Here is a 93,908-nt window from a genome sequence, read left to right as displayed (position 1 = left end):
AAGAAGAAGATTTACTAAAGGAGTTTAATAACCTTAGAACACAACTCCTTAATACAAGCATCAGTATTGAAAAGGCAAAAGATCTAGCCAGTAATTATTTAGAGAAAGCAAAGCAAAGCGATAATGAGCGTTTTATAGGTCATGTGTATTATTTATTAGCTCTAAAAGAAACCAATATTGCCCAGAAATTAGAGGATTTGGATAAAAGTATTCTATATACAAAAAACCTAAAAGAAGATGCTGCTTTTCCAATGAAAGCTTACTTCCTAAAAGGAGCTGTATTAGATAACGATGCTAAATATGAAGAAGCGTTGGAAAATTATTTTTTAGCGCTTTCCGAAGCGAAAAAGAATGGGAATACAAATTACCAAAACTATGTAAAATATAACATTGCTTTTTTGAAGAGAGTTATTGGAAAATATGAGGAAGCTTTAGTGTTATTTACAGAATGTTTACAGTATGAAAAAGCAGAAAAAACATTAGATTCCAATAAGTATGTCAACATATTACTACTCTTATCTGCAGTAAATTTTGAAATGGATAAGGTTGAAGAATGTTCTGAAATTAATAAAAAGGGTATCCTTTTTGCACGAAAAAACAATAAACCCGATTTCTATTTCAATTTTGTAGTGCACGAAGGAATTAACCTTACAAAGAAAGGTGCTTACAAAGCTGCTATTGATAGCCTAGAAAAAGGACGTATACATTTAGATAAATTAAATCAATTAACTGCAGACTATTATTTGGCAAAAAGTTATTATGCTACCAATAAAAAAGAAAAAGCTTTACGACTTTTTAAAAAAATAGATACCTCTTTTGATGCAAAAAAAAGATTGTTTATTCCTTTACGTGACTCTTATTTTTACCTGATAAAAGATGCCAAACAAAAAAAGGATTTGAAATTGCAATTACACTATACAAATAGACTTATTCGTATAGATAGTATAATTCATGCAAATTATAAATTCTTATATGATAATATCAAAAATGATTATGATATTCCTCAATTGATGGAAGAAAGGGATGAAACCATCAAAATTTTAAAGGAAAACAATGAAGAAATTTCTCAAAAAAATAAATGGATTATAATAATAAGTGTTTTATTCTGTGTGTTAATGTTAGGTGGATTTATATACAATTACCTTTTGAAAAAGAAATATGAAAAGCGATACAATGAAATCATGTCACAATCAAATGCTATTGTAGAAGAAGAAATTATAGTGAAAAATGCAACTGTACAAGCTGTTTCTTTAGGAATAGATCCAAATATTGTAGATGAAGTGTTACAATCATTAGAGGCATTTGAAAGAGGAGAAGCGTATCTTACCAATCAAATCTCACTTAAAGATGTGGCAAAAATTGTGAATACAAATTCTAAATATTTGTCTAAAATCGTAAATACATACAAAGGAAAAAACTTTACTACCTACATCAACGATTTACGAATTGATTATTTAGTAAATCATGTGCAAACAGATACTAAGTATCAAAAATATACAATTCGCGCTATTGCTGAAGAAATAGGTTTTTCAAACCCAGAAGGATTTTCGAGAGCTTTCCAAAAGAAAACTGGGTTAAAACCTTCGTATTTTATTAAAAAAGTAAGAGAGAATTCAGAGAAAAAACAATAATTCACGGAATTGTCGTTTTCAAACAACTGATTTTCAAGTAATATTGATGATGATTCCTTAGTTTTGATCACATTCAAATTTAAAAATTATTAAAATGAGAGAAAAGAAAAAACCCCTAAGGTTAAGAAAGTATGTCGTAGCTAATTTGCGTGCATACACATTAAAAGGAGGAACAGCTAGTTTCCCATGTGTGCCTACAGGTCCAAACCCTTCAGACACATGTCCTACACACGAACACACTTGCCCTGTGACTTGTGACCCAGAAACAACAGATACCTATAAAATAACAAGTCCTAAAAATCCTTGTAATCCGGAGAATGGAGGTGGGTTCCAAACAGGACCTGTATGTCCATAAATGATTAATCATAAGAAATAACCTAGAAAACAGAAAAGTAATGTCGCTTTTCTGTTTTTTTTGTTCTCGAACTTTAGAGAATTCAAATCTACACGTTAAGAATTCCATAATGGTAGAATCACCTTCTTTTTTATGCTAAGAAATCCATATATTTAAAGAAATAACGTTAAAATATACTATTATGAAAACACAAAAAAAGAAAACATTTAGCTTGAATAAGTTACAAATTGCAAAATTAGAGCAAACTGATTTTATAAAAGGCGGAACAATATTCCATGGAAGAACAGATTTAGAAAACGGTTGTACAAATTCAGATTCTTAATAAGTTTCAGGATAAATTGAAGTTAAAACATAAGAAAAAACAACCTGAAAAACAGAAAAGTAATATCGCTTTTCTGTTTTTTTATATAATGGCTTTAGAATTACTTCTTCGTGTAAAATTCAATCAATTCCTTTACACCATACGGTTTTCCAATAATGCGTTTGTCTTTGTTCAATACAAAAAAGGTTGGTGTAGAACTTACATCATACAAGTTCCCAATTTCATTGTCCCACTTTTCCAATCCTAAAACATGAATGAAATCTGGATAAAATGAACTCTCATCTGCCCAACTTGCACGCTCATCTTCCAAACCAATTGCAATGACTTTAAACTTGCCTTTTTCTTGAGAGTTGACAAAGGTCTTAAGCTTTGGCATTTCTTTTAAACAGTGTGAACAGGTGCTACTCCAGAATACAATAATGTAATTTTCGGCAGTATCCAATTCACTTAGTTTGTGTGTTTTGTTGTCTTTTACCCAAGAAAAATCAGGTGCAACAGCTCCAAAAACTAAACGTTTATATACATCAAGTTTATCAATTAATATCTTATCATTCAATTGTTTTGCTAATGGTGCTAAATAGTCGTCTCCAATATGAATGGCAATGTCTTGATTTTCTACCACAACCATTTGTTCCCACAATATGTTGAATAATGTTTTTTGATATTCTACAGGAAGCGATTGTATTTTTTTAGAAATCGTAGCGATATTCTTTTTGTATTCATTAGTCAATTCTTCTGCGGTAAATTCTTTTAATGGCAATGCTGTAAACACATAATTTGACATCTTATCTGCTATAAAATCAGAGTTTTGCAATATCGGATTTGAAAAATCAATAGCATCAAAATAATGTTTTTTAATATTAGCTACCATCACTTGCGGCTTCTCATATGCAGTTGGCATGTACGTGCGACTTGCCTTAATAAACTCATACGCAGTAGTTCCTTCGGCTTCTGTTTCGAATGTTTTTTGAAGTGTATCAATCGAATTAAAAACTTCTAAAAAAGTTGTTTCATCAGTACTTCCGCTTTGGTAGAATGCATTAATCATTCGTTTTGCCTCATTGATGTTTTTAAAATATGAAGTATGTAATTTATTTTCTTTGGAAAGTGTAAAATCCAGCTTTTCTTCATTAAAAGTAAACTCAATATCTTCTTCGCCATTATAAATAAAATCGAAATTTTCTGATTCTTGTGGCAATCCGTATACCAAACGATACATACCTTTTTCTGTAGAAGGCTTAAAAGTATAACTCAATTTCCCATCTACAATTTTTCCATTATCTACATATGCTTGATGTGTTGTTTTTAATTTATAAATGATAAACCACTCAAACTTTTCAGCGGGAGAAAATGTACCTGATATGACTTTTTGTGCCTGCATGCACATTGGAATCAAGAAGAGGATACAAAGTAATTTTTTAATCATAATATTCTTTTTTTAGTTCTCTTGAAGAATTCATTTAAATTTTAATCATTAATTATAGATATGAATTCAATAATTAAGCCAAAACAAATCACGCTATTTTTTCTAAGGCATTTAATGCTTTCTTTGCAGAGGTAATTTGTTCAAAAGTAAGCAATAAACGCAAACCGTTTCGAGTTTGCTTTTCTTTCATCTTACAAATCGATGAATTGTGTTGAACAAACTGTAAAATGCTTGTAAAAGCAGTACTTTGATAAAATTCAGACTGTTGATCGGCAATGAAATACCCAACCATCTTGCCTTTTTTCATAATGATTTTTTCCAAGCCAAACTTCGTTGCAATCCACTTGATGCGAACCGAATCTAACAATGCAACAGCAGGTTTAGGTAATGGTCCAAATCTGTCAATTAACTCTTTTTCATAGGTTTGTAATTCTTCTTCTGTTTTCAGTTCACTCAATTTATTGTACAATATCAAACGTTCGGAAACTGTATTTATATATGCATCAGGAAACAGCAATTCAAAATCTGAATCAATTTGAGTTTCCTTCAAGAACACTTTTTCTTTCTTGCTTTGTTGCGCATCATACAATTCTTTAAACTCGTTTTCCTTGAGTTCTTCTATGGTTTCGTTCAAGATTTTTTGATAGGTGTCAAATCCAATTTCGTTGATAAATCCACTTTGTTCTCCACCTAACAAATCTCCTGCACCGCGAATTTCTAAATCTTTCATCGCAATGTTTAAACCGCTTCCTAAAGCAGAAAATTCTACCAATGCATTGATCCGTTTGCGCGCATCTTGTGTCATCACAGAATCTGGTGGCGTAATGAAATAACAGAATGCTTTCTTGTTGCTTCGACCAACACGACCACGCATCTGGTGCAAATCACTCAATCCAAAATTATTGGCATTATTGATAAAAATTGTATTTGCATTCGGTACATCCAAACCACTTTCAATAATTGTAGTAGAAACCAATACGTCAAACTCACCGTTCATAAAAGCAAGCATGAGTTTTTCGAGTTTCTTTCCTTCCATTTGTCCGTGCCCAATTCCAATTTTGGCATCTGGAACCAAGCGCTGAATCATGCCAGCAACTTCTTTAATATTTTCGATCCTGTTGTGAATAAAAAATATTTGTCCACCACGTTGAATTTCATAACTCACCGCATCACGAATAATCTCTTCTTGAAAACGAATTACATGTGTTTCAATTGGATAACGATTTGGCGGTGGTGTGGTAATCACAGATAAATCACGCGCAGCCATCAAACTAAATTGTAAGGTTCTCGGAATTGGAGTTGCAGTTAGCGTAAGTGTATCTACATTCTCTTTAATCGTTTTCAATTTGTCTTTTACGGCAACTCCAAACTTTTGTTCTTCATCGACAATGAGTAAGCCAAGATCTTTAAATTTCACGGCTTTATTGACTAATTGATGTGTTCCAATTACAATATCAACGCTTCCTTTTTCAAGTCCAGAAAGTACAGTATTTCGTTGTTTTGTTGATCGGAAACGATTCAAATAATCAACGGTAATTGGCATGTCTGCTAAACGTTCACTAAAAGTTTTAAAATGCTGAAACGCCAAAATAGTTGTCGGAACTAATATAGCAACTTGTTTTCCGTTATCTACGGCTTTAAAAGCGGCACGAATGGCAACTTCCGTTTTTCCAAAACCAACATCACCACAAACCAATCTGTCCATTGGACGTTCGCTTTCCATGTCTTCTTTTACTTCTCGTGTGGCTTTCGATTGATCGGGCGTATCTTCATAAATAAACGAAGCTTCCAACTCGTGTTGCATGTACGTATCTGGTCCGTACTGAATTCCTTTTTGCATGCGTCGCTTTGCGTACAATTCAATCAAATTATAAGCAATATGCTTTACACGTGCTTTGGTTTTTTGCTTGAGTTTTTTCCAAGCGCCAGAACCTAATTTATATATTTTTGGTGTTTTTCCGTCTTTTCCATTGAATTTGGAAATTTTATGTAATGAGTGAATGCTCAAATATAAAATATCGCGTTCGCCATAAATCAACTTGATGGCTTCTTGCTTCTTTCCTTCAACATCAATTTTTTGCAAGCCGCCAAACTTTCCAATTCCGTGATCGATATGTGTTACATAATCGCCCACTTCCAAATTGGTCAATTCTTTTAGTGTAATTGCTTGTTTTTTGGCGTAACCGTTCTTTAAATGAAACTTGTGATAACGTTCAAAAATTTGATGATCCGTATAGCAAATAATCTTCTGTTGATGGTCAACAAAGCCTTGATAGAGTGGAAGCACTATGGTTTCGTAAAACACTTTTTGTTCTACATCTTTAAAAATATCATCAAAACGTTTCGCTTGCTGTTCACTTGTACACGTAATATAGTTGATATAACCTTTATCGTGATTTACATCTAAATTCTCAATCAGTAAATCAAATTGACGATTGAAAGAAGGTTGTGGCGTGATATTAAAATTGATGAATGTATCTGCTTTTAACAACGGATTCGTAGTCAACTCTACAATAGTATACTCCAAAAACTGACGTTGTAAAAGTTCTTTTGTACAGAATAATTCTTCTGGAGTATTGTGTTTAATATCTTCGGATAGTTCCGCAAAAGCGGTATTTGCTTTGCCAAATAACTTATCAATTCGACCAAATAACAACTCTGTATTTTTAGCAAACACAATGGTTTTTCCTGGAATATATTTTAAAAAGCTTTCGCGAGATTCTTGCAAGGCTTTATTTTCTACATTCGGAATGATGCTAATCTTTTTTACCTTTTCGGTAGAAAGTTGCGTTTCCACATCAAACGTACGTAAACTGTCCACTTCATCACCAAAAAACTCAATTCGATACGGTTCATCATTCGAGAACGAATAGACATCGACAATTCCTCCACGAACTGAAAATTCACCAGGTTCTGTGACAAAATCTACCCGATTAAAGTTGTATTCAAACAAGGTTTCATTTACAAAATCGATAGATAATTTATCGTTCAGTGAAATTTTGAGCGTGTTCTTTTCTAACTCTTTTCGCGTAACTACTTTTTCAAACAGTGCATCTGGATAGGTAACAATTAACGAAGGTTTTCTGCGCGAATTAATTCGGTTTAACACTTCTGCACGAAGCAACACATTTGCATTGTCTGTTTCTTCAATTTGATACGGTCTGCGATAACTTCCAGGATAAAAAAGTACATCTTTATCGTTGAGCAAATGCTCCAAATCGTTCAAATAATAAGCAGCTTCTTCTTTGTCATCTAAAATAAAGATAAACGGCATTTCACTTTGCTTGTACGTTTCCGAAATGATAAACGATAAACTTGAGCCCGTAACGCCTTTTACATGTATTTTTTCTTGATTTTTGGCAATAGCTTGCCTCAATTTCCCAAGTTCGGGAGACTGTGAAAAATGCTGCGAGATTTTGGATATACTCACGGTGATAAAAATTTAGACGCAAATATACTGAACTCATTAGAAACCATAGAAAATCAAACTGAAATTTTATGGAATGTTCGTATTTTTGAGAAAGAATTGAAAGAACTATTTGTGCAAAAATCAGTAGAATTCATAGAGAATAGAATTAAAAGGAGAGCATCTCTGAATAATTTGCCAAACAGACGCGTGTTTCTTTTTGAAAATTTGGATAAGAAAACGAGAACTAAGTATGCAAGCCAGATTAATCGTAAAGAAACAGGGAAAATAATATTGTTATTTACCGATAGGAAAAAAAACTGGACAGCTATAGGGACTAAAATGATTGTGGGTTATGATGGAGAACAAGTGAACTCAGTAGCATTTAATAATATTAAAGATTGGCAACCTAAAAAGCATTATGAATTAGGGTTTTTACCACCTAATAAGCGAAAAAAATTTAGAATAAATCGCCAGCGTGAATTGTTGATTTTTGATAAAGAAGATAATAGAATTGTCTTTATAACACGTAGAGGAAATGATTTTTGGGAGCTTTTTAATCTTGTTGAAATGTTACAAAGGCTAAACAAATAATCCTGAAATTTTTTTCATCGAAAAAAATTGTTATAACTGTTGTTTCCAATGAGCGCAGCATTAATAACTTAGGAAGTTTATTTTTGTATTAAAAATTCTAAAACAAGCACTAAAAAAGACGATAGAATAATTATATTTGCAGCACTAAAAATTAAGAAATGTCTATATCAGATTTATATTCAAGTGGATTTCGTAAAAGAAATCAAGATCATTTTGCAGCGATCATTCGTGTGGCAATGAGTGATGGTATTATTACAGATGAGGAAAAAGCTTTTTTAGATAGAATGGCAAGGAATTTAGACATCTCAGATGTTGATTATAAAGAGATGCTAAAAGATTTCAAATCGCATCCAATCAATCCGCCAACTATGTATAACGAACGTTTAGATCGTTTATACGATTTGTCGAGAATGGTGTATGCTGACCATGAGTTAGGACCAAAGCAAACTGTGATTTTAGAGCGTTTGGGAATTGGTTTAGGATTTTCGCCAGAAAACGTTGCGTATGTAGTACACAAAGCGTTAATGCTAGTAAGCAAAGGTGTTGATTCAGACGATTTTAAAGATGAAATTAAAAATATGAATCGTTAATTAACGAACGATATATAAAGTAAAAAACCGAGCAACTTGCTCGGTTTTTTTTATGCTATATATTTTGTCATTTCTGCGAAGGTATGAATCTAGTCCATTACTTCAAGTGCTTATAAATCTTTTTTAGCAACGTTTTTTCATCAAATGGCTTTTCAATAATATCTGTCATGCCCATTTTCTTATACCGTTTTTTATCGGTGTCGTATAAATTGGCAGTCAATGCTAAAATTGGAATCGTTTTGCAGTTTTGTACAGGCAATGAGCGAATCATCTTTGTCAATTCGTCTCCATGTGTTCCTGGCATGCGAATGTCCATCAAAATTAAATCGTATTCATTGTGAATTATGCTTTCAATAGCATCTTCTCCATTGGTAATAATATCCAAAAAGAATTTTCCTTCTTGCGCTAGTATTTTCAGTACAGACATTTGTATCAATTCTGAATCTTCGGCAAGTAGAACGTTGTATTTTTCTTTTGATAAAGAACTTTTCCCATCAACACCTGATTTCTTATCCAAAGAATTATTTTCTTGGTTTATCGGGTATTTTAAATTGATGTTTATTTTAAAGGTAGAACCAACATTTTCTTTACTTTCTACAGTAATTTTTCCATCCATCAACTCTACCAATCCTTTTACAATAGATAAGCCAAGTCCTGTACCTGCATATTTTTTTGAATTGTTGAGCTGGGTGAAGCTTTTAAAAACCTCGTCTATTTTTTCAGACGGAATTCCAATTCCTGTATCTTGTACACTAATGTTTATGTTTGCTTTTCGCGCTCTTCGTTGGTTTTCTTTAATAGAAAATGTGACTTTTCCTGATGAAGTAAATTTAAGAGCGTTCCCAATTAAATTTTCGAAAACTTGTTTAAAGCGTGTTTTGTCACCTTCAATGTATTTTGGAATTTTCTCATCAAAATCAACTTTAAACTCAATGTTTTTCTGCTTGGCTTTTACGCTATATGTAAACTCCAACATTTCAATAAGTTCATGAAAATCGAATAATTCTTCATTCAGAGAGAGTTTCCCAACTTCAATTTTGGAAACTTCCAATATGTCACCAATCATGTTTCGTAAATGATCTCCAGAAGCCTGAATAACTTCTACATAATCTTGCTGTTCTAGTGTCATATCAGTCTTCTGCAATACAGAACAAAATGCGGTAATACCAGTTAGTGGATTACGCAGTTCGTGACTAAAGTTGGCAATGAACGTATTTTTAAAGTCTTCTTTTTCTTTAAGATATTTATTTTGGAGTTCTAAAATTTGCGAATTGATTACCGATTCATTTCTGCTCTGTGCTACTTCTTGATAATATTCGTAATGATCGGAAAAATCGTGGATAATTATCAACGTTGGCTGATCGCCAGCAAAAGTTTTAAACTCTATGTCGCAGGTATATTCTTTTTTGTCTTTATTTTCTAAATGAACACAGGTGAATTTAATATCATTGTCTTCATTGACCTCAAAATAGGCGGAAAGTCCTTCAAAAAATGCACTAACAGAACCAATTTCATCTCCTTTTTTAAGCGAGAAGAGTACATCATCGCTTTCTAAAACATTTCCTAAATTGTCAATAGTTATAAACTGTGTTCTTGGATGAAAATACTTTCCTCTGTAGGTTTCTAACATCATAATTATTTAGCAAGTTCTTTAGCCAGTGCAATGAACATATCGTCAACTTTATCACCTGTTTTTGCACTTGTTAAAAAGTCAGGCGTTACACCAAACATGTCTTTATTTTCTTTTAAATAAGTTTTAGTTACCAAATCGACTTTGTTTCCAACAACTTTTAGTGGCGTATTTGCATATTGGTTTGTTAGATAGGTAATATCGTCTTTTAAATTTTCAAAAGTTGCAGGACGCGTTACATCAAACACATAAATAAAACCATGAGTTCCAAGTAAATACGAAGCTCTTGTTTTTTTAATATCGTCATATCCTTCCAAATCCCAAATAATAAGAGAAATGGTTTCGTCTGGCGAGATTTCAACTTCTTTTTTTAAGATGTGAACTCCAATGGTAACTTTATAGTCGCTTGTAAAAGTATTCTCCACAAATTGTCGAATCAACGAAGATTTTCCGACACCAAAGTGGCCAAGCAGAATAATTTTTTTAGAGGCTTTCTTCATTCGTACTAAAGTAGAATTCTAATTCGTTAGTAATATCTTCTTCTTTAATTTCATTTAAATTATTAAATAAATTTAAAAAGTTATCTGTAAAATTAAAGATTATATCTTGTAATTTGTTCTTAAATATAAGATTATATTCGCCAGAAATAGCAACTGCAACGTAAAAAGATACAAAGCTCTGAATATGAATGTGATACAATTCGTACTCAATAAGCTCTAAATTTTGACTTTGCTCGTTAAATGCATCTTCCACAAAGCTTTTAATAGCAGTAAGCATTCCAGAGACCATATCTTTATCAATTGTTTCTGTTTTAGCATATTGACCAATAAGCATCCCTGAATTTTTTTCAATAACTAAAACTTGCTCTACTTTCGAAATTGCTGTTAATTCGCTTAGTAATAATTCTTCTTCTTTAACACCGCCAAACCAAGATTTAAACTTTCGTTTCCAACTTTTGGTAGAGAAACTATCTTCCAATTGTTGGTTGATACGTTCGGAAAGTAAGCTAATTTCTTGTGAAATATACTTTTTTATCATTTTCCCCATAATTGGGTACAATGCTTCTACTACTTGATCTTTAGAATTTTTAATTTGCTCAGCTAGTGCTTCTGTAATTGTTGGACCTAATGTTGCGGGAATTTCTTCAATGAATTCCTCTAATTTTTCATCAATGATAGGATCAACCTTATTCGAAAGCTTTTTTTGCTGATTAATAATTTCTTCAAGCGCTTTAATTTTAGTGTGTATCGATTCAGCATACGCACGATCATCCGTGAGTAATAAATCTTTCAATAACGCTAATTTATCAGCTTCCGTCATAAATACAGATGAGAGGTATGTTGAGTTTTACTCTTTCCCTATCTTTTCACCAAGATTGATAAGTAATTGACCTAATTGTCTGCGATCTACTTTTTTCTCGTCCAAATCGTCCAACTTATTTTCCATGTTGGATTCCAATTCCGTAATGCGAATATTTAAATCAGTACTCAGATTGTCAATATTTTGAATCAATTCTGAACGAACTTCTTCAATCAGGTTTTCAAGTGCTTGCTTTTTGGCAAGAATATCATTTTTAATATTGTCGAATTCAGAATTATACTCCTGAATATTTTCTCCAAAAATTAAGTTCTTTATTGCTTCAATCTTAGTAGATGGATCAGCGATATTTGGATTTGCTTGATCAGCATCATTGGTATTTTTACCTTTTGTTGCCATTTAGAAGTATTTTATTGTACTAGGGTTTACACAAAAGTAACAAATTTTGGGAAAGTGAATACCTTTCCTACGAGTTCTTCATAAACTCCTTTGCTTTTTCTACCATTTTACGGCTTCCGCAGAAAATTGGAACACGTTGATGTAGCTCTGTTGGCTTAATATCCATAATGCGTTGAAAACCATCTGTAGCCAACCCATTTGCTTGTTCGGCTAAGTATGCCATTGGATTGCATTCGTATAACAAACGCAATTTACCCTTAGGTGCTTTGGAAGTTTGTGGGTAAATGTAAATTCCGCCTTTAATTAAATTTCTATGGAAATCAGAAACCAATGAACCAATATAACGCGAAGTATAAGGTCTGTCTTCTTTTTCTTCTTGGCAATACTTAATATATTCTTTGACACCTTGCGGGAAATGCGCATAGTTTCCTTCGTTGATAGAATAAATATTTCCTGTTTCCGGAAATTTCATATTTGGATGCGATAAGTAGAACGTTCCAATTGCAGGATTTAAAGTGAAACCATTTACACCATGTCCGGTTGTATAAACTAACATCGTAGAAGTTCCGTAAATAACATAGCCAGCTGCAACTTGTGCGTCTCCTTTTTGCAAGAAATCCTCAATAGTTACAGGCGTTCCAACAGGTGTAATTCTTCTATACACAGAAAAAATTGTTCCTACAGAAACATTTACATCAATGTTAGATGAACCGTCTAAAGGATCCATTAATACTACATACTTATTCTGATTTTTATCATCTGAACTATTAATAGCAATAAAATCATCGTTCTCTTCAGAGCCAATTCCGCAAACAATATTTCTATTTGTTAGCGTTTGGATAAATTTATCGTTCGCATATACATCTAGCTTTTGCTGATCTTCACCTTGAATGTTAGTTTCGCCAGCTGCACCAATAATATCTACCAATCCAGCTTTATTTACTTCGTGGTTTACAACTTTTGCAGCAAGTCTAATAGAATTGATTAATCTTGAAAGTTCTCCTGAAGAATATTTAAATTCTGTTTGGTTTTCAATAATAAACTCTCCTAAAGTTTGATTTTTTTTAGCCATTTTGTCTACTTTGTTTCTGAGATCACAAATATCGATAATTTTGTAAAACTATAACGTTTTCGTTAAAATTATAATTTAAGCCTTGTTACCTTTGTGTAAATATTTAAAAATCTATGGACTATACAATTCGAAAAGCTGTTGCAAATGATGTCGATTCCATTTTTCGATTAATTAACGAGTTGGCAATTTTTGAAAATGAGCCAGAAGCGGTAATTATTACACCAGAAAGTTTGCGTGAAGATGGTTTTGGAGCAGTTCCAAAATTTGATTGTTTTATAGCAGAATCAACAGAAGAAGTATTGGGAATTGCGTTGGTATATATGCGTTACTCTACATGGAAAGGTGAAGTATTGCACTTAGAAGATTTAATTGTGAGTGAAAAAGCACGCGGCAAAGGAATTGGTGGAGCATTATTAACGGAAGTGATTAAGTTTGGAAACGATTTAGGCGTGAAACGAATTGGTTGGGAAGTGATAGATTGGAATACGCCAGCAATCGAATTTTACGAGCATATTGGTGCAAATGTTATGCGCGATTGGCATGTAGTGCAATTAGATGAAAAAGGAATTGAGAATTATTTAGCGAAACGATAAGAAATTATAAATGTTGAATGCTGAATTTTAAATGTCACTTCGAGCGCAGTCGAGAAGTGCTTGGAAATAAAATTAGATGTTAGATATAAGTATTGAGTAGTGAGATTTTGGAAACGTCATTGCGAGGAGTATACGACAAGGCAATCTGTTTCTTTAAAATCACTATTATAAATTTCAAGCAGATTTCGATACAACGAATCATAAATTCGCCACTCGATCAGAGATTTTGAGATTTACAATGAAGCATAATCGTTACTTCGAGTGTTTTTCTGCCATATCGAGCGCAGTCGAGATAGACAGAAAATAGTATCGAGAAGTATTATAAAAACAAATTGATCTAAAAAAAGAAAACTGATTCCCGCCTTCGCGGGAACAACAAAATAAAATTTTGTTATGAAAATATTCAAATTTGGTGGTGCGTCTGTAAAAGATGCTAACGGAGTCAAAAATCTTGTCAATGTATTGCAAGAAGTTGGTTATGATAATACGTTAATTGTGATTTCTGCAATGGGAAAAACAACCAATGCTATAGAGGTTGTGATCAAAAATTATTTTGAAGAAAATAAAGAGTTGCAGGCATCTATTCAAGAAATTGCCAAATATCATAATGAAATTCTGTTGGAGCTGTTTCCAAATGAAAGTCATCCTATTTTCGGAAAAGTCAAGCAGTTTTTTGTAGAAATGCAAGGTTTTTTAGGTCGAAACAAATCGCCTGATTATAACTATGTATACGATCAGTTGGTTTCCTTTGGTGAATTGATTTCTACAACAATAGTAAGTGCGTACTTAAACAGTGTTTCTATTGAAAGCACATGGTTGGACGTACGTGAAATGATCAAAACGGACACAAGTTATCGTGATGCAAAAGTTGATTGGGAATTGACTCAGGAAAACATCAAACAAAAAGTAAATAGAAAAAAACTCAATATTACTCAGGGTTTTATTGGAAGTGATCCAAACAACTTCACAACTACATTGGGAAGAGAAGGTTCTGATTATACAGCTGCGATTTTTGCGTATTGTTTAAATGCGGAAGATGTGACCATTTGGAAAGATGTGCCTGGTGTGCTAAATGCTGATCCGCGTTATTTTGAAAATGCACAATTATTACACAATATATCGTACCGTGAAGCAATTGAGTTGGCATTTTATGGAGCATCAGTTATTCACCCAAAAACATTACAACCATTACAGCGAAAAGAAATTCCGTTGTATGTTAAATCGTTTTTAAATCCAAAAAATGATGGAACTGCCGTTGCAAAAGGAGTTGGAATTACCCCAAATATTCCATGTTTTATTGTGAAAAAGAACCAAGTTTTGATTTCGCTTTCTTCGTTAGACTTTTCATTTATTGTAGAAAATAACATTAGTGAAATTTTCAAATTATTACACGATTGTAAAATGAAAGTAGATGTTATTCAAAATTCGGCGATTAGTTTTTCAGTTTGTGTGGATAATAAGTTCAATAATTTGGAAAAATTACTCAAAACACTACGTTCAAAATTTAAGGTAACACATTACGAAAACGTATCACTATATACCATCCGACACTTTACAGAATCAGCAATTGAAGGATTACAAAAAGACAAAGAAATTTTATTAGAACAACGCGCAGAACAAACGATTCAACTAGTTGTAAAATAAATAAAATATATTAAGGTTGTTTTGCTATATTTGTAATTCGCCTTAAAATGGATATATGGGATTGGTAACTGCTAAAGAAGTTGCAAAAGCTGTCAAATTAGATAAATATGGCTTTATCGGAACCTTCGTAAGTTGGGTTTTGATGAAGGTATTGCGTATATCTGATGTGAACAAAATTTATGACAAACATAAACATCTTGATGATTTAGAATTTCTAAATGCATTGTTGGATGAGTATAAGATTAAATTTGAAATTCCTGAGGAAGATTTAAAGCGTCTTCCTAAAGATGGTGCGTATGTAACAATTTCCAATCATCCGCTTGGTGGAATTGACGGAATTTTGTTGCTAAAACTTATGGTGGAACAGCGACCAGACTATAAAATCATTGCAAATTTTCTACTGCATAGAGTCGATCCATTAAAGCCATATGTAATGCCAGTGAATCCTTTTGAAGATCACAAAGGAGCAAAATCAAGTTTGGCAGGTTTCAAACAATCCATCATGCATTTACGTGAAGGGAAACCATTAGGTATTTTTCCAGCAGGAGAAGTTTCAACCTATAAAGATGGAAAACTGATTGTAGATAAACCTTGGGAAGAAGCTGCCATGAAATTGGTGCAAAAGGCCAAAGTTCCTGTAGTACCAATTTACTTTCACGCAAAAAATAGCCGCTTTTTTTACAGACTAGCTAGAATTAGCGACACATTCAGAACCGCAAAATTGCCATCTGAATTATTAACACAAAAAAACAGAGTCATTAAAGTGCGAATAGGAAAGCCAATTTCCGTAAAAGCACAAAATGAATATGATAACCTAACAGACTTCACAGAGTTTCTACGTAAAAAAACATACATGTTGTCCAACACGTATGAAAAGCAAAATCTGTTAAGTAAAGTGCCAACATCATTAAAAATTCCAAAACCGCCAAAAGAAATTATAACTCCAGTTTCTGCGGAAGTAATTCAAAAAGAAGTTGAAGGCCTATCTAAAAGACATCATTTACTTACGAGTAAAAACTATCAAGTATTTTTGGTAGAAGCAGATGAAGTTCCAAATGTGTTGCGTGAAATGGGAAGACTTCGTGAAATTACATTTCGTGAAATAGGTGAAGGAACAAATAAAGCAATCGATTTAGATAAATTTGACTATTACTATCATCACATGTTTTTGTGGGATAATGAAGCAAAGAAATTAGCTGGTGCGTATAGAATGGGCTTAGGAAGCCAAATTTATGCAAACCACGGAATCAATGGTTTCTATACACAAGACTTATTTCGTTTTGAGCCAGAATTGCATAAAATGATGAGTCAATCCATAGAAATGGGAAGAGCATTCATCATTAAAGAATATCAGCAAAAACCAATGCCATTATTCTTGCTATGGAAAGGAATTGTGCATACAACGTTGCGTTATCCAGAACACAAATATTTAATAGGTGGTGTAAGTATCAGTAATAAGTTTTCAAACTTTTCTAAATCATTGATGATTGAGTTTATGAAATCGCACTACTACGATCCATATATTGCACAATACATTCATCCGAAAAAAGAATTTAAAGTAAAGTTGAAAGATGCTGACAAAGACTTTATTTTTGATGAAACTAAAGCTGATTTAATCAAATTTGACAGAATCATTGACGAAATAGAACCAGGAAGTTTGCGTATGCCTGTACTTATAAAAAAGTACGTAAAACAGAATGCAAAAGTAATTGCGTTCAATGTAGATCCACTATTCAATAATGCTGTCGATGGTTTAATGTATATACGTATTGCTGACCTTCCCGAAAGTACAGTAAAACCTGTAATGGAAGAATTTCAAGCAGAACTAGAACGTAGGCTAAACGATAACGAAGAGGAATAAAAGCACTGTAAAAATGCGCTTTTTATCTAATTCACTTCAAGAAATTAAAAAAATACAAGCGTGAAAATAATATCTTATAACGTAAACGGAATTCGTGCTGCTATCAAAAAAGGATTTTTGGAATGGCTGCAACAAGCAAATCCCGATGTCATTTGTATACAAGAAATCAAAGCACTCAAAGAGCAACTCGATTTAGAAGCTTTTGAGCAAGCGGGTTACAAATACAACTATTGGTTTAGTGCGCAAAAAAAAGGCTATAGCGGCGTGGCAATTCTTTGTAAAGAAGAACCAAACCATATAGAATATGGGACTGGTATTGAAACAATGGACTTTGAAGGTCGAAATTTGCGTGTAGATTATGATAACATCTCTATCATGAGCATGTACTTGCCATCAGGAACGAATGATGCGCGATTGAATTTTAAATTCCAATACATGGATGAAATCAAGGAATACTTGACAAATCTGCGAAAGGAAATTCCAAACTTAGTAGTTTGTGGCGATTATAATATTTGTCATGAAGAAATTGACATTCACAACCCAAAAATGAAAGGTGTTTCAGGGTTTTTACCAGAAGAACGTGCTTGGATTGGAAGTTTTATCGATAGCGGATTTATTGATTCGTTTCGTCACTTAAACAAAGAGCCACATCACTACAGTTGGTGGAGTTACCGTGCCAATGCACGTGCCAATAACAAGGGTTGGCGACTCGATTATAATATGGTGAGTGAACCACTAAAAGACAACATTACTAGAGCAACCATTTTACCCGAAGCCAAGCATTCTGATCACTGTCCAATTTTAGTAGAAATAGACGCTTAATTTGTCATTCCTGGGAAGGCAGGAATCTTCAGAAGTTATTAAGTTCATCATTAAAATGTAAAATTTGGGCATTTCCTCCGACAAATCGCAGGTCAGGCTTTCGCTACTCGCTCTCCCAACTTATTGGGAGGAGCTCAAACAAACCGCTCTATCCTTAATGCAGATTGAGTAAAAAATAAAAAACCGAAAAAGAAAACATGAAGTATACAAAAATTCCACATACTGATATAAAAGTCAGCAAAATTTGTTTAGGAACCATGACTTGGGGAAATCAAAATACTGAAGCCGAAGGTCATGAACAAATGGATTATGCAGTTGAGCAAGGTGTCAACTTTTTTGATACTGCCGAATTATATCCAGTGCCAGCAACAGCCGAAACGTACGCAGAAACTGAACGTATCATTGGAACTTGGTTCAAAAAATCTGGAAACAGAGATAAAATAGTATTGGCTTCCAAAATTGCAGGTCCAGGTGATTATACAGCACATATCAGAACCAACGGATTTAGTCCAGAAGCTATCAAAGATGCTGTGGAAAACAGTCTAAAACGTCTGCAAACAGATTATTTAGATTTATATCAATTGCATTGGCCAGAACGTCAAGCAAACTTCTTTGGAGTGCGCGATTACAAACACAATCCAAATGATCCTTGGAAAGATAATTTCAACGAAAGTTTACATGCGCTAGATGGATTAATCAAGGAAGGGAAAATTCGCCAAGTAGGAATCTCAAATGAAACGCCTTGGGGAGCCATGCGCTATTTAGAAGAATCTAAAAAAGGATTGCCAAGAATGGTCACCATTCAAAATGCATATTCATTATTATGTAGAAGTTTTGAAACCAGTTTGGCAGAAGTTTCTATGCGCGAAGGATTAGGTTTAATGGCATATTCGCCACTAGGATTTGGTGTGCTTTCAGGAAAATACTTAGGTGGAAAATTACCTGCTGATGCACGATTAACTTTGTTTCCAAGATTTGCGCGCTACAGCGGAAAAGAAGCTACGGAAGCTACACAACAATATTTAGACTTGGCACAGAAGCATAGTTTGAGTTTGCCGCAAATGGCATTAGCATTTATCAATCAGCAACCATTTGTAACAGGAAATATCATTGGAGCTTCAAAAATGGAGCAACTCAAAGAAAACATTGCAAGTATTGATCTTGAGTTGTCGCAAGAAGTAATTGATGGAATCAACGAAATTCATAATAGTATTCCGAATCCGGCACCGTGATTTAGACTCGCTGGCGCTGTTAGATGTTAGACCGCTTTGCTTTTAGATCGGCTTTGCCTTTTAGATTCGTTCCCGTGCAGGTGGTAATCTTAAGTATCGCTAATGCTGTTAGTGTTTCAGCAGAAACGTCTTTGCGAGGAGTTTGCGACGCGGCAATCTGTTTTTTTTAATTACTAAAAACGTCACTTCGAGTGAATTTTCTTCGCAAATTTGTATCGAGAAGTACTTTGAAACACTATTAAATATAATTTAATAAAACATAAAAAAGGGAACTGACATCACGTCGAGTTCCCTTTTCTGGTTTTTAGGTAATCTTATGAAAAAGATAACTTTACTATGTGCTTATTTATTGTTTTGTCTTGTAGAAGTCTTTGGTGAAAGATTAGAATAAGTGTGAAACTAAATCCTCAATTCTAGAAATTAAAACAATATTTATTTTGGTGTTTTTTAATGATATCTTATTATGTTTTGATGCAAAAAATGTAGTGAAACCTAGTTTTTCAGCTTCTAAAATACGTTGATCAATTCGGTTTACAGGACGAATTTCTCCTGCCAATCCAATTTCAGCAGCAAAGCAATTGGTTTTTGAAATTTCTTCATCTTCGTTACTTGATAAAATTGCAGCAATTACGGCTAAATCAATTGCGGTATCATCAATGCTAATTCCGCCAGTAATATTTAAAAAGACATCTTTGGCAGCCAATTTAAAACCTGCGCGTTTTTCTAATACAGCCAATATCATATTCAGGCGTTTTGCATTGTAGCCTGTTGTGCTTCGTTGTGGAGTTCCGTAAACCGCAGTGCTTACTAAGGCTTGAATTTCAATCATTAATGGTCGTGCACCTTCTAAAGTTGCAGCAATAGCCGTTCCGCTGAGTTCATCGGCATTTTTAGAAATTAAAATTTCTGAAGGATTGCTTACTTCTCGTAGACCATCAGACAGCATTTCGTAAATTCCCAATTCGGACGTAGATCCAAAACGATTTTTTAGTGATCGTAAAATTCGATATACATGATTTCGATCGCCTTCAAACTGTAAAACTGTATCCACCATGTGTTCCAAAATCTTTGGTCCGGCAATGTTTCCATCTTTTGTAATATGTCCAATTAAAAATACAGGAACGCCGCTTTCTTTGGCGAATTTTATCAGCTCAGTGGTGCATTCTCTAATTTGGGAAATGCTTCCTGCAGATGATTCTATATAGTCTGAATGCAAGGTTTGAATTGAATCAATTACAACAATATCTGGTTCAACTTCTGCAATTTGCTTAAAGATGTTTTGTGTTTTTGTTTCAGTCAATACCAAACAATTGGAGTTTTTTTGACTGATACGTTCGGCACGCATTTTAATTTGCTTCTGACTTTCTTCACCAGAAACATACAAGGTTTTATAAGGCAATTTAAGCGAGATTTGGAGTAAAAGCGTGCTTTTTCCTATTCCGGGTTCACCGCCAAGTAAAATCAATGATCCAGGGACAATTCCGCCACCTAAAACTCTGTCTAATTCTTGATCGGAAGTTGGCAGACGTTTTTCAGTTGCTGAACTTATTTCATGAATCAGTGTGGGTTTTGCAACACGTGAACTGCCTTTTTCTTGTTGTTTCCAATTGGCTTTTACTTCTTTTTGAATGACTTCTTCTACAATAGTATTCCATTGTTTGCAAGAAGAACATTGTCCTTGCCATTTTGCAAACTGTGAGCCACAGTTTTGACAGAAAAAACTAGTTTTTACTTTTGCCATATTATATTACCAACCGAAGTCTTGTTTGATTTTGTCTGCTTTGTCTAGCATTAAATCTTTAGTGATAAAATCTATTGCGTTCATGCTAAAACCGTTTTGGTACATGCGCAATGCTTTTTTAGGTTTTCCTGTTTTTTCATAATATTCCCCCATAAAAAAGTGGAATAATGAGGTATCAGGATATTCTTTTTTTCCGAGCTTGGCAAGTAGCTTTAAATCTTCATTGTTAATTTTTGATTTGCGAACTGCAGAATAAATTGCCATGAAATCATTAACAGAAACACGTTTTTCAAACCCGAAAAGTTCTTTAATGGTTTTGTATTTATCCATTAAATATAAATAAGGAGAAGTTTTTAACTCCGTAATTTTTTCTTTGTATTCTTTGACGCTTATTGGGCGATAAATGGTAAATATTTTACTCATTGCTCTCGGAATTGCTTGAACCGCTAACGAGTTGTGATTCGCTTCTGTAAAGTCATCATAATAATAAAAAATATTTTCGTTTTTGAGTCCGCTTAAAGATTCGTTGAGCCCTCTAATTCGTTTTGCAGCCTTCTTTGTGTCTTCGTCAGCAGTTGCTAAATAGTAGAATTTTTTTGTTTCAAACTCTTCCAAACGTGTAGCAATACGTCCTTCCATTTTTGGGGCAAAATATGGGCTGAGGTTTATGTAGGCGTCAAACAAAGGAACTTCTTTAAATAAGTAGTAGTTTGAAAAATTTGCAGTTAAATCGTGTCCTACAATCATTTTGAAGTTGGCAGTATTGTAATTTTTTTCTACAAAAGGAATTAATTCCATTCCAATAAATTCAAAAAACTTAGTGCCTTTTTCTGTGGGTAAACCACTGGCATCAGCATACATGCAGTCGCGAGCACGATCTTCTGTTTTGTATTGGTTTACACCAACGACAATACATTCTGGCATTTCGTCCCAATAGCTATAATAGCGTGAGTTAGAAACAACTGTTTCAAAAAGATAGTGTGCATCAAGCACAACTATAATTGGGTATACTTTGTCTTCTGAATATCCTTCTGGAATATATAATTGAATGTCTCGGGTTTCATTTAACTTTTTAGACTTTATCTTTTCGACAGTAGTTTGCGCATTGATAGTAGAAAAACATACAAACGCAATGAATAGCATGATATACTTTTTCATGTGATAAATAGGTTGGTTTAGTCTAGCAAGTTAAAGATTTTTTTTGCGATTAAAAATTGGTAGATAAAGAAAAGACAATCCGCCCATAATAATAATCATTAACGTTTGCGATGCCCACATGATCCAACCGAAACCTTCACTTGGACCTCGTTCAATCTGAAAGAGAGAAAATGCAGCGGCAATAGCTAATGGATATGCGCCAGTACCACCATTGGTAACAGCAACACTAAAGCTTCCAGCAATGAATGCAATTAAAATTGCGCCAACAGGAACTTTTCCTTGTAAATCTTCTACAGAAAGAATTGTGACATAAAACATGAGTAAATACATTGCCCAAATGAAAAGTGTGTGAAAAACAAATTTCCATTTATGCTTCATTTTTAAAATGCTTGTTGCGCCTTCGAATACACCAATGATGAAGTTTTTGATTTTAAGTGCAATTCCTTTCTTTGCTCTTTTGATAAAAATGATGAGTGTAATTCCGCCAATAATCATCGCAGAAAGTAGTAGGATTACTTTTGTAGGATCGAGCTTTGTCATGAGTAACTCCCAAATAAAATCAAACTGCATAAAAAGGGTTATCGCGATTACGAAAAGCATGACGATTAAATCGGCAACACGTTCGGCAACAATAGTTCCAAATCCTTTTTCGAAAGGAACATTTTCGTAATTGGTTAATGTCAAGGCTCTAAGTGCTTCTCCTGATCGTGGAATTCCTAAATTTGCCAAATACGCTACAAAAACGGCCATGATGCTATTTGAATATTTTGGCTTGTAACCCAAAGGTTCTAACATGTATTGCCAGCGATACGCTCTGGATAAGTGACTTAAAAGTCCAAAAAATACACCTAAGCCTACCCAATAATAGTTCGCTTTTTTAAAATGAGCAATCAGCTCATCTAAAGGTGTTTTGGATAAGGAATACCAAACTAAAAAAACTCCCAAGCAAAGTGGGAGTACTATTTTAAGTATTTTCGATGTTTTTATTTTCAACTAAGTAAGTGTGTTATCGGCTTCGTTAGGGAAAACTAAAGAAGGTTTAAATTGTTTTGCTTCTTCAATATTCATCCAAGTATATGTAATTAATATAAGGGTGTCGCCTTTTGCTACTCTTCTAGCTGCAGCACCATTTAAGGTAATTTCACCACTGCCTCTTGGTCCGGGAATAGCATAGGTTTCAAGACGTTCTCCATTATTGTTATTTACAATTTGTACTTTTTCTCCTTGAACAATATTTGCAGCATCCATTAGGTCTTCATCAATGGTAATACTTCCAATATAATTCAAGTCGGCTCCAGTAACTTTTACTCTGTGTATTTTTGATTTTACTACGTTTACTTGCATAGGGACAAAGTTAATGATTTTAAAGTTCTTAATTCAGTGCTAAATTGTCAATTAGACGAATGTTTTCAATAAAAGCAGCAATGAAAATGCGATATGTTTCGTTTTTAGATTTTCGCTTTACAGTTTTTAGATTTTTAATGTTGGCAATTTCAACATATTCTAATGTAAGTAGCGAATGTTTGTCAAACTGCTTTTGAACCCATTCTTTTACTTGCGTAGCACTTTTTGTGCCAAATTTATTCTTTGCTTCTATAAGTGTTTTGTGTATAAATGCACTTTCTTTTCTTGCTTCTGTAGATAAACGTTCATTTCGAGAACTCATTGCTAAGCCCGAAACTTCTCTGAATATTTCACAGCCAATTACATTGACAGGAATTTTATATTTAGAAACTAGCTTTTTGATAATCATTAATTGTTGAAAGTCTTTTTCTCCAAAATAAGCATTGGTTGGTGTTACAATTTCAAAAAGACGTTTTACTATTGTGCCAACACCATCAAAATGTCCAGTTCTAAATTTTCCTTCCATTTCAAATTCGAGTCCGTCAAAACTGAATTTTTCTGCATTTATGCCAGAATTGTAGATATCTTTCACACTTGGAGCGTACACAAAAATATTTTTTCCTAAAGTTTTTAGTAAAGAAACATCTGCATCCAACGTGCGAGGATATTTCTCTAAATCTGTGGCATTGTCAAACTGTGTGGGATTTACAAAAACACTTACAAATACAATATCATTGTCAGTCATAGCGTTCTTTACCAGCGATAAGTGCCCTTTGTGTAAAGCGCCCATTGTAGGGACAAAGCCAATTGTTTTTCCTTCAGATTTTTGAGATTCAATAAAGGTTTTCAGCGTATTTTGTGTGTAAAATAGAGTCATTTAGAAAAAATTAACAGCGTGCAAATTTAATATATTACTGTTAATCTACATAATTTTTGTAATTTTGCATGTTTTACGCTGAATTATTAAAGGAAAAGTATTTTTATGAATAATAAAAGAGTCTTATACGTTTCATCTGAAGTAGTACCCTATTTACCAGAAACTGAAATTTCATCAATGTCATTTGAAGCTCCAAAAATGGTAAACAGTAAAGGTGGACAAATTAGGATATTTATGCCACGTTTTGGAAATATCAATGAGAGAAGACATCAATTACACGAAGTAATTCGTTTATCAGGAATGAATTTGGTAATTAATGATATGGATATGCCATTAATTATTAAAGTAGCTTCAATACCTAAAGAAAGAATACAAGTATATTTTATTGATAACGAAGAATACTTTAAGCGTAAAGCTACATTTACTGATGAAGAAGGAAATCTTTTTCCAGACAATGATGAGCGCGCTATTTTCTTTGCAAAAGGTGTTATAGAAACTGTAAAGAAACTAAACTGGGCACCAGACATCATTCACGTTCATGGATGGATGGCTTCTTTATTGCCTCTATACTTACGTAAATATTACAAAGATGAACCATTGTTTACAGATAGTAAAATTGTTACTTCTGTATATAAACAAGAATTTGATGGAACTTTAGATAAAGAAATGCTAAGTAAAATCAAATTTGATAATATTGGTGATGGTAATGTAGAAATACTTGCTGAACCAAACTACTCTAACCTTCTAAAAGTTGCTGTGGATCATTCGGATGCCGTGGTAATAGCATCTGAGGAAATTCCTGCTGATGTTCAAGAATATCTCACCGGTCTTGAAAAACCTGTTCTTGAATATAAAAACAGTGAAGAATTTGCCGATGCATACACAGATTTTTATAATACAAAAGTTTTAAATTAAGGTTAACAGATTACACTTATGAACAAATTTAAAAAGACACTCACGGGTGGCTTAGTAGTGCTTTTAATGATACTAGGCTTTGTAGCTTGTGATGACGAATTTAGTACGGTTGGTGATGAAATTATTGAAAACAATAACTTCACTACTCAGTTGTTTGCAGATTCTCAAATAGTTACGTCTAACATACGCTTAAATCCAGTACAAGCAAATGGATTGCCAGTATATCAACTTGGTAAAAATGTAGATCCTGTATACGGAACTACGTATTCAAGTCTTACAGTACAAGCAAGTTTAATTGCAGGAACAGAAGATCCTGAGTTCGGAGACAAGAGTCAAGCGGAAGAAGATGAAGATTTGACAGATTTTGAAGAAATGGAAACTGTTACAGAAGTATGGTTAAACATTCCTTACTTTAGTTCAGCTACAGTTAATGATGATGGAGAAACAGAAGTAGAAGTAGATTCTTTGTACGGAAATGTAAATCAAACATTTAATTTACATGTGCAGGAACTTACTTATTTTTTAAGAGCGACTGATGAAAACGGAGATCCACAAATCTATTTTTCTGATCAAGATTTTTCAACAGAAGTAGGGCAAACACTTTATCAAGATACTGCTTATATGATAAATCAGGAGCAGATAGAAGTTGAGGAAAAAGATGCAAATGGAGCAGCTGTACTTGATGAAAACGGAGATCCAGTTATAGAAGCTACATTATCTCCTCGAATTCGTGTGAAATTAGATGCTGATTTCTTCCAAGAAAGAATTATTGACAACGAAGGAAGTATTAAGTTATCAAATAATAACGTATTTAGAGCAGAAGATGTATTTAGAGGTCTGCATATTACAGCAGATAATACAGAGGCATTAATGTTATTAGATCTTCAAAACGCAAATATTGAAATCAATTATGTATATCAAAAAGTAAATACGCAAGGAAATACAGATGACTCTGATGATACAGTAGAGTTGGAAAAAGCATCATTTAACCTAAGCTTATCAACGGCGAACATTGTAAATACATTTAGTACGCCTACATTTACACAAGATGTTACGGCAAACAATAATAATTTGTACTTAAAAGGAGGAGAAGGAGCTATGACTACTATTGAACTTTTTGGACCTGATACAGATAATAATGGTGTAGCAGATCAATTAGAAGAAATTAGAGAAAACGGATGGCTTATTAATGATGCAAACTTAGTTTTCTATGTGAATAGAGATGTTCAAGTTGATGCAGCAGAAGATCCACAACGTATTTACTTGTATAACTTTGATAATAATATTCCATTAGATGATTATATTATAGATCAAACAGTCAACGCAACGTCGCCAGCACTATCAAAAGGTGTGCATGGAGGAATTTTAGAATTGGATGAAGATGATAAGCCATTGCGATACAAAATTAGATTAACAGAACACTTAAATAATGTAATACGTCTAGATTCAACCAACGTAAAACTAGGATTAGTAGCCTCTTCCGACATACGTGTTATCGGTAGTGGACAAGTAGAAACAGGAACTACAGATGATGAATTTGTTCCTACTATTTCTATAATGAATCCGTTCGGAACTGTATTGTATGGAACTACAATAGCTTCACCAGAAGACAAAAGATTGAAGCTCGAAATATTTTACACAATCCCAGAAACCAATTAAATATCAATAATTAAAAAATTATGTGCGGAATCGTAGGTTATATAGGTCACAGAGAGGCATATCCTGTGGTGTTAAAAGGTTTAAAAAGACTTGAATATCGAGGGTATGATAGTGCAGGTGTTGCTATATATGATGGCAAAAACATCAAGTTATCTAAAACCAAAGGAAAGGTTGTCGATTTAGAAAAACGTGTAAAGGAAGAAATCTCAATCGATGGATCTTTAGCAATCGGTCATACACGTTGGGCAACTCATGGAGAGCCAAACGATGTTAATTCGCATCCTCATTATTCAAACTCAGGTGAGTTGGTAATTATTCATAATGGAATCATTGAAAACTATGAGCCATTAAAACAAGAATTAATCAACAGAGGTTTTACATTTAAATCAGATACGGATACTGAAGTATTGGTAAATCTTATTGAAGATGTAAAGAAAAACGAAAATGTGAAACTTGGAAAAGCAGTTCAAATTGCTTTAAATCAAGTGGTAGGAGCGTATGCAATTGCTGTGTTTGATAAAAATAAACCAGACGAAATTGTTGTAGCGCGTTTAGGAAGCCCATTAGTAATTGGTGTTGGAGAAGAAGAATTTTTTATTGCTTCTGATGCCTCTCCTTTTATTGAGTATACAAATAATGCTATTTACCTTGAAGATGAAGAAATGGCAATTGTGCGCAGAGGTAAAAAAGTAAAAGTTCGTAAAATAAAAGACGATTCTTTAGTTGATCCGTACGTACAAGAATTACAATTAAACTTAGAACAGATTGAAAAAGGTGGTTACGATCACTTTATGTTGAAAGAAATATATGAACAACCAAGAGCAATTTTGGATACGTTCAGAGGAAGAATGTTAGCAAATGAAGGCATCATTAGAATGGCTGGAATTGATGATAACATTGAAAAGTTTTTAAATGCAAACAGAATTTTAATCGTTGCTTGCGGAACATCTTGGCATGCAGGATTGGTAGCGGAGTATGTATTTGAAAACTTAACAAGAATACCTGTTGAGGTAGAATATGCTTCCGAATTTAGATACAGAAATCCAATTATTACAGAGAAAGATGTAGTTATTGCAATTTCTCAATCGGGAGAAACAGCAGATACAATGGCGGCTATCAAACTTGCAAAAAGTAAAGGAGCATTTGTATTTGGAGTATGTAATGTAGTAGGTTCTTCAATATCAAGAGAAACAGATGCTGGTGCATACACGCATGCTGGTCCAGAAATAGGAGTTGCTTCAACAAAAGCATTCACAACGCAAATTACAGTATTGACCTTGATTGCTTTAAACTTAGCACAGAAAAAAGGAACAATTTCTAAATCTGAATTCCATACGTATTTATCAGAAATGGATGCTATTCCTGCTAAAGTTGAAAAAACATTGCAATCAGACAATCATGTAAAAACGATTGCCGATATATACAAAGATGCAACGAACTTCTTGTACCTTGGTAGAGGTTATAACTTCCCAGTAGCATTAGAAGGAGCATTAAAACTAAAAGAAATTTCGTATATCCATGCAGAAGGATATCCAGCAGCAGAAATGAAGCATGGACCTATTGCATTAATTGATGAGCAAATGCCAGTTGTGGTAATTGCAACAAGAAAAGGACACTACGAAAAGGTAGTAAGTAACATTCAAGAGATAAAATCTAGGAAAGGAAAAATCATAGCAGTGGTAATGCAAGGAGATAAGAGCATTAAGAAAATTGCTGATTATGTAATTGAAATTCCTGAAACATTAGAGTTGCTTACACCGCTTTTAACAACAATTCCTTTACAGTTATTGTCGTATTATATTGCTGTTATGCGCGATTGTAATGTAGACCAACCTAGAAACTTGGCAAAATCCGTAACCGTAGAATAACTCTAAAAAATTAACACTTTCTTTAGGGATTTCCTAAAAAAGCGTATATTGTTCTCATAATAACTAAACCAAAAGACTTATGAGAGCATACCTATCAATTTTAGCTATGTTGGTTTGTGCGGGACTATTTGCACAAACCAATGTTAGTGGAAAAGTTGTTGATGGCGATAACATGCCAATCCCAGGTGTTAACATTGTTGTAGTAGGATCTTCTACTGGAACAAGTACTGATTTTGACGGAAAATTCAAATTAGTAGTAGATCAACAACCGCCTTTTAAAATTACTGCAAGTAGTATTGGATTTGATTCTGCTACTGTAGAAATTACAAAAAACAACGAAGACGTTACTATTGTCCTAAAAGAAGGAACAGAGCTAGACGAAATCGTTCTTTCAGCCTCAAGAACACCAGAAAGAATACGAGAATCGCCCGTAACTGTTGAACGTATGGATGCAAGAGCAATTAGAAACTCAACTTCACCTACGTACTATGATTCGTTGGAAAACTTAAAAGGTGTTGATGTCAATACAAACAGTTTAACATTCAAATCTGTAAACACAAGAGGTTTCGCTACGTTTGCTAATACGCGATTTATGCAATTGGTAGATGGAATGGATAACTCTTCACCAGCCTTAAACTTTGCACTAGGAAACTTATTAGGAATGTCTGAATTAGATGTGGCAACGGTAGAATTATTACCAGGAGCATCTTCAGCATTATATGGAGCAAATGCCTTCAATGGAATTATGTTTATGCGTAGTAAAGATCCTTACGAAGAGCAAGGAATTAGCTTTTATGCGAAAACAGGAATGACGTCATCTGAAAATGCTGGCGACAATAATTTTGTTGATTTTGGATTTAGAGCTGCACATGCATTTAGTGATAAATTAGCAATAAAAGCTTCTTTCTCTTTCTTAAATGGAACAGAATGGTTTGCTACAGATTATACCAACTATGATGGTGCTAGTGGTGATGCTATTGCTGGAACTAGAGCGAGCGATCCAAACTATAATGGATTAAATATTTATGGAGATGAGGTTTCTACAACATTAAATTTTGATGCCTTATCAGGAGCGCCAGCAGGAACATTTGGTTCTTCAGCAGTATCAAGAACTGGTTATGAAGAGCGCGACTTAATGGACTATGATGCAGAAAGTGTAAAAGCTGATTTTGCTTTACATTACAAGCCTTGGGCAAATGACTTTACTGTAATTTGGAATTCTAAAATTGGTAGAGGAAATACAATTTATCAAGGAGCAAATAGATATTCTATTAAAAACTTCTTTATGCAACAGCATAAATTAGAAGTTAGAAATAAAAACTTCTTCATTAGAGGATATGTTACTGCAGAAAAAGCAAACGATTCGTATGATACGCGTTTTGCTGCGATCAATGTAAACAGAAGATGGAAATCAGATCAACAATGGTTTACTGAGTATGCTACAGGATATTTAGGAGCAATCACAGGAGCAATTCCAGGAGTTACACCAGGTGATGCTAATGTAGCACACGCATTTGCTAGAGGTTTGGCTGATACAGGTCGTCTTCAGCCAGGAACTACAGGTTTCAATAATGCTTTAAATGTAGTTACTGCAGATGGAGATTTACTAACTGGAGCAAAGTTTATTGATAACACAAAATTATATCATTCTGATGTAAACTATAACCTTTCACATTTAATTGATGTTGCCGATATTCAGGTTGGTGGTTCGTACCGTCAATATGTATTAGATTCTCAAGGAACAATCTTTACAGATACTGATGGTCCAATTAAATATGATGAATATGGCGCGTATGTACAAGTTCAGAAAAAGTTTATGGAAGATAAAATGAAATTCACAGGTTCTATTCGTTATGACAAAGCGCAAAACTTTGACGGAAACGTTTCTCCAAGAGTTTCTTTAGTATATTCTCCAGACGAGGATAAAAAACACAATTTTAGAGCTTCTTTCCAAACAGGTTTCCGTAACCCAAGTACACAAGATCAATATATTGGTTTAGATGTTGGAAATGCAGTTTTAGTTGGTGGTGCGCCTGATAACTTAGATCGTTATACAACTAGACCTATTACAAATAGTTTCCCAGCTGGATTAGAAGCTTTTGGTTTAGACAGAGTAGTAACGCTTTCTGGTAATGATGCTTACAACAATTCTTTTACATTATCATCTTTTCAAGCATTTGGAGCTAGTGCAGCTGCTGGAGCACCAAACCCTGCGCTACTACAACAAGCAAATGTAGATTTTGTAAGTCCAGAAAAAGTGTCTGCTTTTGAAGTTGGATATCGTGGAATTGTATATGAAGGTATTTCTGTAGATGTAAGTGCATATTATAATAAATACAAAGATTTCATTGCAACTAAAACAGTAATTGTTCCTAACTACGGTAATGTGAATTTATCTGATATTACAGATTTAACTCCTGTTGGTGGAGCGCCTACGCCAAATGCATTAATTGCAGCTGCTAACGGTGACTTTACACCTTTCCAATTATATGCTAACTCTACTGCAGATATTAGTTCGTATGGAGTTGCTATTGGAGCAAACACAAAAGTATTTGGAGATTATGACTTTGGAGTGAACTATACGTATGCTAAACTTGACTTCGATCAGGCTAGTGATCCAGATTTTGAAACAAACTTTAACACGCCAGAGCATAAAGTAAAGGCGTCTTTTGGAAACAGAAATCTTTTCGATAACTTCGGATTTAATATCAACTGGAGATGGAATGACTCTTTCCTTTGGGAATCATCTTTTGCAGATGGTACTGTATCGGCTCGTTCATTAGTTGACTTCCAGATAAACTATCGTTACAAGAAATCAACTTTCAAATTAGGAGCAGCTAACATTTTTGGACATGAATATGTTAGTGCGCCAGGAGTTGGTACTATTGGATCGCAATACTATATTTCTTGGGTAATTAACTAAGAAAATCAAATAGAAATATTTCGAAAACATATAAAATAAAATAGGCTGCCAATTGGCAGCCTATTTTTTTATAGAAAATGAATTCAATTCACTTTAATTATAAACATATTTAATTAGCATACGTTTGAAGGACACTGACATATTGTAATGAATGACTCATAAGAAATACAATGTGGCTTCACTCTTACTGAAGGACAATCAAAAATGTTAGTTACACCTGTTCCTCCAACTAATTCGCTGTTATCAAAATTTGAAATTGATTTCTTGTTAAGGCTTAATGATTTTAAATCTCTTTTTTTCATAATTTAAATTGTATAGTTAATTCTTAAAGTGAACATTTAAAGACACTCACAGTTGTGTCTATTCTTCGCGAAAAAATATTTTTGAATAGTAGTAATTCGCTTTGCGCGAATACTCTTTTTATCTTTTTGGTTGAAAATAGAGAGAGTTGCAGTGTTTGCTTCAAGGTTGAAACGATAAAAACCGCCTGCTTTATGGTAAGAATAAATAATTTGTGAATACTTGTTTGAAAGTAAGTATATGGTATAAATAAATGTGTTTTTAATTTTAAAACAGTTATCCCTCATAACTTATAGTTCCAAAAAATGGAATTTGTTACCCAGTATTTTTCACTTTTTTTTGAATAAAAACGAAATAAAATCATAAAATATTGATTTTTAATATGTTAAATGGTATTATTTTTTCTTCTAAGAAACGATCTCGCAATTAAAAAAAGTACAATGCTACTAACAATACCAATGATCCAAACAGTGTAATTGAACGTTGAAAAAGGAATTGGAGCTGTGTCTCCAAGTAAATAAAAACTTCCCCAATAAAAAGGCGCTGCATTAAAAGTGTCTGCATTTTGTAAAAAGTCAATTTTTGCCTGTTGTAGCGCTTTGTGTTTTGGCATTCCGCCTTTTATGTGTTCATAAAAATATCGCATAATTTCAGGTGTAGTTTTATCTGAAATTTCCCAACTACTTAACAAAAGACTTTTTGCGCCTGCATATTGAAATGCATTTCCTAAACTTTGAATTCCTTCAACTTTGTTAATCTGACCATTTCCAGTATTGCAAGCACTTAGCACAACTAAATTTGCCGGAATATGTAAAGAATATAACTCATGACCAAATAACTTATCATCATCATTAGGGCTGCCTTCCGAAAAGTAAATTTTCAAATTGTTTGAGTTGTTATTATCAATATCACCATGCAATGCTAAATGTAGAATGTTAGAATTACCTGCATACTTTTTAAAATTCATTTCATTTGCAGCGTTGCCATAAAAATAAGTGCCTTCTAAAATGTTAGATATTTCCTGAATCTCTTTGCGTGTTCCAGGTAAATCAACCTGCGTATTTCGCAATTTTGATAAAGCAATTGTATTGTTATTTTTTAGAATAGTGTCTTTGCTTGTATATGAAAACGCAACACATTCATTTGAAAAATGAGTTGTGCTTTTTGCAGTTTCATCAAATAATAAACTAGCTGAATTTGCATAGCTTATTGCATAGTTATATAGTAAATATGCAGGCTTTTGGTTCGCTTTAGTTGCTTCTGTCAACAGCAAATCAAACTGTATATGCCATAAAGATTCATCAGGAATAATAATAAGTTCATTGCCTACAAAATGTGACTTTATTGGTGAGAGTAATTCTGTGTATAAGTTGGAAGCATACTTTGTAAACTGAATAGTATTCTTGTCAGTAATTGCTTTATTTAATGCTTCAATTTTCGAATCTAAATCATCAACCTCTACTCTTTTTACATGGAACGATTTTTTTGTAATGATAAAAGTATAGACTGCATTCTTATTCTTAAAAAACTCAATAAGTGTTGTGCTGTCGTTTAGTTTTTCTTGTAAGGTTGAAATTTCAATAACAGTGTCTTCATATTTTAGTTTGTAATACTTTGGGAAATCAATCTCAATACGTTTTTCAAGTGAATCTTTTCGTTTAGTCAAATCAAAAACTTTTCCTTCAAGCTGATATATTTTTACGGAGTCACTTTTAAGCGCTGTAGCTTCTTTTACAATTTCTGACTGCAATTTTGCTAGTTGTATATTAATTGTTTTTTCAAGCGAAATAATATCTGTATGAATATTTACAGTTCGTTTCACTTCGGATTGTTTTAGTAGTTCTCGCAATGTATGCGATCTACTTTTTTCAGAAGCATAAAAAGTTTCAACTAATGAAGAAGTATTATTTTCAATTTCACTTAGCAAAAGCTTCGTTTGTATATTTTTTGCATAAATAGCTTTTACCGTTTCGGAAAATTGTATTCTGTCATCATGATTTTGTTTTGACTTTCGTGTCAAACTTGCCAAAGCATCAGCTTCATCATACAATTTAATGCTTTCAAGAAGGTGTTTTTTTTCTTTACGTTCTTGATACAAAAGAACGAGAATATCTGCTTTTGTTTTTACAGATTCAACTAAAAAGTTTTGATCTACATAATTTACAGAAGTAAAAGAATCTGTCAAATTCTGTTGACTTGCAATATTTAATGTGTTAGCAGCGATCGATTTTTCGCAATACAATAACGCCTTGTCAAATTCCTTGAGTTGCGCATATGTTTTAGCTAAATTGTTGTAGCTGCGAATCGTATTTATATTTCGTTCTCCAAAAATTTGCAAGCGAAGTTCTAATGTCTTTTCCATATACTTTAGCGATTCAGGATAATTCTCAACCTTAGAATAAATGTTAGCTAAATATTCGTATTGAAAAGAAACAATAACAAAGTTCACAGGATCAGAACCCAAGAGAATAGCAAGCGCTTTTTCTACATACGGAATTCCACGTTCGTCACCATATATAGTCCCAAGTTGACTATACGGATAAAACATTTGCGGGTGTGTTGCGCCTAAAATTTTAGTGCCAATCGCAAGTGATTTTTTTGTGTGAAATATTGCTTTCTCTTGTATGTCAAGTTTTTCGTATATCGTGCCAATATTAAAATGTACACGTACTTGATCGGCACTCATATCTATGCCATGGTTCGCAATGCTTACGCTTAATGATTTATTGTAATACTTTAAACTTTTGTTGAATTCATTCTTCATAGAATAAATCATTCCTAATTCATTATATACCTTTCCGAAATAAGGGTGATTGTCCTCGTAAGTTTGTTGTGCTAAATGCAATGTCTTTTTAAAAAAAGTAAGAGCTTTGTCAAACTTTCCAAGATCATAATTAATATATCCAATAGCTTCGTAAATATCAGCGTGTAATATGCTGCGTTGTGGCGTGTCTTTTAATTCTATAGTCAAAGTAGTCTCAAATTTTTTCATTGCTTCCGCTAAGCGCCTTTGTCGGTGTAACGCAACACCAACATTAAAATGTGAGTTGGCAATTTGAAAAAGATCATCTTTAAAAAAAGTCTGCCTAATCTCTAATGCTGCTGTATGATTTTCAAGCGACTCTTTTGAGAAACGTTTTTGCCCTTGTACAATTCCTAAGTTAAAAAGTGCATCTGCTTCTTCTTTTTTCTGAGTAATATGTTCTCCTTGACTGTATTGCATTGCTTTTTCTGCATACAGCATAGACTCTTTCAATTGTGAAGTATAGTTATATGCTTTTGAAAGTGCGTTGTAACAGCCTGCAATGCTTATAGAATCTTCTAGGCTTTCAGCCTGTTTCAGTGCTTTATTAAATACTAAAATTGCGTCTTTATATTTTCCATAAAACAGCAATTCTTTACCTTTAGTTAAATCAGTATCTAAACTTGTATTGCTCTGTTGTGCATGAAGCTGGAAACATGCTGTTGTTAAAATGAATATGTAGATAAAACAAACAATTTTTCTCATTTACTTCTTTAGTTTAATTTCTTGATTCGATGTTGAGGGAATTTCTAAATACTGAGCGGCTTTCTTTAATTCGTCATTTTCTAAGTGAATAAGACCTTTGTACCATTTGGAAATATCTGGAGCATATATTGCCAAACTATCCAATGTTTGAAACGCAATTGTTGTTTTGTTTAATTGGTGATAAGACAAAGCGCGGACTAATAAAATATCTTTATAATGATTAGAAGAAGCGCTGTAAGCTTTTAATGTGCTTAAAGCCTGATTATACTCTTTGTTTGTATAAAGGTGTAAGGCTTTAGCTAAAGTGGCTTTAGTGCTGTCTGATGAACCGTTTCTTACTGTAAAATCTAAACCAATATTTTTTTGCCAAGCTGCATCAGTAAGTGCTTTATGATCTATGCTATTGTTTGAGAAGTACCAAAAAAGTGAGCAAAGAATAACAAATATGGCTGCAATGCGGATAGCAAGTTGAAAATTGCCTTTACGAGGAGAAGCTTCTTTTCTATCATCTTTTAACTGCTTTCTCTTATAGCTTTCAATTGCTTTTGAAATAGTAATTTTCAATTCTTGAGTGTCGTCCGACTTAAGAATGTTTTTATACGCTTCTATTCTTTTATTAGTATCGTTTATAGCATAACTCCAATATGTTTCACCAAGAAGGTTTAGTAATTGTTGCTCTAACTTTACTTGTTCTTTAAAAAGGTCATCGCTTTCTAGTCGTTTCAAAAAAGCAGCTTGCTCTTCGTCAGAAAGTTCATTTCTTAAAAACCGTGCTATTAATATGTCGTCTTCCATCATCATATATCTTTTAAATCATCGTATCTATGATCTTTCTTTATCAATTCAATCAATCGTTTTTTGCATTTAAAAATTCGTTGTCGTACAACGTTTTCAGAATTATACTGTAGTGTTTGCATAATACTTTCGTATGATGTTTTAGCAAAAAACAGTTTCAGGATACTTTTGCAATTTTCTGATAATAGTGCTAATTTCTCGGAAAAAAGTTCGTAGCGTTCTTGTTCTACAATAGAAAATGCAGCATCATCTACAGCACTAATATTTTCCAAATGGTCAACATGCTTTGCTTTAAATTTTGATACATTCAACTCGCGTCTCCATAAATTTCGGCAAACAGTAAAAAAATAATTCTCAAAAGAAGTTTTAATTTCAAAAGGTTCATTTCTATATCGAACTATAATTTGTAGCAAGGCTTTCTGAAAAATATCTTCGGCATCATCAATACGACCATTATTGCTAACAATAAAATGCGACACTTTTGGAAACACTTCTTTATAAAGAGAAATAATATCTTCTTCATTTCCTTCGGAAAGTGTGTTTAGAAAGTTACTTAATTTATCTGCCATACTATCAATATGCTATTAATCATTATGAATGCATAATCCAATCAGTTTAATCTTAAAAACTAGAAAAATAATGCTGGAAATATAGAAATAAATTTAGAGACTTATCGTTAGTAAAAAGCCAAAAAAGATGGTTTTATTTATTTATGGAATTATATGAACCGTAGGAAATCTATGTATAATCAAGGGTTTTTTGAGAATTTTTAAAAATCATCACAAAACACTACTTATTTTAATTAATAAAATATATCTTTGCACCGCGAAAAAAGGTCATGTTTTAGCATAAAATATGAAATTCGTTTTTCGGTATTTAATAACCTAAACATTAAACACTTAAGTAATGTCAAAAGTTACAGGTAAAGTTGCACAAATTATAGGTCCTGTTGTTGATGTAGAATTCAGCGCTGGGAACGAACTTCCAAGAATTTACGATTCATTAGAAATAGCGAAAGCTGATGGTACAAAATTAGTACTAGAAGTACAATCTCACGTTGGTGAAAATACTGTACGTACAATTTCTATGGATTCTACAGATGGTCTAAGTAGAGGTACAGATGTACATCCTACTGGAAACCCAATCAAAATGCCTATTGGCGACGATGTATACGGTCGATTATTTAACGTTATCGGAGATGCTATCGATGGATTAGGAGAATTGCCAAAAACTGGTGATGACGGTTTATCTATCCACAGAGAAGCACCAAAATTTGAAGACTTATCAACTTCTACAGAAGTATTATTTACAGGTATTAAAGTAATTGACTTAATTGAGCCTTATGCAAAAGGTGGTAAAATTGGTTTATTTGGTGGTGCCGGAGTAGGTAAGACTGTATTAATTCAGGAGTTAATTAACAATATTGCAAAAGGACACGGTGGACTTTCTGTATTCGCAGGAGTAGGAGAAAGAACACGTGAAGGAAATGACCTTTTACGTGAGATGTTAGAATCTGGAATTATCAAGTATGGTGATGATTTTATGCACTCTATGGAAGAAGGTGGATGGGATTTATCTAAAGTAGATAAAAAATCTATGAAAGAATCGAAAGCAACTTTCGTATTCGGACAGATGAATGAGCCTCCTGGAGCACGTGCACGAGTTGCCTTATCAGGATTAACAATTGCAGAATATTTCCGTGATGGAGCAGGAGATGGACAAGGAAAAGATGTACTTTTCTTCGTAGATAACATTTTCCGTTTTACACAAGCAGGTTCTGAGGTATCAGCACTTCTTGGACGTATGCCATCAGCGGTAGGATACCAACCAACATTAGCAACTGAAATGGGAGCTATGCAGGAACGTATTACATCAACGAAAAAAGGATCTATTACATCTGTACAGGCGGTTTACGTACCTGCGGATGATTTAACGGATCCAGCACCAGCGACAACCTTTGCTCACTTGGATGCAACAACAGTATTATCTCGTAAAATTGCCGAACTTGGTATTTATCCAGCGGTAGATCCATTAGATTCTACATCAAGAATTTTAACGGCTGAAATTTTAGGTGATGAGCACTACGATTGTGCACAAAAAGTAAAAGAGTTGTTACAACGTTACAAAGAATTACAAGATATTATTGCCATCTTAGGTATGGAAGAATTATCTGAAGAAGATAAAATGGCGGTAGGACGTGCACGTCGTGTACAACGTTTCTTATCTCAGCCTTTCCACGTAGCAGAGCAATTTACTGGTCTTAAAGGTGTATTAGTAGATATTAAGGAGACAATCAAAGGATTCAACATGATTATGGATGGAGAATTAGATCACTTACCTGAAGCTGCTTTTAACTTAAAAGGAACGATTGAAGAAGCTATTGAAGCTGGAGAGAAAATGCTTGCAGAAGCGTAATTATTGTTGCTAGTTGCTAGTTTTTAGTTGTTAGTCAACCAACAACGAGCAACCAACAACCAACAACAACAACATATGTATTTAGAAATTGTTACACCAGAAGCAACTTTATTCAGTTCAGAAGTAGATTCTGTAACTGTACCAGGAATTAATGGTGACTTTCAAATGTTAAATAATCACGCGCCAATTGTATCGCTTTTAAAAGATGGAATGGTGAAGATTCATACACATACACAGTCACACTTAGTATTTGATGATTTGCATGGATCAATAGTTCCTCACAATGATGACGATAAAATATTGACCTTGACTATCAATTCTGGTACTATTGAAATGAAAGATAATAAAGTTATTGTATTAGCAGATTAATTAGCAAATACAATCAAAATAAAAAAAAGCATCAAACTTTACTGTTTGATGCTTTTTTTATGCTGAAAAATAAAAAAACACGATATTTGAAAAAAATTGGACTGATATTTGATATTACTGTTAAAAAAATAGAATAAATCATTAGAAATAAATACGATTCAATTCGTAAACTCACTCATATAAAATCAAAATGTTATGAAGTTACTCATCAGAAAAAAGTTTATAGCCCTTTGTGGGATCATTTTAGTAAGCACAGCGGTATTTTCTCAAGCAGGAAGAGCATCTATGTTTCACAACGACATTTCGACGCAGGCAATATTGCAAAAAAACATGGCAAAGACTTATAAAAACAATGTTGACGGTACGCCTTACTATGATGAAAGTTTTAACTCTGCAACGATTACTCCAATAAATAAAGTGTTTATGGTTCGTTTTAATGTAGCCTTAGATGTAATGGAAGTTATTCAAGATACGGATACGTTGTTCATGAATAAGAATAATAGAAGTTATATTATAAAGTTAAATAAAGGAAACGTTACATATAAAATTCTTGAATATGTAGAAAGTGAAAATGAAGATAAATTAGGATATTATATTCAGTTGACCACTGGGAAAAAAATAAAATTATATAGAAAAGATAGAAAGAAGTTTGTGGAGGTAAAACGTACGGCTTATGGTAGTATCAACGGAAGTTCTGCAAAATATAAAGAGCAAAAAAGTGAATTCTATATAGAATATGGTGATAATGGAACTGCGGTAAAACTGCCAAGAAAGAAAAAGGCAATCATTAAATTATTTGCAAGCAAGCAAAAAGAAATTAAAGCATTCATCAAAGAGAATAAAATCAAAGTTACCAAAGAAAAAGACTTGATTAAGTTGATTAACTATGCTAATTCTTTATAAGAACATAGTCATAAAGAAAACCATTATTACGTACGAAAAAGTATTGTAAGTATACTTTATAAATAAAATATATAAAAGCATCAAACTTTATTGTTTGGTGCTTTTTTTATGCTAAAAAAACTAAAAGCAGACTATTTGAAAAAAATGGACTGATATTTGATGCTAGTCTTAAAAAAAAGAAATTATTTGGAACAAACACGATTCAATTCGTAAATTACTAACTATATTAAAACCAAAATGTTATGAAATTACCAATCAATAAAAAATTTATAGCTCTTAGCAGTCTTCTATTAGTAACTGCTTTCGGGTTTTCTCAAAGTGCTGCAAAACAAGCATTTCAAGCATCTATGTTTCACAACGATATTTCGTCACAAGCAATATTGCAAAAAAATATGGCAAGGGTCTTGAAAGCAAATATAGAAGGAACTCCTTATTATGACGAAGGTTTCAATTCAGCAAATATAGCTCCTATAAATAAAGTGTTTATGGTGCGTTATAATGTAGCTCTAGATGTGATGGAAGTTATTCAGCAATCAGATACTGTGGTTATGAATAAAGCTAACAGGAATTACATTATTAAGCAAAATAAAGGGAACCTTGTTTATAAAATTTTACAGAATATTGAAAGTGAAAAAGAAGATAAACTAGGATATTATATTCAGTTGACTAATGGGAAAAATGTAAAGCTATATAGAAAAGATAGAAAAAAGTTTGTAAAAGTAAAACGAGCAGCTTATGGCAGCATCAATGCAAGTTCAGCAAAATATAAAGAACAAAAAAGCGAATATTATATAGAATATGGTGATAGTGGATCTGCAGTGAAACTTCCAAGAAATAAAAAAGCAGTTATCAAATTATTCGCTAGTAAAGAAAAAGAGGTAAAAGCGTTTATCAAAAAAAATAAAATCAAAGTTACCAAAGAAAGAGATTTAGAGAAGTTGATTAATTACGTTAACTCGTTGTAAAAGATTGTTTTAGCGAAAAAAAAGTTTTCAAAAAAGTTGAATTGGTAAGGTTTTTGCTGTAAATTAATAGTAAATAGTTTACAAATAACAATTAAAACCAAACAAAAGCCATGAGATCACTTTTTACCACAAGTTGCCTATGTGCACTCGCTATGTTATTCTTTAATTCAGCTCATTCACAACAGAGCGTAACTTTACAACAGGATAACTCACCAACAATCACATTTTTTCTAGTGCCACATCACAATCCATTATTTGGATTAGGATATGTAAATCCAGAGAAAAGCTTACTTCAAATTGCTGAAGGTTCTCAATTCCATAACGAAGAGTTCAAAGAAGTAGAATCGGAGCAATTTAAAGCTCGTTACAACGCGTTCTTAGACGAGATGGAAATTCAAGGAGAAAATACAAGCGGATGGATCAATAAAAACAAATACAGAAGTAAAATTATATTTGCAGAAGACAATGTAGCTTATAAAATTTTAGATGCAGACGATAGTGACGCCAAAAAAGCATTAGGTTACTACGAAGTTTTATTAGAGAATGATTATGTGTCTCTTTATAAGAAAAAAGCAAAAAAATTAGCGGTAGGTATGGAGCAATCACATTATATGACACCACCGCCAAAAATAACTACAGAGTTTCAAGATTTAAAGGCTGATTACTATGTTGAATTCCATAACAATGGTAATGTTAAAAAGCTTTCAAGAACTCGAAGAGGCGTTTCTAGATTATTTGAAGATAAAAAAAATATAGTAAAAGCATATATCAAAGAAAACAAATTAAAAGTAACAAACGATCAAGATTTAATAACGATCATTACGTATGTAAATTCATTGTAAGTATATACTTTGTAAATAATTTAAGTAAAGCATCAGGCAATAAAGCTTGGTGCTTTTTTTATATGTAAACTGAATAAAATCAAACACTTATTGGTGAAAAATGTCTTAATAGTTTCACTTGCGTATAATTTTTCGTAACTTGATATCTACATTAAAACCAAAAAAAGATTTATTATGAAAACAATTCACACCAAAACCACCTTCAAACATTTTAAATACTTTATAGTATTTTGTCTATTACTAAGTCTGGAAGGATTTGCCCAACAATGCAAGGGCGGAAGCTACGGACTCAAACCACCTGCAGATGGTATAGATCTTGCATTAAGAGCTTCCATGGATTTCGATAATGATTTAAATTCTGTTGTCGTACGAAATCAAGGAATTGTGTATGGAGCTAACACTATTGGGTCGCCGTACAAGCAAGAATCGTTTGCTACAGCAAAGATTGCTCCTGTTGGGAAAGTATATTTAGTTCGTTACAATGCATTAATGGACGAAATGGAAGTAAAAGGTGCTGAAAAAGATGATGTATTAATAATTTCTAAAAAAAGAAGTTATGTAATCAATCAGCATTCTAACAATGTTACCTATAGAGTTTTAGAGAAAATTGATAGTGAAAAAGAAAATGATTTAGGGTATTACATCAGCCTTGAAGATGATGATAACATTTCTCTGTATAGAAAAGAATGTAAAAAATTAGTAAAGCGTAAAAAAGCTACTTACGGAAATTCTGCTTCATCAGTTACAACAGAGTTCAAAGATATGCGTTGCGAATTCTATATCGAAAAAGCACATAACGGACATGCAATTAAACTTCCAAAAAAGAAAAAAGCATTGTTAGCACTCTTTCCTGACAAAGCAGATTTAATCAATACATTCATTAAAAAGAATCGTATCAAACTGAACAAAGAAGAGAGTTTGAAAAAATTAATTAAGTACATCAATACTATTTAAAAATAAAGAACTAACAAGCTGAAAAACCCTTTCAATTTGGAAGGGTTTTTTTAATATCAAAAATAGAAATATTCTACATGAAAAAATGGTCAAAACGAGCTGGTTGGATGCTTGTATTATTAGTTGTCGGAATTGTTATATGTAATGTTTACGTTGAATTTAGCAGCAAAGGAAAAACATTCAACAACACTACCGAAATACCCAAAAACAAAGTTGGATTATTGCTCGGTACCGCAAAATATCTTAAAGGCGGAACGATTAACTTATTTTACCAATACAGAATCAATGCTGCCGTAAAGCTTTACAAAGCGGGAAAAATAGAATATATATTGGTAAGTGGCGATAATGGAAGTAAATACTACGATGAGCCTACAACTTTTAAAGAAGACTTAATCGCAGCAGGCGTTCCTGAAGATAAAATTATTTTAGACTATGCTGGTTTTAGAACACTTGATTCTGTTGTGCGTAGCAAAGAAATATTCCAACAAGAAAGTATTACAATAATCTCGCAACAATTTCATAACGAGCGTGCTATTGCTATCGCAAATGCCAAAGGAGTCAATGCTGTTGGTTTCAATGCAAAAGATGTAAGTGGACGATATGGTTTCAAAGTAGAAGTGCGCGAAATATTTGCGCGTGTCGCCATGTGTATGGACTTAGTCATTGGCAAACAACCAAAATTCTTAGGAGAAAAAATAGCCATTCAATAATTGTATTTCTCCATAACTTCTTCATCACTTTCCGTAGAATAATCAGTATTTTTACCAGATGAAAGAAGAAGTGATAATCTCTCAAGGAAACAGGCCATTGTGGCAAAATATCTTAGCTGCGTTACTATATGCAACGGTAGTTGTACTTGTTGTTTTTTTCTTTTATGAGTTCGAATTTTCTTTTAAAACAGACCAAGTAAAAAGAGAAATGCATACTTTGCAATTGGCAGCAATAGCGCTTATGCTGGCTTTTTACTATTCTGTGATACAAACGTACTATTTTGATTTCAAAAACCATCGGTACAAACATGAACACGCATTTTTGATATTCAAAAAAGGAAAGTGGAAATCGTTGCCAGCACTAGAATACATTTCTGTATTCAAAAAAGATCAGCACTTTTATGAAGTGAATTTATGGTATGTAGGCAATAAACATTTTAAAATATACCAACTGTCCGATGAAGAAGAAGCACTAAAAGTTGGAAAAAAATTAGCAATCACATTACAAATAGATTTACTAGATGCAACAGTTGCAAACGATTCAAAGTGGATTGAATTATGAAACGAGCATGTTACAAAGTTTCTCATCCAAGGAATGATGAATAGTAAACAACAGTGATCAATAAAAAGAATACATATAAACACGTGAAAACACCCAAAAAAATACAAGCAAAACTTCAAGGTCGTGTGCAAAATAATGCACTGCGAACGCTTCCTATAACCAAAGGGAATGTTGATTTTTCTTCGAATGATTATTTGGGATTTGCTACTTCTGAAACCATTTTTAAAAAAACACATCAGTTTTTACTAGATAGAAACATACAACAAAATGGCGCTACAGGTTCGCGATTGCTTTCGGGAAATCACAAACTATATCAAGAAGTAGAAGCACAACTTTGTACATTTCACAACAGTGAAGCTGCTTTGTTATTCAACTCAGGATATGATGCCAATATTGGTTTCTTTTCATCTGTGCCGCAGCGTGGAGATATTATAATGTATGATGAATTTATTCATGCTTCAATTCGTGATGGAATTGGAATGAGTAATGCAAAATCATACAAATTCAAGCATAACGAGTTGTCTGATTTACAACAGAAAATTCAAAAAATAAAACAATCAAATACAACAGATCAAGAAATTTATGTGGTGACAGAATCTGTTTTTTCTATGGATGGTGATTCACCTGATTTAAAAGCGTTAGTGAAACTTTGCAATGAGCAAGATGTTTATCTCATTGTAGATGAAGCACATGCTTTAGGTGTTTTTGGCGAATATGGAAAAGGACTTTTACAGGAACTAAACCTAGAAAATGAAGTCTTTGCCAGAATTTACACGTTTGGAAAAGCCCTTGGTTGTCACGGAGCCGTTATTTTGGGAAGTGAAACGCTCAAAAATTACTTAGTCAATTTTGCTAGAAGTCTCGTCTATACCACAGGATTATCGCCACATGCAGTAGCTACGATCAAAATAGCGTATGATGAACTCTCGCAAACAACAGCTATAAAACGGTTACACAAAAACATACAAAGCTTTCAAGAAGCGACAAGAAATTTGAACTTCATTCCAGGAAATGCAGCGATTCACTGTTGTATTCTTTCAGGAAATGATATAGTAAAAAGCACAGCAAAAATAGTACAAGAAAAAGGGTTTGACGTAAAACCAATAGTATCACCAACAGTTCCGAAAGGAAAAGAACGCTTGCGTTTCTGTCTACATTCATACAATACAGAAACAGAAATAAAAGCAGTTATAAACACTTTACAAACACTACAAAAATGAAAAACGAGTTCTATACAGTAACTACTTTTGAATACACGGCAGAAGCGCGCGTAATGCAAGGAAAATTCATGTCGGAAGGCATCGAAGTATTTCTAAGAGATCAATATACCGTTGATGTAGATCCGTTGGTGAGCAATGCAATTGGTGGTGTAAAACTAGAAGTACATTTGCAAGACAAAGAAGCTGCCATTGCGTTATACAATGAATTGCGCGAATACGAAGTAGACAGAAAGCGAAATAGAATCGTGTGTCCTAATTGTAAGGAAAACAAAGTGCTAATTGCGCCACCGAAAAAAAAATTTCTATACATGTTATTCCCGTTTTTTGAGCCAAAAATATATTTGTGTAATATGTGCGGAGAAACTTTTAAACCCGAAAAAGGTCAATGAAAAAGAAAATATTTATCACAGGAATCTCAACTGAAGTTGGAAAAACTGTTGCTTCCGCAATTATAGTGGAAGCCTTACAAGCCGATTATTGGAAACCAATACAAGCTGGTGATTTAGACAATTCCGACAGTCACAAAATAGAAAGATACATTTCAAACACAAAAACAAAAATTCACCCAAATAGTTATGCACTCAATACGCCAATGAGTCCGCACGCTTCCGCAGAAATTGACAATATCACGATCGATTTAGCAAAAATTAAAGAACCAATGACCGATAATCATTTGGTTATTGAAGGTGCAGGCGGAATTTTAGTGCCGTTGAATGACGAAAACACAATTTTAGATGTCATAAAACCTGAATATCATGTTGTGGTAGTTTCGCGTCATTATTTGGGAAGTATCAATCATACCTTACTAACGGTAAATTTGCTAAAAGAAAAAGGCTTCAATGTGTCTATTATTTTTAGTGGGAAGGAACACGTAACAACAGAAACAATCATCAAAAAAATGACCAATGTTCCTGTACTTGGACGTATTGATGAAGAGCCGTATTTTGATCAAAATGTAATTCGCGAGTACGCGGAAACATTCAAAGAAAAACTATAATGAGCTTACAAGAAAGAGATAAAAAACACCTTTGGCATCCACTAACGCAGCACAAATCGCATCCAAATCATATTGCGATTACTAAGGCAAAAGACGCTGTTTTATATGATGAAAACGGCAATGAATATATAGACGGAATAGCGTCTTGGTATACTTGTGTATACGGACATTGCAATCCATACATTATCGACAAAGTATATGCGCAAATGCAAAGTCTAGATCATGTGGTTTTCACAGGATTCACGCACAAACCAGCTGTAGAACTTTCAGAAAAACTCATTGAAATATTACCTAGCAATCAAGAAAAGCTATTCTTTTCAGACAATGGTTCTACTGCTATTGATGTAGCTATAAAAATGGCACTGCAATATCATTTCAATCAAGATGAAAAAAGAGGACGAATTATTGCTTTAGAAAATGGTTTTCATGGCGATACCTTTGGCGCAATGTCAGTTTCTGGACTTTCAGTCTATAACGGACCGTTTGAAGAATTCTTTATTGATGTAGCTCGAATTCCTGTACCAAATGCTGAAAATTTGGAAACAGTAAAAGCATTATTCACCAAATTAATTACAGAACATAAAGTAGCTGCTTTTGTGTACGAACCTTTGGTGCAAGGTGCTGCCGCAATGCAAATGCATAAAGCAGAGCATATCAACGAGATCTTAAAAATTGCACAAGAGCACAACGTTGTTACCATTGCCGACGAAATTATGACTGGTTTTGGAAAAACGGGAAAAAACTTTGCATCAGAATTTATAGAAACCAAGCCAGACATTATCTGTTTATCCAAAGCGTTATCTGCGGGAATGGTGCCAATGGCAATTACGAGTTGTAGTCAAAAAATATACGATGCTTTTTATGCAGATGATATGAAAAAAGGCTTCTTCCACGGACATACCTATTCGGGAAATCCTGTGGCGTGTAGTGCCGCTATTGCGGGAATTGAACTCCTGCAATCAAACGAAATGCAGGCGAATTTAAAACGCATTGAAGCTTCACACAATACATTTGGTCAAGAAATAAAAAAACATCCAAAAGTGGTGTCTACACGACAACAAGGACAAATTTTTGCACTCGATCTAAACATAGAAATGGAACGTTATGGAAACTTACGTGACAAACTGTTCAATTCGTTTATGAGCAAAGGTGTTTGTTTGCGCCCGTTAGGAAATACCATTTACATTTTAGCGCCGTACATTACTACAGATGTGCAATTGCAACAAATATATCAGGCCATTCGCGAAACGCTTGATACACTATAGCTAACTTTCGTAACACAATAATTATGGGATTAGATTATACAGATGGTTGCGTAAATTTTAGAGATGTTGGCGGATATATAAACCTAATACTTGGCGAAAAAAAACTACACGAAAACCAACTTTTAAGAGGCGGAAGTATTGATTATGTAAAAACACTCGATGAAATCGGACAAGCAAAATCTATCATAAACCTGAGAAATGGAGCAGATGAAGCTGCTTTTGATGTGGAATATTTTCACTTTCCCATGTCTAACAAAATTGAAAAATACAATACAAGTCAAAAAGAAGTGAAAATTTGGCTCAATCAAATCATAAAAACTTTTGAGAATCCAGGTATACAATTTCCAGTACTTGTACATTGTTTATCTGGAAAAGATCGCACGGGAATTGTCATTGCAGCAATACTTTTAATCATCGGAATACAAAAAGAAATCATCATTGAAGAATATCTACTCAGTGAAGGAGAAGTAAAAGTAGAATGGATTCAACTTGCAATGGACGGAATGCAAGATGTAGACATGTATTTTAATAGAATTAACCTGCAAAATGTTCGAAAAAATCTTCGTAAGCAACTCACAAACTTTCAGTAAAAAACTTAAAACCTATATCAATAAATTTAATTACCTAACTTGTTTTATTTCAGTTAAATAAGTTTATTTTCTACACTGTCTATTTTTATGAAAAACGTATTAGATTTTCATGAAAATCGTAAATGTTGCTTTGTTTTAGCACAAAATGTGATCTAGTTTTGAGTCAAATCATAAACCTTAAAATTATATTCATTATGAAGAAAAGAAGTTTAAAAAGTTTAAAATTAAACAAGAAATTGATCTCTAATTTAGAAAGTGCAAAAGGAGGAATTATCTCAGTGATTTTATGTCCAGTTGAGCCAACTAAAGAACACAGACTTTGTGAAAATTCTTTTACTGGAAATACAGATATTCCAAACCCTTGCTTGTCAGTACATCCGTGTGTATAACAACAAAAAAAGCTCTTGAGAATAACTCAAGAGCTTTTATTTTTTTAACGAAGCGTATTAAACACAGGTTTCATTATTAGCACTAATCAATCTAGGACTTTCATCTATTGGAGTTGGAGTTTCTGTTGGCTCTAGATATGCGCTAGATTTAATGGTATCTTCTTCATTACCTCCATAGATTTTATATGTTGAGATTGTAATTTTTTTGAGGGATAATTTTTTGTGAAACTTAGTTTTCATAATACAAGTTTTAGAGTTAATTATTATAATGTGAAGAAACTCAATTTCTCTAAACATTCCCAATACTTATAATCGATTTTTATAAAAATCGTACTAGATTTTAACCAAGATATATGTGTTTACATGCACGTTTGTTGATGGCCACTAATTGTCAAATTCTCATCCAGTACAGGTAATTCTGTTGGTTCAAGATATGCGCTAGATTGTGTAGGAACCGATTCACTATCAGGAGTTGCTGAACCGCCAAGAATAATGTATTTAGAAATGGTAACTTTTTTAAGGTTTAATTTTTTGTGAAATCTACTTTTCATACTATTAGTTTTAAGATTAATGATAGTAGAAAGTACGTTAATTCTAAAACCGAATCCCAGTGTTTATAATCGATTTTTATGAAAATAGATTAATAAACTAAAGCTTGTCAAGATTTTTAATATAATAAGAAGGATTAAATCCTGTTCGTTTTTTAAAAGCCTTTGCAAACGATTCTGATTTCTTAAAACCAATTTCTTCTGCAATAGATTGAATGGTGTACGAGCGTAATTTTTTATCATTTTTTAACGCATTTAAAACATAAGTAATACGCATATCAGTCATATATTCTGAAAAAGTCTTCTCTTTATATTTATTAATCACTTGAGATAAATAACTCGAATTAGTATTACACTTTTTTGCCAAGGTGGAAAGGTTGTATTTCTTATCAAGAAAAAATAACTTCGTTTCCAAAACTTCCAAGTTGTTCAATATTTTAGAAGCTTTTTCGTCCGATAATACATAACCAGTAGGAACGGTTTCTACATCCTTGACCTCTGTCGTTTTTAACTCTTTAATAAGTGCATGAAACTTTGTAAACTTTTGTTTTTGCTTATTTCTATAATACATAAAGAAGGCAATTGCAGAAATAATTAAAAGTATAATTGCTAGAATTGCTTGTGTAAAGTAGCTTTTAAATAAATTGGACTCTTTTGCAGCTTTCTCGGCACGATATTCTACATTCTTCAAATCATATCCTTCAAAAATAGTTTGATACAACTCAAAGCGTTTTTCATCATTTAGCTTTTTTCGTTTAATATACTGGTCATAGACCTCCGTCGCTTTTTCATGATTTCCCAATTGAACATACGTTTTTCCAAGAAATTGATATGCTTCGTCTAAGTTTGGGAAATTCAGTTTTTTAGTTTGTATGATACGATCTATTTCTACGAAATTTTCTAAGGCTTCTTTATATTTTTTTAATCCAAATAGGCATTTTCCTTTATCGAGTAATAAATAAGGAGTAACTAAGTCTGATTCTTTGTCTTTAGTTGAAATTGCTAATGCTTCGTTTAGTTTTTCAATAGCTTTCTCATATTTTTTTTCTGCGGTATATACATTTCCTTTCCCGCCAATAGCAATACACTTCGCAGGAAGATAATTAATAGTTTCGTTCAATAAAAGACTTCTTGAATACAACTCAATTGCGTGCTCGTACATAGCTAAGTCAGTACGGGCTTTCGCTGTATTATTGAGCATTATAATAAAATTTTTTTTCAAAGCATATGAATTGGGTTTTGTACTGAGTAGCGAATCGTACGAGTGGATAATCTTATAAAATTGAAGAGATGCTTCTTGCGTTTTTCCTACTCTTAGTTTCATTACTGCAATATTAAATTTTAGTGTCAATAATTTACTAATTGAGCTTTTAGTACGCATAATGTCATACGCTTTTAAATAGTAATCCAATGCAGCCTTAAAATTAGACTGCATATAAAAAGTAGCGCCTTTGGCATGAAAAAAAGAACCTAATAATGAATCTTTCTTGCTGCTCTTTGCAAGTAAAATGGCTTTGTCAATTGCCGAATGTGCTTCTGAATATGCTTTTGCTTTTCTGTAGGTGCGATATTTAAAATAATACGATTTGGCAATATAAAGTGTGTCTTTTTGTCCTCTTGCTTTATCTGAAAAAGCAGTAATATAAGTATCTATATTTTTTACGGAATTTAATCGTTCCTTAATATATGTATGTTGCTGCGAAAGGTTTTTCTCTTTAAAAATAGAAAGGGAATCTTGATTATTAGCCAAAACCCAAAAAGGAAGTAAAATAAGTAACAAAGAAATTTTAGAAATATTCATTAAGGGTAATTTAATTTCACATAAAAAAATACAAGATATAATATCTAACTTTTTATAGGTGTAAAAACAATCATAATTTCTCCAACTTACAGTCTATAAATGTTAGCAAATCATCACATTTCTTACGATATTAGCAGTCTCAATTTATATGATTATGATGCATGACTGTATTTCAATAACTGGCTTGGGTTCGGTATCTCCATTGGGAAGTACACAAGCCGAAATTTGGGAACATTATACAACTAATTTTCATTGTTTTCAGACTGAAACAATTCAAAATGAATATGTGAATACAGCGCGACTTTCCACAACGGCAAAAGCGGGGGTTGAAGCATTAAAAAATTCCAATTCAAAATATAAAAACCTTGATAATAGTGTGTTGTACGCAATAGTAGCTTCACGAATTGCTATTAAAAATGCTGCTTGGAATGATGAAAACAACTTCGGAATAAACATAGGTTCGTCTAGAGGTGCTACATCACTTTTTGAAAAATATCATCAAGATTTCTTAGAAAATAAATATGCAGAAACGCTAAGTTCACCAACAACTACTTTAGGAAATATTTCGTCTTGGGTTGCACACGATTTGCAAACTACAGGACCGCAAATATCACATTCCATTACTTGTTCTACAGCATTACATGCGTTGTTAAACGGAATTGCTTGGCTGCAGTCGGGAATGACAGAGAAATTTTTGGTAGGAGGAAGTGAAGCGCCACTAACACCATTTACCATTGCGCAAATGCAAGCTTTGCATATATATGCAAAAAAAGAAGCAAATTTTCCTTGTTTGTCGTTAGACTTAGAAAAAAACCGAAACACTATGATTTTGGGTGAAGGAGCTGCTTCAATCTGTATGGAAAAAGGTGAAAAACCAAATGCATTGGCAAAAATTAGAGGAATTGGTTATGCTACAGAAATTTTAAAACACAACACATCCATTTCGGCAGAAGGTATCTGTTTTGAAAAATCGATGCGTATGGCATTACAAGGACATTCAACCGAAGAAGTAGATGCAATTGTGCTACATGCACCAGGAACAATTAAAGGTGATTTAGCAGAATTTCAAGCAATCAAAAAAATATTTTGTAACAAAATGCCAAGTCTGACTACGAATAAGTGGAAAATAGGTCACACTTTTGGAGCTTCAGGAATGTTAAGTGTAGAATTAGCAATTCTCATGATACAGCAACAACAATTCATATCAATTCCGTATCTTGGAAAAGGAAAAATACCGAAACAACTAAACAAAATTTTAGTCAATGCGGTCGGATTTGGAGGAAACGCTGTTTCAGTATTGCTAACCAAAGACTAAAAATTCAACAAATAAATAAAATAACACATTAAAACCGTATGCTATGGAAGATTGGTTTTCAGCATTAACAACTTTTGAAAAGTCGTATTGGGTCATCGCTGCAATATCATCAACGATTTTTGTATTTGTACTTATCACTACATTCTTAATAGGTGATGCAGATGGCGCTGATGGCGACGTAGATTCCGATATAGAAAGCGATACAGGAATTGGGTTTCAATTCTTTACGTTCAAAAATTTAGTGGCTTTCTTTACCATATTTAGTTGGGCAGGAATTTCATCTATCAATGCAGGTTACGGAAAAGGTGTGACTATTTTAATATCATCACTAGCTGGACTCGCAATGATGGTTGTGATGGCAACACTTATTTACTACATTAACAAACTAGTAAGTAGTGGAACACTCAAGCTTGAAAACGCTATTGGAAACGTGGGAGAAGTATACTTAACCATAGGTGCCAATCGTTCCAAAATTGGAAAAGTTCATGTCAATATTCAAGGCGCTTTGCGCGAATTGGATGCACTTGCAGATAGTGAAGAAACACTCAAAACAGGAACTGTAGTAGAAGTAACGGAAATTACAGGAACCGGAATATTAATCGTTCAACCAATAAACAAAAAAAATTATGACAAAAGCGCTTCTCTTATTGCAGGATCCTAATAATATTAGTGGGGGTTCTATTGGAGAGATGTCTGGACTAATAACATTAGTCGCTGTAGGACTCTTTATCTTTTTATTAATCACTGTATTTATTCGTAGATACAAACGTTGTCCATCAGACAGGATCTTAGTAGTATACGGAAAAGTTGGAGGCGGAGAATCTGCCAAATGTATTCATGGTGGTGCAGCATTTATATTGCCAGTTATACAAGATTACGAATTCTTAGACTTAACACCAATTTCAATAGAAGTAAACCTAGTCAACGCTTTAAGTAAGCAAAATATTCGTGTAAATGTACCTTCTCGATTTACCATTGGTATCTCAACAGAACCAGGAGTAATGCAAAATGCAGCAGAACGTTTACTTGGATTAGGACAACATGAAATTCAAGAACTAGCACAAGAAATTATCTTTGGTCAGTTACGTTTGGTAGTAGCTTCAATGGATATCGAAGAAATTAACTCTGATAGAGATAAATTCTTAACAAACATTTCTCAAAGTGTTGAATCAGAATTAAAGAAAGTAGGTTTAAAACTGATCAACGTAAACATTACCGATATTGTTGACGAATCGGGATATATTGAAGCACTTGGTAAAGAAGCTGCAGCACACGCAATTAACGCAGCTCGTAAATCGGTTGCAGAGAAAAACAGAGATGGTTCTATTGGTGAGGCAAACGCTTTACAGGATGAACGTACACAAGTAGCAGCCGCAAATGCAAAAGCAGTTGATGGAGAAAATACCGCGAAAATTGAAGTAGCAAACTCTGATTCTTTACGTAGACAGCGTGAAGCAGAAGCAGAACGTGTGGCAATTGCATCTGAAAAAGTACAAGCAGCAAAAGCCTTAGAAGAATCGTACGCAGCAGAGCGTGAAGCGGAAGTTGCCAGAGCAGAAAGAGAGCGTTCATCGCAACAAGCCGATATTATTGTACCTGCCGAAATTGACAAACGTAAAGTAGAAATTGACGCAGAAGCAGAAGCAGAACGTATTCGTAGAAAAGCAAAAGGTGAAGCTGATGCAATCTTATTTAAAGCACAAGCAGAAGCACAAGGTCAATTTGAAGTATTAACGAAACAAGCGGCTGGTTTGGAGCAAATTGTAAAAGCAGCTGGAAACAACTCAAAAGATGCAGTATTGTTATTAGTTGCTGATAAATTACCTGAATTGGTAAAAACACAAGCAGAAGCTATTAAAAACATCAAGATTGATAAAGTTACCGTTTGGGAAAATGGTGGAGGAAAAGATGGTAAAACATCTACGTCCAACTTTATTTCGGGAATGTACAAAGCAGTTCCGCCATTACAGGAAATGTTCAACATGGCAGGAATGGAATTACCAGAATATTTAAAAGGTAAAGATGTAACAAAAGAAATTCCTGCAACTGAAGTAGAATCTTCAGATGATTCAGAAGAAAAATAATCAAACTAAAAATATAGAAGAATCCGCCTTAGAGCGGATTTTTTTATGTTTTTTAATCTCGTTAAAGCTATTTCATTTCTTATCTAAAAAGTACCATATAAAGTAAAAAAAGCAAACCCTAAATCATTTAAATTTGTGTGTGCTGATAAACCCTATTTTTTTTAAATTAAAGCAATTATTTAAATAGCAATTGTTTTTATGTTGTTAGGTGTAAATATTTGTTTTTCAGTCATTTAACTGTATTTTTTGTATGTAAAAATCTATTTTTAACTTCTTTAAAAAGACCTTATTTTTAATTAAGAATGATCGCTTTTACCATTCTTGAAACTCTAAATTAATGACTTGCCCTATTTTGTTTAAAGTCGTGATATGTTCCTTTTTTTTGATGCTTTAATAACTGACATTCGTATTCGAAATCAAAGGACAATTGTTTTCAATTTCAAATACGGGGAAGCCGAAAACCTTTATTAGAGTAGGCAACATTCTTAAAACATAAAACGATGAAAAAGTCATTAAAAAAGTTACAGATCAACAAAGAAGTAATCTCTAATTTTCATGCTAATAAAATTACAGGAGGAAGTATATTTAATACGGTTACTGAATGTAGAAATGGTGAGCCACCAACAGATATTTTTTGCGCAACAGGTGCAATAGCTTGTGGGTAATTAAATAAACAGATATTGAGTTACGACTTTTATCTGTTGAAAAAGAGTTGGAGTGTTTGCTTCAACTCTTTTTTTATGTGAAAAATAATGAATGGAATGGTGTATACCAGAAATTTTTTGCTTTGTTGAAGTATATTTTTTAGGAAACAAGGAGCTGCTAAAATCAAATCGAAATTCTATACGATTAATGGTTCTAAAATTAATATAGTTACTTTGTACTAAATATGAAGTTTTCTTTTTCCATTTAATATATGAATACACAAAAAGCACCAGTTATTCTCATAGGAATTATTTTCTTTTTAGTAGGACATTATTCATTCCCACAGCAGGCGCATACTATTAAAGAAACTAAAGGGCAAACGGTACAACAATATCTAGATGTAGGCAATGCATTGCAAAAAAAAGAAAACTATGTAAACAGTATATCCTATTTCGTAAAAGCTATCGAGATAGCAGAAGAAATAAAAGATGAAGACTTACTGTTTAAAGCCCACATGAAACTTGGGAATTCATATTACTTCAGTTGGAAAAACGAAAAAGCTATAGAAGCTTACTACAATGCTTTGACTATTGCAAAAAAGAATAAAAACATAGATCAAGAATTAATTGCATATTCTGGTCTAATAGCTTTTTTACCTTCTATCAATAAAGAAGATAAGGCTGTAGATTTTTCCGTGTATGCATTAACCTTAATCGACAAAGCTACTTTTAAAGGTAAAAAAAACCATGTGCGCGTATTGACAACTATATGTGATGCTTATATGGCGCAAGGGAATTACGAAGCAATGTTTCCACATATAAAAAAAGGAATTGCACTAGCTAAAAAACTACACTTTCAAGAGGGACTTGTTGACTTATACATAAAAAAAGGAAAATTTTATAGACATCAAAAAAAATGGGAACTAGCATTTGAATGTCTATTTAAAGCAGAAACAATCATAAAAAAAAACAACATAGCAAGTCCTTTCTTCCCAACAGTAAATACAAATTATGCAATAGCGCTTTGCTTTTATGATCTTCAAAAATATGATGAAGCAATTCAGTATTTATTGAATTCAATGGCTTATATAAAAGATGAAGATTTAGAAAAAGATAATGTAATAAACACGCACAATCTATTGGCACAATGTTATTCGAAAAAAGGAAACTATAAGGAAGCTACTATTTTGTTGAATAAAGTTATAGAAATTAAAAATACGGCAAGTCGCAAAAAAGATATCGCAACGAATAAATTTCATGATAAAGACAGTGAAAAATTTTTAGTCCAAATCGTTGCATTGCAAAATCAAGAAAAAGAAGATAAACAAACCATAAATTATATGTTATGGGGAATTATAATAGCTACTTCTGCATTTTTGTTAACGCTCATCTTATACGTTAAAAAGCAGCAAACGAATCAAGCAACATTTAAAACACTTCTAGAAAAAATTTCAACACTAGAAGAAGACGAAAAAGTAACATTTCAAAAAAAATCAAAAAAACAAATCAAAAATATTCCAATTGATGATGCTACTCTCAAAGCAATTATTGGGCGATTACACAAACTGGAAGTGCAGGAATACTTTTTGAAATCGAATTGTAACTTGACTTCTGTCGCTAAAAAAACAAAAACGAATGTTACTTATTTGTCACAGATAATCAATAATGAAAAAGGAAAAACTTTTAGTGATTATATCAATGAGCTACGAATTGAATATGTTTTAAAAAGATTAAAAAACGATAAGAAATTCAGATCATTTTCTATAAAAGGTATTGCAACTGAAATAGGATATAAAACCGACGATTCTTTCGTAAAACATTTTAAAAACAAAACAGGATTGAATCCATCTTACTACATAAAAGAACTGAATAAAATAGAAATTTTCTAAAAGCTAAAAATGACCCTATTTTAAAGAAAATAGGGTATAATGATTTCGCTATTTTTCGGTGAGCATCTATATTTAGTAAGTGAAAACAAAAACTCTTTTAAATATGAAAAACCAATTACTAAAATTTAGTCTAAAAAAAACTACTATAGCTAAGGTGAGCCTAAGTAAAACGAACGAAATAAAAGGAGGATCGAGTCTTCCAACAGATTTTGATAACATCACATTTCGAGATGGCTGTCCTTCTCATTCTAAGTAATAATTACGTATAAAAATCCATTTTTTAAGTCTTGTTTTTACACAAGACTTTTTTTATACCCTATTTTATTTAATCTCGCGATATGATTGTTTTCTATAATTTCTAAATCATAGATATTAGTGTCAGAATTTAAGCATTGCTAGCATGTTTATTTTAAAAGGGAAAACCGAAAACCTTTAATAGAGTAGGTTATATTTAAACAATCAATACAATGAAGAAAAAGAATCTTAAATCGTTGAGCCTTAATAAAAAAGCAATCTCTGTTTTTAAAATTAATGAATTAGAGCAAGTAAAAGGTGGTAGAGGAACTTTTAGACCTAGTTGTAGCAGAGCTGTTTCATGCTCTCCGTTCTAATTTATAAGTGAACTTTGATCAATTCTGATCGGAAGAAATTCTGATCATTTGATTATTTTTATAGAATTCCTTGGAAGTTATTGTTTCTGAGGAATTCCTTTTTACAATAAAAAATAAAAGGATAGTCTAATATATGTCTTTTCCTTTGTAACGTAATTCATCTTTTCTAGTCAAATAGCTATATTTACAATAAATTGTTAGCTATGAAATTATTGTCACGTCTTTTACTAGTGTTTGTATTTGGTGCAACTTCTTCAACTTTTGCACAACAAGAAGCAGATATCTTTGATAAATTCGAATCAAAATTCTACACCATTGATGGTTACAAAATTAATGTAGAAGTAAAAGGATCTGGAGATCCAATTTTCTTTTTACCTGGCGGACCAGGAAACTCTCACGATTACATGCAAGGGAATTTTGGACAATACTACAAAACCAATACAGTTGTGTTTTTCGATTTCTTGGGAAGAGGTAAAAGCGATGATGCTAAAAACCCATCTGAATATTCAGTGGAAAATGATGTTGAACTCATTGAAAAACTTCGCAAACTCTTAAAATTCAAAAAAATCTCTTTGGTAGGACATTCGTACGGAACTGTTCCTGCGCAAGCATACGCCATCAAATACAAAGACAATGTTGACAAAATGGTGTTGATTAATGGTTTTCACAGTGGTGCTATGTGGCAAGCAAACTGCGATAGTTACAATCGTTATGCAAAAACACACTTTCCTGAAAAATGGAAAAAAGTAGATTCATTACGTGCGTTAGGATATGTTTCAAGCGATCCTGAATTTATGAAAGTCTACGGAAGTTTTCCAACCAAATATGTATACTATCACAACACAAAACTGAAGCAAAATTCGCCAAAAGAAAAACATAGAGGTTGGGCAAATGATGTATATGTTTCTATCATTGGAAAAGATGGCGATTTTGATGTTTCTGGAAGTATGATCTATCAAGATTATCGAAAAGAATTAAAAAATATAAAAGCAAAAACCTTAATCGTTGCAGGTCGTTATGATGGTGTTTCTACGCCAGAATTTGCAGTGCAATACAAGCAATTTATGCCACAAGCCAAATTTGTAATGTTTGAGCAAAGTGGGCACAATCCATACTTGGAAGAAGCAGATAAATTCTATAAACTATTTACAGATTTCATCAATGAGTGATACAAAAATTGTCTTTAAAGAAGATGTACTCATCATAAAAACACTTTTAGGAATGGTTGCACTTGCTTGCGGAATTGTATTGCTTATTACAGGCTTTCTCTATGGTTTTATTCTTTGCGGGTTATCTTTTTTTTATCTTTATACAGATGGATCTGAAATTGATTTTGAAGCGAATAAGTATCGAACTTTCACAGAAGTATTTGGAATTCGATATGGAAAATGGAAAGAATTACCAGAAATAGACTATGTTTCCGTGTTTAGTACGACAGAATCGGTCATGGTACGTTCTCGTTCTGCGGAAGCGAGAGTACGAAGTAATGTTATTATTGTAAATTTATTTTACAATGGAAATCATCGCATCAAAGCATACACCGCAAAAAAGAAAGAAAAAGCATTTCAAATAGCAAAACAAATAGCAGAAATATTAAAAATTGATATTTTAGACGCAACAGAAGCAGAATCTAAATGGTTATAACTATTTTTGTCACCAAACTTACTTTTTTATGAACAACATTCGACACAATTGGACTAAAGAAGAAATCATAGCGATTTACAACAAACCAATGATGGAATTGCTATATGAAGCAGCAACGGTACACAGAGTTCATCACGATCCAAATACCGTGCAAGTGTCTACATTACTATCTATAAAAACGGGAGGATGTCCTGAAGATTGTGGGTATTGTCCGCAAGCAGCACGTTACCATACCGATATTGAAGGAAATGATTTAATGACCGTTTCGCATGTAAAAGCACAAGCATTACGTGCCAAAGCTTCGGGAAGCTCGCGAGTATGTATGGGAGCAGCATGGAGAAATGTAAAAGACGGACCAGAATTCGATCAAGTATTAGAAATGGTACGTACCATTAATAAACTAGATATGGAAGTTTGCTGTACGCTAGGAATGGTGACAGAAAACCAAGCACAACGTTTAGCAGAAGCAGGGTTGTACGCTTACAATCACAACTTAGACTCATCGGAAGAATACTATAAAGAAGTCATCTCAACACGTGGATATGAAGATCGTTTGGAAACGATTGATAATGTTCGTAAAACCAATGTAACGGTTTGTAGTGGTGGAATTATAGGAATGGGAGAATCTGTAGAAGATCGTGCAGGAATGGTAGCCGCTTTGGCAACATTAAATCCGCAACCAGAATCTGTACCAATCAATGCATTAGTAGCTGTTGACGGAACTCCGTTAGAAAATGAAAAACCTGTAGAAATTTGGGATATGATTCGTATGGTAGCTACCACAAGAATTGTAATGCCAGAAACACAAGTACGTTTATCTGCTGGAAGAACCAACATGAGTAGAGAAGGACAAGCAATGTGTTTCTTTGCTGGCGCAAACTCTATTTTTGCGGGAGATAAATTACTAACAACACCAAATCCAGATGTAAATGAAGACATGAAAATGTTTGAAATGTTAGGATTAAATCCTCAAAAACCATTTACAAAGAAGGTGCAACCACAAACTGTAGAAGCTGAAGATTCTCAGTATCAAGCGCTAGGAGAAAAACCAAAATGGTCAAGACCAGGGCATACAATCGAACGAAACGAGCAGGCAAAAGAAAACAAGAAAGCCGCCGCATTAGAAAAGAAATAGTAATGAGTATCAAAATATATTCTAAAAAGAGCTCATAATTGAGCTCTTTTTTTGTTTAAAAAATATATTTTTCATAACAATTTATTAACTTAGCTAGAATAAACGTTAGAATTTTGAAATTGAATCTACAAGAAATTCCAAGGGTTAAAACAATTACCAAAGAAGACTTTATTAAAAATTACTTTAAGCCACAGAAACCTGTGGTGATAGAAAATTTTATTGAAGATTGGCCTGCGTATACCAAATGGAGTTTGGAGTATATGAAAGAAATAGCGGGCGATAAAGAAGTCCCACTATATGATGACAGACCTGTAGATTATAAAGATGGTTTCAACGAACCACATGCAAAAATGAAAATGTCGGAATATGTAGATTTACTCAAACGAGAACCTACAAAATATCGTATTTTTCTGTGGAATATTCTAAAAGAAATTCCTTCGCTCCAAAATGACTATACCTATCCAGATTTTGGATTAAAGTTGATGAAATCCTTACCAATGTTATTCTTTGGAGGAACCAACTCACATACGTTTATGCATTATGATATTGACTTAGCTAATATTTTTCACTTTCATTTTGAAGGAAAAAAACAATGCATTCTGTTCGATCAAAAACAAAATGATTACCTCTACAAAATTCCACATTCTCTGATTGTTCGTGAAGATATTGACTTCTCAAATCCTGACTTTGAAAAATGGCCAGCCTTGCAAAAAGCACAAGGGCATATTACAGAGTTAGAACATGGGAACATACTTTATATGCCAGAAGGATATTGGCATTACATGAAATACATAACACCAGGTTTCTCTATGAGTTTGCGCTCATTTGCTAAGAATCCAAAAAACTTAGGGAGAGCAGTGTATAACTTTTTTATCATGAGACATTACGACAATTTCATGCGTAAAATAAAGGGGCAAAAATGGATTGATTGGAAAAATGAGGAAGCTGTTTTACGAACGCATCGAAAGAATAATCTAGAAATACGCTAATGATAGACAAGCACAAGTCTTTGTTTTGTTGTTTATTAGAATTTTTAATCCCACAAAAAATCGAAAATACTCGATTTATATATTAATAACTCCTTTTCTGTAAAAATAATAAGTACAGTTTCTATAGCGGAAATAATGGCTAAGTTGTAAGATATAATTTGAAAACTGTAAGTTGAATTTAATAAAAGAAAAGCGAAATGTAAAGACATGGTTACGAGCCAAAGTTTACTTAAAATGGTTTTTGTGACTACAATACTCCGATATCTAATAAAGGAAATAATAAAAACTATAGACTTTATAATTAAAATTTCTTTAATCGGATAATGCAAAAATGAGGAGCTAAAATCAGAATCAAAGTAATTATAACGTAAGTTAATATTAGTGATAATAGTTAAAAATGCTACAATCCAAAATAGATAGTATGAAGATGCTTCAAGTTGATTTTGAGGATAGTTTCTTTTGAATAAATCATAAACAAGCATAAAAAATATAAGACTAGAAAAGACAAGGTTATAAATACTCCAAAATCTTAAAGGAATCATAGTTAAAAATAAAGCTGCAAAAATAAATCGCATGTATGCTCTACTATTTGAAGAAATATGAGATGTAAGTGTTGCCATAAAAATTCTTCTTTTCTGGATCGTTATGTGCAAAATTACACTAATTCATAAACTTACTTCACCAACTCATTGATCTTTTCGTAAACCAAGTGCGATTCCCAACCTCTATAAAATAAATAATCAGCAATTTTCTTTTTTCGCTTAAGCGGATTTGTCTCTTTTACAGCATTAGCACGTTTCCTAGCCAATTCATCCAATGTGTTTAAATAGTCAGCTTCTTCAATTTCTTTCAGCGCTGCATCAATATTATATTTCGAAATATTCCGAAACTTCAACTCTCTAACAATACGTAAACGCCCCCATTTTTTTATTCTAAACTTTCCTCTGGCAAAACTTCTAGCAAAGCGTTCCTCATTTAAAAAATTATCTTGAATCAATTCGGTTACAATCAAATCGATAGCTTCAGGAATCATGTTTATTTTCTGTAATTTTTCAACAACTTCTTTATGGCAACGGTCTTGATAAGCGCAAAATTGTTGCAGTTTTACTTTGGCTTCGGTAATTGAATAAGACTTTTTTTCCATACGAGGTTACAAAAGAATAACTATTTATTTACAGAAACAAGTTTTTAGACTCTTGATAATTAGCTGATAATCCAGTATCTTAGTAGGGTTATAAAATGTAGCGGTATGAAAAAAAAAATAGCCCCCGTTTTCTTTTTTCTAATGTGTTTTATTGGTCATGGTCAAATTTTAACCTTTGATTTCAATGGATTAGCAGGAAACGAAGCTTCAGCGGTATCAAATACAAACGATGCAAACCTATCTACTTCAACCATAACTAGAGGTAGCGGACTTACTGCATCTAACAACGGAAATAGATTTAATGCCACTTCTTGGGCAACAACAAGTATAGCAAATGCTGTCTCAGGAAATGATTATATGGAATTCACAATCACACCTAACAGTGGTTTTGATTTCAATGTAACAACGATGGTCTTCAATGTACAACGTTCGGGAACTGGACTAAGTGCTATTTCTTTGCGAAGTTCATTAGATAGTTATGCGGCAAATATTGATGCAGAAATGGCTATCGTCGATAATACAAGTACACAAGTAATTACATTTACAGTAAGTCAAACAGGAAATTCAGCAGCAGTTACATATAGAATATATGGTTTTTCAGAATCTACAGGCGGTTCAGGAGGATTTGAAGGTTCAGGAAATGATATTATCGTAAATGGAACAGTAGTTTCTTCATGTACAGATGCTGTTGATACGGCAAATATTCAATCGCCAACATCTTCACCACAAACAATAACAGTGGGCGATACTTTTAATGTAACAGCACAAACATTTGAATTAGGAGTCACAGAAGCAGCAGGCGCAGGTGCAGGAATTGAAGCATGGATTGGTTACAATACAACAAATAATGATCCTAGTGTTGGAGCTGGTTGGACATGGGTTGTAGCAACGTTTAATACACAATCGGGAAATAATGACGAATTTATAGCAGAAATTGGTTCAGGGTTGGCAATAGGAACGTATTACTATGCTTCTCGCTTTCGACTCAATAGTTGTAATTTTACCTATGGAGGAACTGGTGGTGTTTGGAGTAATGATTCTGTACAATTGGACGTAAATGCACCTCCAACAGCAGATGTGGTCATCACAGAAATCATGTACAATACTACGAGTACTGATGACGAATGGATAGAAATATGTAATGTTTCTGGAAGCACACAAGACTTAAGCTCTTATATTATTGATGTTGGTGGTGTTACCGAACACACATTTGGAGGAAGCACAACACTAGCAGATGGCGCTTGTATCACAATATCGCTTGGAAGTAATGGTGACGGAACCTACAATAATGGATGTAATTTTACGCCAGATGAAGGAGAAGATGCTAGTACAAATAGCACAAACAATTTAGTAAACTCAACAGATACAATTACACTATTTGCCGCAGACGGAACTACAGTTGCCGATGTAGTAACCTATGCAAGTGGCGACGGAGGAAATGGAAATGATGCTTCTCTACATGTAGTTGATGTTTCAATGGACAATTCTGATACAGGAACCAATTGGCAAGAAGTCACTATTGGTGGATCGCCAGGAACAAACTCATTACTATCTCCATGTGCAAGCACGCAGGTAGAATTTGTAAGTACTACCTCAACACTAGCGGAAGATGGAGTTACCATCGATGTATGTGTTGCAATTACGAATCCTAGTGGTTCTACAGCAACAACGGTTGAAGTTGCACTTGATGGCGCAAGTACTGCAACCAATGGAACAGATTACGATGATGGTGCAGGATCGCCAGCTGCAATCTCGTTTCCAGTAACGCTAACATTTCCAGCAGGATCATCAACAAACCAATGTGTGTCTATCTTTATCTCAAATGATGATGCGGTAACAGAACCTAGTGAAACGGTTATTTTAAACTTACAAAATGTTTCTGGAGGAACTACGCCTTCTATAGGAACAAATTCGACGCATACACTAACAATTACAGACAATGATGGTGCTGGTTCTAGTGATATCATGATTACACAATATTATGAAGGCGCTTCTACAGATAAATGGATTGAAGTAAAAAACGTAAGCGGAGCTATAATCCCAGCCAATACGTATTATATTGTAGTTTTAAATAATTTAGATGCAGACAATCCGGCTTCGGCAGATCCTTCAGATTCAGGTTCACCATCAATCAATAATAATATATTGATATCCACAGATATGGCAATTGGAGAAGTACGCCGTTACAAGCATGATACAGCTGTATTGCCAGCCTATGCTTCGCCAGGAGAAGTTGGGTATGACGGGAATCCTACGTTTGAGTTTCCATCTACAGCAAGTCTGTTTAGTGGAGATGATTTGGTGATAATTTCCACAAGTATTGACAGCAATACTTGGGCAAATAGAGTAGATGTTATTGGAGATGGAACTACTTGGGGAGATCGCAGATGCTTTGTGAGAAATTCTTGTGTTTCTACTGGACCATCTACAACATGGGATATTAATGATTGGGTTGAATTTACAGATGCAGAAGTAGAAAGTCCAGTGTCGGGCACAAATCCATATCTAGGAGAACATGAAGAAGGAGTCACTTCTTGGAATGGTTCAACTTGGAGTAATGGAACTCCCGATAGGTCAAGAATAGTTACGTTGGCAGGAACCTATAATACAACAACGCATGGTAATTTAACGGTGTGTTCGTTAACAGTTGATAGTGGAGTTACTGCTACAATTCCAGCAGGAACATATATCGATATCGAAAACGATTTAACTGTAAACAATACAGGAATTCTTAATATAAATCATCAAGGTTCACTAGTGATGGTAGACGATTCAGGAACAGTCACGCTAAACGGAACAGGAATTGTAAATGTTGAAAAAACTACAACTTCTTTTGAGCAGTATGATTATACCTATTGGTCTTCGCCAGTTGCAAGCACAACTTTTGGAACAGCATTAGGAACTTGGCGTTTAGATAGAACATTTAGCTATGTAGCAGCTAATTTTGAAGATTTAGACGATGATGAATTTGATGACAATGATGATGTTTGGGCGCATATTTTATCTGGAGATACAATGACGCCAGGTGTTGCGTATGCTGCAATGGGACCAACTACAGGAAGTTTTCCAAGAACAGAAAATGTTACATTTAGTGGCGCTATAAATAATGGTGTTGTTACTTCGCCTATTAGTTTAAGTGCCGATGCTTCGGATACGGACGATGATTGGAACTTTGTCGGAAATCCATATCCATCAGCGATAAGCGCAGACGATTTTGTGACATTAAATACGAATATTACAGGAACCTTATACTTCTGGACGCATGTTGATGATGCTTCCATGTCAAATCCTGGGCCCGATTTATATAATTTCAGTACAGACGATTATGCAATGTATAATGCTTCTGGCGGTGTTGGTACAGGTTCCACAAGTGGAAGTACAGCACCAACAGGGTTTGTTGCTTCTGGGCAAGGTTTCTTTATAGAAGCAATTACTGCTGGAACGGTTACATTTAACAATAGCATGCGAAGCAATACACATGATAATACAAATTTTTACAGACCAAGCAATGCTGAAAGTACAACCGAATCTATCGAAGAACGTGATCGGATTTGGTTGAATCTCACAAATGCAGATGGCGCGTTTAGTCAATTGTTAATCGGTTTCTTTGATGATGCTACATTACAAAAAGATCGATTGTATGATGGAATTCGATTGAATGGTTCAAACTATTTGCGATTCTATTCAAAAGATGATGCGCATCAATACGGAATTCAAGGACGACCAGCATTTGTAGATACTGACGTTGTTCCTTTAGGATATGATTCGGCTGTATTGGGCGATATTACTATTAGTATCGATCAAATAGAAGGAATCTTAAACACAAGTGTTGTTGAGGTGTATCTGAAAGATTTAGAATTAAACATTACACACAATTTAAAATTAGCTCCTTATACATTTGAAACGACAGATGGTATTTTTGCAGATAGATTTCAGTTGCAATTTATCAATACAATTTTAAGTGTAGAAGAAGAAGTTATTGCAGAAGATGCGCTTGCGGTATATTTAAACAACAATAAAGAAATAGAAATCAAACAACGTACGCGAACGGTTATCAATAGTGTAAAAGTATATTCGATGCTAGGACAATTGGTTGGAGCAATCACAGATATGAATCAAAAAATTTCTTTACGAGAACAAGCCTCAGGTATGTATTTAGTAATTATTGATACAGAAAAAGGTTCGTTGACGAAGAAAATTACGCGTTAGGTGACATAGGAATTTAGAACCCAAACAAACTTTTTAAAGAAGCAAAAAAACCTTTTGCTTCTACAACTGTTTTTTCAATAGTATCAATTTTAGTATAAGTATCTAGGTTATTAATAGGTTGCATATAGATTAATTGAGTTTCTTTTTGAACCTTATATGTTCCATCCATTCCAAAATGAATTTCTACGCCAGTTTCAATGATTCCATGTTGGTGAAAATTTCCTTTTTCATCTCCATTTGGCGTCATCATGATGCGTTTTGAGAAAAAACTGCTTTTAAATTTACCAAAATCATTTCCTTTTGCATTCGGTTTTGTCAAATCATCATTCGCAAAAAACCATCCTAAAAGATCTCTTGAATTTGCTAAATCGTGTGCCATAAGCGCACAATAAAAAAAGATAAATAACTCATTAGAAATGCCATTTGGGAAAGTTATGATAAAGTCTGAATTGTTATTGCTTTTGTATATTTCAGCAGCTTCAATCTTCATTTCATTGACAAGATATGTTACTACTTTTTGTAAGTTTTCTAAGGTAACATCTTTGAGTTGTATACAATCTTTCATCTATTAATTTTTAAGCGATAATTCTAAAAAATGATAACCAGTTCCATTATGAAGCTTTTCGCCTTGAATAACTTCTATAGGTTTATTGAACAATGGACAATCTAAAACAACGGTGTGAAATTCGCCATTCTCGCCACAAACATCTACGCCTTTTTCTTCTAGTAATTCCAGTGTTTCATGATTGATAATTCTACCTAAAAACTCCGGTCCTAAATCGTCATTACAGGAAACAATCATGGCAACAATTCCTGCGTCAATCATTTCTATAACAAGTGTTTTTCGATCTTGTTGCCAGAGCGGTAAATTACAGGTAATATTTGCGGCTTTGCAGACTTTTTCTTCCCATTCACGATGCGATTCTATATCAATATCACCAAAAACAGCATCGGTTAATTCATATTGATTTGCAAGCGTTTTAAGCTTGCCAATAAATTTGTTTGTGTAATCACTCCAAGTAGCGGAGATAAAGTCAATAGAAGTTCCTAAAGCATCAGCTTGCGCGTGTAGCAATGCTTTTGAAAGTCCGTGCGATCGACTAATTTCACCGTTTTCATTCAAAGCGTTCAACAATACAATTGGTTGCTGTTGCATTTGCATGAGTGCGTAACAAGAATCTTTTCCGCCAGACCAAGAACAAAGTAATTTCATGAGTAATTTTTAATTCGTGTAAAAATACTAAGAACTCGCTTGTTTTTAGTAAGTAGTTTGAAATTTCTCAAACACATACACGCTCATGATCTGGGTCAAAATAAATATTCGATTGGACTAAAAAAAGCATGTACTGTATTTTTTGCGTGAAGTTACTTCTTATCCCAATTACTTTCAAAAGAATCAATAAACTTCGCGTACCGAGAATCTTTTTCAGCATACTTTCGAGTTAATTTTGCCCATTCGTCAAACTTAGTTTTGTTGCGAAGTTGGAAATATGTTTGCGCCATATTTACTGCCATTTCACTTTTTTCAAAATCATTATCCGAAATAGAAATTCCTTTTTTATAAATACGTTCTGCATCTTCAACACGATTTAAATTTTTATAAGAAAAACCTAATTCGCGGAAGAAATAGTAATTATTAGGATTGTTGTGAATTGCTTTTTCTAAGATTGTAATTGCCTTTTCAAACTGCCCAATTGCATTGTATGCGTATGACAATTCAAATTCCAAACCATTGTAATGCGGTTCTTTCTCATAGGCTTTTAGTAAAGGAATTAATGCCAATTTACTTGCGCCCACATGATTGTAGTGATATCCTATATTTTTTAGATAGGAGACTTTTTCAGCGTCTTGTTTATATATTTTTAGCCAATCAGGTTGTTCGGGTAAGCCAAGCGCTGTCACTTGCTGAGGTGTTAAAATGGCAACATCAATTGTATTTGGTGTTAATCTGGCTATCATATTTGTATTGTCATCGAGTACAGGTTTATTTTTTAACCCTTCAGGAGTTATTAAAATATTACTTTGATACTTCATGGTAAAACCTGCTTCTTCATCTATATAGATGAATGCCATGATATAGGTAGTATCTTTTTCTTTTTTAGGAAAAACTGCCCATGTATCAACTGCTTCGAAATACTTTTTGTCAAAGGTAAAAGCTGCTTTTGTGTCGCTTTGCGCGAAACTAATATTGAGGATGAATAGTGCGCATAAAAATGTAATGGTATTTTTCATGAGTATTGGTTTTGGTAACTTTTATGCTTAAAAATAGCTCAATTTAATTCTTTAGAAAAATGCTAATGAGTAAACGATGGCTTTCTATTAGTGAGTAGACTTTTATATAATATGTTTGCTAGTCCAATTCCCTTAGAAGGAAAAGCGGTAAAAATTAATTCGGAATCTGTGATATGTATTCCTGATTTCGTCATATTCAACTTGATAAAAAGTTTATTCATCAATACTACTAAAAAAAACGACCAAATTTGGTCGTTCTTCTATTAAGTTGCTACATAATTCCCTGGCGTAAATAAAAATGTTTTCATCAATCGATTCCAAGTATTTATTTGTGTGATGGCGAGTGTAAGTATGCAAATCTCTTTCTTATCAAAAAACTGTAATAACGAATTGTATACTGCATCCGGAATAGGAGTTCGTTGTAGTTTTGTTAGCGTATCAGCAAAAGTTAATACTGTGCGTTCTTTTTCAGAAAAATAAGGTGTTTCTTCCCAAACACACAAAGAAGAAAGTCGCAATTCTGTTTCTCCAGTTTTCTTTAATTCTTTGTGATGCATATCTACGCAATAGGCACAACCATTTTTTTGTGAAACACGTAATTTAATAAGTTCTAAAAGCTGATTGTCTATAGAAGATTCTTTAATATATACTTCTATCTTTTGTAAATGTTCAAACATTCCTTTGGGAATATCTCCGTATGAAATTCGTTCCATGTTGTATGATTTATAGTTTCTACAAAACTACCTTGGAACACGCTTGAAACTTCTTAAGGTATCTTAAGAAAGTCATGAATTTACCTGTTTTTTCGGATTTCACTTAAATATTCGGGCGTAATATCTAAATAGGAAGCAATCATATATTGCGGAACGCGTTGGGCAAAATTTGGAATCGTATCTACAAGACTGTAATAACGTTCTTTGCTATTTTGTTTCATGTAAATCTCATCTTTTCGTTGAATAGCAATCAGTGTTTTTTCTGTGATGATTCGAAACGCGCGTTCGAGTTTTGGAACTTTTTCATACAACAACTCTAGATCGCTCTTTGAAATATATAACACAGTTGTGTTCTCAACTGCCTGAATTGCATTGTGTGAAGGAACTTCGTTTATAAAACTATCTAAATTTGTAATCCACCAATTTTCAATTCCGAAGAGACTTATATTTTCATTGCCATCGCTGTCGGTTTTATAGTAACGAACCAAACCTTCAAGAATAAAAAAGCGATGTTTACAAACCTGATATTGGGCTAATAAGAATTCTTTTTTGTGAAATGTTTTTTGTGAAAGTGAATTGAATATCAAGTCAATTTCTTCAGATTCAAAAGATACGTAACGATTTAAATATGTAAATAATTGTGATTTCACAGGTTAGAATTAAGCAATAAATTTTCGAATAACAGTTGTCAACACATTTGTATCTACTTTTTCAATCGGATGTTTTACAGCTTCAATAATTTGTATAATTCCGTTTGGTAATTGAGCTGCTGCATTTTCAGATTCTTCAATCGTAACCATAGTGTCTAGAGATCCAATTCCGATCAGTACTTTATGTTGAATGTGTTGTAAATCTGAATCAGTTAATCTTTTGCCATTCGCTAAGGATAGCATCATTTCGGCTGTTTTTTGCATCACTTTTTTCCAGTCATTTGGTTGATGCAATTCATGAAGACGTTTTGCAAACGCAGGCACTTTTTCTTCAATTTTCTCTGGATTCAACATTTTGACTTCTTTTTGTGCGCTTTCTAAATTCCAATTAAACTTTGTGCCAAGCGTTACAATGCTTTCTACCATTTCTGGATATTTCTTAGCAAGAGTTAACGCAACATAACCGCCCATGCTATACCCAAAAATATGTGTTTGGGAAATTCCTAGTGTTTGAAGCTCCTCAACAACATTTTCGGCAAATCGTTCCATATCAAATTCATCATCTGAAGTGCGTCCGCCGTGACCTTCAAAGTTTACAGTATGTACATTAAAGTCGTTAGATAAGAGTTCTTGTAATGGTTTGAGTTGGGCTTCACTTCCTAAAGCGCCGTGTAGTAATAGTAGGTTTTGTTGTTTCATGGTGTAAAGATAGCTGTTAGTATTGAGATATGAGAATTGAGATTTTTTGAAACGTCATTACGAGGAAGCATGACGAAGTGATCTGTTTCTAAGTAGTAATAATTTTGCTTTGAAACAAACCGAAAAATATTCGTGAATTCGTGGTGAAAAAATAGAAACAGAAAAGTTAATACGAGTTTGAAATTCACGTTAGGAACAAAAAAATCGACCATCACTGGTCGCTTTTATTATTTATAAACTTTATCGTCTTTATCTTTAAACGATATTCTAGATACGTGTAAGCATCTCTTGGTAATATTTTAACCCGTTTCTTGAATGGGATATGTTATTTTAATAATAGTAGTAAAAATAGCAGCAGATTATAATTACAATTAAAAATGATCTCCTCGTATTTTTTTGCTCATCCAATCAATAGGCTTTGGGAAAATTTTCAAGAACGCGAAAGCTATATTCGAAAAGAAAGGGCTTAAGAAAAATAAATTAATAAACTTAGCATGACTGATTCTGTTCTTAAAAAAAATGTTATACTGCTCATTATATGAATCAGTCATTTTTTTATACGAGATTTTAGAATTAAAATAGCGCTCAATTTCATTGAAAGCTAACTGCGAACTTTTCAAAGCTATACTCATTCCGTTCCCGCTAAGTGGTGCAATATTTCCAGCAGAATCGCCAATCATAATAATATCGTTTACAACTGTTTTTTTTGTGCCAAAATGTAGATGCGATATGGTTAAAGGAGATTTAAAAAGAAACGTTGCATCTTCAAAATATTTTCTTAGATGTGGGTTTTTTGATAAAACATGCTTTTCCATTTTTTCAATACTTCCAAATTTTTTAATCGCTGAAGCCTTAGTTATGTAACTCAAATTAATCTTGTCGTCTTCAATAGATGAAATTCCACAATAACCTCCTTCGAAATTATGCATTTCTACTACAGACGTATCAAAATCTGCTTTGATATGATATTTGACCGCAACATATAGGTTTTTCTTGTTTTTCGCTTTATAATTAAGACCAAGAACCTTATCAATAGAAGAGTTTTTTCCGAATGCGCCAATCACAATCGATGTCTGATAAGATTGCTTTGATGTTTCAACACTATATGCACCATGTCCTTCTCGTGTTATATTAGTCACTTTTGTATCGGTCTTGATATCCACTCCGGTTTTTTTCGCTTGTAGATAAAGTTCATAATCTAGCTTATATCTAGATATTCCTATTCCGCCAATATCCAATTTTCTTCGTACGCTAATTCCGGATGGAGAACTTAAGAATAAACGATCTATTTTAGGAGAATCAGCAAGGACTTCCTCTAAACCCAATCCATTTAAAAAAGAAATACTTTCATTCGAAATATATTCTCCACAAACTTTATGAGACGGATAATTTCCTTTCTCAATTAATAACACATTTCGCTGTTTTATAGATAGTTGTATTGATAGCGATAAGCCTGCGATACCTCCACCAATAATTATGCAATCATATGTGTCTAGAGTATTTTCCATAAAAAATAAGTGATAATTGGAACTAGAAATGTATAGGCTCCTAATTTGAGCCATTCAGGAACTTTCATACCATTTTTCTTAATTTCCTTAACGGCATCATCCACAGAAAGCGTAGTTAACTTAGTGACAATAGTTTTATATTCTGTGACGATTTTTAACCATCCAACACTAAAAATCAGAATAGATACATATATGTAAATTGGCACAGAGAGTTCGTAGAATAAATAAATCATACAAGCTTTAAGAATAATTCCAGAGAACAAAACAATATTAAAAGCGATTTTCATAGATCGATGCAGACCTAATCTGACGATAACTGTATTGAGGTTATCGCTCAAATCTTCTGGATAATCTTCTGCAGTATTTAATAAAATAATCCCCATTTGATGAAAACCATAAAAGGTAAATATTAGAAAGTAAACCAGACTAGGAAGTCCAGATGTAATAATCGCAATATATACCATTGGACCAGAAAAAATAATTGCCCAAAGACAGAAGAACTGGAACATTCCGCTGGATTTAAATTTAAATGGTTTGATCGAATATTGAAGCCCCATAAAAGTTCCAAAAAGTGTAAAGGGTATTAAATACAATTGGTTTGTAGAAATCGCGATTATAGTTGTGAGCACCAACGCTACTATTCCAGATACAATAATTTGCCATTTCACATTTTTTTTTCCAAGCTCATATACTGCATTCGATAGATGGCTCTTGTAGATTGAGTCTAATTTGTAATCAGCATAACAATTAATCATATCACCAATATTGAATAACATAAATATGGCAATCATTCCTAAATATAAACTGGGTTTAAGGAAGTCATTCCAAGCTGTAATACTCAATAATAAAGGAATAATAAATATAGGGAGTTCCGCAACAAAGAATTCTTTTCTTCTTATTGTTAGGCTGTTTTCTATGATTCTTTTTAATGAATTTTTTGGTCTGTGTAAGATGTTGATTCGCTGAATATGACGTTCGTTCTGCTTTTTATAAGCTTCTCGTCCGTGCAAAAGAGCATGATTATCAGCTAAAACGAGATCTCCATCTTCCCATCTGTGCGTGTATAAGTTTTCAGGACTATACAAAAGGTGTTCAATCTCAGATTCAAATGTATCGAACGTTTTAGTATCAAGGCCATGAACAGACAATTGCACAGGGTTAATGTCATCAACAACTTCTGCATACCTGATTACCTTTTGACCTTCAACCTCATGTTTGGCAATGAATTTCTGCGTGATTTCACCTCCATAATGCGCCAATTTTTCAGTGGTATAAGTTATCGAAATCTTTTCCCATTCGTCGAGTTGCGCCTGACTAGCATTCGCTAATATCTTTTCTGTATTTACAAATGTTGTTCCTCCAAAATCTTCCTTTTTTGGAGCTGTGATGCATTGAAAAAGTATAATATGCGGAATGGTACCTCTAAATGCACCATCCCAATGAACAGGAACCTTGTGATTTGTGAAAATATAATTCTTAGTATCTGGTTTAAATTTTAACTCGTTAATCGATCCGAATGGCCATTGCAATGGTTTTCCCAATCGTTGTCCAAATAAAGCCAATTTTTGTTTGGGTAGTTGTGTGTAGCCACGAAAGAGAACTACCTTGTATTCGGAAATCCAACGGTAAAGTTGTTCTTTGTCAAATTGTTCAATAGAACCTGTGTTTTTGGTATTGGTGATAAGCACACCAAATGGAACGATTTTTTCAATTGAATACTCCATTAGTCTTCGTTTAGGGAATAATAATACGGAATATCATTATTGTAAATTAGCGTTGCTCCAATTTCTTCGGCTTTGCTTTTTTTCATCAACAAGTAGTCATTTTTTTGTAATGTAATAACTCCATGCCAAGGAGTTAACCAATTGTCTTCAGCTTTCGTTAGTTGAATCCCTATTTTTTTGTGATGTGCAGGATACGGATGAATAGACAACCGAATAGCTTCGGGATAAACATTCGCCAAGAATCGAGTCCAAGCATTGCTGTGTTGAATGACTTTAATTGCGATTAGTTTTGATTCTTCTTTTACGCGCGTTTTTGATTTGTCTTTGTCAATTCCAAGACGATCTTCTGTTATAAATCGATGCATCCCATTAAACAAACTTAATGCATCTGGCTTAGTTTTAATCTTAGATTTTAAATTTTCTATATCTTCAGCGTATTCAGTCAGTAAGTTCTTTCTCATTTCTTCAAAGTCTTCGCCTTCACAGAAATCTTCGAGATTTAAAACATTGATGTTTTTTATTCCATGTTGGGCAATCATATCAGAAACAGCCTGAACATATTCCGTAACATCGTGGTCAGAAACTCCAACGAGTTCAGAAAAAATTCGACCATCCGAACAGATTGTTATTTGAGCACCAGGATCATAAATGCTTTCAATCTCGGCACACATTGACGCCAACGTTTTTAATGCTATTTCTTCTCCAAGATCTGGTGTTTTTCCGATTGTTTTTGATCGGTTTGGTGACTTCGCTGGGAATGCAGGCAGAATAAAATGAATGGGTTTGTTTTGACTGGTAAAGAAATTCACAGCATGTTCATGTACCTCAAAACAAGTAGGGCATTGGTTTAATTCACATTGTTTTTCGAGATTGGTTGCTTTCCGATTGTTGAAGATTACTTTTAAAATTTCCTTATCTAATGTATGCTTCGACTTAGTATTCACATTAAGTAAATCCTCAGTAATTTTCCCTAATTCATCGAACACTGGAAATAGCTTTTTAATTAGAGCAAAGTTCTTAGAATGTTTTAGTGATTTGGATAACAATTTTATTAAGGTAGTAACCTTTTCGTTATCTTCTGTTTGCATGTGAGTGAATAAAACCGCCCAATGCGCGAAATACATCATTGATGGAAGTTGGGGAACCTTTTTTTGTGTTTTCTTTCCGTTGGTTGATCCATCTATTATAGATTGCATCGTTTGCATTCCGATAGCTCGAATGTGTGAAGTTCTTGAAGCTTTTACACCAATTTTTGAACTTTGGATTAGCAATCCTAATATTTGATTTAAAAAACCAACGTAAGGTGTTATAAGTTTAACCTTTAGCATCAGTGCCTCCTCAAATCGATTTGCTATTTTTTTTGAAGAAATATTATCAACTGCTATCTGCCAGTCTGAATTAATGCTTTGAAAAAAGAATAAAATGATATCGTTTTTGTGACCAAAGTAGGAATACAATTCGACTTCTGGTATTGCAGCTTTTTCTGCAATATCAATCATTGATGTTTCGTCAAACCCAACTTCGGTAAATAAGGAAACGGCTATTTGACAAATTCGATATGATTTAAAATTATTTTGCATTCGCTTTTAATTCTGAGTAACGTTTTCTATAACCCTTGATTTCACTAGATTTTCGGTAGGTTAGATTTTTTTCAATCTACATTTTCCTCCAAGCCTTTGCGTATAGGTTCAAAATTTCTAATTCTAATCTAACTCATTACATTAATAATAGATTACAAGTAAAATTTCTAATAAGATATTAAAATATATTCATAATATGTTATAAAGGTAAATAACAACCACAAACAAAAAAAGCGACCAGTGATGGTCGCTTTTTGTTATTTATAAACTTCATCGTTTTTATCTTTAAAACGATATTCTAGATACGTGTAAGCATCTCTTGGTAATATTTTTACCCATTTTTTATGATTCATATACCACTTAAAACGGATGGATGGAAATCCTTTTGTGAGATACGCCGCAATAAAAGGATGCGTGTTTAACGTAACTCCGTTATAGCCATCTTTATTGGCTAAAATTCTTTCTAGATCAGTTGTAATTTTATCAACGATAAGTATTGGAGCTTCCACTTCGCTACCACTTCCATTCGGATTTACTTCTCGTGTCTTAATATTTACTTCTGGTCGTACTCTTTGTCGCGTAATTTGTACCAAACCAAATTTACTTGGAGGTAATATTTTATGTTTCGCTCTATCATCTTTCATTTCTGTCTTCAAATGATCAAATAGAGTTCTGCGGTGATCTGCATTGGTCATATCGATAAAGTCGATTACGATGATTCCTCCCATATCTCGTAAACGGAGTTGCCTAGCAATTTCTTTTGCGGCAATCATGTTGACTTCTAATGCAGTGTCCTCTTGTGTTTTGGCTTTGTTAGAACGGTTTCCACTGTTTACATCAATAACATGTAATGCTTCAGTGTGTTCTATTACTAAATAAGCGCCTTTACTCATGGAAACTGTTTTTCCAAAAGAGGTTTTAATTTGTCGTTCTACACCATATTTTTCAAAGGGTGGAACTTTAGATTGGTACAATTTTACAATAGACTCTTTTTTTGGTGCAATCTTCTGCACGTATTCTTTAATCTCGTAATAAAGATCTTCATCATCGACTTGAATTCCTGTGAATGACTCATTAAATATGTCTCTTAAAATAGAAGAGGCTTTGTTCATTTCACTTAATACTTTCGAAGGATGCTCAGCTTTATACAATTTTTTACACATTGTAGACCATTTGGTCAACAAATTTTGTAAATCTTGGTCCAATTCAGCTACTTTTTTACCTTCAGCTACTGTACGTACAATAACGCCAAAACCTTTAGGCTTGATACTGAGTACCAAACGTTTTAATCGATCCTTTTCTTCCTTGCTTTCTATTTTTTGCGATATGGAAACACGTTCCGAAAATGGAACAAGTACAATATATCGACCAGCAATAGAAAGTTCAGAACTAATTCTAGGACCTTTGGTTGAAATTGGCTCTTTCACAATTTGAACTAATATTGATTGATTGGCTTTTACAGCATCCATGATGCTACCATTTTTGTCAATATTGGTTTCAAACGGAAAGTTTTTTAATGTATAATCTTTTAATTTACCTGTGCTTACACGTTTTATAAATTTTAATAAGGAAAGAAGTTGTGGTCCTAAATCATGATAATGTAAAAAGGCATCTTTTTCGTAGCCTACGTTTACAAAAGCTGCATTAAGTCCTGAAACGGGTTTTCTTATTTTAGCAAGAAATACGTCTCCAACTGCAAAGTCATTATTATCTGCTTCCTTATGTAATTCAATAAGTTTTCCATCCTTTAGCAAGGCAAAATCAACTTCAGAGGAATTGGATCTAATTATTAATTCTTTATTCACTCTGATTTAATTTTTATCCATACATAAATGTACAGATGGATTAAACAATTTTCACAGGTATTGTTTTTACCTAATAAAATGTACACAAAGAGAATGCAAGCACAAGACAGTAGTGCTTACCTCAATATGTAATTTTTTTTCAAAGAACGTTTTTTGTTTTAGCTATAAAACAAAGAAGTAGTTTATTATAAACTACTTCTTCTTGTGGCGGTTAGCTCTTCTTCTCTTTTTACGCTTATGCGTAGCCACCTTGTGTCTTTTTCTTTTTTTACCACTTGGCATAATGCTCTATGTTTTTAATTAATAAATTATTCTTTTAATTACTTTACTTTAACGTTGTCTTTTACTCCTTCAACAAAGATTTTTGCAGGCTTGAATGCAGGGATGTTGTGTGCAGGAATTTTGATTGTTGTATTTTTAGAGATGTTTCTTCCAGTTTTTTCAGCTCTTGTTTTGATAATAAAGCTACCAAAACCTCTTAAGTAAACATTGTCTCCACCTTCTAAAGAGTTCTTCACTTCTTCCATAAAAGTTTCAACAGTTGCCTGTACTTCACTCTTCTCCATTCCTAGTTTTTCTGAAATCTTTGCTACGATGTCCGCTTTCGTCATTTTAATATATTTTTATTTATTTTTTATAAAATTAAGGGATGCAAATATATAATTAATTAGATAATATTTATGTTCTAATTGATTAAAATTTAACGATATAAACATTTATTTTTGCGTATTATTTTGATTTGATGAACTTTTCTAAAGAAATTATACATTGGTATTTCCAAAATAAGCGCGATTTACCATGGCGAAAAACCAAAGATCCGTACCGAATTTGGCTGTCTGAAATTATGTTACAACAAACCCGCGTAGCGCAGGGACTTCCTTATTATGAGAAGTTTACAGAAGCATTTCCAACAGTGTACGATCTGGCGAAAGCCGAAGAATCACAAGTGTTAAAGTTGTGGCAAGGACTCGGTTATTATTCGCGCGCACGCAACTTGCATTACACTGCAAAAGATATTGTAGATAATTATAATGGACAGTTTCCATGTAGTTATAAGGAACTTTTAAAGCTAAAAGGTGTTGGCGATTATACCGCAAGTGCTATTGCTTCTATCTGTTTTGACGAAGTTGCGCCCGTAGTTGATGGAAATGTGTACCGTGTTTTGTCTCGCTATTTTGATGTTGATACACCTATTAATAGTACTGAAGGCGTAAAAAAGTTTAAAGAATTGGCTTTTGAAGTGGTAGATCATGACGATCCTGCAAATTTTAATCAGGCAATTATGGAGTTTGGCGCTGTGCAATGCAAACCGCAAAGTCCATATTGTATTATATGTCCATTGAATGAAAGTTGCGAAGGTTTAAAGAATCAGCGTGTTGGTATGTTGCCTGTAAAGCTGAAAAAAACAAAGATAAAACATCGTTGGTTCAATTATATTGTAGTAATTTCAAACGAAACAGAGACGCTTCTGGAGGAACGCAAAGGAAAAGGAATTTGGCAAGGATTGTATCAGTTCCCACTACTAGAAACAGAAAAGTCAATTGAAAACATTGAGTTGTATCAATCCGAAATAGAAAAATTAATAAATATTAACGACTATTCTATTACACAATTTAATAAGAAGGAAAAGATTCATAAACTATCACATCAGCATTTACATACTACATTTTGGATTGTAGAAACTACTGATACTTTAAAAAAAGGAATACTTTTGCAGGAAATTAGAAAATATCCTGTACCAATCCTAATTGGAAACTTCATTGAAGAATTCAATTTTTAAAGGTTTTTTAGTACATTTGATTATACACATAAATTTAAAACAATGAGCGGAACACTAAATAAAGTAATGTTGATAGGGCACTTGGGCGATGAAGTAAAAATGCATTACTTTGAAGGTGGCGGTTGTATTGGGCGTTTTCCGATAGCAACCAACGATTCGTACACAAATAAGCAAACTGGTGAACGCGTTGTAAATACAGATTGGCACAATGTTGTTGTGCGAAATAAAGCCGCAGAAATTTGTGAAAAATACCTAAGTAAAGGAGATAAAATATATGTAGAAGGTCGTTTGAAAAATAGACAATGGCAAGGCGAAGATGGAAACACACGCTATACTACAGAAATTCAAGTAACCGATTTTACATTTTTGTCTACCAAACAAGAATCGCAATCCAATGCAGCGGCAACAAAACCTTCTGCAAATACAACTACGAATCATCAAGCTGCACAACCAGCTCAACAACCACAACAGCATACGCCACAAGCTACACCTGTTGATGATAATGATGATCTACCATTTTAATCGAAGTATAATTAATCATTTAGATGTTGGATCCAGAACCCAGTTTACTAATCTTTTTAGCGTCCATTGAAGGACTCGATATTTTCAAGATTGTTTTTTTTGGTGTCTTACTGTTTTGCTCTGCCTTAATTTCTGGTGCAGAAGTAGCACTGTTTTCGTTATCACAAACCGAAATAAATGAAGCTGAGGAATCTGATTCGGCAAGTTTACGACTTGCAGCAAAATTACTTCGAAAACCAAGAAGGTTGTTAGGAACCATTTTAGTCGCTAATAACTTTATTAATATTGCTACCGTTTTATTATTTGCTTCTCTTAGTGATAAGTTTTTTGCAGAAATCTCTCCAGAATGGTTTCGTTGGGTAATAAAAATTGGAGTCGTTACTTTTTTAATTTTACTTTTTGGTGAAATTCTTCCCAAAGTATATGCAAGTCGTAATAAACATAAGTTTTCAGCAATGATGGCATATCCACTGAATGTATTGGATAAATTGTTTGCGCCTATTAGTATGCCAATGAGTTTTGTTTCCGGATTAATTCAGAAAAAACTTGGAAAACGTCGTTCCAATCTTTCAGTAGATCAGTTGTCGCAAGCATTAGAATTGACTTCAGAAGACGAAACAACGAAAGAAGAACAGAAAATTTTACAAGGAATTGTGTCCTTTGGAAATACAGATACCAAACAAGTGATGCAGCCACGAATGGATGTTTTTGCCTTGAAAGAAAGCATGACGTTTGAAGCCGTTTTGAGTGAAATTACTAAAAAAGGGTACTCACGAATTCCTGTGTATAAAGATAGTTTGGATGATATTTTGGGAATTTTATATGTAAAAGATTTAATTCCACATATTGATGCGAAAAATTATAAATGGACAACGCTTTTGCGCGATGCGTATTTTGTACCTGAGAATAAAAAGTTAGATGATTTATTACGCGAATTTCAAGAGAAGAAAATTCATTTGGCAATTGTGGTTGATGAATATGGAGGAACTTCAGGTTTGGTGTCTTTGGAAGATGTTATTGAAGAAATTGTAGGTGATATTAGTGACGAGTTTGACGATGAAGATGTACACTATTCCAAAATAGACGATAAAAACTATGTCTTTGAAGGAAAAACCAATTTAAAAGATTTCTATAAGATTATCGGATTGGAAGACAATTCAGAATTTGAATCACATAAAGGTGAATCGGAAACGGTGGCAGGTTTTGTGTTGGAGATTTTTAGAGGTTTTCCAAAAGTGCGAGATAAAATAAACTTTGGTAATTATACGTTTACTGTGGAAGTAATTGATAATAAACGATTGAAACAAGTAAAAGTAACTCTGAAAGAATGAACATTATAAAATACACAAGCATCTTTTTATTAGTAAGTATTCTTTTTAGTTCGTGTGAAGGCGAAGTATTGCCAAAACCAAATGCTTTTCTACGCTTGCAATATCCAACACCAAAGTATGCAAAAGTGCAATCGGATTGTCCGTATACGTTTGATAAAAACGAACTTGCACTGATTGATCCGAAGAAAAATTGTTGGATTAACTTAGAATATCCAGCTTTAAACGGAACACTACACTTATCGTATGTACCAGTAAACGGAAACTTAAATCAATTGCTTGAAGATGTACAAAAGTTAACGTATGAACATGCTGTAAAAGCTGATAATATTGAGCCTACAATTTATGATAATAAAGAACAAGGCGTATACGGAATGGTGTATGAAGTGGAAGGAAATGCCGCTTCGCAAGCACAATTTTATGTAACAGATAGTACAAGTCACTTCTTAACAGGTTCACTATACTTTAATGCACGACCAAATTACGATTCTATTTATCCTGCCGTTATGTATATTAAAAAAGATATTCGAAAGTTGATTGAATCGTTGGAGTGGAAGGAGTGAACTCGCTTTGCTCGTGGATTGTTCACTTCGGCAAGCTCGGTGCGAGCGTTTTTGGTTTATAGATGTTAATTACGGTGTTCCCGTAGTGGGTTCGTAATTTGTTGTCATACCTTCTTACCATTATTAACCAAAAATATAGTATCATGAAAAAATCACGAATCAAAAACCTTGCTTTTACTAAAAAAACGATTACAGATTTTAATTCTTTGGAAACAAAGGGCGGTATAGATCCAAACCATTCATGCTTCTGTCCATCTCATTCAATTTGTCCTCCTGGGGTTTACTGTTATTAATCGTATAAATAAAAAGCCCTCAATCATAATCGATTGAGGACTTTTATCAAGAAGCTTAGAGAATACTATTTGAACGCATATTGCAATCCAAATGTTAAAGTTTCTTTGTTGCGCAATTGAATTCCGTTCATGTTTTGAAAAATTGGTAACGAGGCTTCAAATCCGAAACGTACATTTTTCAACGAACCTTTAAAGGCATATAAATTGAAGCCAAGTCCTGCATTTGCATAGGTCATTCCTGAGTTTTGTGTATCAGCTGTAATCACCATCATAGGATTCAACACAGAATTTGCACCTTCAATTCTGTCAATTGCACCAATTTCAACTCTTCCAGAAAAACTGATCCATTTTGTTGCTGTAAAAGCTGCCCAATTGTTCAAGCTGTAGCGATTTCCTAAACGATAGTCATTGTCGTTTTTTCCGAAGCGAAGCGTTGTTCTTGCTTGTGTTCCAAACGAAAATTTATTCCATTGTTTTAAATAGGTTACGGCTAATTCACCATCAAACGTTCCGCTACCAATTTGCATTGGATAAGGAAGAAGCACTTGGTTTGGCTCAGAAGCTGGTGTTGCATCTTGCTCATCAATGCTTCCTGTTGGCAATGAAACTCCAATTTGTGCGTGTAATTGCTGTCTGTCTTTGTTGAAGAACTTGTAAAGAGCTGCGACTTTAGTATCTCCCAAACCAGAAGCTTCCGTAGTAAACATTCCGCCCATGCGAGTTATATGATCCATTTCACTTGTTAGGTAATTTGCCATGACCATTAAAGTTACTTTGTCGCTTGGTGCGTACATTGCGCCCAACATGTGCATTTGCATTGGCATTTTTGTTGGTGTTACCATATAGTTTGATAAAGCGTCGGCAAAAGTTGTGTTTTCACTTCCGCGATTCAGGTCTTCCATATTCATGTACATATAGCGATAACTAAACATAATTTCTCCTTTTCCGTGTGTATGATCGCCCATTACTGAGATTGGCGCGTGTCCGTCTGGTCTGCTTCCAGTCCATTTTGTAGTTGTGTCTTGCGTTTCTTGTGCGTATGCGAATGTTGCTGCTATGAATATGATAGCAGATAGTATATTTTTCATCTGTGTATTGTTAGGTGTAAAAGTGTTGCACACAGTATTCTTTGTATTAAAATGTGCAACGAAATTGTTTTGATTTTAATTCATAATAGGTGCTTTCAGATCGTTTAGAAACCATCTAAAAAAGCAGAAAAAGTACTATGTAAACATTAATAATTTATACCAAGTTTCGTCAATCAAAGAAATGACTCACAGCTGTAAAGAAGTGTCTAAAATGCTAGAATACTAGCTGTGAAGTACTTCTCGATACAAAATCTCTATGAAATTTCACTCGAAGTGACGCTAAGGTTTAAAAAAAGTATTAATGTTATGAATTAAAGGTTGGTGGATGAAAAACCGAATTTAGATACGCAAATGCATAGTTATTGGTGTATCTAAAGTTTGCTTGTGTAATTATTTTTGTACTAGTTGAAGTTTGAAACGAAATGAAAGATACAAGTCCGATAGGATATTCTTCCATGACAATAGCAGGTAGATTTTTTTCCTTTTCTTCGGAAGCTTTTTTTAACTGTTCTGCCAAATAACATTTACCATTACATTCAAGCTCAGGTTTATCTTTATTAATACATAAAAATTCAGCAATATAATCTTGATTGATCAGATAGTTTGCTAAAGGCATTACAGGGCGTAACATGGCAGTTACGTAGAGTAAAATAAAGATATGTGCCCAAATAGTTTTCACGTGTAGAATAATACGTTGCAAAGGTAGTTTAGGAGTGAATCATATTCAAGTAAAAACACAAAAAAAGTCGCCAATTGTGACGACTTTTTGTAAGTGATATGTTTTGTGGTATTTACGCTTTTTTAACGCAGCATTCTTTTTTGCAATCTTCTGCACAGGCTACTTTTTTAGCATCTTTCTCTGTACAACATTTTTTCTTGCAATCGGCTTTACAAGCTTCTTTTGTTTCGCCTTTTTTAGTGCAGCATTCTTTTTTACAATCTGCTCCACATTTTTTAGAAAATGCTTCTACGTTTTTAATATCCGATACTTTATAATCGCCAGCAACTTTAGTTACGGTGTTTGTCAATGCATCTAAATTAACTTTCTCGTCGTTGTATTCAACCATTGCTAATTTCTGATCGAAATCTACCTTAGCAGATTTTACACCTTCCATGGCCGCTAATTTGCCTTCGATACGCTTTGCACAACTCATTGCACAACTCATTCCTTCAATTTTTAATTCGGCTTTGTTGTAGTTTGCAGCAAGATCTGATTTGCTAGTTTCTTTTTTTACAGTTTTCGTTTGTGTGTCAACTGATATTGTTTCGGGTGTAGTGTTGTTTTTACAACTTACAATAGCTAATGCCATTGCGCATACAAATACTATTTTTTTCATTCTTATTTTATTTAGTAACTATATTGAATGTCAATATAATTTTTGCTTATGAGTTCATTACAAAATTAAGGAAATATGAATGAAATATTAGAAATAATTGTCAGACTTTTGTGTGGTCTTAGGAAATACAACTATGGATAATGCAAAATTAAAGTGGATTTATCTTGCCTTACTGTCATTAATTTGGGGAAGTTCTTTTATTCTCATAGATAAAGCTGTAGAAGGATTGGGCTTTGTGCAAGTAGGTGCGTTGCGAATAACTGTTACAGCTATTTTTTTGTTTTCTGTTGGATTGAATAAAGTAAAACTCATTAAGCGTCCACAGTGGAAATGGATTTTTTGGACAGCGATGGCTGGATCATTATTTCCTGTGTTTTTATTTGCATTAGCACAAGAACAGTTAGATAGTGCTGTAACAAGTATGCTAAATTCGCTGGTGCCTTTACATACAATTGTTTTCGGAATATTATTTTTTGGAGTAGCAGTTTCTAAAAGACAAATTTTAGGTGTGTTGATCGGTTTGGTTGGTGCATTGGTACTGATTTTTGCGGGTGCAACTTTTCATGAGAGTCAAAATTATTGGTACAGCGCTTTTGTACTATTGGCAACTATTGGTTATGGTTTGAATGTGAATATGATTAAAAAGTATTTGAATGATGTAAACGCGTTGGCAATAGTGACAGGGAACTTTGTCATCATCATCATTCCAGCGATATTGATTTTGATATTTACAGGTTTTTTTAATCAAATCCTAGATAATGAAGCCATGCAAATTGCTTTGGGTTATGTAGTTATTTTATCTTTATTCGGAACCGCTATTGCGAAAGTTATTTATAGCAGATTGGTTCAAATTTCGAGTCCAGTTTTTGCTTCTTCAGTGACATATACAATGCCAATTATTGCAATATTTTGGGGCGTTTTTGCAGGTGAGAAATTTAGTATATATCAATTCTTAGGTGGATTTATTATTCTGCTAGGTGTGTATTTAGTGAATAAGAAAGCAAAGAAAACCGAAGATTAATTCTCATAAAAAAGCCGAAAGTGAATTACTTCCGGCTTCTTTAATATACTATTTGATTCTATCTATTGAAAATCAGCTTTTGTTAAAGGCGCATTTACCTTAACTGAAATTACAGAGAATTCTATTTTTTGTCCTCCAGCAGGAACAACCATTCCATGAGGAATTTTTATTCCATCTACTTCTGTGTAATCACTAAAGAAACGATCTTGAGGAACTTCTTGTCCTCCTTGTCCTTTTACCATGCTAGTTTCTTTGACTTTAAGTCCAGTTTTTACATCATAAAAGTTTGTTGTTTTTTCTCCAGTTGCTTTTTCAATAACAACAGCATATGCATCTTTTCCATCAACAGATTCAATTCCTTTTAAAGTAAGTTTGCTACTATCATAATATAATTCTGCAAACAATCCTTTTCTAGATTTCATATCAGCTAACATTTCAGCTGGCATGTCGGCTTTTTGACCTTGACCCGCCATGTATCCTGTTTCACCATCAAAAACTTGTTTGTTTACACTTCCCATTCCAGCAATGCTAACATCAACAGATAACATATTTGGATTTTTTTGCTTCATCACCATAGACATGTCCATTCCTTGGAAAGATGCGCCCATTTCTTGCACAAGCGTGCTTACAGTCATTAATTTATCTTTTCCACCAATAGCATTGATATAGTTGTCAATTACAGTTTGTGCAGTAACTCCAGCAGGAATTGGTTTTTTGAATACAGGCTTTTTTGTTGGTGCTCCGTATTGATCGTAAAACTTAACAGGAATCTTTTTTCCTCCAAAAGATAAATTTTCTAGTGCATCAATAACTTCACTTCCTTTTCCAGTTACTACAATACGTAGTTTGTCATTTAAGAAATATTTTTTAGCAGCTCTTAATACATCTTCTTTTGTAACTGCTTCGATTTTTTCTAAGTATGTTTCGTAGAAATCTTTAGGAAGATCTTGTGTAATAATGCTTAATGCATAGGTAGCAATTGTTGAAGGACGTTCAATTCCAGTTACAAATCTACCAACATATTTAGCTTTTACATTCTTTAATTCTTCATCAGAAACTAACTCTGTAGAAATACTTTTAATCTCTTTTAAGATTTCTACAACTGCGCTATCAGTTACAGCGTTACGTACACTTGCTGTAGCTCTAAAAGTAGAAATTGTTTTTTTATTGTTTCCAATACTAGAGTATGAACCATAAGTGAATTTTTTGTCTTCACGTAAGTTATTGAATAAACGTGCTTCTCCACCACCACCTAAGATGTTGTTAGCAATTAAAACAGGGAAGTAGTCGTCATCCTTCATTGTTAAATTTACTGTGTTCTGAACACTTAATTCAGATTGTACAGCATTCCCCATGTTGATGAAGTTTACTTCTGTAGCATTTGGGTTTGATGCAGTACTAAATGTATCAGCAACAATAGCTCCTTTTTCCCATTTCTTAAAAAGCTTCTTTACTAATTTTTTAGCGTCTCTAGCTTTTACGTCTCCGATAATAATTAAGTATGCATTATCTGGTTTGAAATATTTACCGTGAAAAGCTTTTACATCATCAAGTGTTACACTATTGATAGTTTCTTCAGTAACAAATTCTCCATAAGGGTGATCTATACCGTATGCTAATACAGACTGAACTCTTCCAGCGACAGCGCTCACATTTTTCTTGTCAGATTTTAAGCCTTCTAAAATTTTAGCTCTTTCAGCTTCTAAATCTTCTTTCGTGAAATTAGGATTCAAAGCAGCATCTGCCATTAATTCCATAATTCTTGGGAAATATTTTGAAAGTGAACGTGCAGAAGCACTCTGAGAACCAAAATTTAAAGAAGCTCCTAAGTAGTCAACTTCTTCGTTAAAATCATCTTTAGAGATTGAAGTAGAACCACTACCTAATAAAGAACCTACTAAGCTAGTAACTCCTGCTTTTTTTCCTTCAACAATTAATGGATTGTCAATAGTTAATGTTGCAGAAACACGAGGTAATTTGTTGTTTTCAACAATCATTACCGTTAATCCATTCTTTAAAGTAAAAGTAGTTGGCTTTCCAATATTAACTTTTGGCGCTGGACCTGGTTTTGGCTGTACAGATCTATCTATTTGAGCTTGCATTGTTAGCGATGCTAAAAACAATACAAGGAGTGAAAATATCTTTGTTTTCATCTGTTATCTTTTTATTTTTTTTCTTGTGTTTTTTCAGTAGGTAAATACTCTACTAACACACGTTGATTTGTTTTTAAATATTTGTTCGCTACTTCTCTTATTTCTTCTCTAGTGACAGATCTGTAAATGTCAATCTCCGTATTGATTAAATTCGTGTCGCCATACATTACATTGAATCTTGCCAAAGAGTTAGCAATACCTTCTACACTAGAATTTGAGTTTACGAAGTTATTTTCGAACTTATTCTGAAGTTTTTGATAATCTTTCTCAGAAATTAATTCTGTTTGAAGCTTCTTAATTTCATCATCAATTTCAGCTAATAAATCATCCAAAGTATTTTCTCCTATTGGTAGTGAAAATATACCATATGTACCGTAATCTTTTTGACTAAAGTTAAATGCTTGTACAGCCAAAGCCATTTTTTTATCTTCTACCAAACGCTTGTATAGTTTAGAACTTTTTCCACCACTTAAATATGTAGAAATCATGTCCAAAACACGAGCATCTTTTGTTGTAAATCCAGGTGTTCTGTATGCAGCTATAATTGCTGGAATTTGAATGTTTGGATCTTCATATTTTACTCTAGATTGTTCTGTGATAGCATCTTCTTTTGGAAAGTTTCTTACCACATCTTTTCCTCTTGGAATAGTACCAAAGTAATCTTTAATCATTTTTTTTGTCTCAGCAACATTAATGTCGCCAGCTACAACAAGTGTTGCATTGTTAGGAACGTAGAATTTTTTGAAGTACGCTTTAAATTCATCCAGAGTAGCAGCATCTAAATGCTCCATTTCTCCAATGTTTTTGTTTTTGTATGGATGCTTTTTGAAAATGTTTTCACTTATAACGAATAGTATTTGTCCATAAGGTTGATTGTCATAGCGTAGTCTTTTTTCTTCTTTTACAACCTCACTTTGCGTGTCTACACCAATTTGGTTGATTACAGGATGTAACATACGTTCTGATTCCATCCATAAACCTAATTGAAGATTGTTAGAAGGAAATACTTCGTAATAGTATGTTCTATCGTTAGAAGTGTTTGCATTGTTGCTTCCACCGTTTGAAGATACAATTTTAAACCACTGTCCGCGGTCAATATTTTTAGTTCCTTCAAATAAAAGATGCTCAAAAAAGTGAGCAAAACCAGTACGTTTAGGATTGTTGTTTCCTCCTAAATCTTTTCCTCCAACATCATACATTACTGCTGTTGTAACTACTGGAGCGGAGTTGTCTTGATGAAGAATTACGTGCAGACCGTTGTCTAAATCGTATTCTTCAAACTTAACTTCTTGTGCTTGGGCAATAAACCCTACAAGCAATAAAGAAGCTATTGAAAATAGTCTTTTTTTCATTGCATTAATCTTTTTTGACTTTTAGTTATTTTTGATGAGACGCAAGTTCTGTAAAATTGTTACATCATACAAGTAAACAGTCAAATTTATGATTATTTTAGTAAGTCACCATTTTTTCGTATCTTAAAGAATATCAGTTGATTACTAACCGAAAAACTTTAGGTATTATGGAAAAGAAAATAATAAAATATGGCGGTTTATTAGCTTTGGCACTTATTTCGTATTTCTTAATTGTACGAATGTTCGGACTGCATGAAAATCCTTGGTTGCGTTTGTTTAATGGTGTTATTGTTGCTTTTGGGATTTATAAAATTATTAAAAACGTAAAAAAGGAAAGCGGAGTTAACTTTAATTATTTTGAAGGATTTAAAGCAGGAATCTTTTCAGGATTTATTGCAACTATAGTTTTTGCCTTTTTTATGGCAATTTATATATTTCATATTGATGTAGCATTTGGCGAAAAAATAATGGAAATGAGTTTAGGCAGTGTTGCTACAGAACCAGGACTTTTATTGTTCGTTATTTTGATAGAAGGCTTTGCTTCTACAGTCGTTTTGAGCCTGTTATTTATGCAAAAATTTAAACCAAGTTGGAATATTAGCAATAAACTATAATAGAAGTGTTTGTAGATTAATTAATTAGATGTATATTTGCGTCCATTTTTGGATAAAATTAATTAATTAAACGATACGCTATGTATGCAATTGTAGAGATGGCAGGGCAGCAATTTAAAGTTGCAAAAGATCAAAAAGTATTTGTTCATCGTTTGGCAGTAGAAGAAGGAAAGAAAGTTACTTTCGACAATGTTCTTTTATTAGACGACAACGGACAAGTTACTATTGGCGCCCCAGCTATAAACGGAGCCGCAGTAGAGGCAAAAGTTTTAAAGCACCTTAAAGGTGATAAAGTGATTGTTTTCAAGAAAAAAAGACGTAAAGGTTACCGTGTTAAGAATGGTCACCGTCAGTCTTTAACAGAAATTGTTATTGAAAACATTGTAGCTTCTGGAGCTAAGAAAGCAGCACCAAAGAAAGAAGAAGCTAAACCAGCAGCAGCAAAGCCTGCAGCTAAGAAAGCAACAGCTAAAGCAGATGATTTAAAGAAAATTGAAGGAATTGGTCCTAAAATTGCATCAACTTTAGTAGAAGCTGGAATTTCAACATTCGCTGAATTAGCGAAAACTGAAGCAGCAAAAATTTCTGAAATCATCGCAACTGTTCGTGGAAAACACGTAACAGATACTTGGCCAGCACAAGCTCAATTAGCTGCTGATGGTAAGTGGGATGAGTTAAAGAAATGGCAAGATGAATTAGATGGTGGTAAAGCATAATTGCAATATCACTTAAGTATAACAATTTAAAACCTTACTAAGATGGCTCACAAAAAAGGAGTTGGTAGTTCGAAAAACGGTAGAGAATCAGAATCGAAACGATTAGGAGTTAAGATTTTTGGTGGACAAGCAGCAATTGCTGGTAATATCATCGTTAGACAAAGAGGTACTACTCACAATCCAGGAGAAAATGTATATATGGGAAAAGACCATACATTACATGCTAAAGTAGACGGTCTTGTGAAATTCACAAAGAAATCAAACAACAGATCTTACGTGTCAATCGAACCTTTCGAAGCATAATTCAAGATTCTGAAAAATTAAAAAAGCCTGAACATTACGTTCAGGCTTTTTTTTTATGGAAATATTTCACCGTAAAAAGATGTGAATGTGTCCTAGTGTATACAAACGTACAAGAAGCAATCATAAATACTGCAAGTTTTAATATTGTATCAATAATTTTATGATAAATAAATATATTATTATGAAAAAAAGAACATTTAAAAAGTTAGCATTAAAGCATCACATGATTAGTAATTTGCATTCTAATTCTTTAGTTGGAGGAGTTAGTTGTGAAGCGCCATGCCAAGGCGGAACAGGTTGTTGTAATACAGGAACTCGCAATGAGTATTGTAATAGTGATAGATCTCTTTGTGGAGGCGAAACTTGTAAAGGAGTATTTGACGGATAGGAAAAACTGATATGAAAAAATCTCTTAGAGTTTTATTTCTAAGAGATTTTTTATGTAATACTATATTGTAAAAAAAGAGGTATTATTTAAACCCTTTTTTCTTTAATAATGGTTCAATTTCTGGTTCAGAACCTCTGAATCCTTTGTATAAATCCATTCCCAATTGCGAACCGCCCATACTTAACATTTTGCGGTAACGTTTTGCCGTGGCTGGATCAAATAGGTTTCCAGTATCTTTAAACGCTTGAAAAGCATCTGCATCTAATACTTCTGACCATAAGTAACTGTAGTATCCAGAAGAATATCCAACAGGATTTGAAAATATATGTCCGAAGTATGTACTTCTATATCGTGGAATAATTTCGTCGATTAAGCCTAATTTCTTCATCGCCGCAGCTTCAAAAGCATTTACGTCGGTAGGAATGTCTTCTGTTTTGGAATGCCAAGCCATATCTAAATACGCTGCTGCCATATATTCAACGGTAGCAAAACCACCATTGAAAGAGTTGGCATCTTTCATCTTTTTAATCATTACATCAGGAATAACTTCGCCTGTTTTGTAATGTTTCGCAAACATGCGTAATACTTGTGGTTCGCTCATCCAATTTTCCATTACTTGCGATGGGAATTCTACAAAATCTCTCGGTACATTCGTTCCCGATAAAGATTCATATTTTACATTCGAGAACAATCCGTGAAGCGCATGTCCAAATTCGTGGAACAAGGTTTCTGCTTCTGTAAAGGATAGTAACGAAGGCGAATCTCCAGAAGGAGCCGGATAGTTAAAGTTGTTTGTTACAATAGGAGTAACCATTCCGTCCACATTCATCTGACTACGTAAAGCATTCATCCATGCACCGCCGCGTTTACTTGGACGTGCAAAGAAGTCCATATATATAATACCTAAGTGTTTTCCATCTGCTTCCAACACTTCAAATACTTGTTGATCTTTATGCCATTTCGGAATGTCGCTTCGTTCCTTAAATGTCAAACCAAATAATTCTTTCGCTAATGCAAAAACTCCATCTCTAACAGCATTTACTTCAAAGTACGGACGCGTTTCTTCTTCGTCAAAATTGTAACGTTCTTTACGAACTTTTTCTACATAATGTCTCCAATCGCTTCCTGCAAAAGTTCCAGAAACACCTTCACTTTTCATCTTTTTAGCCAACGCTTCACGTTCCGATTTAGCCATCGCTAATGCAGAAGGCCACAATTTATCCATAAAACCGTATACAGCTTCTGGCGTTTCTGCCATGTTATCAGAAAGAATGTACGCTGCATGCGATTCATACCCTAGTAGTTTTGCTTTTTCTAGACGCAACGTTGCCATTTCACTTAAAATAGCTTTGTTATCATTGTCATTGTCGTTGTTGGCACGCATTGCATAACCATCAAATAACTTTTTACGTGCTTCTCTGCTTGGAGACGATTGTAAAAACGGATTGATGCTTGGACGTTGCAATGTAAACGAATATCCATCTTTATGCTTTCTGTTTTTCGCTTCTTCAACAGCTAAAGAAGTTAAACTCGCAGGAAGATTTCCGAGTTCTTTTTTGTCTTTTGTATGATATTCGAAAGCGTTGGTTTCATCGAGCAAATTTTCGCTAAAATCACCGCTTAGTTTTGCCAATCGTTTGTTGATTTCGCGTAAGCGATCCTGTGCTTTTCCTTGCAAACTAATTCCTGCACGAACAAAACGTTTGTGTGTTTCTTCTAATAAACGCGCTTCTTCTGGTGATAGATTTAGCTTGTCTTTTTGATCGTATACAGCTTTTACACGATCATATAATTTAGCATTTAAGTTGACAAAATCACCATGAGCAGCCATTGCAGGTGTAATTTCTTTCGCGGCAGCTTTCAAAGTATCATCTGTATTTGCTCCGTTTACGGCATAAAAAATACGTTGCAATCTGCTCAAATATTTCCCGCTGAATTCAAGTGCCTCAATCGTATTTTGAAAGGTTGGTGTTTCCGTACTTTCGCTAATCGCTGTAATTTCATCTTGATTTTCTTTCAGTGCAATTTTAAAAGCAGGTAAGTAATCGCTACTTTTTATTTTATCGAAAGGCGGCACACCATGTGGAGTATTCCATTCGGTTAACAAAGGATTTTTTGTCATTTTAGGTTCTGGTTTTTTTTCGGGTGTAGTATCTTTGCAAGAAGCAAATAATAAAATACTACTCATAATGGCTATTGAGGTGCGTTTCATTTGTTTTTTATTTTGATTAGATGATCAGATAGGATTCACATGACTGCGATTTCATCTGTATATATAATTTGACTAACAAGATACAGTTTTTTTAAATTTCATGAATGATTTTAACGTTTTGAAAGCCTAGTGTTAATCCGAAAAATGTGTGATCTTTAGCTTTTTAAACATTGTATAATTCCCCTAGAACCTAACACATATATATGAAAAAAGAGATTTCTTTTTTTCTGTTTCATTGTAAGATAGAAAAAAAACTAAGTCCAAAAACCTTAAAAGCTTATGAAGCCGATTTACGGCAGTTTGACGAGTTTGTTAAGAAAGAAGATATTGCTAAAATTACCAAAGAGGATTTGAAGTTGTATTTGCAAATGTTGTCAAAGTATGCATCACGTACTATGAAACGGAAAGTTGCTACGTTGAAGACATTTTTTTCCTTTTTAGAATTTGAAGAATCTATTGAGAACAATCCGTTTCATAAAGTTCGTATCAAAATCAAATTAGAACGACTGTTGCCCAAAGTTTTATCCATTACTGAAATCAATGCTATTTTGGCGTATGCATATTTGGAAAAAGAGCGTATTTCTATTAAAAAATCGTATCAATATAAAGAAGCGATTCGGAATATTGCAGTGTTGGAATTATTGTTAGCTACAGGGATCAGAGTATCTGAATTGTGTAGTTTGAAGATGGTGAATATTGGTAAAGATTTTGAGACAATTCGAATTCTCGGTAAAGGAAATAAAGAACGGAATATTCCGATTACCAATAAGGCTACGAAAGAAGCTTTGCAAAACAATTATTTGTCTTTTCAGGAGTTGATAGATACTTCTTCGTGTTTTTTTATCAACCGATTTGGAAATCCGTTGTCTACGCAGTCTGTTCGTTTATTGGTTAAAAAACATGCGTTAAAAGCAGACATTCAACGAACTATTACGCCACATGTATTCCGACATTCGTTTGCTACTTTATTGCTTGAAGAAGATGTAGACATTCGATACATTCAACATTTTTTGGGACACAGTTCCATTAATGTTACTCAAATGTATGCACATGTCAATGAAAAGAAAAAAACGGAGTTATTGATGGTTAAAAATCCACGAAATTTTGTGCGTTTTTGAGTGTGATTGGTTATTTGAATACAGGATAACTAA

87 protein-coding genes are annotated in these 93,908 nt (G+C 33.4%); 49 read left to right on the top strand and 38 right to left on the bottom strand.

What is annotated here, in order from left to right:
* The 3 genes from ACRBBL_RS17655 to ACRBBL_RS17645 form a co-directional block, all read left to right on the top strand.
* Positions 1 to 1,631: helix-turn-helix domain-containing protein (locus ACRBBL_RS17655; RefSeq protein ID WP_431370399.1), on the top strand; the 1,631-nt coding region annotated here is incomplete at its 5' end.
* 94 nt (positions 1,632 to 1,725) lie between these two features.
* Positions 1,726 to 1,986 carry a hypothetical protein gene (locus ACRBBL_RS17650; protein ID WP_431370398.1) on the top strand — a complete coding sequence of 87 codons (261 nt, stop codon included), beginning with the start codon at positions 1,726 to 1,728 and terminating at the stop codon, positions 1,984 to 1,986.
* A gap of 181 nt (positions 1,987 to 2,167) precedes the next feature.
* A complete protein-coding gene (locus ACRBBL_RS17645; RefSeq protein WP_431370397.1) occupies positions 2,168 to 2,308 on the top strand; it encodes a hypothetical protein in 141 nt (46 codons plus the stop codon).
* A gap of 100 nt (positions 2,309 to 2,408) precedes the next feature.
* Here the strand turns inward: ACRBBL_RS17645 and ACRBBL_RS17640 are convergent, their stop codons facing one another.
* Together ACRBBL_RS17640 and mfd are read right to left on the bottom strand one after the other, a co-directional pair.
* Positions 2,409 to 3,734, bottom strand: a complete 1,326-nt coding sequence (locus tag ACRBBL_RS17640; protein WP_431370396.1) for a TlpA family protein disulfide reductase — start codon at positions 3,732 to 3,734, stop codon at positions 2,409 to 2,411.
* A gap of 88 nt (positions 3,735 to 3,822) precedes the next feature.
* On the bottom strand, positions 3,823 to 7,164 hold the full coding sequence (gene mfd / locus ACRBBL_RS17635) for a transcription-repair coupling factor (RefSeq protein ID WP_431370395.1): 3,342 nt from the start codon (positions 7,162 to 7,164) through the stop codon (positions 3,823 to 3,825).
* On the opposite strand from mfd, the gene ACRBBL_RS17630 reads away from it, so the two are divergent.
* Together ACRBBL_RS17630 and ACRBBL_RS17625 are read left to right on the top strand one after the other, a co-directional pair.
* Positions 7,138 to 7,734: a hypothetical protein gene (locus ACRBBL_RS17630; protein WP_431370394.1), complete on the top strand. Its 597-nt coding sequence runs from the start codon at positions 7,138 to 7,140 to the stop codon at positions 7,732 to 7,734. The genes mfd and ACRBBL_RS17630 overlap by 27 nt on opposite strands.
* Positions 7,735 to 7,892: 158 nt before the next feature.
* Positions 7,893 to 8,324, top strand: a complete 432-nt coding sequence (locus ACRBBL_RS17625; RefSeq protein WP_431370393.1) for a TerB family tellurite resistance protein — start codon at positions 7,893 to 7,895, stop codon at positions 8,322 to 8,324.
* 97 nt (positions 8,325 to 8,421) lie between these two features.
* On the opposite strand, the gene ACRBBL_RS17620 is transcribed toward ACRBBL_RS17625, so the two are convergent.
* The 5 genes from ACRBBL_RS17620 to fbp form a co-directional block, all read right to left on the bottom strand.
* Positions 8,422 to 9,957: an ATP-binding response regulator gene (locus ACRBBL_RS17620; RefSeq protein ID WP_431370392.1), complete on the bottom strand. Its 1,536-nt coding sequence runs from the start codon at positions 9,955 to 9,957 to the stop codon at positions 8,422 to 8,424.
* Between the two features lie 2 nt (positions 9,958 to 9,959).
* Positions 9,960 to 10,454, bottom strand: coding sequence for a Rab family GTPase (locus tag ACRBBL_RS17615; RefSeq protein ID WP_431370391.1), 495 nt, complete (start codon positions 10,452 to 10,454; stop codon positions 9,960 to 9,962).
* A complete protein-coding gene (locus ACRBBL_RS17610; RefSeq protein WP_431370390.1) occupies positions 10,438 to 11,274 on the bottom strand; it encodes a cell envelope biogenesis protein OmpA in 837 nt (278 codons plus the stop codon). Before ACRBBL_RS17610 ends, ACRBBL_RS17615 begins: the two co-directional genes overlap by 17 nt.
* 27 nt (positions 11,275 to 11,301) lie before the next feature.
* Positions 11,302 to 11,670 carry a fructose 1,6-bisphosphatase gene (locus ACRBBL_RS17605; protein WP_431370389.1) on the bottom strand — a complete coding sequence of 123 codons (369 nt, stop codon included), beginning with the start codon at positions 11,668 to 11,670 and terminating at the stop codon, positions 11,302 to 11,304.
* A 67-nt stretch (positions 11,671 to 11,737) separates the two neighbouring features.
* On the bottom strand, positions 11,738 to 12,742 hold the full coding sequence (fbp, locus tag ACRBBL_RS17600; RefSeq protein ID WP_431370388.1) for a class 1 fructose-bisphosphatase: 1,005 nt from the start codon (positions 12,740 to 12,742) through the stop codon (positions 11,738 to 11,740).
* Positions 12,743 to 12,855: 113 nt separating this feature from the next.
* Between fbp and ACRBBL_RS17595 the strand changes: the two genes are divergently transcribed.
* From ACRBBL_RS17595 to ACRBBL_RS17575, 5 genes are all read left to right on the top strand, one after another.
* Positions 12,856 to 13,335: an N-acetyltransferase family protein gene (locus tag ACRBBL_RS17595; RefSeq protein ID WP_431370387.1), complete on the top strand. Its 480-nt coding sequence runs from the start codon at positions 12,856 to 12,858 to the stop codon at positions 13,333 to 13,335.
* A 393-nt stretch (positions 13,336 to 13,728) separates the two neighbouring features.
* Positions 13,729 to 14,979, top strand: a complete 1,251-nt coding sequence (locus tag ACRBBL_RS17590; protein ID WP_431370386.1) for an aspartate kinase — start codon at positions 13,729 to 13,731, stop codon at positions 14,977 to 14,979.
* A 55-nt stretch (positions 14,980 to 15,034) separates the two neighbouring features.
* Positions 15,035 to 16,840, top strand: coding sequence for a GNAT family N-acyltransferase (locus ACRBBL_RS17585; protein WP_431370385.1), 1,806 nt, complete (start codon positions 15,035 to 15,037; stop codon positions 16,838 to 16,840).
* A gap of 60 nt (positions 16,841 to 16,900) precedes the next feature.
* On the top strand, positions 16,901 to 17,662 hold the full coding sequence (locus ACRBBL_RS17580) for an exodeoxyribonuclease III (RefSeq protein ID WP_431370384.1): 762 nt from the start codon (positions 16,901 to 16,903) through the stop codon (positions 17,660 to 17,662).
* Between the two features lie 197 nt (positions 17,663 to 17,859).
* The gene (locus ACRBBL_RS17575; protein WP_431370383.1) at positions 17,860 to 18,894 is read left to right on the top strand and encodes an NADP(H)-dependent aldo-keto reductase; all 1,035 of its coding nucleotides are present in this window, start codon (positions 17,860 to 17,862) and stop codon (positions 18,892 to 18,894) included.
* A gap of 382 nt (positions 18,895 to 19,276) precedes the next feature.
* Here the strand turns inward: ACRBBL_RS17575 and radA are convergent, their stop codons facing one another.
* From radA to panC, 5 genes are read right to left on the bottom strand one after another with little or no spacing between them, the layout of a single operon-like run.
* Positions 19,277 to 20,635, bottom strand: a complete 1,359-nt coding sequence (gene radA, locus ACRBBL_RS17570) for a DNA repair protein RadA (RefSeq protein ID WP_431370382.1) — start codon at positions 20,633 to 20,635, stop codon at positions 19,277 to 19,279.
* Positions 20,636 to 20,641: 6 nt separating this feature from the next.
* Positions 20,642 to 21,793 (bottom strand): alpha/beta hydrolase, encoded by a 1,152-nt coding sequence (locus ACRBBL_RS17565; RefSeq protein ID WP_431370381.1) that lies wholly within the window; start codon positions 21,791 to 21,793, stop codon positions 20,642 to 20,644.
* A gap of 30 nt (positions 21,794 to 21,823) precedes the next feature.
* Positions 21,824 to 22,786 (bottom strand): lysylphosphatidylglycerol synthase transmembrane domain-containing protein, encoded by a 963-nt coding sequence (locus ACRBBL_RS17560; protein WP_431370380.1) that lies wholly within the window; start codon positions 22,784 to 22,786, stop codon positions 21,824 to 21,826.
* Positions 22,787 to 23,137 (bottom strand): aspartate 1-decarboxylase, encoded by a 351-nt coding sequence (panD, locus tag ACRBBL_RS17555; RefSeq protein WP_431370379.1) that lies wholly within the window; start codon positions 23,135 to 23,137, stop codon positions 22,787 to 22,789.
* A 28-nt stretch (positions 23,138 to 23,165) separates the two neighbouring features.
* Complete coding sequence (gene panC / locus ACRBBL_RS17550) at positions 23,166 to 24,014, bottom strand: pantoate--beta-alanine ligase (RefSeq protein ID WP_431370378.1); 849 nt, start codon at positions 24,012 to 24,014, stop codon at positions 23,166 to 23,168.
* Positions 24,015 to 24,119: 105 nt separating this feature from the next.
* On the opposite strand from panC, the gene ACRBBL_RS17545 reads away from it, so the two are divergent.
* The 4 genes from ACRBBL_RS17545 (at position 24,120) to ACRBBL_RS17530 (ending at position 31,379) form a co-directional block, all read left to right on the top strand.
* Complete coding sequence (locus tag ACRBBL_RS17545; protein WP_431370377.1) at positions 24,120 to 24,929, top strand: glycogen/starch synthase; 810 nt, start codon at positions 24,120 to 24,122, stop codon at positions 24,927 to 24,929.
* Positions 24,930 to 24,947: 18 nt separating this feature from the next.
* Positions 24,948 to 26,588: a DUF4270 domain-containing protein gene (locus tag ACRBBL_RS17540; RefSeq protein WP_431370376.1), complete on the top strand. Its 1,641-nt coding sequence runs from the start codon at positions 24,948 to 24,950 to the stop codon at positions 26,586 to 26,588.
* Positions 26,589 to 26,608: 20 nt separating this feature from the next.
* The gene (glmS, locus tag ACRBBL_RS17535) at positions 26,609 to 28,456 is read left to right on the top strand and encodes a glutamine--fructose-6-phosphate transaminase (isomerizing) (RefSeq protein ID WP_431370375.1); all 1,848 of its coding nucleotides are present in this window, start codon (positions 26,609 to 26,611) and stop codon (positions 28,454 to 28,456) included.
* A gap of 79 nt (positions 28,457 to 28,535) precedes the next feature.
* On the top strand, positions 28,536 to 31,379 hold the full coding sequence (locus ACRBBL_RS17530; protein WP_431370374.1) for a TonB-dependent receptor: 2,844 nt from the start codon (positions 28,536 to 28,538) through the stop codon (positions 31,377 to 31,379).
* A 113-nt stretch (positions 31,380 to 31,492) separates the two neighbouring features.
* On the opposite strand, the gene ACRBBL_RS17525 is transcribed toward ACRBBL_RS17530, so the two are convergent.
* The 4 genes from ACRBBL_RS17525 to ACRBBL_RS17510 all read right to left on the bottom strand — a co-directional run bounded on the left by ACRBBL_RS17525 (position 31,493) and on the right by ACRBBL_RS17510 (position 36,551).
* Positions 31,493 to 31,681 carry a hypothetical protein gene (locus ACRBBL_RS17525; RefSeq protein WP_431370373.1) on the bottom strand — a complete coding sequence of 63 codons (189 nt, stop codon included), beginning with the start codon at positions 31,679 to 31,681 and terminating at the stop codon, positions 31,493 to 31,495.
* 383 nt (positions 31,682 to 32,064) lie between these two features.
* The gene (locus ACRBBL_RS17520; RefSeq protein WP_431370372.1) at positions 32,065 to 35,187 is read right to left on the bottom strand and encodes a CHAT domain-containing protein; all 3,123 of its coding nucleotides are present in this window, start codon (positions 35,185 to 35,187) and stop codon (positions 32,065 to 32,067) included.
* Positions 35,188 to 35,982, bottom strand: coding sequence for a hypothetical protein (locus tag ACRBBL_RS17515; protein ID WP_431370371.1), 795 nt, complete (start codon positions 35,980 to 35,982; stop codon positions 35,188 to 35,190).
* 2 nt (positions 35,983 to 35,984) lie between these two features.
* A complete protein-coding gene (locus ACRBBL_RS17510; RefSeq protein ID WP_431370370.1) occupies positions 35,985 to 36,551 on the bottom strand; it encodes an RNA polymerase sigma factor in 567 nt (188 codons plus the stop codon).
* A gap of 337 nt (positions 36,552 to 36,888) precedes the next feature.
* Here ACRBBL_RS17510 and atpD point away from each other — a divergent pair, with 337 nt between their 5' ends.
* From atpD to ACRBBL_RS17440, 14 genes are all read left to right on the top strand, one after another.
* On the top strand, positions 36,889 to 38,397 hold the full coding sequence (atpD, locus tag ACRBBL_RS17505; protein ID WP_431370369.1) for a F0F1 ATP synthase subunit beta: 1,509 nt from the start codon (positions 36,889 to 36,891) through the stop codon (positions 38,395 to 38,397).
* Between the two features lie 75 nt (positions 38,398 to 38,472).
* A complete protein-coding gene (locus ACRBBL_RS17500; protein WP_431370368.1) occupies positions 38,473 to 38,766 on the top strand; it encodes a FoF1 ATP synthase subunit delta/epsilon in 294 nt (97 codons plus the stop codon).
* A 195-nt stretch (positions 38,767 to 38,961) separates the two neighbouring features.
* On the top strand, positions 38,962 to 39,669 hold the full coding sequence (locus tag ACRBBL_RS17495) for a hypothetical protein (RefSeq protein ID WP_431370367.1): 708 nt from the start codon (positions 38,962 to 38,964) through the stop codon (positions 39,667 to 39,669).
* A 242-nt stretch (positions 39,670 to 39,911) separates the two neighbouring features.
* Positions 39,912 to 40,634, top strand: coding sequence for a hypothetical protein (locus tag ACRBBL_RS17490; RefSeq protein ID WP_431370366.1), 723 nt, complete (start codon positions 39,912 to 39,914; stop codon positions 40,632 to 40,634).
* Between the two features lie 110 nt (positions 40,635 to 40,744).
* Complete coding sequence (locus ACRBBL_RS17485; protein WP_431370365.1) at positions 40,745 to 41,476, top strand: hypothetical protein; 732 nt, start codon at positions 40,745 to 40,747, stop codon at positions 41,474 to 41,476.
* Positions 41,477 to 41,650: 174 nt separating this feature from the next.
* Positions 41,651 to 42,430 (top strand): hypothetical protein, encoded by a 780-nt coding sequence (locus ACRBBL_RS17480; protein WP_431370364.1) that lies wholly within the window; start codon positions 41,651 to 41,653, stop codon positions 42,428 to 42,430.
* Between the two features lie 77 nt (positions 42,431 to 42,507).
* Positions 42,508 to 43,140: a SanA/YdcF family protein gene (locus ACRBBL_RS17475; RefSeq protein WP_431370363.1), complete on the top strand. Its 633-nt coding sequence runs from the start codon at positions 42,508 to 42,510 to the stop codon at positions 43,138 to 43,140.
* Positions 43,141 to 43,198: 58 nt separating this feature from the next.
* On the top strand, positions 43,199 to 43,702 hold the full coding sequence (locus tag ACRBBL_RS17470) for a hypothetical protein (RefSeq protein WP_431370362.1): 504 nt from the start codon (positions 43,199 to 43,201) through the stop codon (positions 43,700 to 43,702).
* A gap of 83 nt (positions 43,703 to 43,785) precedes the next feature.
* Positions 43,786 to 44,922 (top strand): aminotransferase class I/II-fold pyridoxal phosphate-dependent enzyme, encoded by a 1,137-nt coding sequence (locus ACRBBL_RS17465; protein ID WP_431370361.1) that lies wholly within the window; start codon positions 43,786 to 43,788, stop codon positions 44,920 to 44,922.
* Positions 44,919 to 45,311, top strand: coding sequence for a DUF2007 domain-containing protein (locus tag ACRBBL_RS17460; RefSeq protein ID WP_431370360.1), 393 nt, complete (start codon positions 44,919 to 44,921; stop codon positions 45,309 to 45,311). Before ACRBBL_RS17465 ends, ACRBBL_RS17460 begins: the two co-directional genes overlap by 4 nt.
* Positions 45,308 to 45,919, top strand: a complete 612-nt coding sequence (bioD, locus tag ACRBBL_RS17455) for a dethiobiotin synthase (protein WP_431370359.1) — start codon at positions 45,308 to 45,310, stop codon at positions 45,917 to 45,919. The genes ACRBBL_RS17460 and bioD overlap by 4 nt, the downstream gene beginning before the upstream one ends.
* Positions 45,919 to 47,184, top strand: coding sequence for an adenosylmethionine--8-amino-7-oxononanoate transaminase (gene bioA, locus ACRBBL_RS17450; RefSeq protein ID WP_431370358.1), 1,266 nt, complete (start codon positions 45,919 to 45,921; stop codon positions 47,182 to 47,184). Before bioD ends, bioA begins: the two co-directional genes overlap by 1 nt.
* Before the next feature lie 23 nt (positions 47,185 to 47,207).
* Entirely contained in the window at positions 47,208 to 47,774 is a 567-nt protein-coding gene (locus ACRBBL_RS17445) for a tyrosine-protein phosphatase (protein WP_431370357.1), read from the top strand.
* Between the two features lie 194 nt (positions 47,775 to 47,968).
* Positions 47,969 to 48,163, top strand: coding sequence for a hypothetical protein (locus ACRBBL_RS17440; protein ID WP_431370356.1), 195 nt, complete (start codon positions 47,969 to 47,971; stop codon positions 48,161 to 48,163).
* Between the two features lie 57 nt (positions 48,164 to 48,220).
* On the opposite strand, the gene ACRBBL_RS17435 is transcribed toward ACRBBL_RS17440, so the two are convergent.
* From ACRBBL_RS17435 to ACRBBL_RS17425, 3 genes are all read right to left on the bottom strand, one after another.
* On the bottom strand, positions 48,221 to 48,403 hold the full coding sequence (locus ACRBBL_RS17435) for a hypothetical protein (RefSeq protein ID WP_431370355.1): 183 nt from the start codon (positions 48,401 to 48,403) through the stop codon (positions 48,221 to 48,223).
* Between the two features lie 119 nt (positions 48,404 to 48,522).
* Entirely contained in the window at positions 48,523 to 48,714 is a 192-nt protein-coding gene (locus ACRBBL_RS17430) for a hypothetical protein (RefSeq protein WP_431370354.1), read from the bottom strand.
* 97 nt (positions 48,715 to 48,811) lie between these two features.
* Positions 48,812 to 50,512, bottom strand: a complete 1,701-nt coding sequence (locus ACRBBL_RS17425; protein ID WP_431370353.1) for a helix-turn-helix domain-containing protein — start codon at positions 50,510 to 50,512, stop codon at positions 48,812 to 48,814.
* A 157-nt stretch (positions 50,513 to 50,669) separates the two neighbouring features.
* On the opposite strand from ACRBBL_RS17425, the gene ACRBBL_RS17420 reads away from it, so the two are divergent.
* From ACRBBL_RS17420 to ACRBBL_RS17375, 10 genes are all read left to right on the top strand, one after another.
* Positions 50,670 to 51,827, top strand: a complete 1,158-nt coding sequence (locus ACRBBL_RS17420; protein WP_431370402.1) for a beta-ketoacyl synthase N-terminal-like domain-containing protein — start codon at positions 50,670 to 50,672, stop codon at positions 51,825 to 51,827.
* A gap of 43 nt (positions 51,828 to 51,870) precedes the next feature.
* Positions 51,871 to 52,488, top strand: a complete 618-nt coding sequence (locus ACRBBL_RS17415; RefSeq protein WP_431370352.1) for a hypothetical protein — start codon at positions 51,871 to 51,873, stop codon at positions 52,486 to 52,488.
* Positions 52,489 to 52,516: 28 nt separating this feature from the next.
* Entirely contained in the window at positions 52,517 to 53,911 is a 1,395-nt protein-coding gene (locus ACRBBL_RS17410; RefSeq protein WP_431370401.1) for a flotillin family protein, read from the top strand.
* 500 nt (positions 53,912 to 54,411) lie between these two features.
* Positions 54,412 to 54,576: a hypothetical protein gene (locus ACRBBL_RS17405; RefSeq protein ID WP_431370351.1), complete on the top strand. Its 165-nt coding sequence runs from the start codon at positions 54,412 to 54,414 to the stop codon at positions 54,574 to 54,576.
* Positions 54,577 to 54,827: 251 nt separating this feature from the next.
* Positions 54,828 to 56,444, top strand: coding sequence for a tetratricopeptide repeat protein (locus ACRBBL_RS17400; RefSeq protein ID WP_431370350.1), 1,617 nt, complete (start codon positions 54,828 to 54,830; stop codon positions 56,442 to 56,444).
* A 467-nt stretch (positions 56,445 to 56,911) separates the two neighbouring features.
* Positions 56,912 to 57,055: a class I lanthipeptide gene (locus tag ACRBBL_RS17395; protein ID WP_431370349.1), complete on the top strand. Its 144-nt coding sequence runs from the start codon at positions 56,912 to 56,914 to the stop codon at positions 57,053 to 57,055.
* 203 nt (positions 57,056 to 57,258) lie between these two features.
* Entirely contained in the window at positions 57,259 to 58,224 is a 966-nt protein-coding gene (locus ACRBBL_RS17390) for an alpha/beta fold hydrolase (protein WP_431370348.1), read from the top strand.
* Positions 58,217 to 58,699, top strand: coding sequence for a hypothetical protein (locus tag ACRBBL_RS17385; protein ID WP_431370347.1), 483 nt, complete (start codon positions 58,217 to 58,219; stop codon positions 58,697 to 58,699). The genes ACRBBL_RS17390 and ACRBBL_RS17385 overlap by 8 nt, the downstream gene beginning before the upstream one ends.
* A 28-nt stretch (positions 58,700 to 58,727) precedes the next feature.
* Positions 58,728 to 59,834, top strand: a complete 1,107-nt coding sequence (gene bioB, locus ACRBBL_RS17380; protein WP_431370346.1) for a biotin synthase BioB — start codon at positions 58,728 to 58,730, stop codon at positions 59,832 to 59,834.
* A 113-nt stretch (positions 59,835 to 59,947) separates the two neighbouring features.
* Positions 59,948 to 60,823, top strand: coding sequence for a cupin-like domain-containing protein (locus ACRBBL_RS17375; RefSeq protein WP_431370345.1), 876 nt, complete (start codon positions 59,948 to 59,950; stop codon positions 60,821 to 60,823).
* A 44-nt stretch (positions 60,824 to 60,867) separates the two neighbouring features.
* On the opposite strand, the gene ACRBBL_RS17370 is transcribed toward ACRBBL_RS17375, so the two are convergent.
* Entirely contained in the window at positions 60,868 to 61,443 is a 576-nt protein-coding gene (locus ACRBBL_RS17370; protein WP_431370344.1) for a hypothetical protein, read from the bottom strand.
* Positions 61,444 to 61,496: 53 nt separating this feature from the next.
* Positions 61,497 to 61,967 (bottom strand): regulatory protein RecX, encoded by a 471-nt coding sequence (locus tag ACRBBL_RS17365; RefSeq protein ID WP_431370343.1) that lies wholly within the window; start codon positions 61,965 to 61,967, stop codon positions 61,497 to 61,499.
* A gap of 105 nt (positions 61,968 to 62,072) precedes the next feature.
* On the opposite strand from ACRBBL_RS17365, the gene ACRBBL_RS17360 reads away from it, so the two are divergent.
* Complete coding sequence (locus ACRBBL_RS17360) at positions 62,073 to 66,176, top strand: lamin tail domain-containing protein (RefSeq protein WP_431370342.1); 4,104 nt, start codon at positions 62,073 to 62,075, stop codon at positions 66,174 to 66,176.
* A gap of 13 nt (positions 66,177 to 66,189) precedes the next feature.
* Here the strand turns inward: ACRBBL_RS17360 and ACRBBL_RS17355 are convergent, their stop codons facing one another.
* The 11 genes from ACRBBL_RS17355 to ACRBBL_RS17305 all read right to left on the bottom strand — a co-directional run bounded on the left by ACRBBL_RS17355 (position 66,190) and on the right by ACRBBL_RS17305 (position 77,698).
* Positions 66,190 to 66,741 carry a hypothetical protein gene (locus tag ACRBBL_RS17355; protein WP_431370341.1) on the bottom strand — a complete coding sequence of 184 codons (552 nt, stop codon included), beginning with the start codon at positions 66,739 to 66,741 and terminating at the stop codon, positions 66,190 to 66,192.
* 3 nt (positions 66,742 to 66,744) lie between these two features.
* Entirely contained in the window at positions 66,745 to 67,389 is a 645-nt protein-coding gene (locus tag ACRBBL_RS17350; protein ID WP_431370340.1) for a diphthine--ammonia ligase, read from the bottom strand.
* A 152-nt stretch (positions 67,390 to 67,541) separates the two neighbouring features.
* On the bottom strand, positions 67,542 to 68,408 hold the full coding sequence (locus tag ACRBBL_RS17345; RefSeq protein WP_431370339.1) for a tetratricopeptide repeat protein: 867 nt from the start codon (positions 68,406 to 68,408) through the stop codon (positions 67,542 to 67,544).
* 263 nt (positions 68,409 to 68,671) lie between these two features.
* The gene (locus ACRBBL_RS17340; RefSeq protein WP_431370338.1) at positions 68,672 to 69,121 is read right to left on the bottom strand and encodes a carboxymuconolactone decarboxylase family protein; all 450 of its coding nucleotides are present in this window, start codon (positions 69,119 to 69,121) and stop codon (positions 68,672 to 68,674) included.
* 80 nt (positions 69,122 to 69,201) lie between these two features.
* Positions 69,202 to 69,771, bottom strand: a complete 570-nt coding sequence (locus tag ACRBBL_RS17335; RefSeq protein ID WP_431370337.1) for a Crp/Fnr family transcriptional regulator — start codon at positions 69,769 to 69,771, stop codon at positions 69,202 to 69,204.
* A 9-nt stretch (positions 69,772 to 69,780) separates the two neighbouring features.
* Entirely contained in the window at positions 69,781 to 70,470 is a 690-nt protein-coding gene (locus ACRBBL_RS17330) for an alpha/beta fold hydrolase (RefSeq protein WP_431370336.1), read from the bottom strand.
* Positions 70,471 to 70,841: 371 nt separating this feature from the next.
* Entirely contained in the window at positions 70,842 to 71,978 is a 1,137-nt protein-coding gene (locus ACRBBL_RS17325; RefSeq protein ID WP_431370335.1) for an NAD(P)/FAD-dependent oxidoreductase, read from the bottom strand.
* Entirely contained in the window at positions 71,963 to 73,702 is a 1,740-nt protein-coding gene (locus tag ACRBBL_RS17320; RefSeq protein WP_431370334.1) for a TauD/TfdA family dioxygenase, read from the bottom strand. The genes ACRBBL_RS17325 and ACRBBL_RS17320 overlap by 16 nt, the downstream gene beginning before the upstream one ends.
* Positions 73,702 to 75,282 carry an L-tyrosine/L-tryptophan isonitrile synthase family protein gene (locus tag ACRBBL_RS17315; protein WP_431370333.1) on the bottom strand — a complete coding sequence of 527 codons (1,581 nt, stop codon included), beginning with the start codon at positions 75,280 to 75,282 and terminating at the stop codon, positions 73,702 to 73,704. Before ACRBBL_RS17315 ends, ACRBBL_RS17320 begins: the two co-directional genes overlap by 1 nt.
* 257 nt (positions 75,283 to 75,539) lie before the next feature.
* Complete coding sequence (locus ACRBBL_RS17310) at positions 75,540 to 77,087, bottom strand: Rne/Rng family ribonuclease (protein WP_431370332.1); 1,548 nt, start codon at positions 77,085 to 77,087, stop codon at positions 75,540 to 75,542.
* Between the two features lie 320 nt (positions 77,088 to 77,407).
* Complete coding sequence (locus tag ACRBBL_RS17305; protein ID WP_108115657.1) at positions 77,408 to 77,698, bottom strand: HU family DNA-binding protein; 291 nt, start codon at positions 77,696 to 77,698, stop codon at positions 77,408 to 77,410.
* A 131-nt stretch (positions 77,699 to 77,829) separates the two neighbouring features.
* Between ACRBBL_RS17305 and mutY the strand changes: the two genes are divergently transcribed.
* The 4 genes from mutY to gldD are packed head-to-tail and all read left to right on the top strand — an operon-like array spanning position 77,830 to position 81,280.
* Entirely contained in the window at positions 77,830 to 78,867 is a 1,038-nt protein-coding gene (mutY, locus tag ACRBBL_RS17300) for an A/G-specific adenine glycosylase (protein ID WP_431370331.1), read from the top strand.
* 42 nt (positions 78,868 to 78,909) lie between these two features.
* Positions 78,910 to 79,389, top strand: a complete 480-nt coding sequence (locus tag ACRBBL_RS17295) for a single-stranded DNA-binding protein (protein ID WP_431370330.1) — start codon at positions 78,910 to 78,912, stop codon at positions 79,387 to 79,389.
* A gap of 26 nt (positions 79,390 to 79,415) precedes the next feature.
* Complete coding sequence (locus ACRBBL_RS17290) at positions 79,416 to 80,720, top strand: gliding motility-associated protein GldE (protein WP_431370400.1); 1,305 nt, start codon at positions 79,416 to 79,418, stop codon at positions 80,718 to 80,720.
* A complete protein-coding gene (gene gldD / locus ACRBBL_RS17285; RefSeq protein ID WP_431370329.1) occupies positions 80,717 to 81,280 on the top strand; it encodes a gliding motility lipoprotein GldD in 564 nt (187 codons plus the stop codon). The genes ACRBBL_RS17290 and gldD overlap by 4 nt, the downstream gene beginning before the upstream one ends.
* A 358-nt stretch (positions 81,281 to 81,638) precedes the next feature.
* On the opposite strand, the gene ACRBBL_RS17280 is transcribed toward gldD, so the two are convergent.
* The 3 genes from ACRBBL_RS17280 to ACRBBL_RS17270 form a co-directional block, all read right to left on the bottom strand.
* Positions 81,639 to 82,661 (bottom strand): transporter, encoded by a 1,023-nt coding sequence (locus ACRBBL_RS17280; protein ID WP_431370328.1) that lies wholly within the window; start codon positions 82,659 to 82,661, stop codon positions 81,639 to 81,641.
* Between the two features lie 304 nt (positions 82,662 to 82,965).
* Positions 82,966 to 83,340 carry a hypothetical protein gene (locus ACRBBL_RS17275; RefSeq protein WP_431370327.1) on the bottom strand — a complete coding sequence of 125 codons (375 nt, stop codon included), beginning with the start codon at positions 83,338 to 83,340 and terminating at the stop codon, positions 82,966 to 82,968.
* A gap of 112 nt (positions 83,341 to 83,452) precedes the next feature.
* Complete coding sequence (locus tag ACRBBL_RS17270; RefSeq protein ID WP_431370326.1) at positions 83,453 to 83,998, bottom strand: heavy-metal-associated domain-containing protein; 546 nt, start codon at positions 83,996 to 83,998, stop codon at positions 83,453 to 83,455.
* A 97-nt stretch (positions 83,999 to 84,095) separates the two neighbouring features.
* Here ACRBBL_RS17270 and ACRBBL_RS17265 point away from each other — a divergent pair, with 97 nt between their 5' ends.
* Positions 84,096 to 85,019, top strand: a complete 924-nt coding sequence (locus ACRBBL_RS17265; RefSeq protein WP_431370325.1) for a DMT family transporter — start codon at positions 84,096 to 84,098, stop codon at positions 85,017 to 85,019.
* A gap of 62 nt (positions 85,020 to 85,081) precedes the next feature.
* On the opposite strand, the gene ACRBBL_RS17260 is transcribed toward ACRBBL_RS17265, so the two are convergent.
* Together ACRBBL_RS17260 and ACRBBL_RS17255 are read right to left on the bottom strand one after the other, a co-directional pair.
* Positions 85,082 to 87,172 (bottom strand): M16 family metallopeptidase, encoded by a 2,091-nt coding sequence (locus ACRBBL_RS17260; RefSeq protein WP_431370324.1) that lies wholly within the window; start codon positions 87,170 to 87,172, stop codon positions 85,082 to 85,084.
* An 11-nt stretch (positions 87,173 to 87,183) separates the two neighbouring features.
* On the bottom strand, positions 87,184 to 88,524 hold the full coding sequence (locus ACRBBL_RS17255; protein WP_431370323.1) for a M16 family metallopeptidase: 1,341 nt from the start codon (positions 88,522 to 88,524) through the stop codon (positions 87,184 to 87,186).
* Between the two features lie 167 nt (positions 88,525 to 88,691).
* Here ACRBBL_RS17255 and ACRBBL_RS17250 point away from each other — a divergent pair, with 167 nt between their 5' ends.
* From ACRBBL_RS17250 to ACRBBL_RS17235, 4 genes are all read left to right on the top strand, one after another.
* Positions 88,692 to 89,138, top strand: a complete 447-nt coding sequence (locus tag ACRBBL_RS17250; RefSeq protein WP_431370322.1) for a DUF4199 family protein — start codon at positions 88,692 to 88,694, stop codon at positions 89,136 to 89,138.
* A gap of 80 nt (positions 89,139 to 89,218) precedes the next feature.
* Positions 89,219 to 89,854, top strand: a complete 636-nt coding sequence (gene rplU / locus ACRBBL_RS17245; RefSeq protein WP_431370321.1) for a 50S ribosomal protein L21 — start codon at positions 89,219 to 89,221, stop codon at positions 89,852 to 89,854.
* 42 nt (positions 89,855 to 89,896) lie between these two features.
* Complete coding sequence (gene rpmA / locus ACRBBL_RS17240; RefSeq protein ID WP_431370320.1) at positions 89,897 to 90,157, top strand: 50S ribosomal protein L27; 261 nt, start codon at positions 89,897 to 89,899, stop codon at positions 90,155 to 90,157.
* Between the two features lie 181 nt (positions 90,158 to 90,338).
* Positions 90,339 to 90,545 carry a hypothetical protein gene (locus tag ACRBBL_RS17235; RefSeq protein WP_431370319.1) on the top strand — a complete coding sequence of 69 codons (207 nt, stop codon included), beginning with the start codon at positions 90,339 to 90,341 and terminating at the stop codon, positions 90,543 to 90,545.
* 82 nt (positions 90,546 to 90,627) lie between these two features.
* Here ACRBBL_RS17235 and ACRBBL_RS17230 read toward each other — a convergent pair whose 3' ends face one another.
* The gene (locus tag ACRBBL_RS17230) at positions 90,628 to 92,757 is read right to left on the bottom strand and encodes a M3 family metallopeptidase (RefSeq protein WP_431370318.1); all 2,130 of its coding nucleotides are present in this window, start codon (positions 92,755 to 92,757) and stop codon (positions 90,628 to 90,630) included.
* A 203-nt stretch (positions 92,758 to 92,960) separates the two neighbouring features.
* Between ACRBBL_RS17230 and ACRBBL_RS17225 the strand changes: the two genes are divergently transcribed.
* Positions 92,961 to 93,875 (top strand): tyrosine-type recombinase/integrase, encoded by a 915-nt coding sequence (locus tag ACRBBL_RS17225; RefSeq protein WP_431370317.1) that lies wholly within the window; start codon positions 92,961 to 92,963, stop codon positions 93,873 to 93,875.
* The last annotated feature ends 33 nt before the right edge of the window (positions 93,876 to 93,908 follow it).

Source organism: Kordia sp. (assembly GCF_050633145.1).
In the GTDB taxonomy this organism is placed as follows: domain Bacteria; phylum Bacteroidota; class Bacteroidia; order Flavobacteriales; family Flavobacteriaceae; genus Kordia.
Note: the sequence above shows the minus strand (reverse complement) of the source record. Positions and strands in the feature narration are given on the sequence as shown.

Bases quoted from the DNA above. Each gene is read 5' to 3' on its own strand.
- ACRBBL_RS17615 (WP_431370391.1), bottom strand. From the start codon at position 10,454: ATGAAGAAAGCCTCTAAAAAAATTATTCTGCTTGGCCACTTTGGTGTC.
- ACRBBL_RS17470 (WP_431370362.1), top strand. From the start codon at position 43,199: ATGAAAGAAGAAGTGATAATCTCTCAAGGAAACAGGCCATTGTGGCAA.
- ACRBBL_RS17390 (WP_431370348.1), top strand. From the start codon at position 57,259: ATGAAATTATTGTCACGTCTTTTACTAGTGTTTGTATTTGGTGCAACT.
- ACRBBL_RS17485 (WP_431370365.1), top strand. From the start codon at position 40,745: ATGAGATCACTTTTTACCACAAGTTGCCTATGTGCACTCGCTATGTTA.
- ACRBBL_RS17610 (WP_431370390.1), bottom strand. From the start codon at position 11,274: ATGACGGAAGCTGATAAATTAGCGTTATTGAAAGATTTATTACTCACG.
- ACRBBL_RS17590 (WP_431370386.1), top strand. From the start codon at position 13,729: ATGAAAATATTCAAATTTGGTGGTGCGTCTGTAAAAGATGCTAACGGA.
- rpmA (WP_431370320.1), top strand. From the start codon at position 89,897: ATGGCTCACAAAAAAGGAGTTGGTAGTTCGAAAAACGGTAGAGAATCA.
- ACRBBL_RS17330 (WP_431370336.1), bottom strand. From the start codon at position 70,470: ATGAAACAACAAAACCTACTATTACTACACGGCGCTTTAGGAAGTGAA.
- ACRBBL_RS17405 (WP_431370351.1), top strand. From the start codon at position 54,412: ATGAAAAAGTCATTAAAAAAGTTACAGATCAACAAAGAAGTAATCTCT.
- ACRBBL_RS17575 (WP_431370383.1), top strand. From the start codon at position 17,860: ATGAAGTATACAAAAATTCCACATACTGATATAAAAGTCAGCAAAATT.
- ACRBBL_RS17630 (WP_431370394.1), top strand. From the start codon at position 7,138: ATGCTGCGAGATTTTGGATATACTCACGGTGATAAAAATTTAGACGCA.
- radA (WP_431370382.1), bottom strand. From the start codon at position 20,635: ATGGCAAAAGTAAAAACTAGTTTTTTCTGTCAAAACTGTGGCTCACAG.
- ACRBBL_RS17480 (WP_431370364.1), top strand. From the start codon at position 41,651: ATGAAAACAATTCACACCAAAACCACCTTCAAACATTTTAAATACTTT.
- ACRBBL_RS17585 (WP_431370385.1), top strand. From the start codon at position 15,035: ATGGGATTGGTAACTGCTAAAGAAGTTGCAAAAGCTGTCAAATTAGAT.
- panC (WP_431370378.1), bottom strand. From the start codon at position 24,014: ATGACTCTATTTTACACACAAAATACGCTGAAAACCTTTATTGAATCT.
- ACRBBL_RS17420 (WP_431370402.1), top strand. From the start codon at position 50,670: ATGCATGACTGTATTTCAATAACTGGCTTGGGTTCGGTATCTCCATTG.
- ACRBBL_RS17545 (WP_431370377.1), top strand. From the start codon at position 24,120: ATGAATAATAAAAGAGTCTTATACGTTTCATCTGAAGTAGTACCCTAT.
- ACRBBL_RS17430 (WP_431370354.1), bottom strand. From the start codon at position 48,714: ATGAAAAGTAGATTTCACAAAAAATTAAACCTTAAAAAAGTTACCATT.
- ACRBBL_RS17280 (WP_431370328.1), bottom strand. From the start codon at position 82,661: ATGAAAAATATACTATCTGCTATCATATTCATAGCAGCAACATTCGCA.
- ACRBBL_RS17565 (WP_431370381.1), bottom strand. From the start codon at position 21,793: ATGAAAAAGTATATCATGCTATTCATTGCGTTTGTATGTTTTTCTACT.
- ACRBBL_RS17225 (WP_431370317.1), top strand. From the start codon at position 92,961: ATGAAAAAAGAGATTTCTTTTTTTCTGTTTCATTGTAAGATAGAAAAA.
- ACRBBL_RS17425 (WP_431370353.1), bottom strand. From the start codon at position 50,512: ATGAATATTTCTAAAATTTCTTTGTTACTTATTTTACTTCCTTTTTGG.
- ACRBBL_RS17515 (WP_431370371.1), bottom strand. From the start codon at position 35,982: ATGGAAGACGACATATTAATAGCACGGTTTTTAAGAAATGAACTTTCT.
- ACRBBL_RS17460 (WP_431370360.1), top strand. From the start codon at position 44,919: ATGAAAAACGAGTTCTATACAGTAACTACTTTTGAATACACGGCAGAA.
- gldD (WP_431370329.1), top strand. From the start codon at position 80,717: ATGAACATTATAAAATACACAAGCATCTTTTTATTAGTAAGTATTCTT.
- ACRBBL_RS17495 (WP_431370367.1), top strand. From the start codon at position 38,962: ATGAAGTTACTCATCAGAAAAAAGTTTATAGCCCTTTGTGGGATCATT.
- ACRBBL_RS17395 (WP_431370349.1), top strand. From the start codon at position 56,912: ATGAAGAAAAAGAATCTTAAATCGTTGAGCCTTAATAAAAAAGCAATC.
- ACRBBL_RS17435 (WP_431370355.1), bottom strand. From the start codon at position 48,403: ATGAAAACTAAGTTTCACAAAAAATTATCCCTCAAAAAAATTACAATC.
- ACRBBL_RS17645 (WP_431370397.1), top strand. From the start codon at position 2,168: ATGAAAACACAAAAAAAGAAAACATTTAGCTTGAATAAGTTACAAATT.
- ACRBBL_RS17625 (WP_431370393.1), top strand. From the start codon at position 7,893: ATGTCTATATCAGATTTATATTCAAGTGGATTTCGTAAAAGAAATCAA.
- atpD (WP_431370369.1), top strand. From the start codon at position 36,889: ATGTCAAAAGTTACAGGTAAAGTTGCACAAATTATAGGTCCTGTTGTT.
- ACRBBL_RS17305 (WP_108115657.1), bottom strand. From the start codon at position 77,698: ATGACGAAAGCGGACATCGTAGCAAAGATTTCAGAAAAACTAGGAATG.
- ACRBBL_RS17440 (WP_431370356.1), top strand. From the start codon at position 47,969: ATGAAGAAAAGAAGTTTAAAAAGTTTAAAATTAAACAAGAAATTGATC.
- ACRBBL_RS17520 (WP_431370372.1), bottom strand. From the start codon at position 35,187: ATGAGAAAAATTGTTTGTTTTATCTACATATTCATTTTAACAACAGCA.
- ACRBBL_RS17345 (WP_431370339.1), bottom strand. From the start codon at position 68,408: ATGAAAAATACCATTACATTTTTATGCGCACTATTCATCCTCAATATT.
- ACRBBL_RS17530 (WP_431370374.1), top strand. From the start codon at position 28,536: ATGAGAGCATACCTATCAATTTTAGCTATGTTGGTTTGTGCGGGACTA.
- mutY (WP_431370331.1), top strand. From the start codon at position 77,830: ATGAACTTTTCTAAAGAAATTATACATTGGTATTTCCAAAATAAGCGC.
- ACRBBL_RS17350 (WP_431370340.1), bottom strand. From the start codon at position 67,389: ATGAAATTACTTTGTTCTTGGTCTGGCGGAAAAGATTCTTGTTACGCA.
- rplU (WP_431370321.1), top strand. From the start codon at position 89,219: ATGTATGCAATTGTAGAGATGGCAGGGCAGCAATTTAAAGTTGCAAAA.
- ACRBBL_RS17295 (WP_431370330.1), top strand. From the start codon at position 78,910: ATGAGCGGAACACTAAATAAAGTAATGTTGATAGGGCACTTGGGCGAT.
- ACRBBL_RS17270 (WP_431370326.1), bottom strand. From the start codon at position 83,998: ATGAAAAAAATAGTATTTGTATGCGCAATGGCATTAGCTATTGTAAGT.
- ACRBBL_RS17370 (WP_431370344.1), bottom strand. From the start codon at position 61,443: ATGGCAACACTTACATCTCATATTTCTTCAAATAGTAGAGCATACATG.
- ACRBBL_RS17475 (WP_431370363.1), top strand. From the start codon at position 42,508: ATGAAAAAATGGTCAAAACGAGCTGGTTGGATGCTTGTATTATTAGTT.
- ACRBBL_RS17230 (WP_431370318.1), bottom strand. From the start codon at position 92,757: ATGAAACGCACCTCAATAGCCATTATGAGTAGTATTTTATTATTTGCT.
- ACRBBL_RS17540 (WP_431370376.1), top strand. From the start codon at position 24,948: ATGAACAAATTTAAAAAGACACTCACGGGTGGCTTAGTAGTGCTTTTA.
- ACRBBL_RS17500 (WP_431370368.1), top strand. From the start codon at position 38,473: ATGTATTTAGAAATTGTTACACCAGAAGCAACTTTATTCAGTTCAGAA.
- fbp (WP_431370388.1), bottom strand. From the start codon at position 12,742: ATGGCTAAAAAAAATCAAACTTTAGGAGAGTTTATTATTGAAAACCAA.
- ACRBBL_RS17385 (WP_431370347.1), top strand. From the start codon at position 58,217: ATGAGTGATACAAAAATTGTCTTTAAAGAAGATGTACTCATCATAAAA.
- ACRBBL_RS17650 (WP_431370398.1), top strand. From the start codon at position 1,726: ATGAGAGAAAAGAAAAAACCCCTAAGGTTAAGAAAGTATGTCGTAGCT.
- ACRBBL_RS17255 (WP_431370323.1), bottom strand. From the start codon at position 88,524: ATGAAAAAAAGACTATTTTCAATAGCTTCTTTATTGCTTGTAGGGTTT.
- ACRBBL_RS17595 (WP_431370387.1), top strand. From the start codon at position 12,856: ATGGACTATACAATTCGAAAAGCTGTTGCAAATGATGTCGATTCCATT.
- panD (WP_431370379.1), bottom strand. From the start codon at position 23,137: ATGCAAGTAAACGTAGTAAAATCAAAAATACACAGAGTAAAAGTTACT.
- ACRBBL_RS17605 (WP_431370389.1), bottom strand. From the start codon at position 11,670: ATGGCAACAAAAGGTAAAAATACCAATGATGCTGATCAAGCAAATCCA.
- ACRBBL_RS17490 (WP_431370366.1), top strand. From the start codon at position 39,912: ATGAAATTACCAATCAATAAAAAATTTATAGCTCTTAGCAGTCTTCTA.
- ACRBBL_RS17510 (WP_431370370.1), bottom strand. From the start codon at position 36,551: ATGGCAGATAAATTAAGTAACTTTCTAAACACACTTTCCGAAGGAAAT.
- ACRBBL_RS17365 (WP_431370343.1), bottom strand. From the start codon at position 61,967: ATGGAAAAAAAGTCTTATTCAATTACCGAAGCCAAAGTAAAACTGCAA.
- ACRBBL_RS17235 (WP_431370319.1), top strand. From the start codon at position 90,339: ATGAAAAAAAGAACATTTAAAAAGTTAGCATTAAAGCATCACATGATT.
- ACRBBL_RS17620 (WP_431370392.1), bottom strand. From the start codon at position 9,957: ATGATGTTAGAAACCTACAGAGGAAAGTATTTTCATCCAAGAACACAG.
- ACRBBL_RS17260 (WP_431370324.1), bottom strand. From the start codon at position 87,172: ATGAAAACAAAGATATTTTCACTCCTTGTATTGTTTTTAGCATCGCTA.
- ACRBBL_RS17340 (WP_431370338.1), bottom strand. From the start codon at position 69,121: ATGGAACGAATTTCATACGGAGATATTCCCAAAGGAATGTTTGAACAT.
- ACRBBL_RS17410 (WP_431370401.1), top strand. From the start codon at position 52,517: ATGTCTGGACTAATAACATTAGTCGCTGTAGGACTCTTTATCTTTTTA.
- ACRBBL_RS17640 (WP_431370396.1), bottom strand. From the start codon at position 3,734: ATGATTAAAAAATTACTTTGTATCCTCTTCTTGATTCCAATGTGCATG.
- bioA (WP_431370358.1), top strand. From the start codon at position 45,919: ATGAGCTTACAAGAAAGAGATAAAAAACACCTTTGGCATCCACTAACG.
- ACRBBL_RS17415 (WP_431370352.1), top strand. From the start codon at position 51,871: ATGGAAGATTGGTTTTCAGCATTAACAACTTTTGAAAAGTCGTATTGG.
- ACRBBL_RS17320 (WP_431370334.1), bottom strand. From the start codon at position 73,702: ATGGAGTATTCAATTGAAAAAATCGTTCCATTTGGTGTGCTTATCACC.
- glmS (WP_431370375.1), top strand. From the start codon at position 26,609: ATGTGCGGAATCGTAGGTTATATAGGTCACAGAGAGGCATATCCTGTG.
- ACRBBL_RS17360 (WP_431370342.1), top strand. From the start codon at position 62,073: ATGAAAAAAAAAATAGCCCCCGTTTTCTTTTTTCTAATGTGTTTTATT.
- ACRBBL_RS17400 (WP_431370350.1), top strand. From the start codon at position 54,828: ATGAATACACAAAAAGCACCAGTTATTCTCATAGGAATTATTTTCTTT.
- ACRBBL_RS17315 (WP_431370333.1), bottom strand. From the start codon at position 75,282: ATGCAAAATAATTTTAAATCATATCGAATTTGTCAAATAGCCGTTTCC.
- ACRBBL_RS17325 (WP_431370335.1), bottom strand. From the start codon at position 71,978: ATGGAAAATACTCTAGACACATATGATTGCATAATTATTGGTGGAGGT.
- bioB (WP_431370346.1), top strand. From the start codon at position 58,728: ATGAACAACATTCGACACAATTGGACTAAAGAAGAAATCATAGCGATT.
- ACRBBL_RS17445 (WP_431370357.1), top strand. From the start codon at position 47,208: ATGGGATTAGATTATACAGATGGTTGCGTAAATTTTAGAGATGTTGGC.
- ACRBBL_RS17525 (WP_431370373.1), bottom strand. From the start codon at position 31,681: ATGAAAAAAAGAGATTTAAAATCATTAAGCCTTAACAAGAAATCAATT.
- bioD (WP_431370359.1), top strand. From the start codon at position 45,308: ATGAAAAAGAAAATATTTATCACAGGAATCTCAACTGAAGTTGGAAAA.
- ACRBBL_RS17250 (WP_431370322.1), top strand. From the start codon at position 88,692: ATGGAAAAGAAAATAATAAAATATGGCGGTTTATTAGCTTTGGCACTT.
- ACRBBL_RS17355 (WP_431370341.1), bottom strand. From the start codon at position 66,741: ATGAAAGATTGTATACAACTCAAAGATGTTACCTTAGAAAACTTACAA.